We start from the raw sequence: 108,090 nt of genomic DNA, 5'->3' as shown, positions 1-108,090 counted from the left end.
GCATGTATTAGGCACGCCGCCAGCGTTCATCCTGAGCCAGGATCAAACTCTCCAATAAAGTTAGTTTGTCTAGCATCTAAAATAAAAATTGACGTTTCACGTTGTTTGTTTCGTTCAGTTTTCAAAGAACTAAAAGCGGGTGAAGAGAATCGAACTCTCGACCAGAGCTTGGAAGGCTCTTGTTTTACCACTAAACTACACCCGCGTGGTCGGGAAGACAGGATTTGAACCTGCGACCCCCTGGTCCCAAACCAGGTGCTCTACCAAGCTGAGCCACTTCCCGTTATGGCGCGCCCGAGAGGAGTCGAACCCCTAACCTCTTGATCCGTAGTCAAACGCTCTATCCAATTGAGCTACGGGCGCTTATTCATGATGTTTTGTCGTCATTGTATTTTGGCGACTCAATTATCTTATCATACTGCATTTTCAAATGCAAGCACTTTTTTATTTTTTCTTTGGTGCGGCCGAGAGGACTTGAACCTCCACGGGGTTTCCCCCACTAGGCCCTCAACCTAGCGCGTCTGCCATTCCGCCACGACCGCATAATGCGGGTGAAGGGAGTCGAACCCCCACGCCAAAGGCGCCAGATCCTAAGTCTGGTGCGTCTGCCAATTCCGCCACACCCGCGGAAATAAAAAGTGAGCCATGAAGGACTCGAACCTTCGACCCTCTGATTAAAAGTCAGATGCTCTACCAACTGAGCTAATGGCTCGTAAATGGCTGGGCTAGCTGGATTCGAACCAGCGCATGACGGAGTCAAAGTCCGTTGCCTTACCGCTTGGCTATAGCCCACCGAAAGATATTCCTTTTTAGTGACAAAAATCATTATATCACGATTAGCAATAAAAAACAACTGCTTATTAGCAGAAGTTAAAATGGCGGTCCCGACCGGGGTCGAACCGGCGATCTCCTGCGTGACAGGCAGGCATGTTAACCACTACACCACGGGACCATTGGTTGCGGGGACAGGATTTGAACCTGCGACCTTCGGGTTATGAGCCCGACGAGCTACCGGACTGCTCCACCCCGCGACGATACTATTTATATACTATATTTAATATATGGTGGAGGATGACGGGATCGAACCGCCGACCCCCTGCTTGTAAGGCAGGTGCTCTCCCAGCTGAGCTAATCCTCCGAAAGTGGTGACCCGTACGGGATTCGAACCCGTGTTACCGCCGTGAAAGGGCGGTGTCTTAACCACTTGACCAACGGGCCAATATGAATGGCAGAGAAGAAGGGATTCGAACCCTCGCACCGCGTTAGCGATCTACTCCCTTAGCAGGGGAGCCCCTTGAGCCACTTGGGTACTTCTCTGTATGGCTCCGCAGGTAGGACTCGAACCTACGACCGATCGGTTAACAGCCGATAGCTCTACCACTGAGCTACTGCGGAATAATAAAGACAATTTACATCTTATATAAATTCATATTATAAGTCAAGTCGCTTATACAATATCTTGTACAAACGTGACATGTTTATAATATACTGGATTGGTTTTTAACTGTCAAGGTGTTTTTTATCTCTTTTAATCTACCCTTACACTTCCCGCAAACATATCTTTTTGTATTAATTTGACGTCTTCTTACATATTGAAGAGTACATTCTATACATTCATACACATGTGTTTTAGGCTCTTTTCTCACTCCCGCTATCCGCTTACAAAATCTAGGGGCTCCTACCTCCTTCAATAACTGACGAAAATCTCGATCACGATGTTGGTACCCTCTTCCCATAATATGCAAATGATAATGACACAGCTCATGCTTAATAATACCAATTAGTTCTTCTTTTCCATACACTTCATAATAACGATAGTTTAATTCTATATTATGACTTCGTAACAAATACCTCCCACCAGTTGTACGTAGTCGTTTATTGAACATTGCTTTATGCAAAAAAGCCCTCCCGAAATATTGTAACGATATTTCTTCTACAAGTCTTTGAATTTCTTTTTCATCCATTTTTATTCCCCCAAAAACTAAAAATAAACTTACACTTTTCTTCTTTCTTATACATATATTAAATAGTACATATACCCATCCTCATTCAAAAAGCGCAGCTTCTATAAACCATCTTCTCCCTCATCCGTTCATAGAACTTCGCTAACCAAACTCTTATAAGCAGTTCCCAAGATTGAGTTTTCCATTTACTTTGAATCTTTATCTTAGTCTATGGGGACTACTTGTTAGAGCCGGATTAAACAAGGAGGGATTCTTATGCCTACGTGGCTCCGAAAACAAATGCAGCGTGCATATTTTGAAAAAAACCGGTATCAAATTAAGTTACTAAATGAATGCTGGTTTTATTATAGCAAAACACATCAAAATTCCTGATAAAGTGAACGTTTAATCAGTGGGGGATGAAGCCTCCCCCACCGATTAAAATTCCACTAATATCCGTTCACGAAAAAAGAGAAGCGCTACACCTGCTCTCTTCCCATTCTTATTCAATAGGTAACATCGATAAGGCAACGCGTCCTTTTTTCATATCAACATCATCTACCCATACCTTTACAATTTGTCCGACAGATACCACATCTAACGGGTGCTTCACAAACTGTTTGCTCAGTTTAGAAATATGCACTAAACCATCTTGTTTCACACCAATATCGACAAATGCGCCAAAGTCAACAACATTTCGAACAGTTCCTTCCAACTCCATGCCGCGCTTTAAATCTTCTAATTTGAGAATGCCCTTTTTCAAAAGTGGTTTTGGCAATTCATCACGCATATCTCGTTCTGGACTAATTAAAGCGTCTATAATATCGATTAATGTCGGCTCACCAATATTCGTCTCTTGAGATAATTTAGAAAGCTCCACTCCTTCTAAACACTGTTGTAAATGTGGTTGTCCTACATCATTAATCGATAACCCTAAACTTTTTAATAGTAATTCAACATTTTTATACTGCTCTGGATGAATACCCGTTCTATCAAGTGGATTTTCACCTTCTAGTATACGTAAGAAACCAATACATTGCTCATACGTTTTGGCACCTAGCCGTGGTATTTTCTTTAACTCTGTGCGCTTTGTAAATTTTCCATCTTCTTCACGTTTACTTACAATATTTTTCGCAACTGTTTTTGATAATCCCGAAACGTATTGCAATAGCGCTACAGAAGCTGTATTCACATTCACTCCTACTTGGTTAACAGCTGTTTCCACGACAAATGTTAATGATTCATTTAATCTCTTTTGTGATACATCATGCTGATATTGTCCTACTCCAACTGATTTTGGATCAATTTTCACAAGTTCGGCAAGCGGATCTTGCAGACGTCTTCCGATCGAAACAGCACTTCTTTCCTCAACTTGAAACTCTGGAAATTCTTCACGAGCCAAATCAGAAGCTGAATATACACTAGCACCAGCTTCATTGACAATAATATAAAATACGTCTTGCTGTACTAATTGTAAAACATCTACTATAAACTCTTCCGTCTCCCTAGAAGCTGTACCATTTCCAATCGCAATCATCTGAACCTGATATTTTTCTATAATAGAAATAACTTTTGTTTTTGCATCTTCATATTTTCGAACAGGTGGATGCGGGTAAATGACATCAATATGCAGAACTTTCCCTGTATCATCTACTACCGCTAACTTACATCCTGTTCGATACGCAGGATCTACTGCTAATACTACCTTTCCTTTCATCGGTGGCTGTAATAATAAATTACGTAAATTCTCAGAGAAAATGTGAATTGCTTGCTCTTCTGCCGTTTCAGTTAATTCCTTACGAATCTCCCTTTCGATTGACGGTTGAATTAATCGCTTATATCCATCTTCAATTGCTAATTGTACATATACTGCACTTTTAGATGATTCATCACGAATCACTTTTTTATGTAGAAAACGCACAACTTCTTCTGTTGGTGGAATAACAGAAACTTTTAGTACTTCTTCCTTCTCGCCACGATTTATAGCTAACACACGATGCGGTACAATTTTTTGGATTGGCTCTTCATAACCGTAATACATCTCATATATGTTTTTTTCATCTTTCTCTTCATCTTTTACAGACGAAGACATCATCCCTTTTTTGAAAGTAATATTTCGAATCCAACTACGATACGCAGCATCATCTGATACAATTTCTGCAATAATATCTTGAGCGCCCTGCAATGCTTCTTCGGCAGATTGCACTTTTTTCTCAATATTCACAAATCCCTTTGCCTTATCTTTTGGGTCTTCTTTTGTAAATAGAAGTAACCACTCCGCTAACGGCTCGAGTCCCTTATCCTTTGCAATTGTCGCTTTTGTTCTTCTTTTTTCTTTATAAGGACGATACAAATCTTCTACTTCTTGTAGCTTTGTTGCAGATACAATATGACGACGTAGCTCTTCTGTTAATTTTCCCTTTTCATGAATCAGACGAAGAACCTCTTCTTTTCGATCTTCAAGTTGCATCATATATTGCCATCTTTCTAAGATGGCACGAATTTGCACTTCATCTAGAGAACCTGTCCATTCTTTTCGGTAACGAGCAATAAATGGAACTGTGTTACCTTCTTCTGTTAATTGAATAACATGACGAACTTGCTTTTCTGTAAAGCCTAATTCTTTCACTAACATTTTCATTAACGCTTGTCGATTATCTACCGTTTCCATATACAACCGAAACCTCCTCTAATAAAAAAAGTTGCCCCTTAAAGAGAGCAACTTAAACTGCCGATTTAAAAATCTATTAGTCCTAAACTAATTTGCAGAGCTTCATCTACACGACTCATCATCACTTCATCTAAATGAGTGATTTTGTCCGTTAAGCGCTGTTTATCGATTGTTCGGATTTGCTCAAGCAAGATAACCGAATCCCTCTCAAACCCGTACTTTTTCGCATCAATTTCCACATGTGTGGGCAATTTTGCTTTCTGAATCTGTGCAGTAATAGCCGCCACAATCACAGTCGGACTAAAACGATTTCCGATGTCATTTTGAATGACAAGAACCGGACGAACGCCTCCTTGCTCAGAACCAACAACTGGGGAAAGGTCTGCAAAATACACGTCGCCGCGTTTTACAATCAAAATATTACCCCCCGCTAACTAAGCGTTCTACTGTATGAGCTGCTTCATACTCTGCTAAGAAAGCTTCAGATGCAATACCAAGATTAATTTTTCCCATTTCAATATACCCACGTCGCATGGATTCATGTTGGTAGCGTTTCTTCGTCTTATGTTGACGCAATAACAGTTGTGTTGCCTGGCAAATTAGTTCATGGCGATTCTTATTCTCTTGTTTTCCAATTCCGTCCAATTCCGTTACCACTTGCTTCGGCAACCGAACCACGATTTCAGTAGTTACACTTGATTCGGACACAAAAATACACCTCCACCGTCAACTACACACCCAAATATATATATGACACCTATTGTAATAATACCATTGTATGGGGCCTGTTGCAAAGACTTCCTTATTCCTTGTTTATGTTTTCCAATTCACAAACAAAACATTCACTTTCTTTTACTTTTTATCTCTTTCTAATAAGAAATGAAACGAAATTCCCATCCGCGGGAGCTTCCATCACTTTTGATAACTAACAGGTAATAGCTATCGCAAAAATACTTACTTATATATCATTTAAATAATTTATGACTTCGACAACTTTACCATCTCGAATAAATATACGAGGAACTCGAAAGCTTATCGTTGTAATAATTTCATAGTTAATGGTTCCTGAATACTCCGCAACCTCAGTCGCACTAATATATTGGTCACCCTGTCTTCCGATAAGCGTTACCTTTGTTCCAAGGGAGACCTCACAAGGAAGGTGGATCATAAATTGATCCATTGTAATCCGGCCTACAATAGGAACTCTTTTCCCATTCACAAGTACTTTAAATCCTTGCAATCTTCTAAGCCAACCATCTGCATACCCAATCGGTACCGTTGCTATCCACTCTTCCGTCTTCGTCCGATAAGTGACACCATAACTAATTCCATCACCTTTAATAACTTGTTTAATATGAGCAACTCTCGTATGAAGTGAAAGAGCAGGTTCTAATTTAATTGGTAAAAAAGGGCGTATTTCTACAGAAGGTGATAACCCATACATTGCAATCCCTAGTCTAACAGCATTGAATGTAATGCCATGAAACCTCATAGCAGCTGCACTATTAGCTACATGAATGAACTCTGGATTTACTCCAAATTCCTCAAGCCAATTTAACTGTTCCAAAAACGTATTATATTGCTTATCAAAATAAGAGGTTTCCACTTCATCCGCTGTTGAAAAATGCGTATACACTCCTTCTAATTCAAAAGATGGAGCATATTTTAAGCTACGCAAAAAACCTTTTAGTTCTTTACGTTCTCGAATTCCAATCCTTCCCATACCACTATCGAAATTAATATGAAAACGTAATGGTACCGCGCTATCCCAAATTTCTACAGCTTCCTCGACCCACTCTTTTTGAAAAACAGTTAGTGCCACATCATTTTCAGCAGCCACATTCACAACACGTGGTGATGAAGGACCTAATACTAAAATTGGCGCGGTAATACCTGCTCGGCGAAGCACTAATGCCTCATCCAAAAAGGCAACAGCTAGCCTTGTTGCCCCGGCCTCTAACGCAGTTCTGGCTACAGGAACATAGTCATGTCCATATGCATTCCCTTTTACTACAGCAAAAATCTCAACTCTTTCCGGAATGAGTTCTTTAATGCGCGTTACATTGTTGTAAATTGCATCCAAATTTACTTCTACCCACGTATCACGGTAAAATGATGATTCTTCCATAAAACAACACTTCCTTATATACGATATGCGAAGCTCATTCTTTTATATTCGTCTTTTTATGAAATCCATCCCTCAAAACAAGAAAAAACGTGGTGCATATACTTCACCACGTCTAAGAAGTTTATTTCTCCTGCTTTGCTGCGACAGAACGAGCTATCATTAACAGCTCATCTGGTTTTAAACCTTTAGACACGAGCATATATTCCACTCCGTCATGCGACCATGTTAATGAATCTTTTGCTAGAGCACCAATTGTAAAACCAAGATCGACTAACTCTCCACTTACACTGATTGACGCTGAAGCTTCAGCAACCTTCGCTTTTTCTTGTATTAATGTAAAAGATTTCTTATTTCCAGTATATGTGAGTATCGCACGCTTGCCACTGTCTGTCTTCAACTCTTTCTCTTCATTTAAAACCATTCCTTGCGGAGTATCACGTGGATATAGAACAGCAAACGGTTTGTCTTCTTTCACAGTTGTTTGTACATCCACTTGCGCCCTTGACATATTTTGTTTCGTATCAAATGCACCCTTATCAAATTTTGTATCAAACTTTACTTTTGAAAAATCTACTTTCACAAGAACATTTTGATCATTATCCATCAATTTTACCGAAACAGGTGCTAAATCACTTTTATTAAATTTAATTTCTTGCTTCGGTAGCATATTTTGATGGTGATAATTCGTTTTTGTCTTAAACACATAGTATTTATCTGTTTTCTCAAATGAAAGATTTTTCTCATCCTGTAAGATGTCTCTTACAAGTGACTCATATAAGTAAGCCTGACTGCTATTTTGCGGCCAGTCGCTTTGAAATCGAAAACTTTTATTAAGAGCTGGTGTTAACACAAATACACCTTCATTATTTCTTAAAATGATTTGACTCTGATCTTTCTTTGTATTTTTCAAATTCACACGATAATAAGAAGGTTCTTTATGCCAAACTTCCACATTATACTCTTGTGGTTCATTCCCCGTTTTAATAGATAATTTCGCTTCTGCTTGATAACTTTTCATACCCTTAACCTTGGCTTCTAAATCTCGTACGACATCTTCTTGTTTTTTTTCCATACAACCCGCTAACACGAAAACGGTCAATAAACCGACAATAACTAAAAATAGCCGCCTTTTCATCATTTCAGCCCCTTTGCCCCTATAAATGAATGGAAGATATTTCTTCCTTATCGCTAACTCAAATATATGAGACAAAGATATAAAATATGCAGACTAGCGTGACGAGCTTTCTAAAACAACCTGGGCCACTGCAAACTCTCTACTATGACTGATTGACAGATGAACGATATGCTCCGTATTTGCAGTGAGAATCGGCTTGCCTCTATCATCATTTTTTATTTCAATATCTAAAAAGCTTACTTCTTTTCCGATACCAGTTCCAACCGCTTTAGAATACGCTTCTTTCGCTGCAAACCTTCCCGCTACAAATTCTACAAGACGATTCCCTTTTAATTCAGAAGCAACACTACGTTCCTCCTCAGTTAAAATACGCTCCATAAATTTAAGCTTTCCATCTAGCATTTTTTCAATTCGATTCAGTTCGATAATATCAATTCCAATCCCTGTAATCATTTCAAAAGTCCCCTTCTTCTATTTGTCTTCCTTCATTCATATTGTAAGAATAACAGAGAATCTTTCTGATGCAAAAGGAGTGAAAATATAAAATGCCAATTCCATATATGCGGACTCCCTTACAACCCGTCGTTCTCTCTTTACTTTGCTTGCAACTAATCATGATGATACTTGGAGATTTTTTCTTCCCTACTTTAGCTGCTTACAATGAATATATTTCTAAAGGTGAATGGTGGCGGTTTATAACCTCTCTATTTATACATGTAGACTTTCAGCACTTTCTTTCTAATAGCATTTGTCTATTTCTGCTCGGTCAATCTATCGAAAAACAACTAGGCAGCATTCGCTTCCCTATTTTATTTTTCGCTGCCGGCATTAGCGGCAATATTTTTTCTTATATTATTATGCCCATCGGGTATGTTCATGCCGGCGCATCAGGTGGTATTTTCGGATTACTTGGTTCACAACTTTTTCTTTTATATAGTCGCCACCAGTCTTCTCAGCCAAAAGAGTTAGTTTTCTTTTCTTCAATTATATTTCTATTACTTCTTTTCACCTTCTCTAATCCTTCTGCTAATCCTATTAGCCATTTAACTGGACTACTAATTGGTGGTATTTGCACTCCATTTTTAACAAAAGAAAAGATGGTGTAGAGCTTATTTAACATAAAAGCTCCCACCATCGACTATTTCCACCTCTGGTTTTGCACCAAGATCCCGCATTAATTGAAATAAAGACTCATCCTTCTTTTTCGCTTCAATCATACAATCTATTTGCGAAACGCTACCTTTGATTTTCTGTAAAAAAGATAAAAATGTATCTGCATCAATAAAATCCGCATGAGCTCTAGGATCCTTTCCTTTTCGCGGACTAGAAATATGCATTTTGATTGGCAATAAAGACACTTTCCAAGTATTCACTACACGTTCCCAATCTTCATACCAATCCTCTTTATCGTTATTCATCATATGATGGTGCAAATCAAATACAATCGGAATTTCCAGTTTTTCACCTAAATATAATGTTTCTTTTAATGAAAAAGTCGTATCATCATTTTCTAACATAATCATTTCTTGAATACTTGCAGGAACGTTGGACCAATTTTCAATGAAATGTTCTAATGCAAGTTCTTTATCATTATATCCACCACCAACATGTAACACGCAGCGATGTCCTCGTTTTATCCCCATTCCCTTTAGCAACTTTCGGTGCATCTGAAGCGTTTTTACCGACTGTCTAAAAATATTTTCTTGCGGTGAATTTAATACAACAAAATGATCCGGGTGAAAATCGATTCTCATCTTCATCTGATGTGCAAATTCACCTAACCCTTTTAAATTCTCCTTTAAAGGACGAATATAATTCCAATCGAGCAATTCTTCATGGTTTGCTAAAGGAATTAATTTTGAGCTAAGCCGAAAAAAGGATATACCATGTCCCTTATTATGTTTTAATAACCGCAAACAATTTTCTAAATTAGAATTAGCAATTCTTTCAAGCTTATGAATCGCCGCCTCTCGATCTTTCATACGTTGAAACTGCGCGTATGTCATCGTTTGAGAAGGAGATGCATTTTTCAAGTGTACACTCATCGCTACATAACCAAGTCTTACAAGCATAAAGCCCCTCTTTTCTATACAACTTATTATGTAGTATGCGCAATTACACAAATAAAAAAGGATGCCCTTTTTTGGACATCCTCTCTTTCATTAAGCTTGTGGCTTACGGCTATGATGTTTTCTTTCGCCGCGTCCATTTGAAGATCCCGGACGACCTTGACCTTCACCTTTACGACCACGGTTGCGGTTACCATCACGGTTACCATCACGGTTGCGATCACGATTACGGCCATCTCCGCCACGTCCATCACGACTACGGTTACGGTTACCGTCACGGTATCCATTTCCGTTACCACCGCGTTTTTTAGAACCTCTTGAAACAACTGGTGGCTCTGATGTTAAAGCGATTGGTGTTGTATCTGGCTCTTTTGTCATCATTTTTAAAGCAGCTGCTACAACAGTTACAGAATCATTTTCTTCTAACATTTCTTCTGCAATACGTTTGTAGTATGATAAATTATCATTTTCAATTGTGCTTTGAAGTTTTTCTGCGATTAAACGTTGTTGACCTTCTAATGCTTCGTCAAGTGTCGGCGCATTCATGCGGTCCATTTTACGTTTTGTTGTACGCTCAATATTTTTTAATTGTCCTGATTCACGTGGTGTTACAAATAACATTGCAATACCTTTTTTACCAGCACGGCCAGTACGACCAATACGGTGAACATATGATTCTGGATCTTGTGGAATATCGAAATTATATACGTGTGTTACACCTGAAATATCAAGACCACGCGCTGCAACGTCTGTTGCAACAAGAACTTCAATAGAACCTTCTTTAAATTTACGTAATACAGACATACGTTTCGCTTGTGTTAAATCACCGTGAATACCTTCTGCTGCATAACCACGTAAGTTTAATGCTTCTGATAATTCATCAACACGACGCTTTGTGCGACCGAATACGATTGCAAGCTCTGGAGATTGAATATCTAATAAGCGTGTTAATACGTCAAACTTTTTCTTTTCTTGCACTTCTAAATAGAATTGCTGAATGTTTGGCATTGTTACTTCTTTTGCTTTTACTTTAATGTGTTGAGGCTCAGTCATGAAACGCTCAGCAATACGACGGATTGGATCTGGCATTGTTGCTGAGAATAATAATGTTTGATGTGTTTCTGGCACATCTGTTAAAATCGCTTCAATATCTTCAATGAAGCCCATGTTTAACATTTCATCTGCTTCGTCAAGAACAACAGTTTCTACGTTTTGTAGACGAAGTGTCTTACGGTTAATATGATCTAAAATACGACCCGGCGTACCAACAATAATGTGTGGGTGTTTTTTTAGAGCACGAATTTGGCGGTTAATATCTTGGCCACCATAGATTGGTAAAATACGAACACGTTTATGTTTACCAATTTTGTAAAGTTCTTCTCCAACTTGAATTGCTAATTCACGCGTTGGCGCGATAACAATACCTTGAACTGACTCTTTATGTGTATCCACTTTGTCTAATAGTGGTAATCCGAATGCTGCTGTTTTCCCTGTACCTGTTTGTGCTTGCCCAATAATGTCTTTACCTTGCAATGCATGTGGAATTGTTTCAGCTTGAATTGGCGTAGCCTCTTCAAAGCCCATACTTTCAACAGATTGCAGTAAAGAATCACTTAATCCTAATTCTCGAAATGTTGTCAATGTTACTTCTCCTTTTCTATCCTATACTTATCATTTAAAAAAAGGCGTTTTCCGAATTTGCGGAAAAGCCCTTTTCCTGAATGCTCACGTATATAAACGGGCGTATATTCTTCGCGAAAATACTTCTAAACGTTATTACACTTTATCAATTATAAGTTTTGTATGTGCAAAAAGCAAACCCAACTGTTACCTTATTTCATATAAAGAGCTTTTTTCTTCACTTTTATTTTTTATTTTTTTACTGTAAGCGCTTATTAGCAGTTTCCGCTATTTTTGTATCTGTCATCCCTATTTACATGCACCAATTATTTCAACATCGTAATGACTTCTTCCAATTTCATTCCACGAGATGCTTTTACTAATACAACATCTTTCACATCAACAACAGCCTTTAAATCTTTCACAAGCTCTTCTTTATTATCATATGCTTTCACACGCTCATTAGAAAAGTTAATTTTTGCTCCTTCAGCAATTTGTGCTCCTAGTTTACCGTACGTAAATACATAGGAAATTCGCGCAGGGTCAATTAACTTACCTACTTCATAATGAAATTGTACCTCTTGGTCTCCAAGCTCTAGCATATCACCAAGAACAACAATTTTTTTCGAAAATCCATCTAAACCATTCATTAAATGGAATGCTGCTTCCATTGCTGTTGGACTTGCATTATATGCGTCATTAATAATCGTTAATCCACTATCTGTTTTTACAATTTCCATACGCATACCTGTCATTTTAAGTGTTAGTAGACCTTGCTTCATCTCTTCCCACGTTACACCAAAATATTTCGCAATTGCCATTGATGCCAATGTATTATATACATTATGTTTTCCAAGGACTGGTAGAGAAAATGTAACAGTTTCTGCCTGGTTCATCTTAAAATGAGTGCCAGTCGCCTGTAATGTTACAGAGGTTGGATAATAATCATTTGCTCTCGCATCACCAAACGTAACAGTTTCTGCTGCTAAATTCATCTTTGGAACACGATTTGTTAAAAGCGGCTCATCCCCATTGTATACAAAAACTCCACCATCTTGTAATCCTGTAACGATTTCGAGTTTCGCCTCAGCAATCGCATCGCGGGATCCTAAATCCATTAAATGCGCTTCTCCAATATTTGTAATGATTGCAGCGTTCGGACGAGCCAACTTAGATAAAAATTCAATTTCACCCAGGCTAGACATTCCCATCTCTAATACAGCCATTTCTGTATTTTCTTCTAGATTTAAAATAGTAAGCGGCAAGCCGATATGGTTATTAAAGTTACCCTCTGTTTTTTGAACCTTAAATTTGGTTGCAAGGAGGCTTGTCACAATATCTTTCGTAGACGTTTTGCCGTTACTTCCTGTTACACCTATAACTTTTACATCTAACTGATCACGGTAGCTTTTTGCTAATGTTTGCAGCGCTTCTAATGTATCTTCTACAAAAATCACCGGTATATTCGTAGGTGGATTTTGTACATCCTTTTTCCAAAGCGTAGCTACAGCACCATTTTCAATTGCTTTATCTACAAAATTATGACCATCAAAGCGATCACCTTGAATCGGAACATATAAGTTACCTTTTTCTATTTTTCGTGTATCGATTGATACGCCTTGTATAGTCATTTCGCTATATTGCTCTACTAAGCCGGCACCACTTACCATTTGTTCTACTTGTTTTAACATTCGCTTTATCATAAAAACACTCCTTACATAGAGGAAGCACTATTCTCTTGAATAGTGCTTCCCCCTTTTTGTTAGATTGTATATTTAATTTTTTGCTTTTCTTCGTGACGCTCAATCGCCAACTGAATTAATTCTTCAATTAACTCCGGATACGGCAAGCCCGTGTGTTGCCATAGTAGCGGGAACATACTAAACGGCGTAAATCCTGGCATTGTATTTACTTCATTAATATATACTTCTCCGTCTTTCGTTAAGAAGAAATCCGCTCTTGTTAATCCAGCACCATCTAAAGATTGGAATGCACGAATTGCATCTCTTTGAATCGTTGCCGACTCTTCTTCTGTAATTTCAGCTGGAATAATTAATGCCGTATCACCATCAATGTATTTTGATTTATAATCATAAAACTCTTTCTTCGGTACAATTTCACCGACAACAGAGCATTTTGGCTCATCATTACCTAAAACGCCAACTTCCACTTCACGACCTACAATATTTTCTTCTACAATAATCTTGCGGTCAAATTGGAACGCTTCTGCAAATGCTTTTTCTAATTCTTCACGATCTTTACATTTATTGATACCAACACTTGATCCAAGGTTTGCTGGTTTAACAAAGCATGGGTAGCCTAATACTTCTTCTACCTTTTCATAAGCAGCTTGAGGGTTTTTCTCCCATACACTGCGAATGCAAGATGCGTACTTCGCTTGTTTTAATCCAGCTTCTGCAAAGATATTTTTCATAACAACTTTATCCATACCAGCAGCTGATGCTAACACACCATTCCCAACGTATGGGATATTCATTAATTCTAATAACCCTTGTACCGTTCCATCTTCACCATTTGGTCCGTGTAACAATGGGAAAATAACATCAATCGCCTCTTCTTGCTTAGAAGAAGACGGGATAATTTCCGTACTTAATGATACTGGAGAAATTGCATTTTCCTCTCCATTCATTTGTAAAGCTTGCACGCTTGTTACTTCACCTTCAATGCGTTCACCACGCATCCATTGTCCTTGCTCTGTAATATAAATCGGATGAATCTCGAATTTTTCTTGATTTAATGCTTTAATAGCAGCAAGAGCTGTTTGTAATGAAACTTGATGCTCTGCTGATTTTCCACCATATAATAAACCTAATTTAATTTTCGTCAATGAAATCACCCTAATCAATTGTTTTCATTTTTCTATTTTAGCACTTTTTATAAAAATAGACAGTTCCTATTTAAAATAAAGTGAAACTTTTCTCAACAGGGATCTTACTGCCTGCAAATAGAGAAATAAATGACAGAACGGTTTCACCAATTGTATTTTTATGAAAAGTTATTCTAAATTCATATCCTTTCCTTACAACAAAGCTGTGTTATAACCTGTTCTAGTTATGTACCTAATATATATGAAGAAATACCGCTTTTTGTGTATGTCACCTATTAATTATGAAGACTGTTTCGTCACAATTTCCTTTTGTCTTTGTTCTACAAGGCGATCTAAAGAAATATATACAATACCTGCTACTACACATCCCACCCCTAAAATCGTGAACAATAAGTGCCCTAGCGATCGATCAAGTAATAGTCCGCCAAGAAGCGGGCCGAATGCATTTCCTGTAATCCACTGCAAGCTTGCTGCACCCATATATGTCCCTCGTAAATGTTCCGGTGCTAAATTGGCTACAAATGTCATTTGCACAGGCGACATAATCATTTCACCTAGTGTGTATACCGCATAGACAACAAGTAATGTTATTAAAATAACCGTAGCATTTGTTCCAAATTCACCAAACCACTTTGGAAGCCAACCGATGAAAAACAATCCAATTCCAAATAACCACGCCCCATATAACATCGTCTTTCCAACAGGTTTATCTGTTGCCCATTTTGAAATTTGAAATTGGAATAAGACAACTAGTAAGCCATTTAAAGCCATTAAATATGGATACGGGTTATTTTTACCAAAGATTTCTTTCATTTCATTATCAAAATGAAGGGGAAGCATACCTTCTGTTTGTGAAAAACCCATGGAAATAATAATACCGGCCAACAAATAAATCATTAGTACCTTATCTCGCAAGACAACTTTCCAGACAGCTTCTGATCCCTTTTCTTTATCCTTCCGTTCTTTCAATACCGTTTTCGGCATGGTTTCTTGAATAAGTATTAACACAAGAAGTGCATAAAACAGCATTGTGGATGAAGCAATAATAAACACTAGATTTTTTGAAAGAACAACTACCGAGGCTCCCATAATTGGTCCGATTGCTGCCCCAATATTATGTCCCATTCGTAATAAACCGTACGCCTCCGTCCTCTTTTCAGGTGCTGTCACATCCGCTACCATCGCTGATGCCGCTGGATGAAATAGCGAATTACTTAATCCTAAAAAAATAGACAAAATAGCATAAGGAATAAATCCTTCTATAAATAAAAAACCGAGCATCAACACTGCATTACTCGCCATCGAAAATATCATAATTGGCTTTCTACCATATATATCAGCAATTCGACCTCCTATCAAAGAACCAAAACTTGCTGCAATTGGAGAAAGTGCCATAATAATCCCTACTTGCAATAAAGAATCTACCTTATCTTTTAAATACAACGCAAAAAACGGCATTAACATCATCATTGCAATTCCATTTAATGTTTCTCCTATAAAACGAATCCATACGTTACGGTCCATCGCTTGTAACTCACGCCATGTTTTTTTCATTTACAACACCCCTTTAATCAACCACTCTTTATCTTATATTAATATTAGAAAAATGTAAATTTTCAAAACAAAAGATCCGTTCTATTCTATTTAGAACGGATCTTTTTCTTATAAATTCGCTACATCTTCCTCATCTTTTTTATTATTTAAAACGCTATGCTTTCGGCTATAAAGGAAATAAACCACTACACCAATCGCCATCCAAATACCAAAGCTCATCCATGCAGTTCCTGATAATTGAAGCATTAAATATACACAAAAGATAACTGTTAATGCAGGTAAAACTGGTACAAGCGGCGCTTTAAAAGCACGTGGTAAATCTGGGTGTGTTTTTCTCATTACAATAACAGCAACAGCTACAAGTGCAAATGCGGATAATGTTCCCATATTTACAAGATGTGCTAGTACATTTAAATCAATAAGCCCTGAAATAAGTGCTGCTATAATACCTGTTGTCCATGTATTTAAAAATGGTGTTTTAAATTTCGGATGAACTTTTGCAAGACGCTTCGGCAATAACCCATCGCGACTCATTGCATATGAAACACGAACCTGTCCATACATCATTACTAACATTACAGTTGTAATTCCTGTAATTGCTCCTACCGAAATAATACCGGCTAAACTATCTTGTCCAATAAACTGAAGCGCAAAAGCTACTGGATCAGAAATGTTCAGCTGACCATATGGTACAATCCCTGTCAAAATAAGTGAAACAACAATATAAAGAATCGTACAAATGAGTAATGACGCTATAATACCAATTGGTAAATCCCTTTGCGGACGTTTTACCTCCTCCGCTGCCGTTGATACAGCATCAAATCCAATAAATGCAAAGAATACCGTTGCAGCCCCAGCCATTACACCATCAAGACCAAACGGCATGAACGGTGTCCAGTTTTCCGGCTTTACATAATTAAAACCAGCAAAGATAAAGAGCACAACAACTGCTAACTTAATAAAAACCATTATATTATTTACACGGGCACTTTCACGTACTCCCCTAGATAAAAGAACAGTCATAATTAAAATGATAATTACAGCTGGTAAATCAATAAGACCACCCTTTCCCGTTCCAGGAGCCGAGGATAAAATGGTTGGAATATGAATCCCAAAACCTTTTAATAAAGATTGAAAATAAGCAGACCATCCGTTAGCTACCGCAGATGTTGCTAATAAATATTCCAACATTAAATCCCATCCAATTAAAAATGCAAATACCTCTCCCATTGTCGCATATGTATACGTGTAAACGCTTCCCGAAACAGGAACAGAAGATGCAAATTCTGCGTAACAAAATGCAGCAAAGGCGCAAGCTAATGCAGCTATAGCAAATGATAAAATAATAGCTGGTCCAGAATGTTTCGCTGCTACAACACCAGTAAGAACAAAAATCCCTGTCCCGACAATCGCTCCAATTCCAAGCATTGTTAAATCAATGGCTCCCAATGTTCTCGATAATGTTTTCTGTTTACTTTCTTGCATTAATTTTGCAATCGGCTTTTTTTGAAAAATTTGCTTCATAGCATGCACCCCTATTTTTAATTTTCTGAAAATTTTTAATTTATTTTTTCATTTTACTTATAACGTGTTTTTTAGTCAATACTTTTGTCGAAATAAACAGAAAAATATATCATCAGCTTAAAGAATAAAAAACAACCTCTTTATAACACTTTCTATTTTTATATTTGTTCACCACATTAAATGATTTCATGATTCGGCATAAAAGGATAAAGAATATACAAATAATGTATATAGTTATATCCCTATATCTTTTTATAATTTTTTTTGATATTCTATAAATTGTCGATTCCAACTAAAGAAAGAGGCATGCTCATTTTATGAGCATGCCTCTTTCCTTTATCTCACTATTTACGGGCAGTAAGCCCCCACTGATGGAAGTTTCATTTTATTTCGTAGTATATGAACCTTCTTCAATCCAGCTATACATATACTTCTCATCTTCCGTTTCATGTGCTTGTTTCACAATACGGAGCGGGCGGAATGTATCGATCATAACCGCTAGTTCAATTGTTTCTTTTTTCCCTAAGCTTGCTTCTGTTTTTCCAGGATGTGGCCCATGCGGAATACCACTTGGATGGAGTGTAATTGAACCTTCTTCTACACCTTTTCTACTCATAAAGTTCCCTTCTACATAATAAAGAACTTCATCACTATTTACGTTACTATGATAATACGGCGCTGGAATTGCTTCCGGATGATAATCATATAAACGCGGCACAAAAGAACAAATAACAAAGTTATGACCTTCAAAAGTTTGATGGACTGGCGGCGGCTGATGAATACGGCCTGTAATCGGCTCAAAATCCTCGACATTAAAGACCCAAGGATATAAATATCCATCCCATCCGACAACATCTAACGGATGATGCTGCATAATATGCTTATGCATATAACCTCTCGACTTTGTCATAACGACAAACTCGCCTTTTTCATCATATGTTTCTAACTTCTCTGGCCCCCTGATATCTCTCTCACAGAAAGGACTATGTTCTAACAATTGACCATACTCATTACGATAACGACGCGGGGTTGTAATTTGGCTATTCGCTTCTACAACAAGAAACTTAGACTCTCCCTCATCTGGAATAACTCGGTAAATTGTTCCGATTGGAATCGTTACATAATCACCCTTCCGGTAATGAATCGTTCCAAACATCGTCTCAATTTTCCCAGTCCCATAATGAACGAATAACATTTCATCTCCATCACCATTGCGATAGAAATAATCCATTTTTTCTGTTGGATTAACAACACCGATTAATAGGTCCTCATTCCCTAATACGAAATTCCTTCCACTTACTGCATCACCAGTTTTTCTATTTTCCTTCGTGCGAAAGTGACGATGAGCCAGCGCTACATCTTCTTCATACTGTAACTGACAAGAATGTGCTAACGCAGCATGTCCTACTTCAGTTGGCATATAATGATGATACAAAATAGATTGTGTACCAGAGAAACCTTTCGTTCCCATCACCTGTTCACGATAAAGTGATCCATCTTCTTTACGAAATTGTACATGTCGTTTATGAGGAAGCTCCCCCATGTGACGATAATACATGCCCATCACCCGCTTTCGTTTCTTTTTTCACTGTGTTACGCAATGTGCCTAGCCCAGTGATCGTAAGTTCTACAACGTCACCGTCTTGTAACCACTTTTCTGTACCAAGTTCTAAAATACAGCCAGTGCCAACCGTGCCAGAACCAATTACATCTCCTGGATATAACGTAACATCCTCTGAAGCACGTTCTATCATTTCTGCAAACGTATAGTAAATATCTCGGAAATTCCCTTTAGACAAAAGTTCTCCGTTCACGTGAGCATTCATTTCTAAGTTATAATGTTCACCTGTGCGATAAACTTCTAATTCCTCTTTCGTAACAAGATAAGCTCCTAATGAAGTAGCAAAGTCCTTTCCTTTTGCTGGACCAAGCCCTACTTTCATTTCTTTAGCTTGCAAATCTCTTGCGCTCCAGTCATTCATAATACAATAACCGAAAATATATTCTTCTGCTTGTTCACGCGAAATATTTCTTCCCTCTTTCCCAATGACACAAGCAATTTCTAATTCATAGTCAAGCTTTTGAGATTGTTTTGGGCAAGAAACTGTAACTTCTGGACCGATAACAGCACGATGATTTGTAAAATAAAAAACCGGAATATCATACCACTCCGGAACAACATCTAAACCACGACGTCCACGAGCCGTTTTGACATGTTGCTCAAACGCATAAAAGTCACGAATACTACCTGGATTTGGGAGGGCTGCACAAAGCTGTACATCTTCCAAAGTGTACACGCCACTTGTTGGTTTGCGAATACCTCGCGCTATTTCTACATATTCATCCGCTTTCTCTAAAAAAGCGAGCATAGATGAAGGAAGAGTCCCATTACTTGCTATATTCATATCAATTACTTTGTCACCTTCTAGCCAACCAGCACGCATTTCTTCTGAAGGAAGACGAAATGTAATAAATTTCATCAATATTCCTCCTCACCGTTTATATAAAGTGAAACTTTAATCAGCGGGGGTTTTCTCCATCCCCCACTGACAGATAATAATTTTATAGATTTCCGCGGCGCTCTTGTTCTCTTTCAATGGATTCAAATAAAGCCTTAAAGTTTCCTTCTCCGAACCCACGAGAACCTTTACGCTGAATAATTTCAATAAATAATGTTGGACGATCCACGATTGGCTTCGTAAAAATTTGTAGCAAGTAGCCTTCTTCATCACGATCCACAAGAATCTTAAGTTCTTTTAACTTATCAACTTCTTCATCGATTTCGCCAACGCGCGCTGTTAACTCATCATAATATGTGTCTGGTGTATCTAAAAACTCAACTCCATTGGCACGAAGCGCTTTAACTGTTTTTACAATATCATTTGTCAATAATGCTAGATGCTGTACACCTGCACCATTATAAAACTCTAAGTATTCTTGGATTTGCGATTTACGCTTACCATCTGCTGGTTCATTAATCGGAAATTTAATACGACTTCCATTTGTCATAACTTTTGACATTAAAGCGGAATATTCTGTACTAATATCATCATCATCAAAATGAATCATTTGTTTAAAGCCCATAACGTTTTCATAATAGCTAACCCACTCTTCCATTTTTTCAACGTTACCAACAACGTGATCCACAGCGATTAGTCCTGATTCTTCACTCGGAATATTAAATTCAACTTCTTCATAACCAGGCATAAATTTACCTTTATAATTTTTACGCTCCACAAGAGTATGGATTGTATCACCATACGTACCGATAACCGCCTTTTTTAATGTCCCATGCTCATCCGTTAATTCTTCCGGCGGAGCAATCGCAACAGCACCTCGTTTTACAGCCTCTGAATATGCCTTTTCAACATCGTCAACAAGTAAAGCTACGTCTTTTACTCCATCACCATGAGTTTTTATAAATTCCGCAATACGACTTTCACTATTTAAAGTCCCAGACACAACAAAACGCATGTTTTTTTGTACAAGAACATACGATACCTTTTCACGGTTCCCTGTTTCCAATCCAGAATAGGCAACAATTTTAAATCCAAACGCCCTCGCAAGGTAATAACTTGATTGTTTTGCATTTCCTACATAAAATTCTAAATGATCGACATCACGTACCGGAAAGAAATCCTCCATTTGTGCAGCTAACGTATCCATAGATTTTTGTTTCATAAATTCCTCATCCCCCTGTAAATAAATTGAATGTTACATACTTAGAACTAATCGAAAACGCTTCCAGTTATCACTAAAAAATTAGTTAGCAAGCTAACAAATTTCTGACTCTTAAAATTTTCTATCTTTTCTGTCAAATTCCTCTTTTTTTCTTCTATATAAATTTCGACTTTTTTCTATTTAAAACAACATCCAAATTAATTGACGCAGCAAACAATATAATCATCAAAATATTACGGAGAAAAACAAAAAAGGGATATTGGCGAACAAGATGATACATGCTCCACTTCATTTTTGGTTCTGATTCTCCATCTTCTTTTCTTTATAACTTAAAACAGTGTCGAAGCTTTTCTATTTAACTTATTTCAAAAAATACATTTTTACCCATTTATGATATATATAGAATTCATTCCAATGAACAACTTCATACAAACATATGTATTTTCTGTAAAAATCCATATCTGCATTATTAAAAGAAAAAGAAGCCTTATCTTAAGTAGATATAGGCTCTTTAAGCAGTCGCGCAATAATTAAAAGGCGAAAATCATAGATAAATAATTTGTACCGAGATTTATTATGCTTTATATCTTAGATGGATTTCTTCCTGTGAATCTTAATACAGATTCTCTTGAACGCTCAATTTCTTTAATATTTTCATCATAATATTTTGATGCATATGCATAGAAGATAATGTCGATAGTCAGAAATTGTGCAAATAATGAACTTGTTGCTGCGCTACGAAATTTAGCCTCCGGTGCACGAACATGATGCAAAGACATATCGACTTTGTTAGTTAATCTATTGTTCCCAAATTGCGATAATCCGATTGTTTGAATACCAGATGCTGTAGCGATATCAACAAGTCGCAGTACTTCTTCGGTTTCACCACTATTGGATATACTGAAAAAAACACAATCTTTTGTTGATGCAGCAAGTGCTGTAGCCATGATATGTGCATCTTGATTTGCACTTACAATCTTTCCTAAACGTAACCATTTATGAGTAATATCTTCCGCAACGAGCCATGAAGCTCCTAATCCATAGACATAAATAACATCCGCATTTCTCATAGTTTCAACTATTTGATCAAGAACGACTTCATCTAAATAAAGCGCTGTTTCTTGTATCGCTTGTACAGAGTTAGAAACTATTTTTTCTTTAATGGCCGTTATTGTTTCATTTGGTTCAATGTCATAAAAACCTTTCTTCTCTGGTCGTGAGATATGCGATGATAGAGATACCTTTAACTCTGAAAAACTAGCAATTTCAATAGAACGACAAAGTCTCGTAACAGCAGAACTACTCGCATTAGCATGAGTAGCTAATTCATGTATAGTCATTCTAATAACTTCTTGAGGATTGTTTAAAATATATTGTGCTATTTTCCTTTCAGATTTCGGTAATTGATGTAATAAACTTTCAATTTTTAATAATACATTCACAACTTGCATATTGAATTACTCCCTTAACTTTAAATTAACTCATATATTTCAGAGCTAAGTAGTAACATCCTAATGTAGATGATACATCTTCTAAAATAAATTGTACTTCCGGTTTTTCTTGTTTAATCTTTTCAATAAAGGAAGTTTGTACAAACGATATATTAGTTAATACGCTCCCTTTAATAGCAATTGTAACATTGTTATTAAAATTTAATTTCTTGCAAACATCAAGCGTAGTCTTAGCAAGGTGATAACCTGCTTCTTTAAGAATATTCTGTGAGAAATCATCACCCGCTTTTGCTTGTTGGACAATTATTGGAACAAATGAAGCAATCTCCGCCTTAGTTGAGGAATAAATAAATTTTTTTAATTCTAGTACACTGTGATAACCAAGTTTTGTTAGTATTAACTTAGTTAGGTCACTATAATTTAATCCCGCATCTTCTTCTTGCGTCATTTTAATAAAAACTTGCATAGCAATCCAATAGCCACTTCCCTCATCCCCAAGAATATGTCCCCAGCCACCTGCTAATTTTTCGATACCATTATGAACTCCAATGCTAACAGAACCTGTTCCTGAAATTGTTAAGATACCATCTTTTCCTTTTAGTAAAGCAGCATGTGCAATAATTCCATCATTTACAATCGTAAACGGAATATTAAACGCCTCATAAAGAGCATCTTTTATACCTTTTGTATTTTTAACCCCTCCATACCCAGCTAATCCTAGACATATGTACTGGCATTCTTCCTTTTTTAAAGGAACTAAGCATTGTTCAATCGCATCAATAATGTTAATAATAGCTTGTTTTTCATTTAGAAGTAAGTTTCCATACCCCGCTTTACCTTCACTTATTTTTTTTCCATTTAAATCATAAGCCACCGCTTCCGTTTTAGTGCCTCCACCGTCTACGCCGATAATATAACTCATGTAGATTCCTCCTCATTCATATATAAAAAAGGAAGGAGCGCTCTGTTCCTTCCCTTTCCCTTGCTTTGAGATTTTTCTCGATAAAGTGAAACTTTAATCAGTGGGGGCCTTGCTGCCCGCGAATAGCGGGATAAAATTACTTAATTGAAAATTGGAATTTCTCCCAAGGATCTAGGCAATCAAGGAGAAAAATTTCTTCTTCAACTATCCGGCCAACCACATTCGTCTTACCTGAATTCTTCATATCTTTCAACGCAATCTGCAATTCACCTTTATATTGTCCGTAGAGCTCATTCTCAATTAAAATGTCTCCTCGTCTAATATCAGGGGTATAGGTTGGTTTAAATTCTTCTCGTTTATATTTTACACGGGATTGAGTCGAGCGAATAAGATAATCTGAAACGTCTCCACGATAAAAATGAAATTCTTCTAACACAATCTTTTTCTCTAACTCTGTAATCGTGTCATACAGTTCTATATTAAACGTAAGCAGCTCACTGTTTAATGTACTAAGGGCTTCTAACTCAACATCTGATGCATACGCGTTAGCGATAATCACATCATCAATTACTCCAGTTGCAAATAAGTGTTTTGCCTGCGTTACAATTGGTAATTCACGATGCATTTCTAGTGTACATAATCCTTCCGTTACTGGCCAAGGTCCGTAAGTTGCTGCGTGTGAACTAACGAATGCTGCCGTACGAATATTATGACGTTTAAATTGCTCACAGCATTTTAGAAAATGAGCATAGCTTAATCCTGCATAACGATGAGGATAGAAGTTATGTGAACCTACTAAATTCTCTTTATTAGGCTTGTAAGCAATGATATTATCTAAATAATTTGTTGCATTGCTCATATTAATTTCAATTTTCAAATTATAAGGGTTATGTGTCATGATGGACTCTTCATTTCCTGTAAACCCCATGTCTAGGCGAATTCCATACGCTCCTAAATCAGCAAAGAATGATAGATCATTATAGGAAATATCCAAAGCCCCAAATACACGAGGAGAGATATCGACCATTACTTCCATACCTAATTGATTTGCAAATGCGATTGTTTCTTTAAATTCTCTCATAATTTTTTCTTTATCACCTTCTACTGAAAGCAGACAAGTAAAGATTTTTTTGAATCCATATTTATGTGCAAGTGCAATATACTCCATATCTTTTTCTACGGTTGAATGTTCTGGGTAAATGGAAATACCTAATTTTCTCATCTTTAAATCACCTTTACCTTTCTGCATTTTCAATTATTGTTGTGGTGCTAGTTTTTTTATGATACGAATCATATGTTCAATCAGTTTTTGTTCACTTATCGCTGTCATTAAGTGATCTTGAGCATGGATCATTAGTAATGTTTTTTCACTTGGAACTCCGTTCAATTCGGCTTGAATTAACTTTGTTTGTGTCTTATGAGCCAAGCTAAGTTCTTCTCCAGCTCGGTTAATAAGATCTGTCGCTCTTTCAAAGTTGAATTCTTCTGCGGCTGTTAATGCTTCATAGGCTAATCCCCTTGCATTTCCACCATGAGAAATAATTTCAAAAATTTCCATTTCGTTATTATTGATTTCCGTTGACATATCACAACACTCCTAATCGTAGTAAAGTATAGGCACGGCATTCTCTAAAAGAATCAATATTTCAGAGAATATCAGGTCTCAATTGGTCTTTAATATTAAATTTATTATTATCCTAATTATCTAAAAAAACGTGGTAGATACTCTTTATGAGCTTCTAATAATTTCTGTAATACAACTTCAGCTAAATCATCACTTGGAATAAGTGGATTAATAGTTAAGGCTAATAAAGCCTTATCATAAGAACCCGTTACAGCTGCCTCAGCACCTACTCTTTCAAATGATTTGATTTGTTGAATTAATCCTTGAACTTGAACGGGCAATTTCCCCATTGTTATAGGGACTGGTCCATTTTTTGTCACAATACAACTTACTTCAACCGCTGAATCATAATCAATTTCGGTAATGGCACTTTTGTTTTGGACATTTAATACTTGAATGTCTTTTTTGTCATTATAAATAGAAGAAATAACATTACACGCTGCATCACTGTAGTATGCACCACCCCGCTTTTCTAATTGTGGAGGTTTAATGTCTAGTTTTTCATCTTTATACAAATCAAACAGATCTTCCTCTAGTTTCTTGACAATTTCAGCACGTGTTTTCCCTGATTTAAACGCTTCTAATTCTTCATCTAAAATATTTTTTGTTTTGTAATAATAACGATGATATGGGCAAGGCACTACACCTAATGCTTTCAAAAATCTTGAATTCCAAGGAAGAGGGGCAATGTTCTTCATTGTCATTTGTATTGCTGGATTTCCTAACATTTCAAGCACTTTCTCTGTTACTTCTTGATCATCAACATATACGTGTGTCCCGAATACCATATGGTTTAATCCAGCGAAATCAATGTGTACTCTCTCCATTTCAACACCTAACATTTTTGAAATAGACATGTGCATATTGAACGGTACATTACATACCCCGATGACTTTTTTATGCTTGCTGTAACGAAGAAGGGATTCTGTTACCATTCCAGCTGGGTTTGTAAAGTTAATTAACCATGCATTTGGGCAAAGTTCTTGCATTTCTTCTGCGATTTCTAAAAGAACAGGGATTGTTCGTAATGCTTTAAATAATCCCCCTGCACCATTTGTTTCTTGACCAATTAACCCTAGTTGCAGAGGAATACGCTCGTCTTTAATTCGGGCATCTAGTAATCCAACTCTCATTTGCGTTGTCACAAAATCAGCATCCTGTAAAGCTTGACGACGGTCTAGTGTCAAATGGATCTTCATCGGAACTCCTGCTTTTTCAACCATTCTTCGTGCTAAGTTCCCTACAATCTCAAGTTTTTCTCTTCCTGCCTCAATATCCACTAACCAAAGTTCTCTAACCGGTAACTCATCATAACGTTTAATAAAACCTTCAATTAACTCTGGTGTGTAACTAGATCCACCACCAATTGTGGCAATTTTTATTCCTTTTTGCTTTTCCATTTCACTAACACCCCATTTTAGATGACGTACTTTTTCTTTTCATTTACGCATAGACAATAAGGTAACAAATTAGTGCACTTACTACTAATAAAGACAAGAACAAAATTAACGCTTGTTTCTTGTTTTTAAACTTACCTTCAACAAAAATAAGAACAAGAGTTAATCCTGCGCTGATGGCAAAGGGATTATCTAAGTACAATGACAATTGTTTATCTATCCCAACTGCATTCATTAAAGGATTAAAGATAAGATTAAAAACAAGAATAAAACTAAAAAATAGAAACGCACTTTTGTAACTAAAAAAGTGAATTCTGGATGTTGAATTCATTTTATCTCCCTTCTCTCTTTCATATGAAGGGAAGTTTGGAGTACTTAGTCCCAAACTCCCTTTCATATATTTTTATAAGGCTACGTTTGTGTCCTCTGTTGTTTCTGTTGTACTTTCCTGTGCTAAAAGCTTTTGATCATACATTTTATAGAATGGTAGATAAACAAGAATTGAAATTGCAAGATTGATTAATACAAGAATAATTGCTCTCCAATCACCACCCGTTGAAAGGTAGGCACCTATTGGGGCTGGTAATGTCCATGGGACCATTACGTATGTAGGATTTACTAATCCAATTGACGTTGCGATGTATGCAAGTGTCGCACCAATTAATGGTGTCACGATAAATGGAATAATTAAAAGTGGGTTTAGCACAATTGGCATCCCAAAAATAACGGGTTCATTAATGTTAAATATACTTGGAACAATTGTTGCTTTCGCCATCGTCTTACCGTAACTGGATCTTGCTGTTAATAACATAGCAATTACTAGCCCTAATGTTGCACCAGAGCCACCAATCCAAATAAACCATTGGAAGAATGTTTCAGGAGCTACGTGAGGGATTGCTTTTCCAGCTGCAACTGCCGCTGAGTTATTAGCTAAGTAAACTTCCCAAACTGGACGAGCAACAGCACCTACAACTGATACACCATGAATACCGAATGACCAGAAGAATGTTATTAAAAAGACAGGAATTAATACGCCTGGTAATGTATCCCCTGCTTTAATAAGTGGGGCAACGGCTTTATCAACAAGTGAATGTAGATCAACACCTAAGACTACTGTAATTAGGGTCATAATAACCAGCACGATTGTAACTGGAATTAACGCTTCAAATGAACGAGATACAGATGTCGGAACGGAATCTGGCATTTTTATTGTAATATTTTTACTCTTACATAGACGTAGAATTTCAACCGCAAATATAGAAACAAGCATCCCTACAAAGAGTCCGTGCCCACCAAGATTTGACATTGGTAATACAAACCCTACACCATCCATCATTTTTACGCCTATTGTGAACAAGAAGGCAGCTACCGATAGTAATCCTCCTGATAGCGGATCTAACTTATAGCTTTGAGACAGACTATGACCTATTCCAAAAGTAATGTATAGGGTCATAATAAACATCGTTAATCGATAAGGTATTAAAATCTCTGCAATATGTTTTGCTGCCCATTCACCTATTGCGGAATCTGCTGCTACAGGTGGGAACGCAATGATAAGAAATAAGCTCCCAAAGATGATGAATGGTAAAGCAGAAACTACACCATCACGTATTGCACGTAAATGTTTTTGCTCAGACAATTTAGCCATGGGTGTTGAAAGGTTATTTTCTAAAAAAGCGACAAACTTGTCCATTCGCATTTTCCCCTTTAGTTATTTAATGGTTAAACCTATTTGTTAAATTGTTACTTTACAAGTTCGTTTACTAATTTTAATAGAGTAGGTCCACCAAGAGGACTATATGCTTGAGGTGGGATTACTTGACATGGTACTCCAGCCTCATCTGCAGAATCTTTAAAACTATCAAAGCGATGTTTCACTTGAGGGGCTACCATAGCAACATCCCAACCGTTACGGACTTCTGAATCAAATTCTTGAGTACCAACTGCCAATACTTCTAAATCTAATCCTTGTTTTCCCCCTTCTTTTTTTAAAGCGCTTACAACAATTGCACTTGACATTCCACCAGAACATACGAATAATACTTTCATCTTTATTCCTCCTACTACTTCTTTTTATTTAATAAATTTTAAATTGCTTTTCTTGTAAATACTGCTGCCACTTTTAATAAACGATCTATTTCTTCTTCGTTCATCACCTCCGCAAAATAAGCGCTTTCATTTTTTTTATAAACACATAATCTTTTCATTTCAACATTCCGTTGTGAAATGCTCTAACATATAAATCATTCTTCTGTCATTCGTAATCTAAGCGCTTTTTGAAATCGCTTTCTTTGACAAAACTATAACACCATTAAAAATAAATTTCAATTAAAAAGTAGAAATTTTAAAATGGAATTTCAAATGTTATCTATACAACTAGAAAACTAGCGAGTATAATATGGAATTGTTAACGCTTACAATTATTATTGTAAACTAAAAAGATAAGAAAGGGATGCATACTATTGAGTAAACAAAGAGTTTCTAAAAGAAAAGTAGGTACATTGGCAATGGCAATTTTTGTAGGGGGATCACTACTACTTCCAACTAATCTAGTTGCCAATGCGGAAACTTCGTCTACGGCTATTCCCCAAGAAACAATCTTTTTAAAACATGAGCTACGCGCAACTTGGATTGCAAGTGTGTTAAACATGGACTGGCCATCAAAACCAGGTTTATCCGTCTCTGAACAAAAAGTTGAATTCACAAAATATTTAGATAAACAAAAACAATGGGTATGAATGCTGTCGTTATGCAAATTAAACCAACTGCTGATGCCTTTTATCCTTCTGAGTATGGTCTTTGGTCACAGTATTTAACGGGAGTTCAAGGAAAAGATCCAGGCTACAATCCACTCGCATTCATGGTTGAAGAAGCACACAAACGTAATATGGAATTTCATGCGTGGTTTAATCCGTATCGTATTACAATGCCTTTAGGAAAACCAGCTGAACTTTCAGATCTTAATGAACTACCAGAATCCCATCCTGCTAGAGAACATCCAGATTGGGTAATACCCTACGGAGAACAATTGTACTTTAATCCAGGCATTCCAGAAGTACAGCAATTTGTAATTGACGGTATTATGGAAGTTGTTAAAAATTATGATATCGATGCAGTGCATATGGATGATTATTTCTATCCTTACAAGATTGCTGGAGTACCTTTTCCTGATGAAGATACGTATAAAAAATATGGGGAAAGTACATTTACAAATATAGAAGACTGGCGCCGCGATAATGTAAATAATCTTGTTAAACATATTAATCAAGCCATTAAAATAGAAAAGCCTTATGTAAAGTTCGGTATTAGTCCATTTGGCGTATGGCGCAATAAAGCAACCGATCCAACGGGTTCTGATACTGCTGCTGGACAAACGAACTATGATGATCTATATGCTGATACGAGAACATGGATTAATAATGGATACATTGATTATATAGCACCTCAGCTATACTGGAATATTGGTCTTCCTGTAGCAGATTATGCAAAACTTCTCGATTGGTGGACAAAGGAAGTTAAAGGTAAAAATGTTCAGCTTTATATTGGACAAGCAGACTATAAAATTAACACAGCTTCCAATGGTGTACAAAATTGGTTCAATCCAGAAGAAATGCCAAACCAATTAAAGTTAAATCGCACCTATAAAGAATTTGATGGCAGCATACATTTTAGCGCAAAAGATTTAAGGGCAAATCCCCTTGGAATTGCAGATCGTTTGAGCAACGACATTTACAAGCATCCCGCATTGATTCCACCTATGCCTTGGATTGATAATGATGCTCCAAAGGCACCAAAGGTTAGTAAAGCAAAACAAACAAAAGAAGGAGTACAATTTGAAATTCAAGACCATAAGCAAGGGGATGCATCTTATTATGCAATTTATCGTTTTGAAGGAAAGAACAACGGAAATATTAAAGATGCAACTAACCTACTAACTACGGTTCGTAAAGACACTCATAGTCAATTGTATATTGATAGTACTGTACAGAAAGGAAAGACTTACACATATATTGTGACTGCCTTAGACCGTACACATAATGAAAGTAAACAAACAAGTCAGATTAAAGTGCAAGTGAAATAATCTTATATGTTTTATCGTTCATCAATAGAATATAGAGTATAAATAATTAAAGAACAGCGTTGATTGTGAAGCCATGTTTACAAAGAAGTAAACTGATGAAGAGCCATCACATTAAAAATTGTAAACCTTTAACATGATGGTTCTTTTCTCACTCTTGACTTTCTATCTTCAAATTATTTCAAAAAAATTTATTCTAATCAGCGAAATTAAATTTTGTAATCGCTTTATATTTTTTTAATAATGATAGTACACTTAACAAAAAGACGGGAACTAGAAAAACCATAGATTTAAGTGTAAAAAAATGCTGTCTCACTTTTATCATGGTTTTATAAAAGCGGACATTATTAATTAGTAAGGAAGTTAAAAATCTATGTAAAGCAGGTGTAATCATAATGTACATTGTTGGGTTAATGTCTGGAACATCATTGGATGGTATTGATGCTGCGCTTGTACGTGTAAATAATAGCGGAGTAAAGACGGAAATAGAAATGATTGAGTTTGTAACATATCCTTTTCCAAAAGATGTTGAAGAAGAAATTATACAGTCTCTGTCTGTAAATACATCAAATGTGCAGTTAATTTGTAGTTTAAACTTTAAGCTAGGAAAATTATTCGCAGATGCTACAAAAGAAGTTTGCAAGAAAGCTGGGCTTCCTTTAGAGCAGTTGGATCTTATAGGATCCCATGGACAAACTATTTACCATCAGCCTTTGCAAGAACAAAACTGGGTACCTTCAACACTACAAATTGGGGAACCTTCGGTAATTGCTTACGAAACAAATACAACCGTAATATCTAATTTTCGTACTATGGACATGGCAGCCGGTGGACAGGGCGCTCCTCTAGTACCTTATACTGAATATGTTCTTTATCGAAGTGAAACAAAGGGAAGATTGCTACAAAACATTGGAGGCATTGGAAATGTTACTGTTTTACCCAAGCAAGCTTCACTAAATGATATGTATGCCTTTGATACAGGACCTGGAAATATGATTATTGATGAGGTATGTCGCCAATTGTTTAACATAGGATACGATGAAGATGGTAATTTAGCTAAACAAGGAAAAATAAATGAACAGCTCTTATCATACTGTGTAAATCATCCTTATATTATGAGCCCTCCTCCAAAAACAACAGGTAGAGAATTGTTTGGTAAACAATATGTTGAAATACTATTAAACAAGTTTAATTCGCTTTCAAGCCACGATATAGTAGCGACTGTAACAATGTTTACAGCGAAATCTATTGTAGAGAACTATCGCAAATTCATCTTTCCACAAGTAAAAATCGATGAAGTAATTATTGGAGGCGGTGGCAGCTATAATAAAACTTTACTAAAAATGATTCAGTCACTACTCGGGGAATCCATTCAAATTTACACCCAAGAAGAGTTAGGATACTCTTCGGAGGCTAAAGAAGCTGTAGCGTTCGCCCTTCTTGCAAATGAAACCTACCATGGTAACCCAAGTAATGTTCCAAATGCTACGGGTGCAAAAAACGCTGTCGTTCTTGGGAACGTATCCTTTCCTATGTCAGATCATTGGATTAAGAAAAGAAATTCTTTAGAATAAAGTGAACCCTCCATCAGCGGTGGTGGTTCCCCGTCCCTCTCTGAATCTTGAGGTGGGGTCTTACTGCCCACGAATAGCGGGATAAAATAGAGAAATTATAATGTGGTTATTACGAAGGTGTAGTCTTGTGTTCAAAAACCTTCTAATAGGGGTATTGGGGCTATTTGTACTAGTTTGTATTTCTATCTATTATTGCAAAAAAGACTCTAACATATTAACTATCTATAATATGCTAGAGTCTTTATTTTTTTTGAATAATAGTACGAATAACATATGAGAAATTCCACTTATCTATACTTATCATACTAATACATTTGCAAGGAATACAATAAGTGCTGTTAACACTGCTGCTCCACCTGCTGCCCCTAAGAAATCCATTTTTGTTACTTGTAATACTTGTTCCATACTCCTCATTCTCCTTTCATATTTATTTTACACTCTTCATGCTGCTCTATTACTTGTACAAAACTTCTATTATACTAATACACTTGAAAGAAATACGATTAATGCTGTTAACGCTGTTGCTGCTCCTGCTGATCCTAATAAGTCCATTTTTGTTAGTTGTAATACTTCTTTGTTTTCCATATTCCCATTCTCCCTTCAATTTATAACTATCTTTTTTACGTTGTAATACCTATGCCACTTCTTTCACAAAATTCTTATTATACTAAAGCGTTAGCTAGAAATACGATTAATGCCGTTAATACTGCTGCTCCACTTGCTGATCCTAATAAATCCATTTTTGTTACTTGTAATACTTCTTTGTTTTCCATGCTTTCCATTCTCCCTTCAATTCATAACTTTCTTTTTATTTGATACGATCCGCTCTACTGCTTGTACAAAGTTTTCTATTATACTAAAACGTTAGAAAGAAGTACGATCAATGCTGTTAATACTGCCGCTCCGCCTGCTGATCCTAATAAATCCATTTTTGTTAGTTGTAATACTTGTTCGTTTTTCATATTTACTCTCTCCTTATTAATAGATATTTATATGTAATTTCTAAGAAATGATTAATTCATAGTTTTTATCTTAACGTTACATTAAAACAACTTGTGTAACGTTTGTAACATTAATGTAACATAAGTTTTTTCATACTGCAATATAAATACGTAAAATTTATTACATTTTTTTTACGACATTATTTGCAAACATTCATAAACCCCTTTATATAGCATTTTCCAATACATATATATTTGTAACATTAATGTAATATTATGATTACAAAGCGAAATAAAAAGTAGTAGAAAGAGTCCCAAATAGCTCTTCTGCTACTTTTTGTACAATATGAACGTAAAAACACCGATTTTTAACAGCCGATATCAAACCTTTTTTCTCACATCAAGATGTAGTTGTTTATGTAATTCTTGTACAGTGCCTACAATAATATCTGCCTTCAAAACTGATTTCATTGCCATTTCATAAGAAGTGACACCTGTTAGTACAAGGGCCGTCCTCATATTTGCTTGCTTTCCAAATAAAATATCAGTATCTAAACGGTCTCCTATAACTAAGCATTCCTCTGGCTGTAAACATAAAGAAAGCATGACTTTATGAATATAGTAGTAAGAAGGTTTACCAATTGTGACTGTCGCTTTTGTATCAGTCGCTACTTCAATCGCTTTTACCAATGAACCTGTATCTGGAATACGATCACCTTGAATAGGGCAAAACGAGTCCGGGTTGATTTCAACCAGCTGTGCTCCGCTTTGAATTGCCTGCATACACTCATGTAGTTTTTTATATGAAAATGTTTTATCTAATCCAACAAGAACATGTGTAGCTTCTAGCGGATTATTTGTCACCCTAATATGAAAGGTTTTCAATTCTTGGAAGACGTGTTCGCTCCCAACAACAAATACATTGGCATCTCGATTTGTCTCATAAAAATATTGAGCTGCTAGAAAAGCTGCTGTCATAATTTCAGACAAATCGACTTGTAATCCTAAGTTAGCTAAACTCTTCTGAATACAAACCCTTGTTTTAATGGACGTATTCGTAATAAACATAAGCTTCTTATTTTGAGCACGTACATAAGAAATAATCTCTATTACACCTGGCAACAACTGATCCTCTAAATAGATTGTGCCATCTAAATCAAATAAATAAGCTTGAAGATTTAAAGGATTCCTCAATTTTCTAAAACAACTCCTTTCTAAAAAATAGAAACAAAATCAGAGCCTCACATATTTTAAATCTCAAAATGAATACGTAAAAAAGCCTTTCAAAAAGCAATAGTAAACAAATCCGTACAAAAGTGTACAGCTTCACTTCTCTATTACCTCATGAAAGGCTTTCTCTTCGTCTCCTGCCTCGTGAGCTCCCATATGTTTATATTTCAAAAATAACAAAGTAATATTAAGGAAATGTTAAGGAACATGTCGTCATTTGTAAATATGTGGAACAACTTTTGTTAACATTAGTTTAAAACTTCCTTAACATTATCCGCTTACAATGAGGTTATAGAGTCTTATTGTAAAGGAAGGATATCCATTGAACACACAATCTTTCTTCAAAAAGCAACGCCTCATCGCTGCGTGCACATGCGAAAATATTAACAAAGCGCTTACCTCTGATGCCGATGCACTACTATTGATGAATGGAACATTATCATTTTTCATCAAATATAGAAAGGTACTAAAAGAATGCCCAAAGCCACTATTCATTCATCTCGATTTAATAAAAGGTTTATCTAATGATATAGAAGCGATTCATTTTCTAAAGAAGTACTGTACACCAACCGGGATTGTTTCAACGAAAGGCATGTCTATTAAAGCAGCAAAAAAAGAAGGTTTACTTGCCATTCAGCGCATCTTCTTAATTGATAGCAATTCACTTCATACAGCCATGCATAATATCAAAGTAAATAAACCTGATATAGTAGAAATCATGCCAGGTATCGCTCCAAATATCGTCCCTATCTTAAAACAACAACTATCACAACCCATCATTCTAGGAGGTCTTATTTGGACAGAAGAACAAGTAAAGGCTGCACTACATTCTCAAGTAGAAGGTATTTCATTAAGTAAAGAAAAATTATGGAATCATAAAATTATGGAAGGAGTATAACGATGCAAATTGGTTATTTGGATTTATTGTTATTCCCGGCAAGCATAGAAGAAAAAATCCCAATGTTTATGGAGCAGGAAGCAGACTATATAGAATTATTGCTAGATGGCAGTGAGTGGTATGATTTAGCCTCCATATATCAAGAAAAAGTAGTTTCACTAAAAAATTTAAATGTAACCTATGCTGTTCATCCACCAGCGTGGGGTGTGAATTTAGCCATTGAAAATAAGGAATTGCGTAATGCGGCGCTGAAACAACATATAACAGCTCTTCATTTTGCACATAATATAGATGCTCATTATTTCGTTGTTCATCCTGGTTTTTATGTTTCACCTTTGTTTCACTTACATACTGCGCAAGAATTAGCTACCGAGGCTGTCTATACTCTATATAAAGAAGCAAAAGAATTAGGGATTAAATTAGTAATTGAAAACGTTGGATATAATGGAACATCTTTATTTACAGAACAAGAATACATTTCATTTGTAGATCAATTTGATCCAAATATAATTGGATATGTTCTCGATACAGGGCATGCCTATCTCAACAACTGGAATATCCCAAATGTTATTGAGCAAACTTCTTCTCGCCTATGGACAATACATTTAAATGATAACCACGGAGTAGAAGATGAACATTTACCAATTGGTAACGGCTCTATTAACTGGGAACCAATTTTTTCAGCCTTGCACAAACAGCCACAGCTCCCCTCTTACTTTTTACTAGAATATGGATTCGACGTAAATATAAAAAAACTACGAGAACATAATCAATTATTACTGAACAAGATCATACAGACACACACCTCTCTCTAAAATAGACTGTACGCAGTCTTTTTTTTATTCCTTTCATAACTATATAAAGCGAAACGTTAATCAGTGGGGGTTTTCTCCATCCCCACTGATTATTAGCCCTCACCAGTCGGGCTTTTACAGACAGTTCATCCCCCACCTAACTTCTTTTATTCCGCTGAATTTTGAGGTAGGAGTGCTACTGTCCATTAATGCGAGATAAATCCATTTTGATTTTTCAACATATAATTCGCTTCTACGAAGAACAAAAGGTGACCTGCACTCGTTTTCTCTCTTTGTTTTAACTTGGCTGGGGCAGGAAAAGGATCTGGCTGCTTCTATGCATGGACGGATGCTCTCTCTCCCACCTAAAAAGAAAGGTTCTATGTCAGTTTTTCAATTTGTACTTATATATGTATAATAAAAGCAAAGAGGTGGTCAGTTTGAAATTAATCGCACTAGATATGGATGGTACACTACTATCATCTAATCTTGAAATCTCCAAGGAAAATTTACAAGCTATTCAGAGTGCTAAAGCAGCCGGTCATGTGGTAATGATTTGTTCTGGTCGTGCGAAAGAAGACGCTTTAAAACTATTGGAAGAGTATCAATTATCACTTCCAGTTGGAGCAAGCAATGGGGCAATTGTTTATGTTGATGGAAAAGTAATTAACGCACGTTGTTTACAAAATGATAAAGTATACAAGCTTGCGAAATTACTAGAAGCTGAAGGATTTCCATATAAGCTGTACACAAATAAAGGAGTTTATTCTCCTTACAATTGGAATGAAAAAGTAATGCATACATTCGAAGAAAATAAGCATGCGCTTGATGTTACAATTGAAGAATTGGAAAGAATTACAGAGAAGCAAAAAAAATCTAACTTAATTACTGATTTCCAAAAAATCGAAGATGTCGTAAATAATCCAGAGTTAGAAATCTCGAAATTCTTTATTTTAACATTTGATGCAGATCATCGTTCACAGCTACTGCATTCTTTACAAGAAGATAAAGAAATTATGGTCACAGCATCAGCTCCGACAAATTTAGAAATTATGGACAAGCATGGCCATAAAGGAAATGGATTACAAGAAATGGCATCATATTTCAACATTCCAATTCAAGATACAATTGCAATTGGTGATAACTTTAATGATGTACCGATGCTTGAAGTAGCCGGTCTATCTGTTGCGATGGGAAATGCTGAAGAAGATGTAAAGAAATTATGTGATGTTGTTACATTAACAAATGATGAACACGGTGTTGCACATGCAATTGAACAATATGTACTAAAACAACCATCATCAAGTAAATAAAATAAGGACTCTTCCATAATGCGGAAGAGTCCTTTTCTTTTATACATGATGACAAGCAACAAGATGTCCTTCTCCAACATCACGAAATTCCGGTACAGTCTGCTTACAAATATCTGTTGCAAATGGGCAACGTGTATGAAAGCGGCAGCCTGATGGTGGATTCGCAGGACTTGGAATATCCCCTTGTAGAATAATCCTTTCTCGCTTAACAGTTGGATCGGGAATTGGTACTGCGGATAACAAAGCCTTCGTATATGGATGAAGCGGATTTGCAAATAGCTCATTACGAGGTGCTGTTTCCACGATTGTCCCTAAATACATAATACCTATTTTTGTACATAAGTGTTCGACAACACTTAAATCATGTGAAATAAATAAATAGGATAAACCTTTTTTCTCTTGTAATTCGCTAAACAAATTAATAATTTGTGCTTGAATCGATACATCTAATGCCGCAACGGGTTCATCAGCAACAATAAATTCTGGGTTTAATACCATCGCCCTTGCAATAACAATACGCTGACGTTGTCCACCAGAAAACTCATGAGGATAACGATCGATATGATAAGGTGCTAATCCACATAACTCTAGCACTTCTAATACCTTTTCACGAACATTTTCTTTCGTTGCTAAACCGTGAGCTAACATCGGTTCACCAAGCGCTTCTCCAATTCGCATCCGTGGATTTAATGAACTAAATGGATCTTGGAATACAAGTTGCATATTAGGACGATGTTTCCGCAGTTCTTCTTTCGATAACGTGTGAACATCTTGACCTTTAAATTTCACTTCGCCCTCTGTTTTTTGAACGAGACGAAGAATTGTTTTACCAATCGTCGTCTTTCCACTTCCGGATTCACCGACTAGACCAAATACTTCACCTTTATTAATCGTAAAGCTAACTCCATCTACCGCTTTTACATGCCCAATCGTTCTACTAAATACGCCGCCTTTAATAGGAAAATACGTTTTTAAATTCTTTACTTCTAATAACGGTTCACTCATTGCTCAGCACGCTCCTCATATAACCAGCAAGCTACTTTATGATTATCTTCATGTACTTCAAGATCGGGTACTGCATTTTTGCATATGTCCATGCAATGTTCACAGCGACCACTAAAGTAGCAAAATTCTCCTAGGCCAACTAAGTTTGGAACTTGCCCTGGAATTGAATAAAGCTTATCTGTTCGTTTTCCCATCACCGGCTTTGATTTTAATAAACCTTTCGTATATGGATGTTTCGGATTTTGGAATAGCTCCAGTACAGGTGCTTCTTCAATGACTTTACCACCATACATCACAACAACGTAATCTGCCATTTCTGCTACTACACCTAAATCATGTGTAATTAATAAAATGGATGTTTTAAATTCCTCTTTTACTTGTCTTAGTAGATCTAATATTTGCGCCTGGATTGTAACATCCAGGGCTGTTGTAGGCTCATCGGCAATTAATAGTTTAGGGTTACAACTTAGTGCAATCGCAATCATAATCCGTTGCAACATTCCACCACTTAGCTCATGTGGATAGGAATGTACTATTTCATCCGCACGTGCAATACCAACTTTACGAATTAATTCAATTGCTTTCTTATACGCTTCATTTTTACTAAGAAGTTCATGTTCTCTTAACGTCTCAACAATTTGTTCCCCAACAGTAAAAACCGGGTTGAGGGATGTCATCGGCTCTTGGAAAATCATCGCAATATCATTTCCTCTTAAACTTCGAAGCTCCTTCTCTTTCATGCCCAAGAGACTTTGACCTTCATAAAGGATATCACCACCAACAATGCCGCCAGATTCAGCAATAAGTCCCATAATAGATAAAGCTGTTACACTTTTCCCACAACCTGATTCTCCTACTACACAAACAGTTTCACCTTCTCGTACAGAAAAACTAACATGATTGACAGCCTTTACTGTACCTTCTTCCGTCTGAAAGTGCGTTTGTAAATCCTTTAGCTCTACTACTGCTTTACCCATGCTCCCTCACCTACCGCTTCATTTTTGGATCTAATGCATCACGAAGTGCATCACCAAGTAAGTTAATTGATACAACTGTTATAAAAATCGCAAAACCAGGCGGTATCCATAACCATGGACGTTTTTGGAAATCAATTAATGAGTTCGCAGCACTAATCATATTTCCCCATGATGGTGTTGGTGGGACAACCCCAAGCCCTAAATAACTTAATGCCGATTCGCTTAAAATAGATCCCGCCACACCTAACGTTGCCACAACAATTAATAGCGGAAAAACATTCGGAATTAAATGATGGAGAATTTTGCGAGAATCTTTTAATCCTAATACATCGGCAGCTTGCATAAACGCCTGTTCACGAAGCGTCAAAATTTGTCCTCTAACAAGACGGGCAAGCCCTGGCCAACCTACCAGACTTAAGATAATCATGATTACGTAAAGACGATATTCAGATGGGAGTTTCCATTCAGATAAGATAGCTCCCATAATTATCAGTAATGGTAATCCTGGGATAGACATTAACACATCCGCGATACGCATAATAATATGATCTACAATACCACGGTAAAAACCGGAAATAGCCCCTAATATTGCTCCAAGTATGACAGATAAAACCATCGAAGCTAAACCAATTGTTAATGAAATCCGGCCAGCTTGCATTAATCGTGTTAAAATATCTCGTCCCAATTGATCTGTGCCAAGCCAATGTGAAAAATTCGGTGGTTTATTAATTTGTGTTACTTGTACTGTTCCTTCAGCATACGGCGAAAAGAATGGTCCAATGAAACTAAATAAAAACATAAAAATTAAAACATACAAACCAAACAGTGCTAATTTATTTTTCTTTATTTTCTTATAAGCCTGATGCCATGGTGATGCTTCATTGCCCTTTTTCTGTTCTTTCTTTTTCTTAATTATTGTTGTAGCAGTTTCCATCTCTTCCCCCCCTTACTTCAGCCGAATGCGTGGATCAACAAGCGCATATACAATATCCGCAAAAAAGTTTGCCATAATCGTTAAACATGAAAGAAACATTGTAAATGCCATTAACACTGTGTAATCACGGAAATTCAATGCTTCCAATTGGATACTACCAATACCTGGCCAGTTAAAAATTTGTTCAATAATAATTGCTCCTGAGAACAATCCTGGTAATTCAAATGCAAGTAATGTAATCGCTGGTAAAATCGCATTTTTTAGTGCATGTTTATAAATAACAGCTTTTTCTTTCAAACCTTTTGCACGTGCAGTACGGATATAATCTTGTCTTACGACCTCAAGCATGCCCGTTCTAAAATAGCGCGTTAATGATCCTACCCCAAGAAGCGTTAAAATAAACACCGGTAAAATCATATGTCGTAATACTTCTAATATGTATGTAATGCCAGTCGAATTACTCCCAATGTCAATCATACCGCCAATTGGCAATAAATTTAGATCAACTGCCAATACTTTAATTAGAAATAATCCGATAAAGAATGATGGAAATGACATCGCAGCAAAAACACCAATTGTGACAAGTCTATCAAACCATGAATGTTGTTTTGTCGCTGAAACAACGCCAATAATAAGTGCGAGTATCCAAGTGAAAAATAAAGCTGCCACTGCAACAATAAAAGTATTCCAAATGAATTTATTTAGTAATGATGTCACCGGCTCTTGATATTGCAATGAGAAACCGAAATCACCGTGTAATGCATTGCCTAACCAATGAAAGTATCGCTCAATAATTGGTTTATTTAATCCATATAATTCTCTTAATTCTTGTGCTCGTTCTGGCGTTAACTTTGGATTAGAATCAACATAATCGCCCGGCAGGAGGGCAAATAAGAAAAAGATAATAATAGATGTACCAAACAATGTAGGAATCATTTGCAGAAACCTACGAATGATATATGTCTTCACTTTTTGTCTCCCCAATCATATTTACTTAAAAATAGAAGAACATTTTTTCAAATCAGCATCTTATCACTTGCTGTATGAAAAAATGTCTTCTATTATACCCACTTATCTTTATTCTTCAATTGATAACACTGGTAAGTTTGAGCTAATGCCATCGTATTTTTCTGGATTAATCCCTTTTATTCGAGCATTATAACCATAAAGTAATTTACGGTAGTTTAATAAAATAACTGGTGGATCATCACTTAACTCTTTATATAATTCTTTATAAATTTGCTTGCGCTTCTCAATATCAACTGTTTCTATACCTTTTACAATCAATTCATCCACTTTTACATTTTTATAACCTGTATCATTTTTAGGATTTGTCGACAAGTAGTCAATGACAACTTCGCTTGGATCACTAATACCTGGCGTTGATACAGACGCTAAATCATAGTCACCTTTTCCAAGTTTTGAAAGCATTGTATTAAAGTCCATCAACTCTGGATTAAACTCGATTCCTATCGCTTTATAATTTTCCTTTGCAATTGGAATAAAGATATCATTTGTTTTCCCTGTATTTGATGCATAATATGTTAATTTTAATTTTTGACCATCTTTTTCACGAATTCCATCAGAACCAACTTTCCATCCTGCTTCATCCAATAATTTTTTTGCTTTTTCTACATCATATTCGTATTTATTAATTCCTTCTTCCGTATACGCCCAAGAGACTGGAGCAATTGGTACATTTGCAACGGATCCGTAACCTTGTAAAGCTGTATCTACATATTTTTTACGATCTAATCCATAAATCAGTGCCTGACGTACTTTTTTATCTTTTAAATACGGTTTCTTATTATTCATATAGATATAGGCAATATCACTTGATGATTCCAGATGAATATTCGCAAATCCTAAACTTTTTAATTGCTCAATATTTTCTGGATTCGCTCTAAATCCAGTGTAGTCAAGTTCTCCTGTTTGGAATAACTGGAATCCTGTGTCACCTGATGTAATTTTATAAATGAAATTTTTAATTTTTGGTTTTCCTGCATAGTAGTGTTCGTTCGCAACAAAACGAACTTCTTGTCCTGGAACATACTTATCAAACTTATAAGGACCAGCAGCAATTGGCTGACCATATAATGCTTTCAAATAATCTAAACTTGTATTTTGTTTATAATCTTTTCCATAATATGCTTTAGATAAGACAGGTCCTCCAAGGCTTGTTAACGCTTGAGAATTTACCTTCTCTGTTGTAATTTTAATTGTTTGTGGATCAACTACTTTAATCCCCTCAATAGAAGTTGCTTTTCCTTCTTTATAATCTTTTCCGCCCTTAATTGCATACTGGGAAATGTCTTCACTACCTTCATATGCTTTGTCATGTAACAGCGTTAATGTAAATGCCACATCATCTGCCGTTAATGGTGAACCGTCACTAAACTTTAAATCCTTACGTAAATGAAATGTATATGTTAACTGATCAGCAGAAACATCCCATTTTTCTGCAAGCTCTGGAATTGGTTTTCCTTGCTTATCCCTCGTAACAAGAGAAGCAAAAATAACAGATGTTACGTTGCCATCCCAACCATTATCCTGGAAATATGGTAAGAACACACCACCTGGTTTAGAAATGGCAGTAATGAAAGTATCTTTCCGCTGGTTGGCTTTCTCTGGACTTTTCTTCTTATCTGTAGCTACAATTTTTTCTATCTTTAAATCTTTTAAATCCTGCTGCTTAACTGGTTCCGTCGAAGCTTTATCCTCTTGTCCCCCACAAGCGGATAACACAAGTGAACTACTCAGTAATACTGAAAATACACCAGCCCATTTTTTGGTTTTTTTCTTCATTGTCCCCACCCTAACTTTTTTTAATAATTACACCTTATGAACTGCTTGCCTTATGTATGCCTCCCACAGCAACATTTTTAATAACCTATCGGAAAAGTTGGTTTTAAATACAAAAAAATAGATATTTTATGAGGGGTAACATTCTTATTCCGACTTTCCCGGTAGACTTTATGGTTATTAGCTTATATCGTTCACTATATTTTGTCAATTCTTTCTATATAAATATTTTAAGAATTTTTATGAAATTATTGTTGAATCTTTAATTTGGGTAAACTTAACAATATTCCATTATAATTATCTTCCTGTAATCCTTGTATTCTCGCATTATGAGCAGAAACTTCTTTACTATTATTTAAGAATATAACGGGCGGATCTTCGCTAAGTTCTTGATATAGCTTCTTATAAATTTCTTTTCTTTTCTCAATATCCAATGTTTGTAATGCTTGCGTTGCTAATTCATCCACTTTGGGATTATGATATCCATCATAGTTCCGTTTACTTGTTGAAACGAACTCTTCAATTGTACCACTTGGATCATCAATCATTGGCGTCGACACCATCGCTAGGTCATAATCCCCTTTGATCACCTTCGAAATCATCGTATTAAAGTCCATATATTCTGGATTGAAGTCTACACCAATTTTTTTATAATCTTCTTTCATAACCGGTATCAAAACATCATTCATTTTACTATCAGAAGAAGCAAAGTAACTCACTTTCAATTTCTGACCGTCTTTTTCACGAATTCCATCTGAACCTTCTTTCCAACCAGCTTCATCAAGTAATTTCTTCGCCCTATCTAAGTTATACTCATACTTATTAATGCCCTCTTCTGTATACGCCCAAGAAACAGGAGTAATCGGTATGTTAACAAGTGAAGCATACCCTTGAAAATACGTATCAATGACCTTTTGGCGCTCTAATCCGTAAATAAATGCCTGACGGACACGCTTATCTTTAAAGTACGGTTTCTTATAATTCATTTTAATATAGCCATAGGAACTTCCCGTATACACATTGATATTCGCAAAACCTAATCCTTTTAACTGCTCGACCGTTTCTTCATTTGTTGCAAAGCCATCATAGTCGACTTCACCTGTTTGAAACTGCTGTAGCTTCGTATCACCTTTTGTAATTTTGTAGATAAAATGTTCAATCTTCGGTTTTCCTTCAAAATAATTTTCATTTGCCACAAAACGAACTTCTTGTCCTGGAATATACTTATCTAATTTATAAGCCCCTGCTCCCATCGGTTTTCCGTATAACTCTTTTAAATACTCTAACTGTCCTTGCTTGTACTCTTTTCCGTAATAAGCCTTTGATATAACTTCCCCACCTATAAGAGATAATGTTTGTGCATTTACTTTTTCTGTCGTAATTATAATTGTCTTAGAATCAACAACTCGGATTCCTTCAATGGTATTTACTTTCCCTTCCTTATATGCTTGCCCACCCTTAATAGCTGTCTGACTTATATCTGTTGTCCCGCTATAAGTTGGGTCATGTAATAGTGTTAATGTAAACGCCACATCATCTGCTGTTACTGGAGATCCATCGCTAAATTTCAAATCATCTTTTAAATGAAACGTATATGTCAGCTGATCAGCAGAAATATCCCATTTCTTTGCCAGAATCGGGATTGGCTTCCCTTCCTTATCTAATCCAACAAGTGGTGCAAAAATAGCTTGTGTGATATTTCCATCCCACCCATTTTCCATAAAGTGCGGAAGGAATATTCCTCCTGGACTGGGCATTCCAATTACAAAGGTATCTTTTCTTTCTTTTGCTTTTGCTGGATTTTTTGCTTTGTCACTCGCTTGGATAAATTCATCTTTTACTTTCGGTACGTTTGCTTTTTCATTTGTACTTGCTTCTTCTTGTCCACATCCCACCAGCAGCATGGATGTACTAAAGAGAGTAGCAAGTAAACCAGTAAATACCTTTCGCATTTTTCTCACCCTTACTTTATATTTTCTACCTATGTAACGAAACAACAGACTCCTTTCTGTAACTATTTTTATTTTACCTATAAAAATAGTATGAATTAATTTCAAGATTATTCCTTTTTTTTGACTGTGTCAATCATTCCTTACTATTTTTTACTATAAAGAAACGATTTAAAAATGAGTCTATTATTCAGCGAACGAGCATAGACTACTAACAAACTATCAAAAAGGGGGCGAAAATATGGACAAACTATTCCAATATGTCTTGCACTATGTTGCATTAACACTCATGATAGTCGGGGCATTGTTACTCTTCCCGTTTTTCCCAAAGTTCGTCCTCTTTTTAGCATTCTTCTTTATGCTCGGACTTGCGATTATCATCTCTATGGGAGAAGACGATACACAAAAAGAAAGCAGAGTTCAGCGCGCTAAGCTGTAAACTCTGCTTTTTTCAATCATAACGTATTCTTGTTAAACCAATTACAAAGAATACACCAGCAAATAAAATGAGTATACCAAGATATCCTGCTATATCTACCAAGGTTCCTCCCCTTGCAATCAATTCGGTAAATCCTCGCATTGCCCAAGTTTGAGGAACAAAGTTTGCTACCGTTTGCATCCATTCTGGTTCTATTTCAATTGGCCAGTACAGACCACTAATCATACACGTTGAAACGACAACGATATTACCTAATGCTGATTGCTGCTCCGTTGTCTTCACAATACTTGCTAATAATAACGCTAAACCAATCACTGCTAGCAATAACACTGAAACAAGTGTAATCGTCCCTAACAAATTCCCCCACTGTACATCGAACAAAACATTCGTTAATAACATTAACATCCCAAATTGAATCCAACCAATTAAAAAGAAGGAAAGTATATATCCTCCAAGGATTTGAGCCTTTGAAACCGGTGTTCCTAATAAACGATACCAAACGCCAAGTTGTCTTGATTTTAAAATTGTTCCTGTCGCACTTAGCATCACAATCATTACAAATAGAATCGAAAATCCTGCCGCTCGCCCTGTTACGTTATTCAGCTTCTCCTCTCCGGATATAATGGATTCCTTTTGAAGTGAAACTGGTTCTGCTTTTGTATGAATCGTTTCATACATCTTCTCCCAAGACGTTCCCCCTTTTTTCTCTGAATCCCTTGCTCCCGCTACTTCTACTTCCATCTTTTTCATTGCGCTTTGTAATACTTGCTCTACAGATGCTCCTCCTGTAAAATCAGCGCTTGATTGGAATTTAACCTTCTCTAACTTCCCGTCTGCCATACTCTTTTGAAATTCTTTTGGGATTGTTACAATACCCGAGGACTTCTTATTTTCGATTTTCTGTTTCGCTTCTTCATACGTTACCTTTTCTATAGAAATCAAATCACTTTTCTCTATTTCTTTATAATAGGAGTTAGATAATGTAGATTCATCTTGGTCTACTAAACTAATATTTACTTTCTCGTTTCCACTTCCACCTAAAAGTCCACCAAAAATGAGTGTAAAAATAATCGGCATTCCGAACATGAGTATATAGCTTTGTGGCTTAATTAAGATTTGTTTTAATTCTAACCAACAAAGTGCCCAAACTTTCTTCATTGACTTTCCTCCTATCTTGTACGTAAACGGAATGTTCCAATGATAACGGAAATAATCCCTGCACTAGATAAACTTAAGATAACTGGAATTAATGCATACCATGTTGTTCCCGACATAATATCTAAAAAACTTGTAAGAGCCCATTTATTTGGGGCAATGTTAGCAATTGTTTGAAGGGTATCTGGAAATGCATAGATCGGTAACATACAGCCTCCTAATACTGCTAACAACTGAATTCCGATCCCTCCCATTAAATCTGCTGTTTTTTCCTCACGAATAAATGCTGCAATAAGCATAGATAAACCAGCAACACAAATTGCATAAGCGATCCCTACTACAACAATCTGAGTAATATCTTCACCCCAGTTCACATGAAAGGCATAATGAGTAGCAATTACAAATACCCCAAATTGAATACAAGCAAATAGTAATGTGCCAAAAAATTTACCTAATAAAATAGCAAAAGAACTTGTCGGTGTACTGAATAGCCTTGCTAATGTTTCAGTTCGTTGCTCTGTCACAATAGACTTTGCGCCTACTGTTATGTTAAATAATAAAAACATGACTAACATGGCCGCAGCATAATATTGCATCGCAGCAACTGTTTTTTTGCCAATCGTCCCTTTCTCAATTCCATCCGTATTCGAAGCCGCCACTGTTTGTAAGTTGGCACTTACCTCTTTTGCAACCTGTTCCATATTTCCTGGCTGTGACTGCGCTAAATCTGTTACGATACTCTTAGTAGAAACAGCGATTGTTTGAGCACGTTCCGAAAAAGAATGAATAAGCGATTCCGTGATTTTTGCTTGTATATCTTTTGATGGATCTGTAATCAATTTTGGCTCTTTTAATTTTCCATCCTTGATATGTTCACTCCACCCGTTTGGAATCATAATTCCAACATCAATTTTCTGCTTCCTTAGCAGATTCTCCAGCTCTTTTTGTGAGGTGACTACTTCTACTTTTACATCACCTTTTATTTCCTTTGATTGTAATACATCCTTTTGAAATACATTTGCAAACTCATCCGCTCCTTCTTGATAATAACCAATTACCGTTTTAGGTAATCCGCCATTATCAAATATGTTACTTAGTGCTGATCCTAAAATAGCTGTTAATAAGAGTGGCATAAGTAACATCATCATAAATCCACGCCGATCTATTAAACGAATTTTTAAATCTTTCCATGCAATAATAAAACTTTTCATGTGTTCCTAACCTCCTTAATCACGAAGCGAACGCCCTGTTAACTGTAAAAAGAGAGTTTCTAAATTTGGCTCTTGTACTTCAAGCTTTAAAATTTGCATATGATTTTCTACAACCACTGAAACAACAGTACCGACAGCTTCTCCATTCTTCAATCCAATATCAAGTGTATTTGTATCTTCATCGATGATAATCCGTTCAACAGTAGGGATTTCTTTTAATTTCTTCAATAAATCTTGGCTATAACGATTCAGTTGTAACTTCACCATAAAGCCATCAGCAAGACGATTACATAACTCCGTTTTCGTCCCTGATGCGATTACCTTTCCATAGTCAACAATAGCGATCCGTTCACATAAATACTCCACTTCTTCCATATAATGACTCGTATAAATCACCGTCATACCCTTTTCATTTAATCCTTTTACCGTTTCTAAAATGTGGTTCCGTGATTGCGGATCAATTCCAACTGTCGGTTCATCCATAATTAATAACTCTGGTTCGTGCATAAGTGCTGCACCAATGTTAATTCTGCGTTTCATTCCACCTGAAAATGTTTCAATTTTATCTTTTGCACGATCTTGTAAGCCTACATATACTAGTACCTCGTCTGCCCGCTTCTTTGCAGTAGCTCCACTTAAACCGTACATTTTTCCCCAGAAGATTAAATTCTCTTTGGCGGAAAGCGTTGGGTATAACGCGATATCTTGCGGAACAATACCAATCTTCTTTTTCACATCTAATGGATAGTCTTTTACAGACTTCCCCCCAACTTGTATGTCTCCACTATCGTATGGAATAAGTCCACAAATCATTGATATCGTCGTTGACTTTCCTGCACCGTTTGGACCAAGCAAACCAAATGTTTCTCCTTTCTTCACTTCAAAAGACACACTCTTTACCACTTCTTTCTTCCCAAATGACTTTGTAATATGATCTACGACTAACATGTCGATTCAGCCCCTTTGTATTCATCTACAGTTTCATTGTAAAAAAACATCCTCTTTCTTCCATCTCTCTTAAGATAGAAATGCAAAATAAAAAAGCAGCACAATCTGCTGCTTTTCCTTATTTTTCTATGCCAAAAGTCATGTGTATGTTGTAACACCGTATCTTACTGCATATATAGCTGCTTGCGTCCGATCTCTAAGCTCCAGCTTACTAATTAGATTAGATACATGATTTTTTACAGTTCCCTCTGTAATAAACAATTTCTCAGCAATTTCTTTATTATTTAATCCAAGACCTATTTCTCTTAATACATCTATTTCACGCTCTGTTAATTGTTCCATTTGCCTTGGCTTACTTTTCTCCGATATTTCTACTACTTTTGTTCTTTTTAGTTCCTTCACAATTTGCGCTGTTATATCTTGAGGAAGAACGGCGCCTCCTCCATGGACCGTCAATATCGCCTGAACAATTGCATCCGTCTCCATATCTTTTAATAAATAACCGCTCGCTCCTTGTTCTAATGCTTCAAAAATAAGTTCACTATCATTAAAAGTCGTCAGCATAAGAACCTTCATATCAGGAAACCTTTCTCTTATTAAACGAGTTCCTTCAACACCATTTATACGAGGCATTCGAATATCCATCAAAATAATTTCAGGGTGTAATTGTTCCGCCTTTTGAACTACTTCATCCCCATCATTCGCTGTTCCCACCACCTCAAGTTCTGGACGTAAATTTAATAGCATTGCTAAACCATCACGAATAAGTGATTGATCATCAACGATCATAATACGAATCATACTGTTCCTCCTATTACCCACGTCTTCTCCTTAAGTGGGAACTCAATCTGCAATCGAAACCCCTTCTCTTTTTCACTCTCAAATCGAATGATCCCCCCATGCTCTTCTACACGTTCTTTCATATTCATTAGTCCAAAACCTGGACTCACTTCATTTACACCGACACCATTATCTGAAATAGATAACATAACTTTTTCGTCCAAACAAACAAGTCTAACTTCACACGCGCTAGCTTTTCCGTGTCGCTTCGCATTTGTTAATGATTCCTGTATAACCCGTAGTAAAGGAGGATGTAATGACAGTGGAATCATAACTGGATCACCTTGTAAATGAAATGTTACTTGTACTTTCGTTACCTTTGAAAATTCGTTTAGCATTTCACGCATATTCTCTATTATATTTCCTAAGTTTTGTTCCTCTTTCAATGTACGAACCGATGCCCTTACTTCTTGCAGAGATTTTCTAGCTAATTCATGACATGTATGTAAAACTTCTTCTGTAACTTCCGACTTTTGCTGCCATAAAGCCTCAGCAAGCTGCAATTGAACAAGTAAAGCCGTCATATTATGACCAACTGTGTCATGAATTTCTCGGGCAATATCGTTCCTCTCCCGAACTGTAGTTAATTCCTCTACTTCTTTTGCATAAAGCTGCAACTGTTCATGTGCTTCTTTTAGAGCTGTATGTGATAATGTCAATTTTTCATATTGATCATCAACAGTTTGGCGAGCTACTGTAAGTTTTTTAATTAAGTTTCCCGCTAAAGCACTGAAGACAATGAACATAAAATTAATGGCATTTTCCCAAATCCTTATCTCTCCAGTATACCAATATGTATATAGTAAAATAGCAAACCAGCATACAAAGAAAAAACTCACAAAAAAATATACGACTACTTTCCGCTGTGTATTCATAAATAACCCTACTGCATCAATCCCAAATATAATTAAATATAAAGATGTCTGTGGAACTAAGAATCCTAATAGGGCTGTAATTACCCCATTTGAAAGTAATATATATAAATTACGCCGCTTCCCTTGATGTGATTGCATAAGTAGAATGTGATTTACAATGTAAACAAATAATGAAAAACCAACGAAGATTTTCAAGTCTACTGTTTCACGTGAAACATAAATCATATATACAATACAAATAATAACAATCGTAATGATACGCGCATACCCTAACATAAGGCCCCCCTCATATTTTTTAACTCTCATTTTAAATTACGCCCCTGTTTTGAAAATCATATTCATAATATAACGAAAGGGAAATTATAACAATGATGAACGAAACGCCCCTCCATTCCCATAAAGAAAAGCAAGCCTCCTTACTCACATACTACGAGAGGATAACTTGCTTTTCTTTTACTTATTCCATCATACTGTCTAATCTGTTATATAATTCTACACGTAATAACTCTTTCTCTGTTTTTTCTTTATATAGCTGTTCTAGCACTTCAACATCACGTTCGTCTTCCATTGTACACTCCAGCGCATATATATCTTCTTCTATATGCATAAGCTTATTTTCAATCCCTTCTACATCACTAGATTCCTTCTTCTTTACATTCATTACTTTTATTTTTGGAACCTCTTGCTGCTCTTGTTTCACTACTTGATTCTCTATTCTTTCTGCCCATTTCTGACGTGCCCAAGCATAGTTCCCTGCAAACTCAAACAATTTATGCTCAGCAATCCAATACGTTTTCTCAAATAACTTATTTAAAAAGTAGCGGTCATGTGAAACAGCAAGGATTGTTCCATTATATTGTTCGAGTGCTTCTTCCAACACTTCCCTCGATTCGATATCAAGATGATTTGTGGGCTCATCTAACACAAGGAAGTTTATATCTTGATACATAAGCTGTGCCAAACGTAATCTCATTCGTTCACCACCGCTAAGTTGATTGACCTTTTTAAAAACAGCTGGGCCATAAAATAAAAAGCGAGCTAATATGTGGCGAGCTTCTCCTTCTGTTACAGCTACATGCTCCCGGAAAGCTTCCAGTACATTAGTTTTTATATTTCCATACGCATGCTGTGATAAATAACCGATTTTCACACCACTACCGATTCGAATCTCGCCAGTATCTGGTTTCATTTCCTCCAATAACAATTTTAATAATGTTGTTTTCCCTGTACCGTTACGCCCAACAATAGCCGCACGCTCTTGAAAACGAACATGTAAATTCGCCCCCTGGAATAAAGAACGCTCAGCAAAACTTTTGCCAACTTCCTTCATTACAATAACGTCTTTTCCACTTCTCTCTTGTCCTTCAAACTGAAGTCCCATCTGTTTTCTTTCTATAATTGGCTTCTTTAACTTTTCCATCCGTTCTAAAGCGCGCTCCATATTTCTAGCCCGTTTATGCAGTCCTTCATTCGGAGGATTCGCTTGATTCGCCCATTCTTTTAGGCGCTTAATTGCTTCTTTCATTTTCTTTATCTTCTTTTGCTGTTCCTGATAAGATTGGAACTCTTGCAGTAGCCTTTCCTCCTTTTCTTTCACAAATTGCGAGTAATTAGTATAGTACACGTGAAGTTCGCCATCTTCTAAATCAAAAATTTTCGTAACGACTTCATCTAGAAAATAACGATCATGTGAAATCACAATAACTGTTCCTGTATACTCTTTCAAAAATTGTTCAAGCCACTCCACTGCAAATAAATCTAAATGATTTGTTGGTTCATCTAACAGGAGTAAATCTGGTTTCTGCAATAGCATATAGGCGAGACTCACCTTTGTTTGTTCTCCTCCACTTAACTGCGTAAAAATACGTGAAAATAGCTCTGTTACTTGTAGACCATTTGCTACCTTCATGATATTCGCTTCTATTTCATAGCCGCCCAAGAACGCAAATTGTTCCTGTACTACTCCATATTTCTCCATTAATTTTTGTAAATCAGCTGGCTCTTGTTCCTCTGCCATACGTTTCTCTAAACTACGCATTTCTATTTCCAATTCTTTCTCTTTTACAAAAGCAGAGCTTAATACATCGTATACAGTCGCTTCACCAGCAAACTTTGGAATTTGTGCTACATGACCAATACGTGTCCCTTTCTTCATATGAATTGCACCAGCATCTATATTCTCTATTCCTGTTAACAACTGAAAAATTGTGGTCTTCCCACTACCATTGCGGCCAACTAATCCAATGCGTTCGCCGTTCTTTATTTCAAGCGATATATTTTCAAATATGATATTTCCACCAAAAGATTTTGTTATATTGTTTACACTACAAATTGTCATTTTCCGTACTCCTTTCAACGTAAAAAACCATGGGGAAAGAAACTTTCCCCATGGTTTTTGGCATAGAAAAAGGAAGCTAAATAGCTCCCTTTTCACACGTCTTATAAAAATGGGTGAAGAGATTTCTATCGTTCAATAGCTACTATGCAATTGCTAAAAAAGGGCATACGTATCCCGTTGGCAACCACATCATGAAAAATCGCACGACAAAAATAGAGGAAATCTAAAAATTTTGCGCGCACAGCTAAAGAACATTTCATCTCATTCACTCCTTTCGTACGAAATTTGATACTTACTTCTTTATTATACTTCCCCATTTAATGTTTGAATAGTCATTTTTCTGAAAATAATGAAGATAGACTAAACATTTCAACAAATTACATCCAATCTTACAAAACTGTTATGTTCACGTAATGGAAAGCGATAGTACGAAATGAAGCCTCCTTATACAATAAAGATGTAAACAAGAGATAGACAAAAGGAGAAAATAATCATGATGAAAGAAATCGTAAAAGCAATCTTCGAAGTGTTAGTAAACGGACAAGCAGTTGTAAAAGAACTAAACCAACTATAAAAGGAGGAATAAAAATGATGAACATGGTAAAAATGATTCTCCACGCTTTAATTGATGCAAAAGCAGTTAGCCAAGAATTAAATGAACAATAAAAAGGGGAAAACGAATATGAAGAAAGCCATTTTTACAATTGTAGGTACAATCTTTGCCTTACACACACTAAAAAATAGAAAAAAGAAACAGAATGAAAATACTCTATATTATCTATATACATTATTACAGAAAAAATAAAAGACAAGATACCCATGTGCAATTAGGATATCTTGTCTTTTGTTTTTTCTATTAAAAATTGTTGTTCCTTCTCCTCTTCTCACTACAAAGGATTTCCCTTTCCTTTTCACGAATATAGTAGACGGGAATTTTACATATATTTTCAAAGGGGCATATACGAATGGATACACAACAACTTTATTTTTTAAATGATATTGGAAAACAAAAACCAGAAAGTATTCGCAATAAAAGCACCGCTTGTCCTTTTTGCGATACAGAAAACCTCACTGATATTTTAGACACCGAAAATTCTATCATCTGGTTAAAAAATAAATTTCCAACATTGAAAGATACGTTCCAAACAGTTCTTATCGAAACGGATAATTGTGATGATCATATCGCAACCTATACACAAGAACATATGCAAAAATTAATTCGTTTCTCAATTAAACATTGGCTCGCTTTAGAAAAGAGCAATGAATTTACTTCTGTTATTTTATATAAAAATCACGGTCCATTTTCAGGGGGAAGTTTGCACCATGCGCATATGCAGATTATCGGAATGAAGTATGTAGACTACCTGGAAAACATAGCACCTGAAAACTTTCAAGGCGTAATCGTAAAAAAAGACGAACAGATTGAACTTAATATTTCTACACGGCCAATTATCGGCTTCACCGAGTTTAATATTGTCATTGAAGACATGAAATCGGTCGATATGATAGCACACTATATTCAGCAAACTGTGCGTTACATACTAACAGATTTTCATAAAGGATGTAGCAGCTATAATTTATTCTTCTATCATCTCCATGAAAAAATAGTCTGTAAAGTTGTTCCTCGTTTTGTTGTTTCACCATTATATGTCGGGTATAAAATCCCTCAAGTTTCTACAAAGCTAGAAGATGTGAAGCAACAACTCGCACGATATTTTACGAGGAAAGGTGAGTAAAAATGAATTATATTGCTCGAAAAGCTACTATAAAATGATATAGAGTCATTAATTGATTTATGCGTTTTCTTACTTAAAGAAGTAGATGAGCTGCATTCATATGAAGAGGAAAGTTCTTTCAGACGCGCTACAGAACAATATTTACAAGTTGAAATACAAACAGGAAATTTTATCGCTTATATAGCTACCGTCAATGAAGAAGTTGTTAGTATAAGTGGAGTAACTTTCTTTCATCGGCCACCTTATATAGAAAATTTAGAAGGCAAGGAAGCCTACATTTTGAACATGTATACTCTGCCGAAATACCGTGGACATGGTATAGCCAAAAAATTACTAGAATACTGCTTAGAGGAATGTAAAGAAAACGGCGTAAAACGAATATGGCTTCATTCGTCTAAAGATGGTGAACCGCTATACAAAAAATAGGCTTTACTAATAAACAAAATGAAATGGAGCTTTTTCTGTTAGAAAAATAGAGTAGGTGCTTAGCACCTACTCTTTGATTACCCCTTTATTTCGATAGTACACGTCCTCTAGCCCAACGTTATACTTCATATTTTCATCTGTCCACTCAGTTCCTAGATTGCCGGGCCACCCGGACGTATTTGCTATATATTTTAGTAATGCTAAATCTGTTAAACCCTTTTGCACACCTCTTTTATACCCTTTCATTAAATGAGGCATGGCAATTTGGGCATTTGTCCGCGGGTCTTTCAATTGCTCGTCCGTTAGGTGATCAGGAGCAAGTCCCCCGCCTCGATGTAACTGAAATAATCCAAAAGAAGTGCCATTGTCTCCAACACTTCGCGGGTTCAAACGACTTTCATGCTCGGCAATTGTAAGAGGTATCCATTCTGGGAGATTTACTTTCTTTGCTTCTTCAATAATAATTTGTTTCATTTGTTTTGCTTCCTCTGAATCAACGTAACTTGTTTGGTTCGTCAATCTTTCCATTCCTTCAGATTCTCCTTGGAAATATAAATACATTCCAAGAACAACTAAAAATCCTACAAAGAATTTTTTCACTACCTCTACCTCTTTCTATGCTGAAATTTGTCCCCTTTCAGCCCTTCCTTTACAATTACCTGCAATCTATCATCCTATTACTCTTAAATCATATCAAACAAGGATTCATCTTAACATCCTGCTTTAGACCGATTTTATGAACAATGCATAATAAAAAAGTACGAAAAATGTAGCATTCTTTCTCTATTATATATATGTAATTTTTACCATAACCCATTTTACATGGATTCCACCTTTTTATTTGTATATAATTGTAAATTGAATTCTACCAAAAGAACAGGAGACTGCCTACATGAAAAGAAAGTTATTACTCTTTCTCACCATTTTACTACTCATTCCTATCTATACTTCTGCTCAAACAACGAAAAAGCCAAAAGTACTGATTTTATATAGCACAGAAAACGGACAAGTTACAAATGATATACAAATTTTAAATAATCTACTCGGGCACTTTACAAGTGATGTAACACTGAAAAATGTAGCACAGCCAAACGAACTTCCTGCACAATCATCTTATACACATGTCATTTACATAGGAGAGAAAAAAGAGCACTTTTCTGATGAAACAAAACAATTTTTAGAAAGTTTTTCAGGCCCCTTATTATTTCTCGGGAAAAATATAGAACAATTACCAAATCGTTTTTCCTTTATTACGCTTAAAGAAGAACAAGCGCGAGTTCATACTTTACAATATCCAACACATCATCTCAAAAACAACTTGCACGAAGATCGTTTGATTCAACAATTTGATACAACTGGGGAATCTCCTCTTGCATATGCAATTGGTTCAAACAGTACATATCCCTTTATCGTGAAACAAAATCAATCCTATTACGTAGCGACATCACAGCTGTTTAATTGGACATCTCATTACGTTGGTGAAATGCTCTTTTCTTACTTCCAACAAAAACCGGAAACAAATAAACATCGTGCCTATTTACGCTTAGAAGATATACACCCAGCAGCCGATACGAAGCAATTACAGAAAATCGCTGAACTATTAAAAGAAAAGAATATACCTTATATGATCGCTGTCATCCCAGTGTATAAAGATCCAAGTACAGGAAAGACAATACACTTACAAGATAAACCTGAGTTAATAGATGTATTACGTTTTATGCAAGATAACGGCGGCTCCATCGTTATGCATGGCTATACCCACCAATTTTATGATAGTGAAACAGGAGAAGGATTTGAATTTTGGGATGTAAAAACTGATCAACCGATCCGCCATCCTAATCATGAACAACCAAAAGCGAGACAGGATTTTGAATCAGATACCGCTTATAAGGAATACGTGGAAAATGGTAAAAAATTTGAAGAAACGTATATAACAGAACATATTGAAAAAGGAATTGAAGAACTCGTAGCAGCTAAATTATACCCGCTCGCTTTTGAAGCACCGCACTATGCAATTTCACAAAAAGGGTATGAGATATTATCACGCTACTTTTCAACTTATGTAGGGCAATTACAGTTAGGTGACGCAACATGGAAAACCATGCACGCAACAGCCTTTTCAAGTAAACCATCTTTTTTACATGGGTTGAAGGTGCTCCCTGAAACAGTTGGATTTATAGAGGCAGATCATCCTCATGCAGCTTCTAAAATGAAAGAACGTGCATTATCATTTACAAAGCTATCAGATGGCATAATCGGTTCCTTCTATCACCCATACTTAGGGATCACACCCCTCAAACAACTATTAAGTGAATTAGAAGGCATTCCAAATATAGAATGGATTGATTTACAAAGAGAATCAAATGAAGTAAAGATGAAGGATATCCACATTACTTCTAATAAAGATGGTACCCATATTGATAAACCTCTTTCTTTAAGTGACACGATTGAATCTCTGAAAAAGTATGGATTTTTTCTCATACTTGGAATCGTCTTAATTGTATTTTTGTTATTAATACGGCGTGCAAAACGGCTCGAATCATAAAAAAATACCAAGCACAAGTTTGTGCTTGGTATTTTTCATTCCAAATCAAAACGAGGCATTTTATCTACTACCCATTGCTTATTCTCGTAGATCAACTCTATTTCTACTTCTTTTTTCACATCTTCATAGTCATTATACGTTTCTGCCGTCGCCAAGATTTTTCCGTCTTTTAGCTTAGCGGAAATAATTTTTGTATATTTAGTCCCTGCTCCTGATCCCAAATCTCCAACAACATAGTGCATCTTTCCACCTATTTCTTTTACGTATTCACTTTTCATGTACTCCGTAATGAAATCCTTTGAGAAATAAGTAGCTAATGATTTCTCTAATGCTACCTTCGTATTATATGTAGGAAGTGTTAATTCCCCGTATGAAAAACGGTCTACTGGTTTCGTATTCTCCGTTGATGCTGAAACGGCAATATTAATAATCTCTTGTTGAGCGTTGACTACCTTTCGTAGCAATGCATCATCAGATAGTCGTTTATCTTGCTTTTCATTTGATTTCTTTGTATCAAGATTTAGAATTAAACCATTATCTGTATATAGGTGCATGTCACCGGCTATAAAGTATAAATAAGATTTAGATGGTTCAACCGCTCCATCATAAATTTGCTTTTCATTCCCACCATTAATCTTTCTTTTATAAACACCGTCTTTTTTTAAGTAATAGAAGGAATCTCCTTTTATATTCATCTTTAAGGCATCTTTTATTTCTAATGTCTCTCTATTTTGTTGAACATCCAACTCATATATACCATTATCTCGTTTTTGATTATCTAAACTCAACGAAAAATCTACAATTGCATATAGTTTTTCCTTATTGTATGTACCACTAGATATTTCTGCAAAACTTTCCTTTGACCAAGTTTGGTCACCTTTGCTCACTTGTGTGCCACGAAATTTATTCCAGTGCACAATATTATCATCGATCGTTTCAGCCCAACCAGATGTTTTAATCGGTGACTCTTCTTCTTGTCCTGTTTTCAAATCCAATTTCACAATCCCTACAATATCAAACCCACCATGTTCAGAATACTTTTTCGTATAGAATAACGATTGATCTTTTACGTAAACGTAATTTGTATTTGTTTTCAGCGTATCTAATTTCTTTGTAGAAATATCATATTTCATCAAAGAAGGCATTACATTTGTATTCGTATTTTTTTCTCGATCCCAGTGGATAAAATATAAAGCCTTACCTTTTATATTTATATAAGAAGCGTTTACTCCCTTTACGACAAGCTCCGATGTTTGAAACTTATCTTTCGTACGATAAATACCCCCTGTATTTTTATCACCATTTACCGCATAGTAGATCCAACCATCACCTTCTGCCATTTTTCCTTTATTAGAGATATTTCCGATCGCATTTCCTCTTTTCTCATTTTCTTTCATTTGTTCTTTTACTGCTGAATCAACTTCTTTTATTTCTTGTCCTACATTTGTAGTCACTGTTTTCTTCTCCTCACATCCAACTAAAGAAGTTGCTACAGCTACTATTAAGCTAGAAGCTACTATTCTTTTATACACTTTCCCCATAATACAATCCCCCTCTCTCCTAATTAAACGGATATAAATTTAATTATAGAAATAAATTGAAATTTTTTCTATATATACCAAAAAGAGATAGAGATTCATCCTATCTCTCGAATTGAACTACCCCCACCTTCACTTCGTTTAGAGGAGGGAGTCTTCTCGGTTAAAATGATAAAATCGATATGTATTTTGATATATTTGCTCTGCTACCTCTTCTATTGACAATTGTTTAATCTGACTAATCTCCACTAGCACATCTTTAATCATATTCGGATGTGTCATTATATCTTCTTGAAATTCCCAAGGTCCATCGGTTTCTACCATCATATATTCTAATGGATAAAACGATACAATCTTTCTAATTTTCTCCTTCTGCATAACATCTGGTGTGATTGAAATGTAGTATCCATTTTGAATCATTCGCTCCATCGTTTTTTTACTCCCCTTAAACCAATGAAAATGCGCACGTGATATCTCATACTGTTCCAGTAAATCACATACAATATCAGCGTCTTCATAGACTGCATGTAAAACAATCGGTAAATTGAACCTTTTCGCAAGTATGATAAATCTCTCTAACACCTCTACATAAAAATCTAATACGATATCTTTCTGTTCTTTCCTTAAGTAATATGGCAAGCCGACCTCTCCTACAGCAACAAGCTTTTTTGCATTCTCCTCAATTAACTTATAAATTTGCTCACATTCTTTTTCATTGATTACTTGCTCCGGATGAAAACCAAGTGCTGGATGTACAAATGAATGTTGTTTGGCTAAAGATAATGTTTGTTGACAAGAATGATAGTCCATCGATACAGCAATCATACCTTCAATCTCGTCCGCTCCTCTTACATTATCAATTAAATGTATTTGTTCTTCTTTCCTATATTGATCTAAATGTATATGACTATCGATCCACCGCATCTTTATCATCTCCTACACCCATTTTAATATGACATTCAAGAGTGAGTGCAAATAAAAAACAAGAAGGAAGTTCCTTCTTGTTTTATCATCTATATTATTTAACAATTAAATTTGTAATTATATCAAAAAGTCCAACACATACGACAGCAACGGTAAAGTAGCTACAGAAATCTTTTATCGGAAACTTAACTACTTCTTCTTTTTGCATCCCATTCTTCTCCCTTCTTATTACCTTCCCTAATTTTTTATCTATTTTTATTATGCAAAAAATGTGACAAATAAGCTATCGAATTAACTTACGAAAACATTACAATGTTGTAAGGTTTTAAAAAATAGCCTCATCTCATAATGAGATAAGGCCTATTCAATAGTTGGTTGGTTTTCAAACATTCATCATCATTTCAGACAGAAAGTTATATGTTCAAACTTTCTACTTGTATTGTAATAGAATTCACATATGGCAACTATCGAATTACCTTACATGTACCTTACAATATTGTCATGAACAATATCACTTTTAACAAATTAGCTGTAATCAGACTTGCTAGCGGTGCAGCTCTACTTACAGCTTGGCCTAGTATAAACTTGTTTCTACTTTCTTGTTATATAGTTAGAGCTCCCTAAATTCCATACTCACTGTCTAATTAAAACATATTATATATAAAACTATTTTGATTTTTCGACATATAGGTCACTGCTACGAAGAATAAAAGGTGACCTGCACTCGTTTTCTCCCTTTGTTTTAACTTGGCATGGGGCAGAAGAGGGTCTGACCGCTTCTATGCATGGCCGGATGCTCTCTCCCACCTAAAAAGAAAGGTTTTATGTCAGTTTTTTAATTCGTATTTATATAGTAATTGTATATTCAAATACTGATCCCGAAAAATTTCTTCTTTAAAAGATTTATCTCGCATTAACGGGCAGTAAGACCCCCACTGATTAAAGTTTCACTTTATATGCAATAAAAGACTGTGATACACTCGCCATGTTACAGTTTTTTACAATGTTTTACCTCATCTTCAAAAGCTGACTTCTCGCCTGCACAGGAATATTTTGATCCTCAATCTCTACTAATGACTCACCATAACGTCCTTTTGCGAAAATTTTCAATGCCTCATCTCTTTTTAACATATGTTTTACCGTTTTCTTTATCGTTTGTTCTCTTCCTTTTTCATCGTATGCAACAAATTCATACTCGTACCAATCATCGCCAACGTGCTGACCGATACCATTTACAATCGTATAGTATTCTTTCGTTTTATAAAATGGATTATATTTATCAATTACTGGTCCAAGCTTTGTTGGTAGTAGTAGTATAGTTGCAGCTACCGTCGCAATCCCAGTAATAATCACTCGCTTTTTTACCCTTTCCCACTCCAAGATGGATTCCTCCTCCATACAATATGTGTAGTTTTCTATAAACTTATTTTAAAGAGAAAGACTCAATTCCGCCATTGAATCCCATTACATTTCCCTTACATTTTTGTAAGAATTCGAATGAAATTTTATATGATTTTTAACAATTTGTGAACCCTCCAAAACTGTGATAAACATCACACCCTCTATTTTCCAAATATTCTATAATACGAATATAAAAGTTTGTTAAACATTTCACATTTAAGAGGGGAAATGAATATGAAAAAACGTTTAGTCATGATCGGGAATGGTATGGCTGGTATACGCTGCATTGAAGAGATTTTAAAACAAGATCCGAATCTTTATGACATTACCATTTTTGGCGATGAACCTCACCCAAACTACAATCGTATTATGCTATCTCACGTCCTACAAGGAAAAACAAATATACAAGATATCATTATGAACGAATACAGTTGGTACGAAGAAAATGATATTACACTGTATACAAATGAAAAAGTAATAAATATTGATCGTGAAGAACAAGTCATTGTTACAGAAAAGAACCGTATTGTTATGTACGACAAGCTCATTGTTGCAACAGGGTCTAGTGCTTTTATCTTACCTGTTGAAGGTTCGGGTCTTCCAGGTGTAACAGGATTTCGTACAATTGAAGATACACAATTTATGATGGATGCTGCTAAGCAATATAAAAAAGCTGTTGTAATAGGCGGTGGATTACTTGGTTTAGAAGCCGCACGAGGGCTTATTGACCTTGGCATGGACGTACACGTTGTCCATTTAATGCCTCACTTAATGGAGCAACAACTTGATGCTAAAGCTGCTTCATTACTGCGTGAAGATTTAGAGGCACAAGGTATGAAGTTTCTTATGGAAAAGAAAACAGTGAAAATTCTTGGTACTGACCATGTTGAAGGTATCCAATTTGAAGATAGCAGTGTTGTAACATGTGATTTAATTGCAATGGCTGTGGGGATACGTCCAAATACACAGTTAGCTAAAGATGCTGGCTTACTTGTAAACCGCGGCATCGTTACGAATAACTATATGCAAACAGATGATGAATCCATCTATGCAGTTGGTGAATGTGCCGAGCATGATGGTATTGCCTATGGTCTTGTCGCTCCTTTATACGAACAAGGTGCCATACTGGCAAAACATATAACGAACTCACAAACAGACGGGTATACAGGTAGTATTGTCGGTACACAGCTTAAAGTTGCAGGATGCGATTTATTCTCTGCCGGACAAATTTATGAAGATGATAAGACAAAAGCAATCTCAATCTTCAATGATTGTACACGTTCCTATAAAAAAGTATTAATTCGCGACAACAAAGTCGTTGGTATTGTTTTATACGGAGACACCACTGAAGGTACACGGCTCTTTAGTATGTTGAAAAAAGAAGAAGATATACAAGAATACACACCAGCTTCTCTTCTTCATAAAGCTGGTGAAGAAAGCGGACTTGACGTTGCAAGCATGAGTGCCGATGACACTGTTTGTGGGTGTAATGGTGTGACAAAAGGAACAATTGTTCATGCCATTTTAGAACAAGATTTAACAACTTTTGAAGAAGTAAAAGGATGTACAAAAGCTGCTGGATCATGTGGTAAATGTCGTCCACTTGTTGAACAAATTTTATCTCATACACTCGGAGATAGCTTCGATGCATCTGCACAATCTGTTGGTATGTGCGGATGTACAACTTTATCACGTGATGAAGTTGTCACAGCGATTCATGAAAAAGGGTTAAAATCGCCAAAAGAAGTACGAAACGTCCTTGGCTTCGCACATGAAGATGGCTGTTCAAAATGCCGTCCTGCATTAAATTACTATTTACGTATGGCACGTCCAGAAGAATATGCAGATGATAAGGCATCCCGATTCGTTAATGAAAGAATGAATGGTAATATTCAGCATGATGGCACATTTTCTGTTATTCCTCGTATGTATGGCGGTGTTACTACTGCAGATGATTTAATGAGAATTGCCGAAGTTGCGAAAAAGTATGATGTGCCGCTCGTAAAAATAACAGGCGCAAGTCGAATCGGCTTATACGGTGTTAAGAAAGAAGATTTACCAAGAGTTTGGGCTGACCTCGATATGACTTCTGGTTATGCTTATTCGAAATCCCTTCGCAATGTAAAATCTTGCGTCGGCTCTCGCTTCTGCCGCTTTGGTACAAAAGATTCATTAGGGCTTGGTATGTTACTTGAACAATCGTTAGAAATGGTAGATACACCGCACAAAATGAAAATGGGCGTAACGGGTTGTCCACGTAACTGTGCAGAAGCATTAACAAAAGACTTCGGCGTCGTTTGTGTTGAAAATGGATTCCAACTTTATATTGGCGGTAACGGTGGAACAGAAGTTCGTGAAGCTGATTTTGTAATGATTGTCCCTACAGAAGAAGATGTACTTCGCATTGCCACAGCTTATGTACAACATTACCGTGAAACTGGCATTTATGGCGAACGAACAGCCCCTTGGGTCGAACGAATCGGCTTAGATCACATAAAAGAAGTACTGCAAGATAAGCAAATGGTCGCTATGCTAAATGAACGTTTCCAAAAAGCGCGTAACACATATGAAGAAGCTTGGGGACAAGCGCTAGAAACTAAATCATTAAAAGCCATGTATGAAGTAGAAACTGTAAAGTAAGGAGCGATCTACATGTTGCAAACAAAAGAGAAAATAAAAATAATGCGTGCCGAAGATCTTCCCATGCAAATCGGTAAGGAAGTGCGAATGAAGGACATATCCATCGCCTTGTTTCGTCTTTCAAATGGCGACATTCGCGCTGTAGAAAATCGGTGTCCTCATAAAAATGGGCCTTTAGCGGAAGGAATTGTTTCTGGAGAATTCGTCTTCTGTCCGTTGCATGATTGGAAAATTTCATTAATAACAGGTGAAGTTCAAAAACCTGATGATGGTTGCATTCAAACATATGAAGTAGAAGTTATTGATGGTGATATTTATATATACATGTAGTTTGTACAAGGAAGCCCTTTTTCGGCTTCCTTTCAAGTAAAAATAGATGAGGTGTAGAGATGAACGGATACGTATATTTAGTTGGTGCAGGACCTGGCGATGAAGGACTTATTACAAAAAAAGCAATAGATTGCCTAAAAAAAGCAGATGTTGTTTTATATGACCGCTTATTGAATCAAAATTTACTTCGCTATACGAAGCCAACATGCGAACTCGTTTACTGCGGGAAAATGCCAACAAATCATATTATGCGACAAGAAATGATTAACACCCATTTAATTCGGTCTGCAAAAGAAGGTAAAGCTGTCGTCCGCCTAAAAGGCGGGGATCCATCTATTTTTGGCCGCGTTGGTGAAGAAGCTGCTGCTTTAGCTGAAGAAAACATTTTATATGAGATTGTCCCAGGTATTACATCTAGTATTGCCGCTAGTGCGTATGCCGGCATTCCTCTTACCCATCGAGACCACAGCAATAGTGTAACGTTGCTAACTGGCCATACAAAAGGTGCAATTAGCGACCAAGTAAATTACAGCGCCCTCTTAAATAGCGATACAATTGCCTTTTACATGGGCGTTAAAAATCTACCGATTATTTGTGAAAACTTATTGCAAACAGGAAGAAAAAAAGATACACCAGTAGCGGTCATTGAATGGGGTACAACTGGAAAACAACGAGTTGTTACAGGTACATTAGCCACAATAGTTGATTCCGTAAAGAAAGAACATATTTCAAATCCATCGATGACAATTGTTGGTGAGGTGGTATCCTTACGTAAACAGATTGCCTGGCAAGAACGCAAACCACTACACGAAAAAAAAGTTTTATTTGCCTCTGCAACAAATAAAACAAGTATACTAGCGCAAAAATTACAAGCAGCTGGAGCAGAAGTATATCAAATACCAACTTTCAAAAAGCAGGAACATCAGTTAACATCCGATCAACTCTGTGAAATATTTAAAGCTGAGCGCCTTGTTTTCTGTTCACCTGAAAGTGTAGAAATCTTATTGCAATCATGTGCACAGCATCAAAAAGATATTCGCTTCTTACAAGCAACGCTACAACATATGAATAGCACTACTCAAAAAGCACTTATGCAATACGGTTTATTAAGCGAACCAGCAAGATTTTCTGCCGAAACAACTATTTATTTAGGACGAAATATCAACCGCATTGCAATCATTCAAGAAAAAATAGGTGCGGGCTCTCATATCATGACACATGAATATAACATTGATCATCGTTTTGATGAAATTCATACACGTACACTAACTGAATTCGCATGGGATTCTATTGTATTTGAAGGACGCGCTGCAATTGATACGTTTATATCCGAAGTAAAACGCCTCGGATTCATGGATATTCTTCATTTGCCATTCTCATATGCCGATGAACCGACTCTGCAATATGCAAATAAAGTCGGATTCCATAATATCGATCATCAGCTGCAAGCTATCATCAATGAGAAAGAAGTGGTGGCAGGGTGAAAGGTATCGTTTATATCGGACATGGTAGCCGATTACAAGAAGGCAATGAACAGTTCATTCACTTTGTTAGGTCCGTTATAAAAGAGCGAAGCGAAAGTATCCAAAAAATCGGCTTTCTTGAACTAACAACACCGACTGTTCAAGATGCAATTACAGAAGCGATCCAAGACGGGGCAACTGAGGTTTTAATTGTCCCTGTTTTATTATTTGCAGCAGCCCATTATAAACGTGATGTCCCTTTTGAAATTGAGAAAATACAAAAACGCTATCCACACATTACATTTTCAGTTGCAACACCTTTCAGTACGCATCCGTTTATGATTGAACTTGTGATAAAACGAATACGTGAAGCTATGCCCATACAAGGTAGTGAAATCTTACTTGTCGGCCGTGGTAGTAGTGATTCTCAGCCTATACATGAATTAAGGCAAATTGGATCAGTAGTCGAGCAAAAACTCTGCTTGCCTGTTTCCTGTTCCTTTTTAGCAAAAGGAACACCTTCTTTTACTGATGAACTCAATGAAAAGGCCGCATCCAAAAAGCATGTATATGTCATGCCGTATCTTCTCTTCACCGGCTTATTACTTCAGAAAATAAATCGGCATGCCAAAAAATACGCTAACGTTACAACTTGTAACTGCCTTCAATTTGATTCCTATATGAAGTCCGCTTTATTAGATCGAATGGAGGAACATGTACATGCATAATATGTATCCTATTATGTGTAATCTGCAGGGAAAAATGGTTGTAATTATCGGTGGTGGAACAATTGCATACCGAAAGGCAGCTGGATTAGAGAACACAGGAGCTCTTGTTACTATTGTGAGTCCATATATTTGTGAAGAAATGAAGAATCTTACCTATATTACATGGAAGAAAAAAACATTTACAGAAGAAGATATTCAAGATGCGCACCTCATTTATGCTGCAACAAATGATCATGATGTAAATATGATGGTGAAACAAGCAGCACATGAATTTCAATGGGTGAATGTCGTAAGCGATGGAACAGAATCCTCCTTTCATACACCCGCAGTTATTCGCAATGACGAATATGTTATCAGCATCTCAACTTCTGGTAAAAATCCATCCTTTGCAAAACGAATCAAGCAAAAACTAATGACGATCCTTCCTCAAATTATAAAATAAAAAAGATGAACGAATCCCCCTCGTTCATCTTTTTAGCTTGCTTTAAAACCGCCGCCAAGTACATCTCGTACGTCATGAATAACAACAAACGCATCTTCATCCACGTTACTGATTACTTGTTTTAATTTTACAAGCTCTTGCTTATTAATTACGACATATAGTACTTCTTTATTTTTTCCAGTATAACCACCGCGTCCTTCTAAAACAGTCACACCGCGTGTCATATGTTTCGTAATCGTTTCACGAATTAAATCTGGTTGACTTGATATAATTGTAACTGCTGTTTTCGTATTAATTCCTTCTACAATGAAGTCGATTACTTTTGCTCCGACAAATACTGCAACGAGCGTATACATTGCTTTTTCTTGTCCAATGATGAATACCGACCCTACAATTACAACAATATCAATAATAAGAACACCTTTTCCAACGCTCCACCCTAAATATTGATTTGCTAATTGCGCTAAGATTGCTGATCCTCCAGACGTACCTCCCGCTCGGAACATACAGCCTAATCCAATACCAACAAACACCCCAGCAAATAAAGCTGCTAATAATGTATCACTATTTACCCTGTGTCCAATATGTTCTGTAGCATATAAAAACAAAGAGGTTTCTACAATACCGAGGATTGTGTAAACCATCGTTTTTTTATCAAAAAATTTATAACCAATAGCTAATAGAACCGCATTGAAGGCAAAGTTCATAATCCCTGGTGACCATCCAAATAAATAATAGGTGACAACTGTTAAACCGATGATTCCACCTTCCGATAAACGGTTTGGAATAGCAAAATAGTTAATACCTATCGCAAACAATAATGAACCAATTGTAATTAATGCAATTTCTTTCATTCGTTGATTAAACATAAGTTGTACCCTCCTCTATTTGACATTGTATCACTATCTTACAGAGGCATAGAAATAGTTTTTACCACACTCTTTTTTCTTATAACATCTATATAATTATGTTTACATAAACATCTGTTTAGTTATTCAAGTTCGCTCTAACAGCATCAACAAATTTCTTCACGTTCCCCGCCTGAATATACTTAGCGACTACAACTTCACTATTATGAATAAACACTAACCGCGGAAACATTTCTATGTCATCTATACAACAATATAAATATTCTTCAAATGTTATAGGATAATACGCGAATTTCCCATAAAAAAGAATCCGCTTATTAGTAGCAACAAATATACCTTGTTGGTATGAAAAGGCAAAGTTATCCTTCTCGAATATTCCTAACACAAAAGATAAAATTTGTTCATCAGATTCTAAATACTTTTTTACATTCAATACTAGTTCGTTCATGAATATTCCTCCAAATTCAATTCATTGTCGTAACACTTGAAAAGAATCCATGGATTACTACATAACCGGTATAGCTTAGTTATAAAGTATGAAACGCGTTTCCAGTCAAACACATTTTCAAAAAAATCCGTTATGCCATTACACATAACGGATTCCAGTTAAACGGTAGAGCGTTCCACCAAATTATAAGGAATTTCTATCTTTTCTTGTTTCCAATCATCATTGCTTATTTGTTTGTAAAATAGTTCAAAAGCACTTTTACCAATCTCTTTCACATGTTGATCAATTGTTGTAATTTGTAACACTTGGGAAATCGGTTGATTATCGAAACCAATAATCGCTAAATCCTGTGGAACATTTATGCCTAATTTTTTAGCTTCTGCCATAATTCCAATAGCAACTTCATCCCCAGCTACTAGCAACGCCTCAGGAACATGCTCCATCTCTTTTAACTTATGTGCAACCCTCACACCATCTTCTAATGTAAAGCATTCCGTAAAAATTCGATTTTCGATAATTTCTTCATCTATCAGTTGTAAGGCTTGCTTATAAGCCTCAAATCTCTTTTTACTACTAGCTCCTCTCTGCCTCCCTGTGCAATATCCAATTTTTTTGTAGCCTTTCTTGATCAAGTAATTCATCCCTAATTGAAAAGCTCCAAAATGATTTATATATACGCTAGATATACCCAAAACGTCGGTCTCTTCACAAGCAATAATCGCCCCATATGAAGCATAATGCTTAATTACATCCCAATCATTCGAGCGTGAACAAATAATGATACCATCTAGTTGTTTTGTTTTTAACATATGTAAACTTTCTATTTCTTCTCGCTTATTATAATTAGTCTGACAAAGAAGAACTCGGTAATTATGAGCTAATGCACCTTCCATAATTCCTCCAACAATTGCATCGAAATGTGGATGGTCAATATAAGGCAAAATCACACCAACAATATTTGTTTTTCCTTTTGATAAATGAACTGCATTTGCATTTTGCGAGTAATTCAATTCCTCAACTACTTCTAGAACCGCTTGGCGTTTCTCCTTACTTACGTATGGATGGTCATTCAACGCCCGTGAAACAGTCGTAACCGAAACACCTGCCAGCTTTGCAATATCTCTAATATTAGCCATCTGCTCACCTCTTTCCCCCCATCTTATAAAAAAGAAGATTATCCTAAGATAATCTTCTTTTTTATAACGTATTTACATCCTTTTCGCTATCTTGCTCCTGCTTTTCAGGCTGGTAAATAAATACGTGTTCCTCAAATCGGCTTTTTTTATCACCTTCAGCATTTGCTCCAGCTACAAATTTAATAGCAAACTCTTTTGACTCGATCATTGGAAAACTGATTACATACTCTTTTGCTTCACCATCTTGAACATATACATCATTTACTCTCGGTAGCTTATCGCGGTCTAATGGGGGAATTTGTTTATCATCTTGCAAAATAACTGTATTGTTCGGATACATATCCATCTTCTGTCCAGTTCGATTCTCAACCCTGATTTTTAATGTAATTCGATCACCGGTCAGCTTTTTATAATCAAATTCGCCTTCTAAAATTTGTACAGCATATCCGTTAAATTCAATTCGATTCCCATTTATAATTGTTCCGCCTTTAGCGCCACTCTTGACATATTTCGCTCTCATACTTTCACCGGATTGAGGAGGTTGATTTTGATTACCTTTCTCTTTCAAACTATCCTTTGCTTTATCTTCAGCAGCAGGGGGTTGTGAAGAACTTGCACTACCTTTATTTCCATCCGCTGAAAACAATTCATTGGGAGATTTAATTTCTTTTCCATCCAATGTTTTGATCGATTTTATTGACGTACTTTTTATTTTCCATTTTTTATCTTCTTTATCAAGTGTATGCACGGCTTCCGTTACATTATCTGTATAATTCTCACTTTTCCTTTTACTCTTTGTTTCTTGTTTCACTTCTACAGTTGCATACTTATCAGAATAAGAAAGTACCTTTACCTTTTTTAAACTAGCTTTTAAATCAAGTGATTCAAACATCTGTTCTGTTGTTTTTTTTGAAATTTCATAACTATAAACCTTACTCGAAAGCGTGTCTAGATATCCGTCCAAGTCTTCTTTGTTAAACGCTTCTACATTCTCTTCTAATGCTTGTTTCACTTCTTTTTCTACATTACTCTCTTTAGGCTTCGCATTACTTTTTGTTGAACATCCCATAGTTCCAAGTAATAGGACACCAGCTAACAACGACATTCCCCACTTTATATGTACTACTTTTTTCATATTAAATCCCCTTTATTTTATTAAATTCAAAATTACTTCATAATATAAATTTTTCTTTGATTATTTCGTACACACTATTACTAGATTTCCTCTTTCTTTATTCTACATTTTAATATCAAGATTCTTTTCCAGTTCTCTCTTTTAATAAAGACTCCCCATCCAATGTCTCAGCAGTTAACATCCCTTGACTTGTAATAACCCATTTATCTTTTTCTTTTTCTAATACAAAGCGCGTCTTTACAACATTATCCGTATAATCTACACTCTTATCCTTATTTTTAGCTGTTGTTTTTGCCTCTATTGTTGCATATTTATCATTTATAGATAAAACCTGCATCCGATCAATTGTAATTTTGACATCATACTCATCTAATAAAGTCTCATTCTCTTCTTTTATTACGTCATATGCAAATATGTCTTTCGAATATGTTTTCATATAATCATCAGTATCTTTCTGATTAAATGCTTTTACTTGGTCTGAAATTACCTTTTCTACCTCTTTTTTTGCTTTTGCTTGTGCATTTTCATCTTCTTTCTTTTTGTCTACACCACAACCACTTATCCCTAATGCCAAAACCATACAAGCTAATACCCCGTATTTTTTCTTACTTAATTTCCCCATGATGTTCCCCCTTTTAATTCCCTTAATATTCCACTAATATATTTTATCATAAAAATGATTATTAAAATAAATTATCTCTTACAAAAATGTAATCTTGCTGTAAGCTAATTCGATAGTTGCCCCTACCTGTATTTCATATAATTAAGTCAGAAAGTAACAACAACCATTCGAAAAGGAGCGGATATACATGATGAACAAATTAAAAGTTAACAAATTCTTAAATACAATGAGCATGGTGTTATCCGCTCTTGTCGACGCAAAAGCTGTTGCTACTACTTTAAACAAGTAAGGAGAGAATACCTATGAACAGCATTACTTTTAACAAATTAGATTTTATTGGACTAGCTAGCGGCGCTGCTCTTCTTACAGCTTTCATTTATGCTGCTACGCTTATATAACTTTGTGTCCCCCTTCCCCTTTATATAAATAGTAATAAAAAAGACGACCGTCTATGCCCGGTCGTCTTTTCCTATTTTATATTTTTTTGTAATGTGTCTGTTAGTTCTTCAAATGTTTCGTTCAATCGATCTGTCATCATTTTCATTGCTGTTTTTCGATCTACTGTCTCTCCCACTTCTACTTGAATCGGATTACCAAAAATTAATTTTGCTCTTTTTCCCTTAATTAATTCTTTTACACTTGATGGCCCAACATAAGCTGCAGGTACTAAAGGAACATTAGAACGCATCGCAATCGTAACAGCTCCGGCTTTTAAAGAAACGTCCTCCGTCGACCTCGTTCCACTTGGAAAAATCCCCACTACCTTTCCGTCCTTTAATAACCGAGATGGAATTTTCAATGTACTTGGGCCTGGATTTGCACGATCTACCGGAAAAGCATTCACATTCTTAAAAAACCAATTTGTAAATTTACTTTCAAACAGTTCCTTTTTTGCCATATAATGAATTTCCGTTGGATACATCCCGGCCGCTAACATTAAAACATCCATAAAACTCGTATGTGTACAAGCAACAACATATGGTCCACCTTGAGGTAAATTTTCTTTCCCTTGTACTTCCACTTTCCCAACAGTCTTAAATATATATTTCAACAAAAATGTAATTAGTTTATACATTCATTTCGTTCCTTTCCCAATATCCAAAGTTTAATTATATCCTTACACAAATTATAACACTAACTTTTAGTAGTTGGTAATAAAATTAAGCGACAATTTTTAAAAATTAATTCTTACAAAAGTGTAATCTTGCTGTAAGCTAATTCGATAGTGACTTCTCTCCACATTTTGTACAATTAAGTCAGAAAGTAACAATAACCATTCGAAAAGGAGCGGATATACATGATGAACAAAATCAACACAAATAAATTCGTAAATACAATGAGCATGGTGTTATCCGCTCTTGTCGACGCAAAAGCTGTTGCTACTACATTAAACAAGTAAGGAGAAAATATCAATGAACAACATTACTTTTAACAAATTAGATTTTATCGGACTAGCTAGCGGCGCTACTCTTCTTACAGCTTTCATTTACGCTGCTACGCTTATATAATTTTGTGTCCCCTTTCCCCTTTATATAAATAGTAATGAAAAGACGACCGTCTATGCCCGGTCGTCTTTTCATTATATTTTTCTTTCATGTAATTCTTTTAATAGCTGTATCATTTCAGCTTGTTGTTTTATCTTCTTACGACCATTTCGGTTAATCGCTGCAAGCTCACATGCAATTCCAACGGCAAAGAAAAACAATAAACTTTCTAACATATAAAATCCTCCACATGCATTGTCTATTAGACAGCTTGACGCAACTCCTCTTCTTGTAAAACCTGCTTATTCTTGCTTTCTTCTTTACGCTGACATACGTTATTTCGGATAAGAGCTGTCATAACAAGCATTGTTCCTACTATATCAAAAATTGTTATTTTATATCCTTGCATCATCATAATGACCAGTGTAGTAATTGGAACAAAGTTAATAAATAAAATCCCATTAATTGATGATAAAATTTTTACACCATAATTCCAAGTAAGTAGTGCCACAATACCTGGTAATGTCATCATAAATAATAAATCGTACTTAACGATAGAAATCGTTTCCGCACTTGGTACCGAGACATATCCTAACATTGTAATGATCATCGTTATGACACCTGTTACAGCTGTACCAAATACACATGTCAATGTAGAATAGCGAAGTGTCGACCAATTACTAAAGGATTGGCCACCCATCGTGTAGATTACCCATCCCACAACACCTATAAAAATAAATGCTAATGAAAATAGATTATCTTTCAATGTAAGGAAGAAACTCATATCACCTTTTGTAATAACAAAAATAGCTCCAATAAAAGCGATTATCATACTTGTAATCATGTACCTCTTCGGTTTTATATGTTTATATCCCCATAGAATACCAATTGAAATCATCGGCATAAGCGCCTCCATAATAGACGCTACCATAACACCGGATTTCCCCATTAACATTTGGCCTAAGAAAACAAGCACATTATATACAGTAAACGCCATCGTTCCGAAGAAGACGAGTAGCTTTCCTTTCCCTTCTAAACGAAATGCCTTCTTGCCTTCTTTCATCAATAATAATAAAACTAATACAATCGCTACTGCCCCGTAACGAATGAACGAAAAGTAAAATGGATCTATATACTCTAGTGCATGATCTGCAACTGGAAACATTGCTCCCCATGACATGCTTGCGATTAAACATGCCAGTGCCCCCATTATCATTTGACCTTTTCTCACCGTAATCCCCCGCTTCTATGTAATTCTCGATGCATTGCACAATGAGAATTGTAAAAGAAAAAATATATCACGTAAAATGATTCGAAATGATGTTAACTATCATTTATAATGATAGTTAACATCAAGGGGGAATGCTCATTGGAACTACGAGACTTACAAATTTTCCAATGCGTTGCAGATTACGGAAGTGTCAGCAACGCAGCAAAAGAATTAAATTATGTACAATCCAATGTAACAGCACGTATTAAACAATTAGAAAACGAGCTCAAAACGCCGCTTTTTTATCGCCATAAAAAAGGGATGACATTAAATGCAGAAGGACGAAAAATGCTTGCTTACGTTAATAAAATTTTGCAGGATGTTGAAGAACTGAAACAAGTATTTCTAGATAGTAACATGCCATCTGGAACCTTAAAAATCGGGACAGTCGAAACAGTGAGTACATTACCTACCATCCTATCTTCTTACTACAAAGAATATCCAAATGTCGACTTATCACTGCAAGCTGGTTTAACCGAGGAACTCATTAAAGAGGTTATTGACCACCAATTAGATGGCGCTTTTATATCAGGACCTATTAAACATCCACTATTAGAACAATATGATGTATGTACAGAAAAACTCGTTCTCGTTACGCAAAATAAAGCTTTTCATATAGAAGAATTTATAACAACACCACTCCTTGTCTTTAATCAAGGATGCGGCTATCGTTCTAAGCTAGAGCGTTGGCTCAAAGATGAGGGATTACTTCCAAAAAGAATTATGGAATTCAATATATTAGAGACAATTTTAAATAGCGTTGCACTCGGCCTCGGGATTACACTCGTGCCGCAATCCGCTGTTAGGCACCTTTCTACTACAGGAAAAGTTCATTGTCATCCGATTCCTGAAAAATATGGGAGCATTTCAACTGTCTTTATAAGGCGGAAAGATACCTATCTGACCAACTCAATGCAGAGCTTTTTAAAAACAATTGAAGAGCATCATCATATCAATATGCTTTAAGAGACATTCTTACAAAACTGTAATGATGCCGTAAGCTAATTCAATAGTTACTCCTGCCCACATTTCATATAATTAAGACAGAAACAAGGGCAACAACAATTCAAAAAGGAGCGGATACGCATGATGAACAAAATGAAAACAAACAAATTTGTTAATACAATGGGCATGGTGCTATCTGCTCTAATCGATGCAAAAGCAGTTGCTACAACTTTAAACAAATAAGGAGAGATAACTATGAACAACATTACTTTTAACAAATTAGACTTTATTGGACTTGCAAGCGGCGCAGCTCTTCTTACAGCTTTTATTTACGCACTTGCTCAAGGTCTTGTCTTATAAAATCGTTTCCCCTAACCCCTTTATATAGAGAAAAATCTGCTCGTCTTATGGACAAGCAGATTTTTTAATTTGTTTCATATATAATTTGGCCCGTTTTACTTATATCGTACCCACCAATTGCTCGCAGTTCATTTTGAAATTCTGGAGATTGTAGTATTTCTTTTACTGCTTCAATGAGTTGTTCATTTTCTTTATTTTTTAAGATTACCAAGTCATATTGTTCTTCCATAAGTGGAATAAAATCTATATTCACAATTTGCGCTACCTTTTCTGATCCTACGCCGACATCGGCTTTCCCATTAGCAATTTGAGAGGCAACGCCAAGATGATTAGACTCTTCCCAATCATATCCTCGAATATTTGCTTTAGCTAAATTTTGAATTCTCACCTGTTCATCTACTAGTACACGAATTCCTGATCCTTTTTCACGATTCACAAATTGAATCGATGAGTCATTCAAGTCAGTCCACGTTTGTATTCCTTTTGGATTTTCTTTTTGGACATAAAATCCAACATTTCTCGCTAATAAGTTCATCACAATACATGGTTGTCCAACTAAAATTCGTTTTACATACGGAATGTTATATTCACCTGTATCGCCATCAAACAAATGTAAACTAACGATACTCCCTTCTCCTTGAGACATCTTAATTAAGCTCATTAAACTCCCCTGATAAGCCCTGAGCATACTAGAGCTTGGTAAAAGTTTTTCAAGATGCTTCGCTAGCATATCTAATGTTAACTCTTGCCCACTAATTACACAGGAAGCTTTTCTATTCTTCTCCTCTAGTTTTATAGAAGCAGTCCGTACTTTCCCTGTTTTCATTTGCTTAATATATTGTTCTAAGTCCACCGCATCGATGCGCATTTGTCTACCAACTCTGTAAGAAGGTAGTTCACCCTTTTTAATTAAGTCATACACTGTTAACTTTGAGACTTTTAATCGGTTTGCTACCTCTTCCGTTGTGTAGGAATGATAATCCATAGACGATTCCTCACTTTCTCTTTTCATTGTAACAAAGAAAGAAATTTTCTCCTATTTTTTCAAAAAGTGATTTATTTCACATTACATTTAATTATATCTATTTATAATTAAATATAATTAGTTATAATTAATGTGATGAAACGAAAGGGGATTATAATTATGAGCAAATTTACATTGCGGTACATCGGGGTATTCATGCTTTCTTTCCTTCTTATATTTAGTGCCGCTTGCACAAGCGGAGAAAAGAAAGAAAAAACAAATGCTAAAGAAGAAAAAACAGCTGAACTCACAATATCTGCAGCTGCAAGTTTACAAGATGCTTTTAAAGAAATTGAAAAACAATATAAACAAAAAAAACCAAACATAAAGCTTTCCTTTAACTTTGGTAGTTCTGGTGCACTTCAGCAGCAAATTGAGCAAGGTGCTCCTGCTGATTTATTCTTCTCTGCAGCCGAAGATAAATTTCAAACACTTGTAAAAAAAGGGATTATTGATGAAAAAGAAGGGGAAAATCTTCTTGGAAATGAACTTGTTTTAGTTGTTCCAAAAGAAAGCTCTATTAAAACATTTCAAGAGTTAAAAGAAGAAAAAGTGAAGAAACTAGCAATCGGTACACCTGAATCTGTACCAGCCGGGAAATATGCAAAAGCTTCTCTTACACATGAAAATCTATGGAATGATCTCCAAAACAAAATTGTATTTACAAAAGACGTCCGCCAAGTGTTAACATATGTAGAAACAGGAAATGTAGATGCTGGAATTGTATACAAAACAGATGCTCTTATTTCTGACAAAGTAAAAATTGCAAATGCAGCACCAGCTAATTCTCATGAACCGATCCACTATCCGGTAGGGGTTATAAAAGAATCCAAGCATAAGAAAGAGGCGACTTTATTCTATGAATATTTACAGTCAAAAGATGCACAATCTATCTTTAAAAAATATGGATTTACAATTTTATCTTAACTACCATGGCATTTGATACACTTTGGTCGCCTATTTTTCTTTCTTTACAAGTAGCTGCACTCGCCACCATTATTGTTATGATTTTTGGCACCGTTATTGGACGAGTATTAGCTCGCTCCTCGTGGCGCTATAAAGTGTTATTAGAAACCATTTTTCTATTACCTATGGTGCTCCCGCCAACTGTTATTGGGTTCTTTCTCATTATTATTTTCGGGAATAACAGCCCAGTTGGTAAATGGATTGAATCATTATTTCAACACTCTATTATGTTTACATCCTGGGCTGCTGTCATCGCTTCAACAGTCGTTTCATTCCCACTTATGTATCAATCGGCAAAGACAGGGTTTTCTATTGCAAACGAGCAAATTGAAGAAGGTGCCCGTGACCTTGGAGCTAGTGAATACCAAGTCTTCTTGCACGTCACCCTTCCACTTGCATTCCCCGCACTACTTAGCGGAATGATCTTAAGCTTTGTACGTGCGCTTGGTGAATTTGGAGCAACACTTATGTTTGCTGGTAACATTCCAGGAAAAACACAAACGATTCCTACAGCCATTTATATGGCAATTGATGCAAGTAATATGCCACTCGCTTGGACACTTGTCATCATAACAGTCGGTATGTCACTCCTATTCTTATTGTGCATTCAACTGATTAATAAAAGAATCACTACTTCTTAAAGCAGCTTTCAACAAAAGCTGCTTTATTTTTATATTATTTCCCGAAAAATAAAGTATTTTGTAGAATGAAAGGAAACTCTATATAAAGTGAAACTTTATTCAGTTGGGGTTTTCTTCATCCTCCACTGATTATTAGCCCTCACCAATCGGGCTTTTACGGGCAGTTTATCTCCCACCTATCTTCTTTAGAAAAGCGGAAGCGGCTCGCTCAGAATCGCAGGACGTTGGAGCACCCGACAGAGAGGCGCTTTTTGCCTCGTCCGAGGGGGCGAAACGACCGGAGATTCTAGCCACTCGAGCTGGACAATGCTTTCACCGAATTTTCAGGTGGGAGTATTACTGCCCTAGAATAGCGGGATAAATCCATTTGGTTTTTTGACATATAAGTTTTTGCTATAAAAAAGGGGACTTACACCCGTCTTCTCTCTGTTTTCACTTGGCATGGAGCTAAAAAGGCACTAGCCATTCTTATGCATGGACGGATCCTCTCTTCCACCCAAAAAATGGTTTATGTCCTTTTTTTATTGGGTTTATACAATTCATCACCTATATCTTTCCACCTTACAAAAATGTAATCATCCTGTAAGGTAATTCGATAGTTACCATTGTCCATATCTCATATAATCAAAATATAAAGTAAAGCTTTCGGGAACTGGATTGTCCCCCCTCTTCCCATTAGCGAAAAAAGAGTTAAATAACTTTATTCCCCTAACCCCTTTAAATAAAAAAGGTCTCAATCGAAAAATTGAGATCTTTTTTTATTATAATAAAATAACAGAATTTTAATATTTATAAAAATATACATTCTATTTGAATTTACTTTCTAAAAAGGGCAATTTCCTGTTATTATATTTAGGTGTTTGAAAAAATGAAGAAATGAAAACGCATTTATACTGTAAGTTCTTCATCATGTTTTAACGATTTAAATTATATTAATATAGCAATAAGAAGGGAGTCTTGTAATGGACATTTTATTAGCGCTTCTTCCTGCAATTGCATGGGGGAACATTTTATTAGTAAGCGTAAAAATGGGCGGCGGCGCATATAGCCAAACGTTAGGTATGACAATCGGTGCCTTATTCTTCGCAATAATTATGTATATATTTACTCAACCAGCTTTAACTATGACGATCTTAATTGTCGGCTTTATTTCAGGTTTATTCTGGGCTTTAGGACAAGCTAACCAATTAAAAACTGTAGAAAAACTAGGTGTTTCTACAACTGTTACTATTTCTACAGGCATGCAACTTGTTGCAACTTCTATCTTTGGCGTTATCGCTTTCCATGAGTGGACTACTACTACTACGATTATTCTGGGAACGATTGCAATCCTTTTAATTGTAGTCGGTGTTGTCTTCACTTCATTAGATGATAAAGAAAATGCACAGCCACCTGGACAATTGAAAAAAGGACTTTTAACTTTAATTGTTTCTACTTTCGGCTACCTTGTATATGTAATTATTATTCGTTGGTACAATATCGATGGTTGGTCTGCTATTCTACCACAAGCAGTCGGTATGTTTGTTGGTGCAGTTGTACTGACATCTAAACATAAACCATTTAACAAATACGCAATTCGTAACGCTTTATCTGGTCTACTTTGGGGAACAGGTAACTTATTCTTACTTCTTTCTTTACCAAAAGTTGGAGTGGCAACAAGTTTCCCACTATCACAAACTGGTATCGTTATCTCAACATTCGGTGCAATTGTCTTCTTAGGCGAAAAGAAAACAAAGCGCCAAATGGTATTTATTGCACTAGGTAGTGTTCTAATTATCGGCGGTGCTGTTCTACTTGGTATGACAAAAGCATAATTACACAAGCTATGAATCAAACCCCCGAAGCATATCTGCTTCGGGGGTTTCCTATTATTGATTATTAAAATCTCTTTATAAGACTTTTCTTTTTACAAAAATCTCTCCAAAATGTTATCGTTTTTATAACATATTCTAAGCAGGAAGGAATAAAGGATATGCCAAAGAAAAATAGAATTTTATTTATTGGTGCTGGTCGTATGGCGGAAGCAATCTTCGCCGGACTGCTCAAAACAAGTAATGAATACATCGAAGAAATTATTGTATCCAATCGAAGTAATATAGAGAAACTTAAGCAATTAGAGAAAAAATATGACATCTCAATTACAAATGATTGGAAAAAGCACATTAAAAATGCAGATACCATTGTTTTAGCGATGCCACCAGCTGCACATGAACAGTTATTAGCGGAGTTATCACCTCTCCTAACCCATCAGTTTGTTGTAACAGTTGCTGCAGGAATTGGTCCATCTTATTTAGAAGAAAAACTCCCTCAAGGTACACCTGTTGCCTGGATTATGCCAAATACAGCTGCAACAATTGGAAAGTCTATTTCTCTATATACAATGGGACGTTTCGTAAATGATGGGCATCAAGAAACACTGCAACTACTCTTAAAGGGAATTGGCACAGCACAGCTCTGCACGGAAGAAGAAGTTCATCAGCTAACCGCTGTTACTGGAAGTGCGCCTGCCTTCCTTTACCACTTTGCTGAAGGTTTAATTGAAGCAACAAAAAGCTATGGAATCGATGAAGCAACATCAAAACACCTTGTTATTCAAATGATCGCTGGCTCTGCTGCTATGCTCGAGCAAGAACAAGATCCGGCTATGCTTCGTGAACAAGTAACAACACCAGGTGGTTCAACTGCAGAAGGTTTAAAGGTTTTATATGAATATAATTTTTCAAAGATGATTCACCAAGCAATTGAATCAACAAATAAAAAAGCTAGGGGGAATTAATATGACAGTAAAAAGCTTACACGATTACACAACATTACATAATGGAGTAAAGATGCCTTGGTTTGGCTTAGGTGTTTTTAAAGTTGAAGAGGGCTCAGAAGTAATCGACTCTGTAAAAGCAGCCATAAAAAACGGATATCGTAGCATCGATACAGCTGCCATTTATAAAAATGAAGAAGGCGTTGGACAAGCAATTCGAGAATCCGGTATGCCACGTGAAGAATTATTTATCACATCAAAGGTATGGAATAGCGATCAAGGTTATGAGTCAACATTACAAGCTTTCGAAACAACATTACAAAAATTAGGCTTGGAATATTTAGATTTATACTTAGTGCATTGGCCTGTAAAAGGGAAATACACTGAAACGTGGAAAGCACTAGAAAAACTTTATAAAGATGGCCGTGTTCGTGCAATCGGTGTGAGTAATTTTCACATCCATCATCTACAAGATGTATTAGAAATCGCTGAAATTAAACCAATGATTAACCAAGTGGAATATCACCCACGCTTAACACAAGAAGAGCTTCATGCTTTCTGTAAAGAACATAACATTCAGCTTGAAGCTTGGTCACCATTAATGCAAGGGCAATTACTTGACCATCCGACATTACAAGAAATTGCTACAAAATATAACAAATCCACAGCACAAATCATTTTACGCTGGGATCTGCAAAACGAAGTTGTAACTATTCCTAAATCCATTAAAGAACACCGCATTATCGAAAATGCAAACATCTTTGATTTTGAATTAAGCGCTGAAGATATGAAAGCCATTCAGTCATTAAATGAAAATCACCGTGTTGGTCCAGACCCTGATAATTTCGATTTTTAAAATGAGAGTCACTGTGTAATTGCACAGTGACCTTTCTTTTTGTATCACCACTTAAAAAACTGAAAATTTAAATTATATTTTGTTTCATTGACAGTTCATTCTCCCAGGTGTAATATTTTGAATAATCAAAGAAACAAAAAATAATACGACTTATTTGTTTACTCATTGTATCAAGAGAGGTGGAGGGACTGGCCCTTTGAAACCTCGGCAACAGGTTCACTTTGAATACTGTGCCACTTCCTGCAAGCTTTACGCTTGAAAGATAGAATGAGGGACTTCGTTTATATACAGGTACATGTCTTATAAACAAAATTCCCTCTTTCTCGATAAGAAAAGAGGGATTTTTTCTTTCCCTCATAAATTGTTCAACACTCATTTTTTGAAAATAACTAAACAATTTAGGGAGGAATTCAAAATGAAAAAGAAATTTGTACCCACTGTAGCATCAGTTTTAGGAGCAAGTATTTTATTAACAGGGTGCGGTAGCTATAAAGATGATGCAAGCGGAGCGAAAGCAAAAGATAAAGCTCCTGATAAACAAGTATTGAACTTAGCTACTGGCACAGAAATCCGTACAATGGACACTGCTCGTGCTACAGATACTGACTCTGGCCAAGTAATGAGAAACGTATTTGAAGGCCTATATAATCTTGGTGAGGGAAATAAGCCTGTTCCTGGTGTTGCAAAGTCTCATGAGGTAAGTCCCGATAAAACAAAATATACATTCCATTTACGAGATTCAAAATGGTCAAACGGTACTCCCGTTACAGCAAAAGATTTTGTCTTTGCTTGGCAACGTGCAGTTGACCCAGCGACCGCTTCTGAATACGCATTTCTATTCTTTGATATAAAAAATGCGAAAAAGATCAATAATAAAGAACTTCCAGCTGATCAGCTTGGGGTAAAAGCAATCGATGACCACACTTTTGAAGTAGAATTAGAGCGCCCTGTTCCCTACTTTATTAGCTTAACGGCGTTCCCAACATTCTTACCAATTAATGAAGAGTTCTTCAAATCTCAAGGGGATAAATATGCATTAGAAGATAATACAATTATATATAATGGGGCCTTTACATTAAGTGATTGGAAACATGAACAAAGCTTTAAATTTAAGAAGAATCCTGACTATTGGGATAAGGATACTGTGAAAATTGAAGAAATTAACTTTAATATCGTTAAAGATCATTCAACGGCAGTTAATTTATATGAATCCAAACAAATTGATCGTCTTACTTTAACATCTGATCTTGTTGATAAATATCGCAAAGATAGTAACTTTAAAGAACGTCCGGATGTTGGGGTACAATTCGTACGTATGAACCAAAAAAATAAAACATTACAAAATGTAAATGTCCGCCAAGCTATTGATAAATCAATAGATAAAAAAGCATTTGTAAATGTTCTTTTAAATGACGGTTCTCTCCCAGCATATTCTTTAATTCCAAAGAACTTTGCAAAAGGACCAAACGGGAAAGACTTCCGGGAGGAGAACGGTAATTTAACGAAGGAAAATACAAAAGATGCACAGAAATTCTGGAAACAAGCAAAACAAGAATTAGGCTCAGATAAAATTTCAATTGAATTATTAACAAGTGATAATGACCTTTCTAGAAAAACAGGTGAATATTTAAAAGAACAACTAGAAAAAAACTTAGAAGGTTTAACAATAAACGTGAAGCCTCAACCACGCAAACAACAAGTCACATTATTATTACAAGGAAATTATGATATTGCTGTCGATGGTTGGAGTCCTGATTTTGCTGATCCGATTACATTCTTAGAGTTATTTACAACTGATAACTCATACAACTTAGATCACTACTCTAATAAAGAATTTGATGATTTAATTCAAAAAGTTAAAACTGACTTAGCTGGTGATGAAAAAGCACGCTGGGAAGCTTTAAAACAAGCAGAAAAAATCTTATTTAAAGATGCTGTTATTTCTCCTCTATACCAAAATGGTACATCTTACTTAGAACGTTCTTATGTAAAAGGGATCATTGAAGTTGATTTCGCAGGACCTCTTAACTTCAAATGGGCTAAAATTGAAAAGTAATCTACCCTTGCAGAATTTCATTTTAGCAAAAGCTTCAATTATAAGAGAAACAGGGTGTCCTTCAAAAGGATACCCTGTTTCTTTATGCTGCTTTTACTAAAGGCCTTTTTCCCTTTAATACAAATGATATCCCTACAGCAACTAAAGCTACAATTTGTGTAATGACAATTATAAATAATAGAGAAATAATATTCCCTTTTAAATTTCCACCACCAAATATTATTGTATAATAACCATTCGCAGCGTACGTGGCGGGAAATAATTCACCGATTGTTTGATATGTTTTTGATAACATTGCATGTGGTACCATCACACCGGAGCTTACGAGCTGCAAAGAAAGTGAAATAATATTAAAAAGCATGCCCACATTTCCAAATAAGGTGATAAACATTTGAGTTATTGATAGGAAAGCAAAGAAGACAATTGTTTGAAATACCCCTACATTCCATACCATTTCTTGCACCCCAATTTGAAATCCTTTCATTAAGCCAATTGTAATGCACGCAAGTAGAATGGATACTACACCGTTAATCACCTGTCGTGAAAAAAAATTGCTCCAACCTCCCTCTACTTGTTTTGCCACTTTAGATAACTCCATGCTCATAATCATTGCTCCTACAAATGAAGCTAACACAATCATAAGCGGCACCATATTTACGGAGAATCCTTTTGCATCATTCACTTTATGAACTGTAAATCCAACTGAATCTTCTGTTAAACCTTTTATTGCTTCTATACCCTCTGATCCCATAGTCTGTAATTTTCCAGTAATCGCTTGCCGTTTATAACCTGCTACCTCTTTATTTACATTGTCATGAACTTGTTTCGCAATGCCTTCCATCATCTGCTTTGCCATCATAGAGTTTGCTTGATTGATATGAAAGTTTAAATCTGTCTTTCCTTTTGAACTTATATCCTTTGAAAAAGAAGTAGGAATTTCAATAATCATATCGTATACATGTTCATCCATTTCTTCTTTTGCTTTTTCCATAGATTTCTCTTTGGTTACTTGAAAAGGTAAGTTTTTCTGTAAACCTTCTGCTATTTTGCTTCCTATGTTCGTATCCTGATTCACGATGGCGATTTTCATTTGATCTGCTCTTTCATTTACTCCATCATACGCTGTAAGCCAGACACAAAAGAAAATGAGCTGGAACGCTAATGCCACTACAATCCCTACATACGTACCTGGCATTTTAAAAAATTGTTTCAATGTATTCATCTTTCCATCCCTCCGCAAGCAAGTACATACTTGCATTTAATTTTAAATAAATACTAGGGTCTTAATGCCCTAGCATATAACACTATATTATGTTCAATAAAATTCTCATCGTTGTTTTCTATGAATCGATTTTCAAAGCGTAATTTAGATAGAAAATAACCAAAATTAATCCATATGAAGTTCATTACTTGTGCTTCAATATTCGTATCAATAATTTTTCCCTTTTGCTGCATCTTTTCAAAATAAATCATCAATTCTTCCTTTAATCCTTTTGGTATCTTAGCAATTTCATCATCCAATTCGGGAAATTCACCTGTTTCTCGTATACCAATAGCGATTATATCTTTCACTTCATTCAAAAATTGATGATAATGCCTTGCCAAATTCTTCAGGTCCGTCTCTAAGTCCCACACGATTTCTGTTTGTAGAAACTGTTTTAAATGAGGCACATATGAAAAATCATAAACGGCTGCTTCAATGATGCCCTTTTTGTTTTTAAAATTACGAAATATCGTTACTTCATTGACGCCAGCACGCATTGCGATTTCTTTCGTTGTTGCTGCTTTATATCCTCTTTCTTTTATTAACTCAATTGCTGCTTGAATAATTTTCTCTGCTGTCTTTGAGCGCGCCATATAATCCTCTCTTTCTCATGCAAGTGATCACTTACATTTAGATTATATAACTTTTCTGACTATTGTCAATCCACTTTTTGTAAATGATTAAGAACGATATTCGTATAAACAACAAAAAATTTGAAGTATGGTTAATATCAAACTAACTAAAGACAGAGCTAGCATACTTATGTGTAGAGATGGCTGAAACATAATAATTGCTCCCCAAACCCCTATACTAAAAAAGAAAAATTGAGCGATAACTCCAATAGGTTGCAACCACACCCTTGTTCTCTTTTTCGTAACCTTTACAAAAAAACCAATAATCATAAATAATGTTAATGCAATAAATGCAAACCATCTTCCATAGGCAACATCATACGGATCAATTTGATTTGGAAATATAAAATGAATACCACGAAATGCAAGAATACCAACACCAATACAAATAATTAATGCTAGCAAACATTCCACACTAGCTTTAAGAAGTAATAGGAAAAAGACTCTTCTTTTTCCTATTACTTCTATCATTTCATTTAGTACACCTATTATAAATAATGCAAAAAACCATATAAAAAAATAAAATGGGGTCTCTAACTTCAATAGTTCTGAGACTGAATAAAATAGCATTTTCCACATGGATTCTTTCTCACCTTTTCTTATTCTTATTCTTCTACTTCTTCAAATTGTAAATTCGTAGGTTTTTCAGAAAGAGTCTCGTAAAAATTTTCAGCTAGATCCGTTGACGGCACCTTTTCATCAACTTCATCAAATCGAAAACCGTCCGCCCATATGCAGCCTTCTCCTGATAATAAAATACCAAATGCAATGCCAAGTGCTTCTTCTTTTATATCTAGCACAACTGAATATGGCTGCCAGTTTGTTGTATTTTTAATTGGTCGATTTTGCATATTATCCATAGCTAATGGATCTGTATCTTTTCCGTCCACACGCACCCACAGTCCCGCCCAGTCTTTCACACTTTCACTTTTAATAAATGCCGTTAGACGCAAACGCTTGCCCCTATATTTATCAGCTTTAAACATTTGCATAAGTGTTGTAAACCCACCATGTGTAACATCCTCTTTCGCTTTTATATAAGCTGATGCTTTTCCTTGATGAACAATCTCATAATCTAGCCCCATTTCATATTCTGTAGGGTGACTTCCGCTTAATACCCATCCTTTTGGTAATCCTTTTTGCATTGCAACTCCCTCTCTTTCTATATAAAATGATTGAAAATATGTACGATATCTTTTCGGTGGCAAATGAAACATACGTTTAAACGACCTTGTAAATGCCTCTTGTGAAGAGAAACCATATTGCACTGCAATATCAAGAACTGACCTTTCCGTCATTACTAATACTTGTGCCGCATGTGTTAATCTTCTTTTTCGAATATATTCAGTGACACTCATTCCTAGATAACTTTGAAAAATACGATGAAAATGATACATAGATATAGCGCTATAAGAAGCGACTCTCTCTGTTGTAAGCTCTTCATCTAAATGCTCTTCAATATACAAAACTGCCTTTTTCATAACCTCTTTATATTCCCCATACATTTTAGCCCCTCCTTACACTCCAAATTTACCATATACATACAAAATTTTTTTGATTTAAATTGCGAAGTATCCTGTATGGCACAAGGGAAATAATTTATTTCAAACGTATACATAATTACATAGATTTGGGAAAAACTTGTATAGAAGGAAAGATACAATAAGGAGGAATATATAATGAGAATTCTACTTTCAATTCTTTTAACTCTTATGCTTGTACCCGTAATGACAGGGTGTAATCCAAATAATCAGGACAACGCAGCATCTGATGATAAGAAAACAACTGAAGAAACAAAACAGGAAGCAACGCAAGATTTAAAACTTAATTTTAATGAATTTAGTTTAGATACTGATTATCAAGATACGAAAAAAGACTATGAAGCAGACTACAAAAATAAAGCAAATGAAAAACAAATGGAAGCAAAAATTGAGGATCATAAAACAGATGCAAAATTAACAGGCGATGAAGCTGTTACAAAACTAGGACCACTTCTACAAAAATTAAAATTTGATAAAGACACACCAGACCAAGAAGTAATTGATCAAGTTGTTGATGTATTCCAACTTGATAAAGACTATCAAAAATTTGATTTAGAAGTTGTTTTCTCTGATGGAACGAAGAAAGAATATAAGAAGGAAGTAAAATAAAGAAGTAGGCAATGTGCCTACTTCTTTATTTTTGGGCTTCTTTTTGAAAGCGTTTATAGTACGTCGAAGCTGTTGCAAAATGAACTTCTACGTCGCGAATCAATGACGAATCCTCTTCTTTCGCTAATTTCTCTAACTTTTTTATTGCTTGTTCTGTTTCATCTAAGAAGCTAATATATAACTGATGTTCTTGTTCTTTTGATTTCGGAACACGGATTTCTTTACGAACATGATCAATATCTTCTAGCATACTTGCTGTTACTTTTTGTACATCTTCTTTAAACTCCGGGTGACCTAACGCTTTCCCGCCTTTTTCTTTTGCTTCTTCCCATAACTTCAGAGATTCATTTAACTCTTTATTCATTTTCTCATCATATTTCTTATGCACATCACGATATGCTTTCATATCTTCTGACTGAGCAGTTGATTGCTCTACTTTTTCTTTTGATTCTTTTACATCCTTGTCTCCATTACACCCTGCTAGAAGGAGCATACTTCCAAGCAAGACAATACCCCATACTTTCTTCATCTGTTACTCTCCTTTTATCTACGTCTACTACTTGTCTCCTCTTGTTATTATAACGAGAACGACTCAAATTTTGCACTTATGAACTTACTTTTAGATATATATCATCATCTTTGTCACAGTACCGTCACTTTATACAGCCAGTATCTCCATAAGTTTTCCCTGTGCCTTACAAAACTGTAAGCACACATATAGAACATTGCATGGTAGACTGGCATATACATGAAGTAACTATATTAAAAAATCATTATTCATTTTTATAAAATAAAAGGAGCAATATATATGTACAACAAAATATCATTTATGGAAGAGGAACTCTCTATTCTCATACGTGAAAGGTCACTCCATATTGAAAATACAGATAGTCTCCACCGCGTACTAAAAAAGAAACACACCCCTCTCAAACTCGCTCAATATTTAAAACAAGAACATACAAACCAATACGGTACAATTCTCAATATATCTGATCAATCACTAGCAATTGAAATTATTGGCCATGTTTATATTGGAAACTTTGCCGATATATTAAAAAATATTCCTCGTATACCAAAAATCGCTCCGATAATCGTAGAACGAGCTTATAGAATTACAGACCATACAGATATTATTGACTGCGGGGAAAAAGAGGTTGATTCGAATCGATGGGTTTGGGATAAACTAGCTGTTTTATACGAGGCAATTACGAATAACATGTATGACATAATTCAAAAAAAATAATAAAAACCCGGTAATATACCGGGGCTCTTTTAAACGGAAAAATCAGATATGTATTTTTACCGCTTATTATTTATTAACAGTTGTACGACCGCGTTTATATACAAAAGCACCACCAGCAAGCATTACAACTCCAAGTAATGTCAATAAATTATCGCTACTTGAAGCACCTGTTTGTGGAAGAGATTTTGTATTATCTACCTTTGGTGTTGTAATAACTTTTGTTGGTGTCGGTGTTGGTGTAACCTTTGTTGGTTGATTATTTACCTGATTTGGATTTTGCACCTGTGTATCAGGCTTGTTGCCACCATTACTTTTACCATCATCCTTGTTATTTCCACCTGTATTGTTATCATCTTGTTTCTTACAGTCCTTTTGTTCTACTTTCTCAATCGCTACTTGTTTTGTAATTGTTTGATCTCCACGTTTTGCTGTAAATGTAACTTTTAAATCCTTTAAATCTTTAGTTGTTTCTCCAACAACTTGGAAATATAATGCGGATCCTTCTCCAGCTTTCATTGCTTTAACTGGAACTGTCGCTGTGTTTCCATTCCATTTAATATCTAAGTTCATTGTTCCTTTATCAGTTCCACCTTGCAAAGAACCATCTTTTAGATAATCCGGAATTTCTCCTTGTGTATAATGATCTGGAATTGTTAATTTAATATCTTGTGGAACATCAATTTGCACATCAAAGCCCTTTAACTCATCCATTGTTAAGTTTTGAGTCGTTAATAAGAAATCTAATGTAAATTGGTTTTCCTTTAAATTCGGTACACAAGTTGTAACTTTTGCCTTACCTTCAAAACGTAAATCTTTATTCATCTCGGAAAAATCAAGATTCGCACTTCCTTTAATTTTGCCAAGAGATTCATATCTACCCTTATTAAGTAAATATAGTCCGATATCTTTATTTACTTCTTTTCCAGCTACATTTCCAAGTACAGGTATTTTTACATTTTTTGCAACAGTTTTTCCCGGTTCCATATCTGGCAATGGCAGTGACATAGCTTCAGAACCATCCTCAAGTTCTATGTCTCCACCTAGCCCTTCTGGGATAGAAACACCAAGATATACACCACTTACCTTTTCTTTTGAGTTATTCGTCACAGTTGCAGTGACATCTAATACATAATGATTTTTTTGTGCATCCCATTTCGCTTTGCCTACCACACTCCCGCTAAAATCAGCAGTAGATATCTGATTTAAATCCTTAGCATCCTCTTTTGATTCTTTGGCTGGAGGTGTATTTGCCGGCTGTCCTGATGGATTTGCAGCTTCTGGTTTTTCTGGCTCACTCTTCACATTTGACCCGTTCTTTTCTTCTTTTTCAGCTTCTTTTACTAATTCGCCTTTCTTTTCTGAAGTAGGCTGTTGTTTTTGTGGGTCTATCTTCTCTTGTTGTACATCCTTCACTACTTCTTTAGACTCTTCTTTCTTTACTTCCCCATTGCCTTGTTCCTGTTGTACTTTATCCCCGTTTACTGTCGGATCCTTGATGTCATTTTGCTTTGTAGTTACCTTTTCTTGATTTTGCATCTGTGTTTCTTTTACAATTTCCTCAGGTGCCGCCAACGCCGCAACAGGCGAAAAAGCTAAAAGTGATACGAGAGTTACGGCACTTACTTTCTTCAGCATACTAACACTCCTCATCCCATTTTTGTTCTAGTTTATGGATTTTATAGTTTCATTGAATAATAAAATACAAAGAATCCCATAAGCTAGACCCCATATCCATTATAAGGAAATAGCCTAGCAAAAACAATTAATTTATCGAATAATGAGATTTTTTAGATTCTATATATACTCCCTTAGAAATTTCAACTAGGGTCTTTACAGCTCTTATTGATGGACCATATTTTGTTTGGTTACTTGTTAATAATAAAAGAAAGCCGCAACCATACGTTGCGGCTTTCTTTTATGCCTCTAAATCTTTCTTTTCTTGCAATATAAACTGCCTTTCACTAGGCTTTGCCATCAAGAGATAACATAAAACTGCTCCCATTTCACAAAGAGCAATAATAACCCCCATAGGCAATGCAGTATGAGTTCCTCCAATACCTACTAAAGGTGCAACAAGTGCCCCAGAAATAAACTGCAATAATCCAAGCAAAGCTGAAGCTGTTCCTGCAGCTTGTTTTTGATTTCTCATCGCTAACGAAAAACCTGTTGTTGATACAACCCCAACGCTCGATACAACAAGGAATAATGAACATAACACACCAATTAATCCAATCCCTAGTACAATCGTGAGAAGTAAGGAAATACCACCGACAGCTGCAACTCCAATACCAGTTACAAATAAAGTTTTCTCACTTATCTTCCCTGCTAAACGGCCGGTAATTTGGCTGGCAATAATAATACCAATACCATTAATAGCAAAGAATAGGCTAAATTCTTGTGGTGATGCCCCGTATATATTTTGCAACACAAACGGTGATCCCGAAATGTAAGCAAACATGGCTGCTGATACTAATCCTTGGGACAAAGCATATCCCATAAACAAACGATCTTTTAGCAAATTCCCATACGTCGCCAATGTTCCTGATAAACCACCTGTTTCCCTCTCTTCAAGAGGTAATGTCTCACGTAACACAAAAGTAGCGGATACTAACATAAATACACTTATCGCTCCAAGAACGATAAAAACTCCGCGCCACGATGTAAATTGTAACAATTGTCCTCCAATAATTGGCGCTAAAATTGGTGCTGCTCCATTTACTAACATAAGCAGCGAGAAAAATTTGGTCATCTCAGAACCTGAGTACATATCACGTACCATAGCACGAGATATAACAATACCAGCGGAACCTGAGGCTCCTTGTAAGAAACGTAAAAGAACTAGACTCCAAATAGATGGTGCAACGGCACAAAGTAAAGAAGATGCAACATAAATAATAAGAGCAATAATAAGCGGTTTGCGCCGTCCATAAATATCACTAATTGAGCCAACAAATAATTGTCCAACCGAAAGCCCTAGCAAGCAGGCTGTTAAAGTAAGCTGAGCGAGAGAAGCATTCGTTTGTAAATCATCCGTTAATTTTGGTAACGAAGGTAAATACATATCAATAGACAATGGCCCAATTGCTGTGAGTGTCCCTAATACAAGAATCATCCATAACCTGTTTGCTTTTACAGGTTTATATACATCGTGATTAACTTCATTCACTTCCATCATTCACCCTTTCCATTATAAACTTCGAATCGTAACAATTATAGTTACAACTTAAATATACGTCAAGTACACCGTACTTTCCTGTGTAACGAAATGAAAAAAAGCGATAGAATCTCTATCGCTTTACTTTTTCAGGTTGCCATTTGTAAATTTAGATACAGAAGACATCGTTTCCCCTGTATCTAAATATGTGATTTGAATTAGATCTCCGACTTCTGTAAACATGGCATATGGGAAGTCTTTTGCTGAAATCATAAATACCTTTTGCTCATTTTCCAGCAGTACAAATACAATTGTGTTTTCACCTGATTTTTCTTTGTAGACGCGTTGTACAACGCCTTCCTTTTGTGCTTCTTTTCCGCTTGAAGTCGGACGGAATGAATCGCCGCTTCCAGTTAGCACACTCTTATAATTTTCAAGGGCTTCTTTTTGCGTTGAGCCTGCCGCAAACACTTTTGCGTTTGAAGCATAGATAACGGTATGGGCACGCACTAACCCTCCATCATCAATAACAGGTACAATCCAAGAAGGTTTGCCGTATACATTATAAATAACAGGCATTGTTCCATGCCATTTTTCCCTCTTAAAGGAATTATCCACCACTTCTGTAGCAGCCGAACCATCCATAATCCCTTTTACTTCTTTTCCATTATAGTAATACAGCTTCCCTGTACGTGCATCTACTAAGGAATAACCTAAAGCGGAATCGACACCTTCTTTTGGAGAAGTAAAATCTGTAAAGTAATACAGTTTTCCATCCTTCCCGAATATTGGTGTAACCCCTTCCTTCGTTCCCCATTCGGTTGGAATCTTTACATCACTTTGAGAGAATTTCGTATTCCAAAAACCATGTATGAACTTACCGAAGTACGTATTTAATGTTGATGCTGTCTCATGATTTAATACACCATCTATGAACTTAGGTGCTTGCCCTTTATCATATCTTTTCACATCACCTGTTTGTGCATCCACAACTACAACGCCTTGCACTTCAAATCCTGACCTTCCGGAAATAAATTCACCATATGTCATTGTATAATATGGCTTTCCTTTATCATCTACTTCAAACTTCGGTTTTCCTTTAAAGATAAGGTTTGGTTCTGCTTTTCGAACAACCCTCTCCAAGTTATTACTAAAGAACATACTCGGCACATATTTCATTTTATATCCAAGTTGCAATTTAGCTTCTGCATCAGGATTTGTACCAGACATCGTCACATAACCTGGGATTGTTTCTGCCTTACGCGCTTTAAAGAATCCTGAGACTTCAATTGGAGCTACATATAACGCTTCTCCATTCACCATTTGTGGTGTAAGCTCCCCTAATTCAAAATAAGCCACTTTTGGAATATCTCCAAATACCTTTTTCATCTTATTTTCTGCCGTTTTTGGAGGCACAGTAAACGGTTGATCATTTTCCGTAAATGGCTCTGAAATATCTTTTTCTTCTTTTACAACAGAATCATATTTATTTTGCGAGATTACTAGATCATGCAAGTAACCAAAATATCCATAAGATACAAGTAAAACAAGCATCGCTATTGCTTTTAACTTAACTTCTAATCTTCCCCTTCTCTCTTGAGAAACGAGGACTACTCCAATTAACACTGCAATTACAACAGAATAATGTGTAAGAATCGAATCTACACGGTCATCAATTAACCAAAAATATTCATAGATTGCAATACCAATCCAAAGTAAAATTGGAATAACTAAAATGGGTGCTGTCTTCTTCTTTACAACTTTCTCAGATCCTTCTTTATCCACTGTACGAAGTGCCTTACCGCCCCTTGTCCATGGAATCAAAAACAAAGTGAGAATAGCCAAAACTAAGAATTTAATCAAAGGCAATTTCTCCTTTTATTGTGTCTTATATTTAATTATACCAAATAAGGGTTAATGAGGTAAAAATGGGAAGATAAAATATTTTTATGATAAAATTGGAAATGAATACCTAAAAAGAAAGGAGTAATCATGAAAACAAATACAGTATTAAACGATGCTCTTACCAAAGAACCGTCTATATTCAGCATGATCACTTCACCCACACTACAATTCCAAAGAATGCGTACTCACAAGCCAATTATCCTACCATTAATCATTATTTTACTTTTAACAATCATTACAAGCGCCCTTATCTCATATGTCACACTGAATAATCCTGCAATCAAACAAATGAACAGTAATTCTGCTTTTCAAATTCCTACTCATATTACTTTCTTAACTACTTTCGGCTTTGCTGCAGTTAGCGGAATTATATCCGTGTTTTGCGCCCCTATTTTCTATAAAAACATTATGATCTTTTTTGGAGTCGACACAACTTATAAAGAATTACTGTGCGTTACGCTCTATTCCGTATTCATTATGAAACTCGGTATGTTATTGAACGGAACCATCTCTATTTTACTAGGAAATTATCAAATTTCCTATACGAGTTTAGCACCCTTATTAACCGATAACCTCATCTTACATGCTATGGCGCAAAGGGTAGATGTATTCGCCATTTGGTACTATATCGTCTTAGGTATTGGATTATACGTTTTAACAGGATTACATAAGAAGAAAGTTATAGTGCTCGTTATTGTGTTATTTGTAATTATGACAACTTTAATGAGCATAGGTGGGATTATGCAGGAGATTATGAAGCCACCAATGTAAAAAATGCCCTAAGAGAAGGGCATTTTTGCTTTTTATATAAAAATATTTAATTACTAGAAAGCAATACAAATAATGTTTGCACTAAATAATCTCTATAAAAGAACAACAGAAAAGAGCATTTTTTAAAACCAGAGAAAATATCATGGGATTAAAATAATTAAAGGAGGGACGTTATGAAAGCAATTGTATGCACAAAATACGGACCGCCCGATGTTCTTCAACTCAAAGAGGTCAAAAAACCTATTCCCAGAGATAATGAAATACTAGTAAAAATTCACGCGACAACGGTAACATCTGGGGATTGTAGAATTCGAGGTTTCAATAGTCCTATTTTGTACTGGATTCCCATGCGAATCATCCTAGGCCTTAGAAAACCGAGAAAACCTATATTAGGGGTAGAATTAGCAGGAGAAATCGAAGCAATAGGCAAAAATGTAACACAATTCAAGAAAGGTGATCAAATTTTTGCATTAACAGGAATGAGTGTTGGGGCTCACGCTGAGTACACATGTATACCTGAAAATGGATTGTTGGCAATAAAACCGGAAAACGTGACTTATGAGGAAGCTGCTTCCATTCCTTTTGGGGGAACTTCAGCATTGTATTTTCTTAGAAAAGCAAATATCAAAAACGGGCAAAAAGTTCTTATCTATGGAGCTTCTGGAGCCCTAGGAACTTCCGCGGTACAGCTTGCCAAATACTTTGGGGCAGAAGTTACTGGGGTATGTAGTACTACAAATTTAGAGTTAGTAAAATCTTTAGGGGCTAATAACGTAATTGATTACACGAAAGAAAATTTTACAGAAAGAGAGGAACGCTATGAGATTATCTTTGATGCAGTCGGAAAAAACACAAAATCTAATTGCAAGAAAGCACTCACTTCCAACGGGACATACGTGTCAGTCGAAGGAATGATAGCAAAAGTACGTACTGAAGATTTAAATTTCCTCAAAACGCTTATCGAGGCAGAGAAAATAAAATCCGTCATAGATAGACGTTATCCACTAGAACAAATTCCAGAAGCTCATAGATATGTAGAAAAAGGACATAAAAAGGGAAATGTAGTAATAACCTTTGATCATAATGACGAAACCTAACAAAGTTCTTCTCGCGCTATATGTTCAATCATGCATATTGATTGTAAATATATCTTTCCCTATCAGATGTTCTTTTGCCTTTGGGTATAAAAACACCCCTTTAGATAATCATATCTAAAGGGGTACGACGGTTAAACTTTATTTCAAGTTAACAATAAATGTTGGTTTCGAATAAAGTTTGATCAGAAATGTTTTGCAAATCCTTATTTAGTGAGAAGCAAAAAGAATCCATAAAGAAAGATTGGTCAAAACTCATTTAGAATCCTTTAATTAAAATATCGCCACTTTATTTCAAATCTACATTAATGAGTATGGGAGGATTATAAAGTTCTTTAGTATTATTTTAAGAGCAAACGATCTCACTTAAACCATCCTGTCACTTTCGACCAAGCATTACTTATCCCTATCCTCACTCTATCTTTCATCATATACTTTGAAGCAACTGTCATAGTAACTCCTGTTGTTTCAAAAAATAATCTTTCTAAAAATACCGTATCCTTTAAATTACACACCTCTAACTCATTTTGCTTTTCTATCATGAACCAGTTATAACCTCGACCTACTAAAAACCTTATCTTTTTTCTATTATGCTTCCCATCTTTACTAGAAAAAACAGTACATCTTCCTAAACATTCATGCTCTTTTAACGATAATGTAAATGCTTCTGCAAATTCCTTTGTTACTTCCTCTTTTTCTATTAAAAATTTCTTTAGATTTCCAATTAAAAAACTGGAAGACATCTCATTCAATTGATCATATGTTGCTACTTGAATGCGTGCCTTCATATGTATAAACTCCATTTCTGTATCGTCTAACCAACGCCCCATAGTATTAATATATTCATTCAATCCTTCTGTTATCGTAAAAGTATATGTACTTTTTGAAGCTGAAATTCTTTTTCCTTCAAGAATCATAAATTCGGCTTTCTCTAATGAAATATAATGGTATACATCTATATCCTGTTCCTCACTTTGTATTTCCAGTTTAACAACCACATCATTGAATTTACAAATCTCTAAAAAATACATTGTATCTGGTTCAATAGTGAGTTTACCGTCTGTTTCTTTCAATACTCCATCTTCTATAAGAGTTGTTTTCACTTTTTCCCACTCTTGATCTATTTGCTCTACTGTACAGCCTTTGTATGGATTTTCAAATCCTTTCACTTCTTCCATCCCTATCATTCGAAATAGAAAAAAGGCTTCTCTGCTATCTAAATGTAATTCCAAATTCATGAGGTTGTTTCTCCCTTCTCTTTTCCATAGCCTTTAATGACTATAAGAGGACTGCAATCATATACTTAAAATTCAATAAAGCCTCTTTAAAAGGTTGTATGTGTTTTCTCTCCACCTTCTATATGCTTCCGTAAATAATAATACCTATGGAGTTCCATAATGACATAAAACAAAGCAAACGAAAACGTTGTGCATGCACACATAAATACAACTGCCCCCATCTGTTGTGTTGCGATGCTCAGAATTATATTAGCAATTAACTGCCCCAATCCTGCTGCAAAAGCTGCTACTTTTACACTACCAGTTCCTTTCGATGATTTTGATTTCTTGATTGGTTCCTGAAGTTTTTTAATATGATTTTTATAAAAATAATACAAAGCAAAAATATACAAACCAACTGAAAAAATAAAATAGATTGGGGTTTGTAATTCTAACACTTCATATGCATATTTTTGAGTTATAACCAATAATCCGACTGAACATACGATTCCATATACTCCTCGAAATAGGGTGTATTGTAATTGTCGTTTCCGAGGATTTATAATAATCCATATCGCCCACAAATTTAAAAAAACAACTGGAGTAGCTACTACATATATATATATATATATAGTAATCGAAAAGGATTCGCAAAAGCGGGCAAAAGAATAAATACGTCTGCCCCCACAAGAACAAGGGCAATTATTTGAGCTCTTATATCATTTACAGGATAAACAGCCATGTAGTTTTCAAAAGCTTTCTTATTAAAATCTATATTTTTTTTCATGTTAATTAAACCACCCCGCTACTAATCCTACTATAAGTGCTAACCTGGAAACTATGATCATTCTTTTCACAGAAGCCTTCCCCCTATTCCAAATAATACCTCTTATTTATATATTAAATTACGCTGACCGCCAAGGATTTTTTGTATGTTCTTTTATTTCATCTAAATAGTAGAACTTTTTTTGCTGAATAATCTACCTATACGAAATAACGCCCTCTAAAAAATTTAGAGGGCGTTATTTTATCTATTCAATATTCAATTTTGATAATGATATATCAACATACATGGAATTTAATCTTTTTTCACTGTAACAAAAAATCAACTCATCAGATAGCGATATCTTATGAGATGATTTATATTATTCTTTATTAAAAGTCACAATAAATGTTGGTTTGTAATAAAGTTTGATCATTTCTGTGATCCTTCCTCCATTAAAGCGCCCGATAGTTGAAGGATGAAATTAAAATTTTTCCCTAGGTGGATCCGTCCTCAAATTCAAATTTAGCTGTCTGTGCAAAATTTAGACCCTTAGCGAACCACGAAAGCCCCTGGCAGCATAATAGGATTCTGCTCCATTGTGATAAACGAAAACGTGCCCGAAGCGGCAATCGCAAAAAAGGGCACCGCCAAGTTCTCTAATATCAGAGGGCGTTTGTACCCAACTCGAAGTTTTCATATCGAAATTCCCAAGTTTTTGCAACGCCCGATATTGTTCTTCCGTTAATAGTTCAATGCCCATGGCAGTTGCCATATCAATAGCGTTATTTTCTGGTTTATGTTTTTTTCTTGACTCTAGCCCTTCACGATCATAACAAAGGCTTCTGCGACCTTTAGGACTTTCCGCTGAACAATCATAAAAAATATATTCGTCCTTCTCTTTATCATGACCAACAACATCCGGTTCTCCACCAGTTACTTCCATTTCGTTGAGCGACCACATTTTTTCAGTATTAGCATCCAACTTTGTTTGGACTTTAGCCCATTCAAGACCTTCATGGCGGTTCATGTTTTTCTCAAAACGAGCTTTCAATGCTCTGATTAATTCTTCACGCTGTTCTACTGGCAACTCATTTTTATTCTCTGGCATATTAGTCTCCTCCTTTAAGTATATGTTTTATAATAAATCGTCTAAATAATTGTGTGAACTCAGTTTACAATAAATTATATAATTTATTAAATCTATTTTTCAACAGCCTGACCATTTAACGAAACAACTTATTGTCACTCAATAGTTCCTTAATCGATCTTTCAATTCCAGATGTTCTTTTTTTCACTATAAAAACACCCCTTTAGATAATCTAAAGGGGTAAAATGATACGACTTTATTTTAAATTTGCACAAACTAGTTACTCTACCAATCTCCTACTCAACCGTAACAGATTTAGCTAAGTTACGTGGCTTATCAACGTCACACTCGCGGTGAAGTGCTGCGTAGTATGAGATAAGTTGTAATGGAATAACTGCTACTAGCGGCGCTAGTGCTTCGTGTACAGCTGGTAATACGAAGCTGTCGCCTTCCATTTCTAAGCCTTTCATTGAGATGATACATGGGTTAGCTCCGCGTGCCACTACTTCTTTCACGTTACCACGAATTCCAAGGTTTACGTGCTCTTGTGTAGCAAGTGCGATAACTGGTGTACCATTTTCGATTAAAGCGATTGTACCGTGTTTTAATTCTCCACCAGCAAATCCTTCTGCTTGGATGTAAGAGATTTCTTTTAGCTTTAACGCACCTTCTAAACCTACGTAGAAGTCTACGCTACGTCCGATGAAGAAGCAGTTGCGTGTTGTTGCTAAAAATTGTTTTGCTAGTGTATCCATTTCTTCTTTTTGATCACAAAGTACGACCATTGCATTTGCTACAAGTCCTAATTCATGTGTTAAATCAAAATCAAGTACTTCACCTTTTGCTTTTGCAATGTCAGCTGCTAAGATTGAAAGTACTGCAAGCTGAGCTGTGTAAGCTTTCGTAGAAGCAACTGCGATTTCTGGTCCTGCGTATAAAGGCAATGTATAGTCAGCTTCACGAGAAAGCGTAGAACCTGGTACGTTTGTAATTGTTAATGCTTTATGACCCATTTCATTTGTTTGCACAAGTACTGCACGGCTATCCGCTGTTTCACCACTTTGTGAAATGTAAATGAAGAATGGTCTTTCTGTTAATAATGGCATGTTGTAAGAGAACTCACTTGCTACATGTACTTCTACAGGTACTTTTGCAAATTTCTCGATGAACTGCTTTCCAACAAGACCAGCATGGTAGCTTGTTCCACACGCAATAATGTAAATACGATCGCTATCTAAAATTGCACCACGGATGTCTTCATCTAGTTCAATTTCGCCATTTTCATTTTGATATTTTTGAATGATATTACGGATTACAAGTGGTTGCTCATCGATTTCTTTAAGCATGAAGTGAGGATATGTTCCTTTTTCAATATCACTTGCGTCTAATTCCGCTGTAAACGGTGCACGATTAATCGTTTCACCTTGTAAGTTTTTAATTGTAATACTTTCTTTTGTTACAATTACCATTTCTTTATCCATTAATTCGATAAATTGATCTGTAACCTGTAACATTGCCATTGCATCGCTTGCAACAACATTAAAGTTGTCACCAACACCTACTAATAGCGGGCTTTTGTTTTTAGCAACATAAATCATGTTTGGATTTTCAGCATCAAGTAATCCTATCGCATAAGAACCATGTAAAATGGATAACGTTTTACGGAATGCATCTTCTACACTTAACCCAGTGCTTACTTGCTGTTCCATAAGCTGAACGATAACCTCTGTATCTGTTTCACTTACAAACGTTACATCTTGAAGATATTCTTTTTTCACTAATTCATAGTTTTCAATTACACCATTATGAACAAGCGTAAAGCGTTTTGATGTACTTTGATGCGGATGTGCGTTTACTGTGCTTGGAACACCGTGTGTAGCCCAGCGTGTGTGACCGATTCCCACGCTTGCCGCTACGTTCTCATCTACGATTTCACGAAGTTTTGCAATACGGCCTTTTTCTTTGTATACAACAACACCGTTCTCTGCTTGTACTGCAATACCTGCTGAATCATATCCGCGGTATTCTAGCTTCTCTAAACCTTTTAATAAAATTTCCTTTGCATCCTGCTCTCCAATAAATCCTACGATTCCACACATGTTTAGTCGCCGTTACAAATGCTTACATTGCTCTGCGAACATGTAACGACATAGTCCGATCCCATTATTTATATATAAAAAACGGATTACATATTGCTAGCCCTGTAAGTCTGTAACGGCTTTCACCTTCCTCTCGATTGGGTTTAAGTCCGTATATACTTATACAGCTAGTATTCATCCGTTCCTTTTCTCTCATCAAACTTTTACCTTTGTCCACTGAGTCACCTCGGTGATTTAAGTAAAAGCTTTCGGTTGTGATGAACAACCGGGAGTCATCCGCCGAAATCTCGATAAAACTCCTCCTCGTCAACTACACAACTTGTAGTTCTGGCGCTTTCATAATTCATATATTTACTTTGAGAAAAAGAACAAGACAATCTTATAACAAACAACAGAAACCGTCAATGAAAATTTTTTCATTGTCTATAAAACATATGAAAAAGGAGCACAAAGCGTGCTCCTTTCTTATATGAAATCAGTCAATTATTCAGCGCCAACTTCAGCTTTCACAACTTCTACAATACGATGTACATATCCATCACAAAGTTCTTGTGTCGGTGCTTCTGCCATTACACGAATAAGTGGCTCTGTTCCAGAAGGACGAACAAGGATACGTCCATCTCCGTTCATCTCTTCTTCTACCACACGGATGATTTCTTTAATTTTCTCATTTTCTAATGCCAATTTCTTATCTGTTACACGAACGTTCACTAATAATTGTGGGAACTTTGTCATTTCACTTGCAAGCTCAGACAATGGTTTCTTCGTCATTTTCATAATGTTTACAAGCTGAAGTGCACTTAACATTCCATCACCAGTTGTAATGTAATCTAGTAAGATAATATGACCAGATTGTTCACCACCAAGGTTATAACCGCCACGTTTCATTTCTTCCATTACATAGCGATCACCAACTGCTGTTTTATTACTTGTAATACCGTTTGCTTCAAGTGCCTTGTAGAAGCCTAAGTTACTCATAACAGTTGAAACAACTGTGTTATGTTTTAGTTGACCAGTTTCTTTCATGTACTTCGCACAAATGTACATAATTTGATCTCCATCAACAATGTTTCCTTTTTCATCTACTGCAATTAAACGGTCTCCATCACCATCAAAGGCAAGTCCAATATCTGCACCTTTTTCTTTAACTAATTCCGCTAAACCTTCTGGGTGTGTAGAACCAACACCTTCATTAATATTCATGCCATTTGGTGAAGTTCCCATTGTAGAAATATCAGCTTCTAAATCTGCAAATAAATATGGCGCTAAAGAAGACGTTGCCCCATGTGCACAATCTAAAGCAATATGTAAACCTGAGAAATCTTCTTCTACAGTTTGTTTAATGTATTGTAAGTATTTTTGTCCACCTTCGAAGTAGTCATTCACTTGTCCAAGTTCTGTGCCTGTCGGACGTGGTAATTCATCTACTTCTTTATCTAATAAAGCTTCAATTTCTGCTTCTTGCTCATCAGTTAGTTTAAACCCATCTGAACCGAAGAATTTAATTCCGTTATCTTGTACTGGGTTATGAGATGCTGAAATCATAACACCCGCTTGTGCATCTAACGCTTTTGTTAAATAAGCAACTCCAGGAGTTGAAATAACGCCAAGGCGCATAACCTCTGCTCCAGTTGATAATAGTCCTGCTACTAACGCACCTTCTAGCATATGACCAGATACACGTGTGTCACGACCAATAATCACTTTTGGACGATCTGTATCTTTTGTTAATACATATCCTCCAAAACGTCCAATTTTAAACGCTAATTCAGGCGTCAATTCCTTATTCGCGACACCGCGCACACCATCTGTACCAAAATATTTACCCATTGCTATTCGCTCCTTTTTCTTGCTCTGTTTGTTTTTGAGTTTCTGTTTGTTCTTGAGTTCCCTCTGGATTTTCTACTTCACTCTCTTTTTCAGGTTCTTTATTTTGATCCTCTTCTGTTGGTTTTTCTGCTTCAGTCTCTTTATCTTTTTGTGAATCTGATTGCTCTGGCTTACCTTGTACTTCTTGATCTGGCTTTTCTTTCTTTACAAGAGTTACCTTCGCATTTTTTTGTTTTGCTTCTATTGAAACATTATTAGGACCGCTAACCTGAATTGGAATATCATGTGTCCCAGGAGATATATTTTGCAGATTAATTGATGCTGTTATTTGTGCTGCTGTTATTTTATCTACTATACTTGCTTCTCCTGAAATATCAACGCTTATCTTTCCATTTTGCGGAGAAAGTAGTTGTAAAGTAAGTTCATCTGACAACCCATTTGTTTGTATAGAAATACCATCAATCGTCTTCTGCTTTGTCTTTTGTTGCTTCTGTACTTCGACAGAAACCTTCACTTGACCCGGACTTACATTTGTTACACCCTTCGGTAATAAAACAGAGGCATCGAATGTTGTAGACTCTGTAATTTTACTAAGATCTACTTCGACGCCCTCCAAGGACTTTATATTGTCCAAAACATCTTTTGGACCTGATATTGTCACTTCATTTGGTTCGACACTAATGTTTGTAACAGTTAACCCTTCCGGTACACTTCCTTTTTTTACATAATTTAACGGAACTGTTTTTTCAATACTATTTGTAACAGTTGGATTTGAAACTGGGATTGTAACATTCACTTTAGACGGTGTTGTTTGTAAGTCTAACTTCCGTCCGTCTTCATCATACAATACAATTTCAGCTGTCTTTGTTACTGTTTTCGTTATCCCCTTCAAATCAATATATGCCCTGACAAGCGCAACTTTTGCTAGTTCCTCTTCTGTACCAGTAACTTCAACAGTCCCTGGTTTAATAGTTGGATTAGCTCCCATACTACCGCCCGGCATTTGATTCTCATTTGAATACTTCACTTCCACAGGAAATGATTTTTTCACCTTATTTTGGATCGTAACTTTAACTTTTTCTGGTTGAACTGTTGCTTTTAAATTGTTTTCCATCCCGGTATATTTTAAAGGAACATCATATGTTCCAGTAGAATACCCACGTAAATCTAAAGATACACCAAACTCGCGTTGTGACTTTGCTGCAGTAATCACATTTTTAGGCCCTACCAATTTTACTTTTACATACTTTGGAATGCCGCTTACAATATATCTATCTTCATCGTAGTTTACTGCTACAACAATGTTAGATACTGTTTCTGTTACATCACCCGTTGGAAAAGGCGATGCACTCTTATTCACTGTCGTGTTTTTATCTGACAAATTCGTTGACATGTAAAGCATTAACGCCAATAGTAATGAAATTCCTTTTAAAAACCAGTGGTTCTCCATTAGCTTATCCATGACGCTTTCTCCTCCAATTCCAATTCCATAAAGATGAAGAAGTTGTTTTCACATTTCCACTGAACTCTGCTAAAAGCATTTCTTTCAGCTGTTCAACTTTTAAATCACGATGCAATTCTCCATTTTTAGTTAAAGAAATTTGGCCTGTTTCTTCTGATACAACTACTGTAATGCTATCAGTTACTTCACTAACTCCCATCGCAGCCCGGTGACGCGTTCCTAATTCTTTTGATATGAACGGGCTCTCCGATAATGGTAAATAGCAAGCTGCTGCTTTAATCGTATTTCCTTGCATAATAACTGCTCCATCATGAAGCGGTGTATTTGGAATAAAGATATTAATAAGCAGTTCTGATGAGACATTCGCATTTAAAGGAATCCCGGTTTCTACATAATCTCCCATCCCAGTTTCTCTAGATAGTGTAATAAGCGCACCAATACGTCGTTTACCCATATATTCAGTTGCCTTTGCTACAGCATTCGCAACTATTTCATGCTCTTCTTCTTCCTGACCAATTCCACGGGAGAACAAGCTTCCTCTTCCTAATTGTTCAAGCGCTCGTCTAAGCTCCGGTTGGAAAATAATAATTATCGCTAAAAATCCCCATGTCAAAGCTTGGTCCGTGAGCCACTGCAACGTATGCAAATCAAATAAATAACTTAATATACGAACGATAATAATAACCGTAATCCCTTTCAAAAGTTGAACAGCTTTTGTGCCTCGGATTACAAGAATTAGCTTATATATAACAAACCACACAACGGCGATATCTAATATCGTACTGAGATATTTCAAAAGGTTCATATCTCCAAAAGGCATGCTACCCCTTCCTCCTACTTATGAGCAATTTTATCCATATACTGAAATATTATTATTCTGCTCTATCTGTATGTATTTACAACAACTAGTTAATTATACCATACATGAAAGAAACGACAATTACAAACGACGTTACCACCTTGGTGGAAATTGGTAAGATGTCGAACTTTTTTTATAAAGCGGTATAATATAACTCATTATTATACTCTCTTTTTAAAATAAAAAAAGCAGCATTTCAGCTACTTTTCTTACATTTATTTTAGTTTTTCACCGAATAAAGAACCCATTAAAGCTACTGCTGTTGTTGCTGTTCTGTTTTTCTCATCTAAGATCGGATTTACTTCAACAAACTCAGCCGATGTAATAATATCAGCTTCCGCTAGCATTTCCATCGCTAAATGACTTTCACGATACGATAGCCCACCAGTTACAGGTGTCCCAACTCCTGGCGCATCATGCGGATCAAGCCCATCTAAATCTAATGATAAATGAACACCATCTGTATGAGATAAATAAGCAATTGTTTCTTCCATAACAGCAGTCATACCCATACGATCAATTTCATGCATTGTAAATACTTTAATTCCTTCATTACGAATAAATTCTTTTTCGCCTTCATCTAATGCACGCGCACCGATAATAACAACGTTTTCCTTTTTAATCTTTGGATACGCTTCATATAAATTAACGAGTGAAGGATGTCCATAACCTAAACTTGCTGCAAGTGACATACCATGAATGTTTCCAGACGGTGATGTCTCTTCCGTATTTAGATCCCCATGTGCATCGTACCAAATAACTCCTAAATTTTTATAGTGCTTTGCCACGCCTGCAAGAGTCCCAATAGCTATACTATGGTCTCCACCTAGTACAAGTGGAAAACGACCTTTTTCTATAATATGATCAACCTTACTTGCTAATTCATCGCAAACATTTGCAACTTGCGTAAGGTTTCTTAATTTTGTATTTTCAACTATTTCCTGTTCTCTTTCAATACATAGGTCTCCGATGTCATCTACTTCATACCCGATATTTTGAATTCTTTCAATTACTCCCGCATAACGAATCGCGCTTGGTCCCATATCAACTCCACGACGCATTTGCCCTAAGTCCATTGGAACTCCAACGATTGAAATTTCTTTCTTCATAGATAGTATCCCCCTTTATGCCTTCACTAAATATTTTAAATCTTTTATATAGTCTGACTCAACTTGACATTTTTTTGTATGTATATGCACCATATTCACTCATATCTATGTAAAAAATCTATATTTCAAATCTATTCTATGCATAAAGTAAACCATTTCGAAGGAATCTCATTGTACATGTATGTATAAATAATTGAAAATAAAAAACGTCTCTTATATTAGAGACGTCTTTCTGATGCTATTTTCCATACAGATGCGATATTTCGTGCGGTCATTTCAAGATTCTCCGTTGCTACTATATAAGCTTCCTCTAGTGTCATTGGACTTGATGTGGCACCAAACACAGCATCTATTCCTTCTTTATAAACTGAAATGTGATTAGGAAGTACGGAACCTCCAATAGCTATAACGGGTATATGCAGCCTCTTTGCACGTCTAGCAACTCCAACTGGAGCTTTCCCATAAGCCGTTTGTACATCTATCCTTCCTTCACCTGTAAGAACAAGATTTGCTTCTTTTATATGTTCATCAAAGTTTGTATAGTCTAATACAATTTCAATTCCTTTTCTTAATTTCCCTTGTAGTACAGCAACAACTGCAGCACCTAATCCACCCGCTGCTCCTGCACCTGAAATCTCTTCCACATCAATATGTAAATGCTTTTTTAATATATTGGCATAATGTTTTAAGTTATCATCTAATTGTGCAATCATTTCTGCATTTGCTCCCTTTTGCTCTGCAAATACAAAAGATGCTCCTTTTTGTCCTGTTAAAGGATTATCTACATCACACGCCGCTTCTAGTTTTACATGCGCTAAACGAGAATCCAAATTGGATAAATCAAAAGAATTAATAGAATGTAAATTTCCACCGACAGGTTCTATCACTCGTCCATCTTTCTTTAAAAACTTTACACCTAGAGCAGAGAGCATTCCAGTCCCCCCATCGTTCGTAGCACTTCCTCCAAGCCCTAAAATTATGTGCTGTACGCCTTTATCCAGCGCATCTAATATAAGCTCTCCCGTTCCTATTGTTGTTGTGATGAGAGGATTTCGCTTTTTAACTGGAACATGATGTAATCCAGATGCTGCCGCCATTTCAATAAACGCTGTTCTTTTATCTTGAGAAATACCGTAAAATGCCTCTACACGCTCTCCTAGTGGCCCTGTTACATGGAGTGAAATAATCTTTCCACCTGTAGCATCAACAAGGGATTGAACGGTACCTTCTCCTCCATCTCCAATTGGTATTTTTACATACTCAGCTTGAGGAAAGATTTTAGTAAATCCCTTTTCAATGGCCTTACATACTTCCATCGCTCGTAAGCTTTCTTTATATGAATCAGACGCAATAACAATTTTCAACACCTATCCCTCCATTCCCCATATCTAAACAAACTTCCATTCAAATCGTATATTTCATTCTATCTTTCTATTGTAAATGAAATGAATGGAAACTTGTCCTTATGAGGCAGGATAAAGTGAAACTTTAATCAGTGGGGGTTTTTCTTCATCCCCCACTGATTATTAGTTGAACAAATCGGGCATTTACGGGCAGTTGATCTCCCACCTAACTTCCTTGCTTTCGCTGAACTTTGAAGTGAGGGTCTTACTGCCCGTTAATGCGGGATAAACAAAAAAACCTTACATCTTTTGATGTAAGGTTTTTTCTAATTTATAATGGAGCCTAGCGGGATCGAACCGCTGACCTCCTGCGTGCAAGGCAGGCGCTCTCCCAGCTGAGCTAAGGCCCCGAAGTAAAAAAGCGGAAGACGGGATTCGAACCCGCGACCCCAACCTTGGCAAGGTTGTATTCTACCACTGAACTACTTCCGCAAAAA

101 protein-coding genes, 15 tRNA genes, 3 pseudogenes and 1 riboswitch are annotated in these 108,090 nt (G+C 36.0%); of the genes and pseudogenes, 31 read left to right on the top strand and 88 right to left on the bottom strand.

Translation table 11 applies throughout. The annotated features are described in order from the left end of the window. Positions 1-134: 134 nt before the first annotated feature. The 14 genes from J4P91_RS19760 to J4P91_RS19695 form a co-directional block, all read right to left on the bottom strand. A tRNA-Gly gene (locus J4P91_RS19760) sits at positions 135-205 on the bottom strand. 1 nt (position 206) lies between these two features. Then, positions 207-283: transfer RNA gene (locus J4P91_RS19755), tRNA-Pro, on the bottom strand. Between the two features lie 3 nt (positions 284-286). Next, positions 287-363, bottom strand: a tRNA-Arg gene (locus J4P91_RS19750). 93 nt (positions 364-456) lie between these two features. Next, positions 457-542: transfer RNA gene (locus tag J4P91_RS19745), tRNA-Leu, on the bottom strand. A gap of 4 nt (positions 543-546) precedes the next feature. Continuing rightward, positions 547-627 (bottom strand) — tRNA-Leu (locus J4P91_RS19740). 12 nt (positions 628-639) lie between these two features. Further along, a tRNA-Lys gene (locus J4P91_RS19735) sits at positions 640-712 on the bottom strand. A gap of 5 nt (positions 713-717) precedes the next feature. Continuing rightward, positions 718-792, bottom strand: a tRNA-Gln gene (locus J4P91_RS19730). Between the two features lie 84 nt (positions 793-876). Next, a tRNA-Asp gene (locus J4P91_RS19725) sits at positions 877-952 on the bottom strand. Positions 953-954: 2 nt separating this feature from the next. Continuing rightward, positions 955-1,031: transfer RNA gene (locus tag J4P91_RS19720), tRNA-Met, on the bottom strand. Between the two features lie 31 nt (positions 1,032-1,062). Beyond that, a tRNA-Val gene (locus J4P91_RS19715) sits at positions 1,063-1,138 on the bottom strand. A gap of 5 nt (positions 1,139-1,143) precedes the next feature. Next, positions 1,144-1,218, bottom strand: a tRNA-Glu gene (locus J4P91_RS19710). A gap of 8 nt (positions 1,219-1,226) precedes the next feature. Continuing rightward, a tRNA-Ser gene (locus J4P91_RS19705) sits at positions 1,227-1,317 on the bottom strand. Between the two features lie 3 nt (positions 1,318-1,320). Next, positions 1,321-1,395: transfer RNA gene (locus tag J4P91_RS19700), tRNA-Asn, on the bottom strand. Positions 1,396-1,478: 83 nt separating this feature from the next. After that, on the bottom strand, positions 1,479-1,964 hold the full coding sequence (locus J4P91_RS19695; protein WP_207995504.1) for a SprT family protein: 486 nt from the start codon (positions 1,962-1,964) through the stop codon (positions 1,479-1,481). A gap of 255 nt (positions 1,965-2,219) precedes the next feature. Here J4P91_RS19695 and cmpA point away from each other — a divergent pair, with 255 nt between their 5' ends. Continuing rightward, positions 2,220-2,336, top strand: a complete 117-nt coding sequence (gene cmpA, locus J4P91_RS19690; RefSeq protein WP_017154227.1) for a cortex morphogenetic protein CmpA — start codon at positions 2,220-2,222, stop codon at positions 2,334-2,336. 109 nt (positions 2,337-2,445) lie between these two features. Here cmpA and J4P91_RS19685 read toward each other — a convergent pair whose 3' ends face one another. The 6 genes from J4P91_RS19685 to acpS form a co-directional block, all read right to left on the bottom strand. Next, positions 2,446-4,614, bottom strand: a complete 2,169-nt coding sequence (locus tag J4P91_RS19685; protein WP_207995503.1) for a Tex family protein — start codon at positions 4,612-4,614, stop codon at positions 2,446-2,448. A gap of 65 nt (positions 4,615-4,679) precedes the next feature. Continuing rightward, positions 4,680-5,030, bottom strand: coding sequence for a type II toxin-antitoxin system endoribonuclease NdoA (gene ndoA, locus J4P91_RS19680; RefSeq protein ID WP_000635965.1), 351 nt, complete (start codon positions 5,028-5,030; stop codon positions 4,680-4,682). 4 nt (positions 5,031-5,034) lie between these two features. Continuing rightward, on the bottom strand, positions 5,035-5,322 hold the full coding sequence (locus J4P91_RS19675) for an antitoxin EndoAI (protein ID WP_000004571.1): 288 nt from the start codon (positions 5,320-5,322) through the stop codon (positions 5,035-5,037). Positions 5,323-5,572: 250 nt separating this feature from the next. Then, positions 5,573-6,742, bottom strand: a complete 1,170-nt coding sequence (gene alr, locus J4P91_RS19670; RefSeq protein ID WP_207995502.1) for an alanine racemase — start codon at positions 6,740-6,742, stop codon at positions 5,573-5,575. Between the two features lie 121 nt (positions 6,743-6,863). Next, the gene (locus J4P91_RS19665; protein WP_207995506.1) at positions 6,864-7,814 is read right to left on the bottom strand and encodes a LolA family protein; all 951 of its coding nucleotides are present in this window, start codon (positions 7,812-7,814) and stop codon (positions 6,864-6,866) included. 156 nt (positions 7,815-7,970) lie between these two features. Then, on the bottom strand, positions 7,971-8,330 hold the full coding sequence (gene acpS / locus J4P91_RS19660) for a holo-ACP synthase (protein ID WP_207995501.1): 360 nt from the start codon (positions 8,328-8,330) through the stop codon (positions 7,971-7,973). 92 nt (positions 8,331-8,422) lie between these two features. On the opposite strand from acpS, the gene J4P91_RS19655 reads away from it, so the two are divergent. Then, complete coding sequence (locus tag J4P91_RS19655) at positions 8,423-8,983, top strand: rhomboid family intramembrane serine protease (protein ID WP_017154232.1); 561 nt, start codon at positions 8,423-8,425, stop codon at positions 8,981-8,983. A gap of 3 nt (positions 8,984-8,986) precedes the next feature. On the opposite strand, the gene uvsE is transcribed toward J4P91_RS19655, so the two are convergent. From uvsE to J4P91_RS19570, 17 genes are all read right to left on the bottom strand, one after another. Continuing rightward, positions 8,987-9,949: a UV DNA damage repair endonuclease UvsE gene (uvsE, locus tag J4P91_RS19650; RefSeq protein WP_207995500.1), complete on the bottom strand. Its 963-nt coding sequence runs from the start codon at positions 9,947-9,949 to the stop codon at positions 8,987-8,989. A gap of 90 nt (positions 9,950-10,039) precedes the next feature. Beyond that, on the bottom strand, positions 10,040-11,587 hold the full coding sequence (gene cshA / locus J4P91_RS19645; RefSeq protein WP_207995499.1) for a degradosome RNA helicase CshA: 1,548 nt from the start codon (positions 11,585-11,587) through the stop codon (positions 10,040-10,042). A gap of 305 nt (positions 11,588-11,892) precedes the next feature. Next, a complete protein-coding gene (locus J4P91_RS19640) occupies positions 11,893-13,269 on the bottom strand; it encodes a UDP-N-acetylmuramoyl-tripeptide--D-alanyl-D-alanine ligase (RefSeq protein ID WP_207995498.1) in 1,377 nt (458 codons plus the stop codon). 59 nt (positions 13,270-13,328) lie between these two features. Further along, on the bottom strand, positions 13,329-14,414 hold the full coding sequence (locus J4P91_RS19635) for a D-alanine--D-alanine ligase (RefSeq protein WP_207995497.1): 1,086 nt from the start codon (positions 14,412-14,414) through the stop codon (positions 13,329-13,331). 279 nt (positions 14,415-14,693) lie between these two features. Continuing rightward, entirely contained in the window at positions 14,694-15,968 is a 1,275-nt protein-coding gene (locus J4P91_RS19630; protein WP_207995496.1) for an MDR family MFS transporter, read from the bottom strand. Between the two features lie 108 nt (positions 15,969-16,076). Beyond that, positions 16,077-17,492 (bottom strand): branched-chain amino acid transporter BcaP, encoded by a 1,416-nt coding sequence (gene bcaP, locus J4P91_RS19625; protein ID WP_207995495.1) that lies wholly within the window; start codon positions 17,490-17,492, stop codon positions 16,077-16,079. A gap of 385 nt (positions 17,493-17,877) precedes the next feature. Then, the gene (locus J4P91_RS19620) at positions 17,878-19,050 is read right to left on the bottom strand and encodes a homogentisate 1,2-dioxygenase (protein WP_207995494.1); all 1,173 of its coding nucleotides are present in this window, start codon (positions 19,048-19,050) and stop codon (positions 17,878-17,880) included. Further along, on the bottom strand, positions 19,016-19,972 hold the full coding sequence (locus J4P91_RS19615; protein ID WP_207995493.1) for a fumarylacetoacetate hydrolase family protein: 957 nt from the start codon (positions 19,970-19,972) through the stop codon (positions 19,016-19,018). The genes J4P91_RS19620 and J4P91_RS19615 overlap by 35 nt, the downstream gene beginning before the upstream one ends. 82 nt (positions 19,973-20,054) lie before the next feature. Continuing rightward, the gene (gene hppD, locus J4P91_RS19610) at positions 20,055-21,173 is read right to left on the bottom strand and encodes a 4-hydroxyphenylpyruvate dioxygenase (protein ID WP_207995492.1); all 1,119 of its coding nucleotides are present in this window, start codon (positions 21,171-21,173) and stop codon (positions 20,055-20,057) included. 581 nt (positions 21,174-21,754) lie between these two features. Next, entirely contained in the window at positions 21,755-22,624 is an 870-nt protein-coding gene (locus J4P91_RS19605; protein ID WP_017154242.1) for a MurR/RpiR family transcriptional regulator, read from the bottom strand. Positions 22,625-22,649: 25 nt separating this feature from the next. Continuing rightward, entirely contained in the window at positions 22,650-23,546 is an 897-nt protein-coding gene (locus J4P91_RS19600) for a BadF/BadG/BcrA/BcrD ATPase family protein (RefSeq protein WP_207995491.1), read from the bottom strand. 136 nt (positions 23,547-23,682) lie between these two features. Beyond that, the gene (locus J4P91_RS19595; RefSeq protein WP_207995490.1) at positions 23,683-24,768 is read right to left on the bottom strand and encodes a DUF871 domain-containing protein; all 1,086 of its coding nucleotides are present in this window, start codon (positions 24,766-24,768) and stop codon (positions 23,683-23,685) included. 33 nt (positions 24,769-24,801) lie between these two features. Next, complete coding sequence (locus J4P91_RS19590) at positions 24,802-25,131, bottom strand: PTS lactose/cellobiose transporter subunit IIA (protein ID WP_207995489.1); 330 nt, start codon at positions 25,129-25,131, stop codon at positions 24,802-24,804. A 116-nt stretch (positions 25,132-25,247) separates the two neighbouring features. After that, positions 25,248-26,570: a 6-phospho-beta-glucosidase gene (locus tag J4P91_RS19585; RefSeq protein ID WP_207995488.1), complete on the bottom strand. Its 1,323-nt coding sequence runs from the start codon at positions 26,568-26,570 to the stop codon at positions 25,248-25,250. Positions 26,571-26,613: 43 nt separating this feature from the next. Beyond that, positions 26,614-26,898 carry a hypothetical protein gene (locus J4P91_RS19580; protein WP_207995487.1) on the bottom strand — a complete coding sequence of 95 codons (285 nt, stop codon included), beginning with the start codon at positions 26,896-26,898 and terminating at the stop codon, positions 26,614-26,616. Between the two features lie 72 nt (positions 26,899-26,970). Then, positions 26,971-28,260: a PTS sugar transporter subunit IIC gene (locus J4P91_RS19575; RefSeq protein ID WP_207995486.1), complete on the bottom strand. Its 1,290-nt coding sequence runs from the start codon at positions 28,258-28,260 to the stop codon at positions 26,971-26,973. Positions 28,261-28,310: 50 nt separating this feature from the next. After that, on the bottom strand, positions 28,311-28,616 hold the full coding sequence (locus J4P91_RS19570) for a PTS sugar transporter subunit IIB (protein ID WP_207995485.1): 306 nt from the start codon (positions 28,614-28,616) through the stop codon (positions 28,311-28,313). 458 nt (positions 28,617-29,074) lie between these two features. Between J4P91_RS19570 and J4P91_RS19565 the strand changes: the two are divergent. Beyond that, positions 29,075-30,648: pseudogene (locus J4P91_RS19565) on the top strand (glycoside hydrolase family 10-like protein). Positions 30,649-31,040: 392 nt separating this feature from the next. Beyond that, positions 31,041-32,219 carry an anhydro-N-acetylmuramic acid kinase AnmK gene (anmK, locus tag J4P91_RS19560; RefSeq protein ID WP_207995484.1) on the top strand — a complete coding sequence of 393 codons (1,179 nt, stop codon included), beginning with the start codon at positions 31,041-31,043 and terminating at the stop codon, positions 32,217-32,219. Between the two features lie 300 nt (positions 32,220-32,519). Here anmK and J4P91_RS19555 read toward each other — a convergent pair whose 3' ends face one another. From J4P91_RS19555 to J4P91_RS19535, 5 genes are all read right to left on the bottom strand, one after another. Next, the gene (locus J4P91_RS19555) at positions 32,520-32,633 is read right to left on the bottom strand and encodes a DUF3948 family protein (RefSeq protein ID WP_026049362.1); all 114 of its coding nucleotides are present in this window, start codon (positions 32,631-32,633) and stop codon (positions 32,520-32,522) included. 60 nt (positions 32,634-32,693) lie between these two features. Further along, positions 32,694-32,804 (bottom strand): DUF3948 family protein, encoded by a 111-nt coding sequence (locus tag J4P91_RS19550; RefSeq protein ID WP_017154245.1) that lies wholly within the window; start codon positions 32,802-32,804, stop codon positions 32,694-32,696. 77 nt (positions 32,805-32,881) lie between these two features. Next, positions 32,882-32,992, bottom strand: coding sequence for a DUF3948 family protein (locus J4P91_RS19545; RefSeq protein ID WP_090694110.1), 111 nt, complete (start codon positions 32,990-32,992; stop codon positions 32,882-32,884). Positions 32,993-33,070: 78 nt separating this feature from the next. Beyond that, entirely contained in the window at positions 33,071-33,181 is a 111-nt protein-coding gene (locus J4P91_RS19540) for a DUF3948 family protein (protein ID WP_207995483.1), read from the bottom strand. A 360-nt stretch (positions 33,182-33,541) separates the two neighbouring features. Beyond that, on the bottom strand, positions 33,542-34,354 hold the full coding sequence (locus J4P91_RS19535; protein WP_207995482.1) for an HAD-IIA family hydrolase: 813 nt from the start codon (positions 34,352-34,354) through the stop codon (positions 33,542-33,544). 358 nt (positions 34,355-34,712) lie between these two features. Here J4P91_RS19535 and J4P91_RS19530 point away from each other — a divergent pair, with 358 nt between their 5' ends. The 3 genes from J4P91_RS19530 (at position 34,713) to J4P91_RS19520 (ending at position 37,395) form a co-directional block, all read left to right on the top strand. Beyond that, positions 34,713-35,288: a glycerol-3-phosphate responsive antiterminator gene (locus J4P91_RS19530; protein WP_207995481.1), complete on the top strand. Its 576-nt coding sequence runs from the start codon at positions 34,713-34,715 to the stop codon at positions 35,286-35,288. 2 nt (positions 35,289-35,290) lie between these two features. Continuing rightward, on the top strand, positions 35,291-36,103 hold the full coding sequence (locus J4P91_RS19525) for a sugar phosphate isomerase/epimerase family protein (RefSeq protein WP_207995480.1): 813 nt from the start codon (positions 35,291-35,293) through the stop codon (positions 36,101-36,103). A gap of 419 nt (positions 36,104-36,522) precedes the next feature. After that, on the top strand, positions 36,523-37,395 hold the full coding sequence (locus J4P91_RS19520) for a Cof-type HAD-IIB family hydrolase (protein WP_374192059.1): 873 nt from the start codon (positions 36,523-36,525) through the stop codon (positions 37,393-37,395). Between the two features lie 39 nt (positions 37,396-37,434). On the opposite strand, the gene J4P91_RS19515 is transcribed toward J4P91_RS19520, so the two are convergent. The 6 genes from J4P91_RS19515 to J4P91_RS19490 all read right to left on the bottom strand — a co-directional run bounded on the left by J4P91_RS19515 (position 37,435) and on the right by J4P91_RS19490 (position 45,065). Then, positions 37,435-38,400, bottom strand: a complete 966-nt coding sequence (locus J4P91_RS19515; RefSeq protein ID WP_207995478.1) for an ABC transporter ATP-binding protein — start codon at positions 38,398-38,400, stop codon at positions 37,435-37,437. Then, entirely contained in the window at positions 38,397-39,377 is a 981-nt protein-coding gene (locus tag J4P91_RS19510; protein WP_207995477.1) for an ABC transporter ATP-binding protein, read from the bottom strand. Before J4P91_RS19510 ends, J4P91_RS19515 begins: the two co-directional genes overlap by 4 nt. A gap of 10 nt (positions 39,378-39,387) precedes the next feature. Next, the gene (gene opp4C, locus J4P91_RS19505; protein WP_207995476.1) at positions 39,388-40,311 is read right to left on the bottom strand and encodes an oligopeptide ABC transporter permease; all 924 of its coding nucleotides are present in this window, start codon (positions 40,309-40,311) and stop codon (positions 39,388-39,390) included. A 12-nt stretch (positions 40,312-40,323) separates the two neighbouring features. After that, entirely contained in the window at positions 40,324-41,280 is a 957-nt protein-coding gene (locus J4P91_RS19500) for an ABC transporter permease (RefSeq protein ID WP_207995475.1), read from the bottom strand. Positions 41,281-41,388: 108 nt separating this feature from the next. Beyond that, the gene (locus J4P91_RS19495; RefSeq protein WP_207995474.1) at positions 41,389-43,116 is read right to left on the bottom strand and encodes an ABC transporter substrate-binding protein; all 1,728 of its coding nucleotides are present in this window, start codon (positions 43,114-43,116) and stop codon (positions 41,389-41,391) included. 245 nt (positions 43,117-43,361) lie between these two features. Then, the gene (locus J4P91_RS19490) at positions 43,362-45,065 is read right to left on the bottom strand and encodes an ABC transporter substrate-binding protein (protein ID WP_207995473.1); all 1,704 of its coding nucleotides are present in this window, start codon (positions 45,063-45,065) and stop codon (positions 43,362-43,364) included. A gap of 238 nt (positions 45,066-45,303) precedes the next feature. Between J4P91_RS19490 and J4P91_RS19485 the strand changes: the two genes are divergently transcribed. After that, positions 45,304-45,501: a hypothetical protein gene (locus tag J4P91_RS19485; RefSeq protein WP_207995472.1), complete on the top strand. Its 198-nt coding sequence runs from the start codon at positions 45,304-45,306 to the stop codon at positions 45,499-45,501. Positions 45,502-45,513: 12 nt separating this feature from the next. Here J4P91_RS19485 and J4P91_RS19480 read toward each other — a convergent pair whose 3' ends face one another. The 7 genes from J4P91_RS19480 to J4P91_RS19450 all read right to left on the bottom strand — a co-directional run bounded on the left by J4P91_RS19480 (position 45,514) and on the right by J4P91_RS19450 (position 53,128). After that, positions 45,514-46,659, bottom strand: coding sequence for an ABC transporter permease (locus J4P91_RS19480; RefSeq protein ID WP_207995471.1), 1,146 nt, complete (start codon positions 46,657-46,659; stop codon positions 45,514-45,516). An 11-nt stretch (positions 46,660-46,670) separates the two neighbouring features. Continuing rightward, positions 46,671-47,867 (bottom strand): ABC transporter permease, encoded by a 1,197-nt coding sequence (locus tag J4P91_RS19475; RefSeq protein ID WP_207995470.1) that lies wholly within the window; start codon positions 47,865-47,867, stop codon positions 46,671-46,673. 15 nt (positions 47,868-47,882) lie between these two features. Then, the gene (locus tag J4P91_RS19470; RefSeq protein ID WP_207995469.1) at positions 47,883-48,815 is read right to left on the bottom strand and encodes an ABC transporter ATP-binding protein; all 933 of its coding nucleotides are present in this window, start codon (positions 48,813-48,815) and stop codon (positions 47,883-47,885) included. A gap of 138 nt (positions 48,816-48,953) precedes the next feature. Further along, positions 48,954-49,616: a response regulator gene (locus tag J4P91_RS19465; protein ID WP_207995468.1), complete on the bottom strand. Its 663-nt coding sequence runs from the start codon at positions 49,614-49,616 to the stop codon at positions 48,954-48,956. Beyond that, positions 49,613-50,806, bottom strand: coding sequence for a sensor histidine kinase (locus tag J4P91_RS19460; protein ID WP_207995467.1), 1,194 nt, complete (start codon positions 50,804-50,806; stop codon positions 49,613-49,615). The genes J4P91_RS19465 and J4P91_RS19460 overlap by 4 nt, the downstream gene beginning before the upstream one ends. Positions 50,807-50,987: 181 nt before the next feature. Continuing rightward, positions 50,988-52,868 (bottom strand): ribosomal protection-like ABC-F family protein, encoded by a 1,881-nt coding sequence (gene abc-f / locus J4P91_RS19455; protein ID WP_207995466.1) that lies wholly within the window; start codon positions 52,866-52,868, stop codon positions 50,988-50,990. Positions 52,869-52,993: 125 nt separating this feature from the next. Beyond that, positions 52,994-53,128 (bottom strand): RAxF-45 family protein, encoded by a 135-nt coding sequence (locus J4P91_RS19450; RefSeq protein ID WP_279538669.1) that lies wholly within the window; start codon positions 53,126-53,128, stop codon positions 52,994-52,996. A gap of 422 nt (positions 53,129-53,550) precedes the next feature. On the opposite strand from J4P91_RS19450, the gene J4P91_RS19445 reads away from it, so the two are divergent. From J4P91_RS19445 to J4P91_RS19435, 3 genes are all read left to right on the top strand, one after another. Continuing rightward, entirely contained in the window at positions 53,551-53,673 is a 123-nt protein-coding gene (locus J4P91_RS19445; RefSeq protein WP_207995464.1) for a spore coat protein B, read from the top strand. Positions 53,674-53,833: 160 nt separating this feature from the next. Beyond that, positions 53,834-54,604, top strand: coding sequence for a DUF4931 domain-containing protein (locus tag J4P91_RS19440; protein ID WP_207995463.1), 771 nt, complete (start codon positions 53,834-53,836; stop codon positions 54,602-54,604). A gap of 39 nt (positions 54,605-54,643) precedes the next feature. Continuing rightward, complete coding sequence (locus tag J4P91_RS19435) at positions 54,644-55,030, top strand: GNAT family N-acetyltransferase (protein ID WP_307802548.1); 387 nt, start codon at positions 54,644-54,646, stop codon at positions 55,028-55,030. 66 nt (positions 55,031-55,096) lie between these two features. Here J4P91_RS19435 and J4P91_RS19430 read toward each other — a convergent pair whose 3' ends face one another. Continuing rightward, positions 55,097-55,630 (bottom strand): transglycosylase SLT domain-containing protein, encoded by a 534-nt coding sequence (locus J4P91_RS19430; protein ID WP_207995462.1) that lies wholly within the window; start codon positions 55,628-55,630, stop codon positions 55,097-55,099. 292 nt (positions 55,631-55,922) lie between these two features. Between J4P91_RS19430 and J4P91_RS19425 the strand changes: the two genes are divergently transcribed. After that, entirely contained in the window at positions 55,923-57,575 is a 1,653-nt protein-coding gene (locus tag J4P91_RS19425) for a DUF2334 domain-containing protein (protein WP_207995461.1), read from the top strand. Between the two features lie 35 nt (positions 57,576-57,610). On the opposite strand, the gene J4P91_RS19420 is transcribed toward J4P91_RS19425, so the two are convergent. From J4P91_RS19420 to J4P91_RS19410, 3 genes are all read right to left on the bottom strand, one after another. Further along, positions 57,611-59,116, bottom strand: a complete 1,506-nt coding sequence (locus J4P91_RS19420) for a DL-endopeptidase inhibitor IseA family protein (protein ID WP_207995460.1) — start codon at positions 59,114-59,116, stop codon at positions 57,611-57,613. Between the two features lie 138 nt (positions 59,117-59,254). Next, a complete protein-coding gene (locus tag J4P91_RS19415) occupies positions 59,255-60,037 on the bottom strand; it encodes a TatD family hydrolase (protein ID WP_207995459.1) in 783 nt (260 codons plus the stop codon). 1,008 nt (positions 60,038-61,045) lie between these two features. Next, a complete protein-coding gene (locus J4P91_RS19410) occupies positions 61,046-61,435 on the bottom strand; it encodes a YxeA family protein (RefSeq protein ID WP_207995458.1) in 390 nt (129 codons plus the stop codon). Positions 61,436-61,672: 237 nt separating this feature from the next. Between J4P91_RS19410 and nirB the strand changes: the two genes are divergently transcribed. Genes nirB through J4P91_RS19385 form a run of 5 tightly spaced genes read left to right on the top strand, consistent with a single transcriptional unit; the run spans position 61,673 to position 67,041 of the window. Continuing rightward, positions 61,673-64,078, top strand: a complete 2,406-nt coding sequence (nirB, locus tag J4P91_RS19405; protein WP_207995457.1) for a nitrite reductase large subunit NirB — start codon at positions 61,673-61,675, stop codon at positions 64,076-64,078. A 12-nt stretch (positions 64,079-64,090) separates the two neighbouring features. Beyond that, positions 64,091-64,408 (top strand): nitrite reductase small subunit NirD, encoded by a 318-nt coding sequence (gene nirD, locus J4P91_RS19400; protein ID WP_207995456.1) that lies wholly within the window; start codon positions 64,091-64,093, stop codon positions 64,406-64,408. Between the two features lie 59 nt (positions 64,409-64,467). Further along, entirely contained in the window at positions 64,468-65,892 is a 1,425-nt protein-coding gene (locus J4P91_RS19395; RefSeq protein ID WP_207995455.1) for a uroporphyrin-III C-methyltransferase, read from the top strand. Continuing rightward, positions 65,889-66,599 (top strand): sirohydrochlorin chelatase, encoded by a 711-nt coding sequence (locus J4P91_RS19390; RefSeq protein WP_207995454.1) that lies wholly within the window; start codon positions 65,889-65,891, stop codon positions 66,597-66,599. The genes J4P91_RS19395 and J4P91_RS19390 overlap by 4 nt, the downstream gene beginning before the upstream one ends. After that, positions 66,592-67,041 (top strand): precorrin-2 dehydrogenase, encoded by a 450-nt coding sequence (locus J4P91_RS19385; RefSeq protein WP_207995453.1) that lies wholly within the window; start codon positions 66,592-66,594, stop codon positions 67,039-67,041. The genes J4P91_RS19390 and J4P91_RS19385 overlap by 8 nt, the downstream gene beginning before the upstream one ends. A gap of 32 nt (positions 67,042-67,073) precedes the next feature. Here the strand turns inward: J4P91_RS19385 and J4P91_RS19380 are convergent, their stop codons facing one another. The 5 genes from J4P91_RS19380 to J4P91_RS19360 form a co-directional block, all read right to left on the bottom strand. Continuing rightward, on the bottom strand, positions 67,074-67,910 hold the full coding sequence (locus J4P91_RS19380) for a YitT family protein (protein ID WP_207995452.1): 837 nt from the start codon (positions 67,908-67,910) through the stop codon (positions 67,074-67,076). A gap of 118 nt (positions 67,911-68,028) precedes the next feature. Continuing rightward, positions 68,029-68,358, bottom strand: coding sequence for a PH domain-containing protein (locus J4P91_RS19375; protein WP_207995451.1), 330 nt, complete (start codon positions 68,356-68,358; stop codon positions 68,029-68,031). Between the two features lie 158 nt (positions 68,359-68,516). Beyond that, complete coding sequence (locus tag J4P91_RS19370; RefSeq protein ID WP_207995450.1) at positions 68,517-69,494, bottom strand: LacI family DNA-binding transcriptional regulator; 978 nt, start codon at positions 69,492-69,494, stop codon at positions 68,517-68,519. Between the two features lie 61 nt (positions 69,495-69,555). Further along, positions 69,556-70,629 carry a hypothetical protein gene (locus J4P91_RS19365; protein WP_207995449.1) on the bottom strand — a complete coding sequence of 358 codons (1,074 nt, stop codon included), beginning with the start codon at positions 70,627-70,629 and terminating at the stop codon, positions 69,556-69,558. Positions 70,630-70,744: 115 nt separating this feature from the next. Next, positions 70,745-71,251 carry a YybH family protein gene (locus J4P91_RS19360; RefSeq protein ID WP_207995448.1) on the bottom strand — a complete coding sequence of 169 codons (507 nt, stop codon included), beginning with the start codon at positions 71,249-71,251 and terminating at the stop codon, positions 70,745-70,747. A gap of 302 nt (positions 71,252-71,553) precedes the next feature. Between J4P91_RS19360 and J4P91_RS19355 the strand changes: the two genes are divergently transcribed. Beyond that, a complete protein-coding gene (locus J4P91_RS19355) occupies positions 71,554-71,649 on the top strand; it encodes a DUF3948 family protein (protein ID WP_207995447.1) in 96 nt (31 codons plus the stop codon). Between the two features lie 71 nt (positions 71,650-71,720). Here J4P91_RS19355 and J4P91_RS19350 read toward each other — a convergent pair whose 3' ends face one another. Then, complete coding sequence (locus J4P91_RS19350) at positions 71,721-72,326, bottom strand: lysophospholipid acyltransferase family protein (protein WP_207995446.1); 606 nt, start codon at positions 72,324-72,326, stop codon at positions 71,721-71,723. Positions 72,327-72,663: 337 nt separating this feature from the next. On the opposite strand from J4P91_RS19350, the gene J4P91_RS19345 reads away from it, so the two are divergent. Then, entirely contained in the window at positions 72,664-72,759 is a 96-nt protein-coding gene (locus J4P91_RS19345; protein ID WP_174102601.1) for a DUF3948 family protein, read from the top strand. A gap of 71 nt (positions 72,760-72,830) precedes the next feature. Here the strand turns inward: J4P91_RS19345 and J4P91_RS19340 are convergent, their stop codons facing one another. Both J4P91_RS19340 and J4P91_RS19335 read right to left on the bottom strand, forming a co-directional pair. Next, on the bottom strand, positions 72,831-72,971 hold the full coding sequence (locus tag J4P91_RS19340; RefSeq protein WP_017154289.1) for a YrzO family protein: 141 nt from the start codon (positions 72,969-72,971) through the stop codon (positions 72,831-72,833). A gap of 26 nt (positions 72,972-72,997) precedes the next feature. Further along, entirely contained in the window at positions 72,998-73,966 is a 969-nt protein-coding gene (locus J4P91_RS19335; RefSeq protein WP_207995445.1) for a DMT family transporter, read from the bottom strand. Between the two features lie 138 nt (positions 73,967-74,104). Between J4P91_RS19335 and J4P91_RS19330 the strand changes: the two genes are divergently transcribed. Together J4P91_RS19330 and J4P91_RS19325 are read left to right on the top strand one after the other, a co-directional pair. Further along, entirely contained in the window at positions 74,105-74,971 is an 867-nt protein-coding gene (locus J4P91_RS19330; protein ID WP_017154291.1) for a LysR family transcriptional regulator, read from the top strand. Between the two features lie 234 nt (positions 74,972-75,205). Next, entirely contained in the window at positions 75,206-75,310 is a 105-nt protein-coding gene (locus J4P91_RS19325) for a DUF3948 family protein (RefSeq protein ID WP_016116987.1), read from the top strand. A gap of 64 nt (positions 75,311-75,374) precedes the next feature. Here the strand turns inward: J4P91_RS19325 and J4P91_RS19320 are convergent, their stop codons facing one another. Next, a complete protein-coding gene (locus tag J4P91_RS19320; protein ID WP_207995444.1) occupies positions 75,375-76,322 on the bottom strand; it encodes a substrate-binding domain-containing protein in 948 nt (315 codons plus the stop codon). Positions 76,323-76,454: 132 nt separating this feature from the next. Here J4P91_RS19320 and modA point away from each other — a divergent pair, with 132 nt between their 5' ends. The 6 genes from modA to J4P91_RS19290 all read left to right on the top strand — a co-directional run bounded on the left by modA (position 76,455) and on the right by J4P91_RS19290 (position 83,608). After that, positions 76,455-77,261 (top strand): molybdate ABC transporter substrate-binding protein, encoded by an 807-nt coding sequence (gene modA, locus J4P91_RS19315; protein ID WP_207995443.1) that lies wholly within the window; start codon positions 76,455-76,457, stop codon positions 77,259-77,261. A gap of 5 nt (positions 77,262-77,266) precedes the next feature. Continuing rightward, entirely contained in the window at positions 77,267-77,941 is a 675-nt protein-coding gene (gene modB, locus J4P91_RS19310; RefSeq protein WP_207995442.1) for a molybdate ABC transporter permease subunit, read from the top strand. Between the two features lie 962 nt (positions 77,942-78,903). After that, entirely contained in the window at positions 78,904-79,755 is an 852-nt protein-coding gene (locus J4P91_RS19305) for a GRP family sugar transporter (RefSeq protein WP_207995441.1), read from the top strand. A 158-nt stretch (positions 79,756-79,913) separates the two neighbouring features. Further along, positions 79,914-80,717, top strand: coding sequence for a pyrroline-5-carboxylate reductase (proC, locus tag J4P91_RS19300; protein WP_207995440.1), 804 nt, complete (start codon positions 79,914-79,916; stop codon positions 80,715-80,717). A gap of 1 nt (position 80,718) precedes the next feature. Further along, a complete protein-coding gene (locus J4P91_RS19295) occupies positions 80,719-81,552 on the top strand; it encodes an aldo/keto reductase (RefSeq protein ID WP_207995439.1) in 834 nt (277 codons plus the stop codon). A gap of 164 nt (positions 81,553-81,716) precedes the next feature. Next, positions 81,717-81,821, top strand: a riboswitch (SAM riboswitch). A gap of 146 nt (positions 81,822-81,967) precedes the next feature. Then, entirely contained in the window at positions 81,968-83,608 is a 1,641-nt protein-coding gene (locus J4P91_RS19290; protein WP_207995438.1) for a peptide ABC transporter substrate-binding protein, read from the top strand. Between the two features lie 82 nt (positions 83,609-83,690). Here the strand turns inward: J4P91_RS19290 and J4P91_RS19285 are convergent, their stop codons facing one another. The 4 genes from J4P91_RS19285 to J4P91_RS19270 form a co-directional block, all read right to left on the bottom strand. Further along, positions 83,691-84,830 carry a YhgE/Pip domain-containing protein gene (locus J4P91_RS19285; RefSeq protein WP_207995437.1) on the bottom strand — a complete coding sequence of 380 codons (1,140 nt, stop codon included), beginning with the start codon at positions 84,828-84,830 and terminating at the stop codon, positions 83,691-83,693. Between the two features lie 53 nt (positions 84,831-84,883). Continuing rightward, positions 84,884-85,465, bottom strand: coding sequence for a TetR/AcrR family transcriptional regulator (locus tag J4P91_RS19280; RefSeq protein ID WP_207995436.1), 582 nt, complete (start codon positions 85,463-85,465; stop codon positions 84,884-84,886). Between the two features lie 87 nt (positions 85,466-85,552). Continuing rightward, positions 85,553-85,975 (bottom strand): hypothetical protein, encoded by a 423-nt coding sequence (locus J4P91_RS19275; RefSeq protein ID WP_243763920.1) that lies wholly within the window; start codon positions 85,973-85,975, stop codon positions 85,553-85,555. A 134-nt stretch (positions 85,976-86,109) separates the two neighbouring features. After that, positions 86,110-87,009, bottom strand: a complete 900-nt coding sequence (locus J4P91_RS19270) for a helix-turn-helix transcriptional regulator (protein ID WP_207995434.1) — start codon at positions 87,007-87,009, stop codon at positions 86,110-86,112. Positions 87,010-87,183: 174 nt separating this feature from the next. Between J4P91_RS19270 and J4P91_RS19265 the strand changes: the two genes are divergently transcribed. After that, positions 87,184-87,654 carry a YusW family protein gene (locus J4P91_RS19265; protein ID WP_207995433.1) on the top strand — a complete coding sequence of 157 codons (471 nt, stop codon included), beginning with the start codon at positions 87,184-87,186 and terminating at the stop codon, positions 87,652-87,654. A 25-nt stretch (positions 87,655-87,679) separates the two neighbouring features. Here J4P91_RS19265 and J4P91_RS19260 read toward each other — a convergent pair whose 3' ends face one another. Then, positions 87,680-88,183 (bottom strand): hypothetical protein, encoded by a 504-nt coding sequence (locus J4P91_RS19260; protein ID WP_207995432.1) that lies wholly within the window; start codon positions 88,181-88,183, stop codon positions 87,680-87,682. Between the two features lie 279 nt (positions 88,184-88,462). Here J4P91_RS19260 and J4P91_RS19255 point away from each other — a divergent pair, with 279 nt between their 5' ends. Continuing rightward, positions 88,463-88,897, top strand: a complete 435-nt coding sequence (locus J4P91_RS19255) for a hypothetical protein (RefSeq protein WP_207995431.1) — start codon at positions 88,463-88,465, stop codon at positions 88,895-88,897. 66 nt (positions 88,898-88,963) lie between these two features. On the opposite strand, the gene J4P91_RS19250 is transcribed toward J4P91_RS19255, so the two are convergent. From J4P91_RS19250 to J4P91_RS19240, 3 genes are all read right to left on the bottom strand, one after another. Further along, positions 88,964-90,532, bottom strand: a complete 1,569-nt coding sequence (locus tag J4P91_RS19250) for an LPXTG cell wall anchor domain-containing protein (RefSeq protein ID WP_207995430.1) — start codon at positions 90,530-90,532, stop codon at positions 88,964-88,966. Positions 90,533-90,812: 280 nt separating this feature from the next. Then, complete coding sequence (locus J4P91_RS19245; protein ID WP_207995429.1) at positions 90,813-92,072, bottom strand: multidrug effflux MFS transporter; 1,260 nt, start codon at positions 92,070-92,072, stop codon at positions 90,813-90,815. Between the two features lie 120 nt (positions 92,073-92,192). Then, the gene (locus tag J4P91_RS19240; protein WP_207995505.1) at positions 92,193-93,911 is read right to left on the bottom strand and encodes a DUF3981 domain-containing protein; all 1,719 of its coding nucleotides are present in this window, start codon (positions 93,909-93,911) and stop codon (positions 92,193-92,195) included. A gap of 132 nt (positions 93,912-94,043) precedes the next feature. Here J4P91_RS19240 and yknW point away from each other — a divergent pair, with 132 nt between their 5' ends. Together yknW and J4P91_RS19230 are read left to right on the top strand one after the other, a co-directional pair. Then, positions 94,044-94,727: a YknW family membrane protein gene (gene yknW / locus J4P91_RS19235; protein WP_207995428.1), complete on the top strand. Its 684-nt coding sequence runs from the start codon at positions 94,044-94,046 to the stop codon at positions 94,725-94,727. A 173-nt stretch (positions 94,728-94,900) separates the two neighbouring features. Further along, positions 94,901-95,824 carry an NAD(P)-dependent alcohol dehydrogenase gene (locus J4P91_RS19230; RefSeq protein WP_207995427.1) on the top strand — a complete coding sequence of 308 codons (924 nt, stop codon included), beginning with the start codon at positions 94,901-94,903 and terminating at the stop codon, positions 95,822-95,824. A gap of 359 nt (positions 95,825-96,183) precedes the next feature. Here the strand turns inward: J4P91_RS19230 and J4P91_RS19225 are convergent, their stop codons facing one another. The 12 genes and pseudogenes from J4P91_RS19225 to J4P91_RS19175 all read right to left on the bottom strand — a co-directional run bounded on the left by J4P91_RS19225 (position 96,184) and on the right by J4P91_RS19175 (position 108,085). Further along, positions 96,184-97,059 (bottom strand): hypothetical protein, encoded by an 876-nt coding sequence (locus J4P91_RS19225; RefSeq protein ID WP_207995426.1) that lies wholly within the window; start codon positions 97,057-97,059, stop codon positions 96,184-96,186. A gap of 86 nt (positions 97,060-97,145) precedes the next feature. Further along, positions 97,146-97,825: pseudogene (locus J4P91_RS19220) on the bottom strand (hypothetical protein). A 520-nt stretch (positions 97,826-98,345) separates the two neighbouring features. Next, positions 98,346-98,912 (bottom strand): DUF4256 domain-containing protein, encoded by a 567-nt coding sequence (locus J4P91_RS19215; protein ID WP_207995425.1) that lies wholly within the window; start codon positions 98,910-98,912, stop codon positions 98,346-98,348. Between the two features lie 275 nt (positions 98,913-99,187). Further along, on the bottom strand, positions 99,188-100,990 hold the full coding sequence (glmS, locus tag J4P91_RS19210; protein ID WP_207995424.1) for a glutamine--fructose-6-phosphate transaminase (isomerizing): 1,803 nt from the start codon (positions 100,988-100,990) through the stop codon (positions 99,188-99,190). A 12-nt stretch (positions 100,991-101,002) separates the two neighbouring features. Next, positions 101,003-101,186: pseudogene (locus J4P91_RS29000) on the bottom strand (hypothetical protein). A 287-nt stretch (positions 101,187-101,473) separates the two neighbouring features. Further along, positions 101,474-102,820 carry a phosphoglucosamine mutase gene (gene glmM / locus J4P91_RS19205; protein WP_017154319.1) on the bottom strand — a complete coding sequence of 449 codons (1,347 nt, stop codon included), beginning with the start codon at positions 102,818-102,820 and terminating at the stop codon, positions 101,474-101,476. Beyond that, entirely contained in the window at positions 102,813-104,282 is a 1,470-nt protein-coding gene (locus J4P91_RS19200; protein ID WP_207995423.1) for a CdaR family protein, read from the bottom strand. The genes glmM and J4P91_RS19200 overlap by 8 nt, the downstream gene beginning before the upstream one ends. After that, a complete protein-coding gene (gene cdaA / locus J4P91_RS19195; protein WP_017154321.1) occupies positions 104,275-105,102 on the bottom strand; it encodes a diadenylate cyclase CdaA in 828 nt (275 codons plus the stop codon). Before cdaA ends, J4P91_RS19200 begins: the two co-directional genes overlap by 8 nt. 254 nt (positions 105,103-105,356) lie before the next feature. After that, positions 105,357-106,250, bottom strand: coding sequence for an arginase (rocF, locus tag J4P91_RS19190; protein ID WP_207995422.1), 894 nt, complete (start codon positions 106,248-106,250; stop codon positions 105,357-105,359). A gap of 218 nt (positions 106,251-106,468) precedes the next feature. After that, positions 106,469-107,614 carry a glycerate kinase gene (locus J4P91_RS19185; RefSeq protein ID WP_207995421.1) on the bottom strand — a complete coding sequence of 382 codons (1,146 nt, stop codon included), beginning with the start codon at positions 107,612-107,614 and terminating at the stop codon, positions 106,469-106,471. A 316-nt stretch (positions 107,615-107,930) separates the two neighbouring features. Beyond that, positions 107,931-108,003 (bottom strand) — tRNA-Ala (locus J4P91_RS19180). Between the two features lie 10 nt (positions 108,004-108,013). Next, positions 108,014-108,085 (bottom strand) — tRNA-Gly (locus J4P91_RS19175). Between the last annotated feature and the right edge of the window lie 5 nt (positions 108,086-108,090).

Source organism: Bacillus sp. XF8 (assembly GCF_017498755.1).
GTDB classification, from domain to species: Bacteria; Bacillota; Bacilli; order Bacillales; family Bacillaceae_G; genus Bacillus_A; species Bacillus_A bingmayongensis.
Note: the sequence above shows the minus strand (reverse complement) of the source record. Positions and strands in the feature narration are given on the sequence as shown.

Bases quoted from the DNA above. Each gene is read 5' to 3' on its own strand.
- J4P91_RS19440 (WP_207995463.1), top strand. From the start codon at position 53,834: ATGGATACACAACAACTTTATTTTTTAAATGATATTGGAAAACAAAAA.
- J4P91_RS19355 (WP_207995447.1), top strand. From the start codon at position 71,554: ATGAACAGCATTACTTTTAACAAATTAGATTTTATTGGACTAGCTAGC.
- J4P91_RS19450 (WP_279538669.1), bottom strand. From the start codon at position 53,128: ATGAAATGTTCTTTAGCTGTGCGCGCAAAATTTTTAGATTTCCTCTAT.
- J4P91_RS19280 (WP_207995436.1), bottom strand. From the start codon at position 85,465: ATGGCGCGCTCAAAGACAGCAGAGAAAATTATTCAAGCAGCAATTGAG.
- yknW (WP_207995428.1), top strand. From the start codon at position 94,044: ATGAAAACAAATACAGTATTAAACGATGCTCTTACCAAAGAACCGTCT.
- J4P91_RS19595 (WP_207995490.1), bottom strand. From the start codon at position 24,768: ATGAGAAAATTAGGTATTTCCATTTACCCAGAACATTCAACCGTAGAA.
- J4P91_RS19585 (WP_207995488.1), bottom strand. From the start codon at position 26,570: ATGGAAAAGCAAAAAGGAATAAAAATTGCCACAATTGGTGGTGGATCT.
- J4P91_RS19380 (WP_207995452.1), bottom strand. From the start codon at position 67,910: ATGTTTAATCAACGAATGAAAGAAATTGCATTAATTACAATTGGTTCA.
- J4P91_RS19620 (WP_207995494.1), bottom strand. From the start codon at position 19,050: ATGTATTATCGTCACATGGGGGAGCTTCCTCATAAACGACATGTACAA.
- J4P91_RS19365 (WP_207995449.1), bottom strand. From the start codon at position 70,629: ATGAAAAAAGTAGTACATATAAAGTGGGGAATGTCGTTGTTAGCTGGT.
- anmK (WP_207995484.1), top strand. From the start codon at position 31,041: ATGTACATTGTTGGGTTAATGTCTGGAACATCATTGGATGGTATTGAT.
- J4P91_RS19665 (WP_207995506.1), bottom strand. From the start codon at position 7,814: ATGGAAAAAAAACAAGAAGATGTCGTACGAGATTTAGAAGCCAAGGTT.
- J4P91_RS19320 (WP_207995444.1), bottom strand. From the start codon at position 76,322: ATGAAAAGAGAAAGTGAGGAATCGTCTATGGATTATCATTCCTACACA.
- J4P91_RS19480 (WP_207995471.1), bottom strand. From the start codon at position 46,659: ATGAAGAAAGTTTGGGCACTTTGTTGGTTAGAATTAAAACAAATCTTA.
- J4P91_RS19285 (WP_207995437.1), bottom strand. From the start codon at position 84,830: ATGAATACATTGAAACAATTTTTTAAAATGCCAGGTACGTATGTAGGG.
- cdaA (WP_017154321.1), bottom strand. From the start codon at position 105,102: ATGCCTTTTGGAGATATGAACCTTTTGAAATATCTCAGTACGATATTA.
- J4P91_RS19250 (WP_207995430.1), bottom strand. From the start codon at position 90,532: ATGCTGAAGAAAGTAAGTGCCGTAACTCTCGTATCACTTTTAGCTTTT.
- J4P91_RS19570 (WP_207995485.1), bottom strand. From the start codon at position 28,616: ATGAAAGTATTATTCGTATGTTCTGGTGGAATGTCAAGTGCAATTGTT.
- J4P91_RS19630 (WP_207995496.1), bottom strand. From the start codon at position 15,968: ATGAAAAAAACATGGCGTGAGTTACAAGCGATGGACCGTAACGTATGG.
- J4P91_RS19415 (WP_207995459.1), bottom strand. From the start codon at position 60,037: ATGCGGTGGATCGATAGTCATATACATTTAGATCAATATAGGAAAGAA.
- J4P91_RS19245 (WP_207995429.1), bottom strand. From the start codon at position 92,072: ATGATGGAAGTGAATGAAGTTAATCACGATGTATATAAACCTGTAAAA.
- J4P91_RS19695 (WP_207995504.1), bottom strand. From the start codon at position 1,964: ATGGATGAAAAAGAAATTCAAAGACTTGTAGAAGAAATATCGTTACAA.
- J4P91_RS19325 (WP_016116987.1), top strand. From the start codon at position 75,206: ATGAACAACATTACTTTTAACAAATTAGACTTTATTGGACTTGCAAGC.
- J4P91_RS19270 (WP_207995434.1), bottom strand. From the start codon at position 87,009: ATGTATGGGGAATATAAAGAGGTTATGAAAAAGGCAGTTTTGTATATT.
- J4P91_RS19575 (WP_207995486.1), bottom strand. From the start codon at position 28,260: ATGGACAAGTTTGTCGCTTTTTTAGAAAATAACCTTTCAACACCCATG.
- J4P91_RS19445 (WP_207995464.1), top strand. From the start codon at position 53,551: ATGAAGAAAGCCATTTTTACAATTGTAGGTACAATCTTTGCCTTACAC.
- J4P91_RS19360 (WP_207995448.1), bottom strand. From the start codon at position 71,251: ATGGGGAAATTAAGTAAGAAAAAATACGGGGTATTAGCTTGTATGGTT.
- glmS (WP_207995424.1), bottom strand. From the start codon at position 100,990: ATGTGTGGAATCGTAGGATTTATTGGAGAGCAGGATGCAAAGGAAATT.
- opp4C (WP_207995476.1), bottom strand. From the start codon at position 40,311: ATGGAAACTGCTACAACAATAATTAAGAAAAAGAAAGAACAGAAAAAG.
- J4P91_RS19465 (WP_207995468.1), bottom strand. From the start codon at position 49,616: ATGATTCGTATTATGATCGTTGATGATCAATCACTTATTCGTGATGGT.
- modB (WP_207995442.1), top strand. From the start codon at position 77,267: ATGGCATTTGATACACTTTGGTCGCCTATTTTTCTTTCTTTACAAGTA.
- J4P91_RS19600 (WP_207995491.1), bottom strand. From the start codon at position 23,546: ATGAGTTATATTATCGGCGTAGACGGTGGAGGCACTAAAACGGAAGCG.
- J4P91_RS19255 (WP_207995431.1), top strand. From the start codon at position 88,463: ATGTACAACAAAATATCATTTATGGAAGAGGAACTCTCTATTCTCATA.
- J4P91_RS19495 (WP_207995474.1), bottom strand. From the start codon at position 43,116: ATGAAGAAAAAAACCAAAAAATGGGCTGGTGTATTTTCAGTATTACTG.
- J4P91_RS19230 (WP_207995427.1), top strand. From the start codon at position 94,901: ATGAAAGCAATTGTATGCACAAAATACGGACCGCCCGATGTTCTTCAA.
- J4P91_RS19685 (WP_207995503.1), bottom strand. From the start codon at position 4,614: ATGGAAACGGTAGATAATCGACAAGCGTTAATGAAAATGTTAGTGAAA.
- rocF (WP_207995422.1), bottom strand. From the start codon at position 106,250: ATGAAGAAAGAAATTTCAATCGTTGGAGTTCCAATGGACTTAGGGCAA.
- J4P91_RS19265 (WP_207995433.1), top strand. From the start codon at position 87,184: ATGAGAATTCTACTTTCAATTCTTTTAACTCTTATGCTTGTACCCGTA.
- glmM (WP_017154319.1), bottom strand. From the start codon at position 102,820: ATGGGTAAATATTTTGGTACAGATGGTGTGCGCGGTGTCGCGAATAAG.
- J4P91_RS19345 (WP_174102601.1), top strand. From the start codon at position 72,664: ATGAACAACATTACTTTTAACAAATTAGATTTTATCGGACTAGCTAGC.
- J4P91_RS19590 (WP_207995489.1), bottom strand. From the start codon at position 25,131: ATGTCAACGGAAATCAATAATAACGAAATGGAAATTTTTGAAATTATT.
- cmpA (WP_017154227.1), top strand. From the start codon at position 2,220: ATGCCTACGTGGCTCCGAAAACAAATGCAGCGTGCATATTTTGAAAAA.
- J4P91_RS19275 (WP_243763920.1), bottom strand. From the start codon at position 85,975: ATGATAGAAGTAATAGGAAAAAGAAGAGTCTTTTTCCTATTACTTCTT.
- J4P91_RS19615 (WP_207995493.1), bottom strand. From the start codon at position 19,972: ATGAAATTTATTACATTTCGTCTTCCTTCAGAAGAAATGCGTGCTGGT.
- J4P91_RS19460 (WP_207995467.1), bottom strand. From the start codon at position 50,806: ATGTTAGGGTATGCGCGTATCATTACGATTGTTATTATTTGTATTGTA.
- J4P91_RS19515 (WP_207995478.1), bottom strand. From the start codon at position 38,400: ATGAGTGAACCGTTATTAGAAGTAAAGAATTTAAAAACGTATTTTCCT.
- J4P91_RS19295 (WP_207995439.1), top strand. From the start codon at position 80,719: ATGACAGTAAAAAGCTTACACGATTACACAACATTACATAATGGAGTA.
- J4P91_RS19605 (WP_017154242.1), bottom strand. From the start codon at position 22,624: ATGCAAGTTGTGAATGTATTATTAAAAATTGAAAGTTTATTACATCAA.
- J4P91_RS19200 (WP_207995423.1), bottom strand. From the start codon at position 104,282: ATGGATAAGCTAATGGAGAACCACTGGTTTTTAAAAGGAATTTCATTA.
- J4P91_RS19490 (WP_207995473.1), bottom strand. From the start codon at position 45,065: ATGCGAAAGGTATTTACTGGTTTACTTGCTACTCTCTTTAGTACATCC.
- J4P91_RS19475 (WP_207995470.1), bottom strand. From the start codon at position 47,867: ATGAAAAGTTTTATTATTGCATGGAAAGATTTAAAAATTCGTTTAATA.
- J4P91_RS19540 (WP_207995483.1), bottom strand. From the start codon at position 33,181: ATGAAAAACGAACAAGTATTACAACTAACAAAAATGGATTTATTAGGA.
- bcaP (WP_207995495.1), bottom strand. From the start codon at position 17,492: ATGAAGCAAATTTTTCAAAAAAAGCCGATTGCAAAATTAATGCAAGAA.
- J4P91_RS19425 (WP_207995461.1), top strand. From the start codon at position 55,923: ATGAAAAGAAAGTTATTACTCTTTCTCACCATTTTACTACTCATTCCT.
- nirB (WP_207995457.1), top strand. From the start codon at position 61,673: ATGAAAAAACGTTTAGTCATGATCGGGAATGGTATGGCTGGTATACGC.
- J4P91_RS19215 (WP_207995425.1), bottom strand. From the start codon at position 98,912: ATGCCAGAGAATAAAAATGAGTTGCCAGTAGAACAGCGTGAAGAATTA.
- J4P91_RS19550 (WP_017154245.1), bottom strand. From the start codon at position 32,804: ATGGAAAACAAAGAAGTATTACAACTAACAAAAATGGACTTATTAGGA.
- J4P91_RS19510 (WP_207995477.1), bottom strand. From the start codon at position 39,377: ATGGGTAAAGCAGTAGTAGAGCTAAAGGATTTACAAACGCACTTTCAG.
- J4P91_RS19485 (WP_207995472.1), top strand. From the start codon at position 45,304: ATGGACAAACTATTCCAATATGTCTTGCACTATGTTGCATTAACACTC.
- J4P91_RS19375 (WP_207995451.1), bottom strand. From the start codon at position 68,358: ATGAACGAACTAGTATTGAATGTAAAAAAGTATTTAGAATCTGATGAA.
- J4P91_RS19545 (WP_090694110.1), bottom strand. From the start codon at position 32,992: ATGGAAAACAAAGAAGTATTACAAGTAACAAAAATGGATTTATTAGGA.
- J4P91_RS19305 (WP_207995441.1), top strand. From the start codon at position 78,904: ATGGACATTTTATTAGCGCTTCTTCCTGCAATTGCATGGGGGAACATT.
- J4P91_RS19385 (WP_207995453.1), top strand. From the start codon at position 66,592: ATGCATAATATGTATCCTATTATGTGTAATCTGCAGGGAAAAATGGTT.
- J4P91_RS19290 (WP_207995438.1), top strand. From the start codon at position 81,968: ATGAAAAAGAAATTTGTACCCACTGTAGCATCAGTTTTAGGAGCAAGT.
- J4P91_RS19340 (WP_017154289.1), bottom strand. From the start codon at position 72,971: ATGTTAGAAAGTTTATTGTTTTTCTTTGCCGTTGGAATTGCATGTGAG.
- J4P91_RS19395 (WP_207995455.1), top strand. From the start codon at position 64,468: ATGAACGGATACGTATATTTAGTTGGTGCAGGACCTGGCGATGAAGGA.
- J4P91_RS19470 (WP_207995469.1), bottom strand. From the start codon at position 48,815: ATGTTAGTCGTAGATCATATTACAAAGTCATTTGGGAAGAAAGAAGTG.
- modA (WP_207995443.1), top strand. From the start codon at position 76,455: ATGAGCAAATTTACATTGCGGTACATCGGGGTATTCATGCTTTCTTTC.
- J4P91_RS19260 (WP_207995432.1), bottom strand. From the start codon at position 88,183: ATGAAGAAAGTATGGGGTATTGTCTTGCTTGGAAGTATGCTCCTTCTA.
- J4P91_RS19225 (WP_207995426.1), bottom strand. From the start codon at position 97,059: ATGAATTTGGAATTACATTTAGATAGCAGAGAAGCCTTTTTTCTATTT.
- alr (WP_207995502.1), bottom strand. From the start codon at position 6,742: ATGGAAGAATCATCATTTTACCGTGATACGTGGGTAGAAGTAAATTTG.
- J4P91_RS19555 (WP_026049362.1), bottom strand. From the start codon at position 32,633: ATGAGGAGTATGGAACAAGTATTACAAGTAACAAAAATGGATTTCTTA.
- J4P91_RS19350 (WP_207995446.1), bottom strand. From the start codon at position 72,326: ATGTATAAACTAATTACATTTTTGTTGAAATATATATTTAAGACTGTT.
- proC (WP_207995440.1), top strand. From the start codon at position 79,914: ATGCCAAAGAAAAATAGAATTTTATTTATTGGTGCTGGTCGTATGGCG.
- abc-f (WP_207995466.1), bottom strand. From the start codon at position 52,868: ATGACAATTTGTAGTGTAAACAATATAACAAAATCTTTTGGTGGAAAT.
- J4P91_RS19410 (WP_207995458.1), bottom strand. From the start codon at position 61,435: ATGGAGGAGGAATCCATCTTGGAGTGGGAAAGGGTAAAAAAGCGAGTG.
- nirD (WP_207995456.1), top strand. From the start codon at position 64,091: ATGTTGCAAACAAAAGAGAAAATAAAAATAATGCGTGCCGAAGATCTT.
- acpS (WP_207995501.1), bottom strand. From the start codon at position 8,330: ATGATTACAGGGATTGGAATTGATATTATCGAACTGAATCGAATTGAA.
- J4P91_RS19640 (WP_207995498.1), bottom strand. From the start codon at position 13,269: ATGATAAAGCGAATGTTAAAACAAGTAGAACAAATGGTAAGTGGTGCC.
- hppD (WP_207995492.1), bottom strand. From the start codon at position 21,173: ATGAAACAAAAATCTATGGATACGTTAGCTGCACAAATGGAGGATTTC.
- J4P91_RS19420 (WP_207995460.1), bottom strand. From the start codon at position 59,116: ATGGGGAAAGTGTATAAAAGAATAGTAGCTTCTAGCTTAATAGTAGCT.
- J4P91_RS19525 (WP_207995480.1), top strand. From the start codon at position 35,291: ATGCAAATTGGTTATTTGGATTTATTGTTATTCCCGGCAAGCATAGAA.
- J4P91_RS19580 (WP_207995487.1), bottom strand. From the start codon at position 26,898: ATGAATTCAACATCCAGAATTCACTTTTTTAGTTACAAAAGTGCGTTT.
- J4P91_RS19370 (WP_207995450.1), bottom strand. From the start codon at position 69,494: ATGGCTAATATTAGAGATATTGCAAAGCTGGCAGGTGTTTCGGTTACG.
- uvsE (WP_207995500.1), bottom strand. From the start codon at position 9,949: ATGCTTGTAAGACTTGGTTATGTAGCGATGAGTGTACACTTGAAAAAT.
- J4P91_RS19655 (WP_017154232.1), top strand. From the start codon at position 8,423: ATGCCAATTCCATATATGCGGACTCCCTTACAACCCGTCGTTCTCTCT.